Below are 109,984 nucleotides of genomic sequence, written 5' to 3'. Positions count from 1 at the left end.
GAGGCCCGGTTCGAGGAGTTCGTGGCGGCCGAGGTCGCCGACACCGGAAAGCCGGTCACTCAGGCCCGCGAACTGGACGTGGCCCGCGCGGTGGCGAACTTCCGCACGTTCGCCGATGTGATCGCGGCCGCAGGCCAGGAATCGTTCGTCACCGATCTGCCCGGTGGGGCACAGGCGCTGAACTACGCGGTGCGCAAGCCGCTCGGCGTGGTCGCGGTGATCGTGCCGTGGAACCTGCCGCTGCTGTTGCTGACCTGGAAAGTCGCACCCGCGCTCGGCTGCGGCAACGCGGTCGTGGTCAAGCCGAGCGACCAGACCCCGTCCACCGCGACCCTGTTGGCCGAGGTGCTGGCCGAAGTCGGATTGCCCGCGGGCGCCTACAACGTGGTGCACGGGTTCGGGGGCGACTCGGCGGGGCAGTACCTGACCGAGCATCCCGGTATCGACGGGGTGACGTTCACCGGCTCGTCGGCCACGGGAACCCAGGTGATGCGCACGGTCGCGCCACGGGTCCGGCCGGTCTCGTTCGAACTCGGCGGGAAGAACGCCGCCATCGTGTTCGACGACGCGGATCTCGACGAGACGCTCGCCGGGCTGACCCGGTCCGTGTTCGCGAACACCGGGCAGGTGTGCCTGTGCACCGAGCGGGTGTACGTGCAGCGTTCGGTATTCGAAGAGGTGGCGGGCGGTTTGGTGGAGCGGGCGCGCGGGCTGCGGCTCGGCGACCCGTCGGCCGAGCGGACGACCACCGGCCCGCTGATCTCTCCGGAGCACCGGCGCAAAGTGCTGGACTACCTCGCGCTCGCCACGGAGGCCGGCGCCGAAACCCTGGCCGGCGGCGGGATCCCCGAGATCGGCCCGGAATTCGACGGCGGCTCGTGGCTGGAGCCGACTCTGTGGACCGGCTTGACCAACAAGGACCGGCCGGTGCGGGAGGAGATTTTCGGTCCGGTGGCCGCGCTGATCCCGTTCGACACCGAGGACGAGGCGGTCGCGTTGGCCAACGACACCGAGTACGGGCTGGCTTCCTCGGTGTGGACACAAGACCTGCGTCGGGGACACCGCGTCGCACAGGCCATGCACGTCGGCATGTCCTGGGTGAACACCTGGTTCCTGCGCGACCTGCGCTCGCCGTTCGGCGGGATGGGGCTTTCCGGGATCGGCCGGGAGGGCGGCGCCTCTTCGCTGCACTTCTACACCGAGCCGACGAATGTGTGCGTGCGGCTGTGACCGCGCCGATCGAGGAGGAGGCTCAGTGACGGCAGAACGTCGTACTCGACCTGGAGGGGAGCAGCACATGATGGCCATCGCGGAGATCTCGGCGCTCGCCGAGCGGCTGGACACCGCGCAGATCACGTGCGCGGACACCCCGAGCCTCGCCGACGATCACGAGTTGGACATCGCCGACGCGTACGCCGTCCAGGCCGCGTTGGTGGCCCGCCGGGAGAGTCGTGGCGAGCGGGTGCTCGGGGTCAAACTGGGCCTGACCAGCAAGGCGAAGATGGCACAGATGGGCGTGTCCGAAGTGATCGCCGGCAGGCTCACCGACGCGATGCGGGTCGCCGACGGCGGCGAGGTCTCGTTGGCGGGCTTCATTCATCCCAAGGTGGAGCCGGAGGTCGCGTACCGGCTGGCTCGCGACGTCGATCTCACCGACCCCGCGTTCGACGTGGAGTCCGCGGTGGACGCGATGGCCCCGGCGATCGAGATCATCGACTCCCGGTACCGGGATTTCCGGTTCACCCACACCGATGTGGTCGCGGACAACACCTCGGCCGCCGGGTTCGTGCTCGGCCCTTGGCGCGCGTTCGGCGAGGTGGCGAACCGGGCGGTGCGGCTCAGTTCCGGGGATCGCCAGGTGATCGGCTCGACGGCGGCGATCCTCGGCGATCCGGTGCGCGCGCTGCATGCGCTGGTCGAGCTGTGCCGGAAGCGGGACATCCCGTTGCGAGCCGGGCAGGTGGTGCTGGCCGGGGCGGCGACCGAAGCGGTGCCGTTCGCGCCCGGCGTCGCCGAGGCGGATATCGCCGGACTCGGCCGGGTTTCGGTGCGGGGGCTGGCATGAGCGGGCTGGTGATTCCCGGACGGGCGAAACCGAGGGGCCGGTTCCCGCATGTGAAGGTCGCGGGAGAGCTGATCTACGTGTCCGGCACCAGCTCTCGACGCCCGGACAACACGTTCGCCGGCGTCGAGGTGGACGAACTCGGCACCACGAACCTGGACATCCGGGCGCAGACCCGCGCGGTGATCGACAACCTCCGCGGCATCCTGCACGAGGTCTGCGCCGACCTCTCCGACATCACGCAGATCACCACCTTCCTGGTTTCGATGAACGATTTCGGCGGCTACAACGAGATCTACGGCGAATACTTCGACGAAACAGGCCCTGCCCGCACCACGGTCGCGGTCCATCAGCTGCCGCATCCGCATCTGCTGATCGAAATCCAGGCAATCGCTCATATACCGAAAGATACGGAGGTTCCGCGATGACCGGCATTCCCGAGGTCGTCAATTTCCAGGCCTGGATCGCCGAGCACGAGCATCTGCTCAAGCCGCCGGTGAACAACCGGACCATGGCGCTCGGCAGCGATTTCATCGTGCAGGTCGTGGGTGGGCCGAACCAGCGCACCGATTTCCACGTCGACCCCTATGAGGAATGGTTCTACCAGCTCAAGGGCACCATGCACGTGAACATCATGACCGACGAGGGCCAGAAGACCATCCGTATCTCCGAAGGCGACACGTGGCTGCTGCCGGGCGACATCCCGCACTCGCCACAGCGCCCGGAGGCCGACTCGATCGGCCTGGTCATCGAACGCGTCCGCGAGGAGGGCACGCTGGAGAAGTTCCAGTGGTACTGCCCCGAATGTGCTTCGTTGGTGCACGAGGTGGAACTCCAGGTGCGCGACATCGTCGAGGATCTGCCGCCGGTGTTCACCGCCTTCTACGGCGACGAGCAGGCTCGCACCTGCGGCGGCTGCGGCGCACTCCACCCCGGAAAGGGCTGAGATGACCGGCCTGATCGACATCCACACGCATTACGTGCCGAACGGCTGGCCGGATCTGCGCGCGGACGCCGGGCCGGACGCGCCGTGGCTGCGCGCGGAAACCGAGTCCGAGGCGATGATCATGATGGGGGACAAGGAGTTCCGCCGGATCGGCGCGGACTGCTGGAACGCGGAGACCCGGCTGCTGGACATGGACGCCGATGGCGTGCGCACCCAGGTGGTCTCGCCGACGCCCGCCTTCTTCAACTACGGCCGGACCGGCGAGCAGGCGGGCCGGATCGCCCGGATCTTCAACGACCTGGCGCTGGAGATCGTCGCACCGGCACCCGACCGGCTGATCCCGTTCTGCCAGGTCCCGTTGCAGGACACCGACGCGGCATGCCGTGAACTGGAACGCTGCCTGGCCGCGGGGCATCGCGGGGTGGAGATCGGCAACCACGTCGGGGACCAGGATCTGGACAGCGCCGGGGTGGAAACCTTCCTGCAGCATTGCGCGTCGCTCGGGGTCCCGGTGTTCGTGCACCCGTGGGACATGGCCGATTCACCCCGGCTGGACCGGTGGATGGCGCGGTGGCTGACCGCGATGCCCGCGGAGACGCATCTGTCGATCCTGGCCCTGGTGCTCGGCGGGGTCTTCGACCGGATCGACGCGAGCCTGAAGATCTGCTTCGCGCACGGCGGCGGGTCGTTCGCGTTCTGGCTCGGCCGGATGGAGAACGCCTGGCATCGGCGGAACGACGTGATCGGCACCTCGGAGTTCCCGCCGTCGCACTACCTCGATCGGTTCCACGTCGACTCGGTGGTCTTCGACGAGCGGGCGCTGCGGCTGCTCGTGGACACACTCGGCGCCGAGCGGGTGATGGTCGGCAGTGACTACCCGTACCCGCTCGGCGAACGCCCGGTCGGCGAGGTGGTGCGCAAGAGCGGCTTCCTGAGCGAGACCGAGCGGCAGCTGATCACCAGCGGGAACGCCGAACGCTTTCTCTTCACGTCGTGATCGGACAATCCTGATGCGACATGCCGGTGGCGACGTCGGTCAGGCTGCGGATCAGCGCGTCCACCGACGGGCTGAGCGTGCGCTGGGCGGGCAGGGTGAGTCCGACGCTGTGCCCGATGGGCTCCAGTGCCAGCGCGACCCTGGTTATCCTCGGATCGTCCTTGGTGATCAGGCTGGGCAGGGCGGCGATCACATCGGTTTCCAGCAGCAGCTGCCGCACAGTGAGGAACGACGTGGTCTCCACGCGGTTCGCCGGTAGCGGGAAGCCGTTACGGGTGAACAACCCCTCCAGCTCACGGCGCAGCGCGGTCTCCGCTCCGGGCAGGATCCACGGGTATTCCGCGAGGTCGGCCAGTTCGACGCCGGTCGCGCCCGCCAGCGGATGCGTGGTGCGGACCACCAGATCCACCGACTCGTCGTACAGTTTGCGTCGTTCGATCCGCTCATCCGACGGCGCGGTCAACCTGCCGATGATCAGGTCGACCCGGCCCGCCTCCAGCTCCACCAGCAGCGCTTCGGGAGAACCCTCCCGTACCACGATGGTCAGGTACGGCCGTTCGGTCTTGATCGCCGCGATCGCGCGCGGCAGCAACATGTTCGACCCCGCGAGATGGGTGCCGACCACCACCGTGCCGCGCTCCGCGTCGGCCAGCTCGGCGACATGCCGCCCCGCCTGTTCGAGCTGCGCGAGCACCGCACGGGCATGCCCGGTGAACGCCTCGCCGAACACCGTCGGGGTGATGCCGCGCGGGCCGCGTTCGAACAGCCGCACGTCGAGGATCTCTTCGAGCTCATGCAGACTCCTGGTCGCCACCGGCTGCGTCACATGCAACTCGGCCGCGGCCCCGACCACGGTGCCCTGTCTGGCCAGCGCGTCGAGCAGGACGAGATGACGGAACTTCAGTCGGCCGTCCAACAGACGAGGCAAGAACACCAGCCGATCCTACCCGCGAGGTGCGTATGACCATGACTGTCCGAACCGGACCGATTCGCTATGCCACAGCGGCACGGTTCGCGCCGCCGGTCGCCGTTTCGGAACAGACGCCGTCCAGTGGGGAGATCAGCCCGCAACCGCCGTCCCGGCTGGATCACGTGATGGGGCCGCCGCGCGAGCGCATCCCGCAGGGCGAGGACTGTCTCAACCTGACGATCAGCACCCCTGGTCTGGACGACGGGCACCGGCCGGTACTGGTGTGGCTCCACGGCGGCGGCTTCTCCAGCGGTGGCGGGTTGCTGGAGTGGTACGACGGCGGCGCGCTGACGGCCGAAGGTGACCTGGTGGTGGTCGGCGTCAACTACCGGCTCGGCGCATTCGGCTACCTGTACCTGGACGGGGTCAGCCCCGGCAACCTCGGGCCGGCCGACCAGCTCGAGGCGCTGCGCTGGGTGAGGGCCAACATCGCGGCCTACGGTGGGGACCCGGACAACGTGACGGTCGCCGGGCAGTCGGCAGGCGGCATCTCCATCCGGCTCCTGATGGAGATGCCCGAGGCGCGCGGACTGTTCCGGCGGGCGATCCTGCAGAGCGCGCCGCTCGGCCTCGCTGCCCGCCAGCCCGCTCATGCGGCGCAAGTCGGCCGGGTGTTCGCCGACGCGCTCGGCAGCGACCCGCGCACCGCCGGGATCACGGAAATCCTCGCCGCGCACAAGGAGACCGCGCTGACCAACCTGCGGCTCACCGGTAACCCGATGGAACCGGCGTTCGTTCCGGTGGACACGTTGGACAAGGGGTCCTTCGCGGACAACGTGAGCGACCTCGACGTGCTGTACGGCTGGAACGCCGACGACATGACCGCGTTCCCCGGCGCCCAGGGCACCGACGAGATCTACGCCGAACCGCTGGCCGCTCTCGGCGACCGGCTTCGCGACGCCGGAGCCGTCGTCCGGTCGTATCGCCTGGACTGGCGGCCCGAGGGGTCCGAGTTCGGCGCCACCCACTGTCTGGAACTGCCGCTGCTGCTCGGTACCCAGCGGGCCTGGCAGGACAGCCCGATGCTCGGGAAGGTCCCGTGGCCGGAGGTCGACGCCTTCGGTGCCGCCCTCCGCGCCGTCTGGGCGACCTTCGCTCGCACCGGCACTCTTGACCCCACTCCGGTCGCGGGTCATCCCATCAGGTTCGGCCACGATGAATGGATCGGTTCCCAGGCCGATCATCAGTCCAGGTAGAGCGCTGCCAAGCGGGGCAGGCGACGCTTCAGCTCGGCCTGATCGTCGAAGTCGAAATCCCAGGCGGAGTCCAGTTCTGGGTACCGGATGGTGTATGCGTCAGCGGGAGGTTGCTCTCCGGTTGCCCTGAGGTGCGCGTTCCGGGCAATGCTCAAAGCGTCTTCACACTCCATCTCGTTCCCGTCAGCCGCCGCCACACGGATGGCCGGCAGATCGGCGAGTGCGTCACGGTCGGCCACGACGCGCTCGAACACGTCGCGACCTTGAACGATCAGCCACCCGCGGAAGTAGTCGAAGCCGTCGTCGGAGCAGCCGCCGTTGATCATGTAGGCGGCGGCCCAGCGAGCAAGACACTGGCGCGGTCGGCGACCGCCTCGCCGTCCGCGGAGTCGGAAACCTGGCCGCGGGCGCCTTCGATCAGCGTCCAGAACTGATGAGTGTCCATGACGGTCAGCATGTCAGTCGGGTCTGTTGGTTGTCGCTCTGGTCAGTGGGGGAAGACCCGCCCTGGTCGTAGTGGCACGGTGCCGCGGTGTGCCTTGATCACCTGCGCCACGTCGATCATCGTTTCGGTGTTCCGGATCCGGTCGAGGTAGCCGACGGAGGCGGCCAGTGCGGGCAGGTCAATGGTGAAGTACAGGCTCATCAGGGGGTTCACGAACAGGTCGCTGTCCGCCGTGCGGTAAGTGAACGCCACGTTGCCGAACTCGCCTCGCAGCGAGGCCGCGACCTGGCCGTTCACGATGCTCGGCCGCAGTGGGGTGGCTGCTTGCGCGTGCGCGACTGCGTCGAGGTAGGCCTGTGTTTCCGGCGCGGCTGATGGAATCGACAGCGCACCCAGGTAACCGCCCGCCCGATCGAGCGCGGCGAGGTTTTCCAGGACCTGAGTGTGGGAGACGCCGTGGTAGGCGTCGATCCCGAAACCCAGGCACACCACGAGCTTGTCGACCTCTTCGATCGCGGAGACGGCGGCGAGGCTGGTCATGTCTTCTTCGGGTGTCCCGATCCCGGACTCGTCTCCGCGCATGAGGATGTCCGTGCCGCCGTCCACCAGGACGACCGCGTCGACGGCCAGATGCTGGACAAGCGTGCGGTACGCCGCTGTCAGTTGCCGGACGCCGGTGCGAGGGAACGCGTGCACGGTCGAGGGTAGTTGCCGGGCATGCAACCAGCGGGCGAGCGTGCGTTCCGGGAAGTAGTCGTCGTTGCCCTGGCTGTCGGCTCTGACCGCCGCGACGTCCGGTGCCAGCCAGTCGTCGAGATCGAGGCGCGCGAGGTCGCTGAACGACAGGTTCGCCAGATGCACCCGTTTACCCATCGCGCGCAACGCGAAAGCCAGCGGCAGACCGGCGTAAATGTCGAATCCTCCACCCGCTCCGGCAAGAAGGACACTCGACGCGGGCTTCAACCGGGCGAACAGCGGCGGCTCCGCCAAAGAGAACACGCCTCAATCCTAGAGACCTGTCATCTGCGGCTTCGCCCTGCCGGTTTCACGACTCGATTGCGATGACCATGTCCCGGAGGTAGCGGGCGTCGTCGTCTCGGTGCTGGGCTTGGTACAGGTCTGCGGCTTGTTCCCAGCAGTCGCGGGTTTGGCGCTGGTCGCCGAGAGCAAGGTGTGCCTCGCCGATATGGGTCAAGGTGTTGGCTTCTTCGCAGGCATTTCCGAGGGTGCGCAGCAGTGTGGGGGATTGGCGGTAGTAGTCGAGGGCCTCGGTGTGCCGCCCGGCGATGTAGCCGAGGCTGGTGAGCACCTTCAGGAAACCGGCCGTACTCCGCTGTGTTCGAGGGGGCCGGAAACAGGTACTCAGTGTCGCTGATGTGGAGATGGAGACCGACCTCGGCACGCGCGGGCGGCGGAGACCCCTTCGCCGAAGACCCTCGCCGGGTTGCATAAACTATGAATATAAAAGTGCTATGCTTCAAACATGAGTTGTCAAGCCGCCGCTCCTGGCGCGTCCGCCGCCATCGGGGCGGCCCTCTACGGCCTGGCCACCAGGGCCACGAGACGCCTGCCCCGTGACATGAGCCTGACGTCCGCCGCCACCCTGGCCACCTTGGACCGGACAGGCCCGCGGCGCATCACCGATCTGGCCGTGGTCGAGGGCGTCACCCAGCCCGCGATGACCGCCCTGGTCCGGGTGATGGAGGAGGCCGGACTGGTCGAGCGGCAGGGCGACGCGTCCGACAAGCGGGTCACGCTGGTGTGCCTGACCGAGGCCGGCTCCTCTTATGTCCGGACGCGGCGCCAGGCGGGTGTCCACGCGTTCGAGCGGTTGATCGGCGAGCTCACCGGCGACGAGGTCGAGGCGCTGGTGGCGGCCCTTCCGGCGCTGAAACATCTGGCAGAGCTAGAAAGTCAGGAGCGCGAAGGGCCGAAGCAGTGACCGGGCAGCCGGTCGCGGCGAAGGCGTTCCCGGTGGCGCGTTCCGAGGCGCGGCTGTGGTGCCCGCCCTGATGTTCATCGCTCTGGTCGTGGCGGCGGTCGCCAGCCTCGGGGCGCCGCTCATCACCAGTGTGGCGACCTCGTTCGCTGTCTCGCTCGGCGGCGCGCAGTGGACACTGACCGTCGCGCTGCTCAGCGGCGCCGTCGCCACGCCGGTCCTGGGGCGGCTTGGAGCAGGACCGCACCGGCGGGCCGCGATTCTCACCACGCTGGCAGTAGTCGTCGCCGGCAGTGCGCTCACCGTGCTGCCATTGCCGTTTGCATGGCTGCTGGCCGGCAGGGCGGCCCAGGGCGTCGGGCTCGGGCTGACGGCGCTGATGATGGGCGTGGCTCGGGACCACCTTCCCGAGGAGCGCAGCGCGGCCGTGATCGCCCTGATCTCGGTGGTCTCGATCATCGGGGCCGGTGTCGGCTATCCGCTGGCCGCTCTGCTCGCCGAGCTCGGCGGGGTGCGGGCCGCCTACGGCCTCGGCCTGGTCGTCACCGCCGCCGCCCTCCTGACCGCGTGGTGCTCCATTCCCGAAGCCCCCGAAGGCCGCTCCACCCGCGTGGACGTGGCGGGCGCGGTCGTCCTGGCCGCCGCGCTGCTCCTGGTGCTGTTCCTCGCCGGCGAACGGACTCTGTGGAGCCGGCACCTCGCCGTGGCGGCAGGCCTCGCCGTCGTCGCGATCGTGCTGCTTTGCGTCTGGGTCGTCATCGAGCTGCGCAGCACGACGCCCCTGGTCGATGTGCGGGCGGTGCGGCACCCGGCGGTCGCCGGGGCGAACCTCGCCATGTTCGTCGGCGGGATCGGCATGTACCTCTTGCTTACGCTCATCACCCGGTACGCGCAGACGCCGCACGGCGCCGGCTACGGCTTCGGGCTGACGACTTTCGTCGCCGGGCTGGTCCTCATCCCGTTTTCAGTGCTGGGGTTCGTGGCCGGGAAGCTCACGCCGGGGGTCCGGACGCGGATCGCCGACCCCCTGCTCCTGGCCGGCAGCGCCGTCGTGGTGGGCGGCGGGTTCGTCCTGTTCGCCACCGCCCGGTCCGACCTGGCCGAGCTGTTCGCGGCCATGGGCGTGCTGGGCTTCGGCGTCGGCGGCTTCGCGGCCGCGATGCCCGGTGTCATCCTGGCCGTCACCCCCAAGAGCGAGACGTCGAGCGCCATGAGCTTCAACTACGTCGTCCGCAGCGTCGGGTACTCCCTGGGCAGCGCCATCGGCGGCCTGATCCTCGCCGCGGGCACCGGCCCCGGCCGCCTCTTCCCCGACGACGGCGCCTACACCACCGCGGCGCTGGCCGGCATCGGCGCCATGGCGATCACGACGCTGACAAGCCTCGCCCTCGTCCGCCGACGCTCGGTCAAGACCAACCTGTAACTCATCCCAACACTGGAGGTTCCATGCCCAAGGGCTACTGGGTCAGCGTCTACCCCATCATCACAGACCCTGAGAGTCTTGATGTCTACAACGGACTGGCCGGTCTCGCCGTCAAGGCCGCAGGCGGGCGGACGTTCGCCCGCGGCGGCAGCCGGGTCGTCGCACACGAAGCCGGAATCGCCGAGCGTGTCGTCCTGATCGAGTTCGACAGCTTCGAACAAGCCGTCGCCGCATACGAGAGTGCGGCGTACCAGAAGGCACTGGCCGCACTTCCCGACGGCTTCGAGCGCGACTTCCGCATCGTCGAAGGCCTCGACTGACCGAGGTCCAGAACGAATCAGCAAGGGAGCGAAGGAATCACTCGCCATCCACAGTGGACGGACGGAGGATGCGGGTGACGGCGGCGACGACGGATTCCCGGTGCGCGGCGATCCTCGCCGGGTCGTCGGGGTCCGAACCGTCCGCCTTGAGCAGGCCGACAGGGGTCAGGTGCCAGGCCTGGGAGATCGCGTAGATGAACGTCAGCAGATCGACGGCGTTGAGAGGTGCGCTGTCGCCGTCGGACACGACGGTGGTCTTCGCGAGGTAGGTCTCCAGGGGTTCGGAGGCGGCCTGGGGGCGCTCGAGTTGTGCCCACAGGTTGATCCGCAGCGCCGTGGGCTCGCGCCGGTGGTAGTCGAACAGTTCGCCCGCCCAGCCGGGCAGGTCCTCCGGGCGCGGCGGGACCTTTGCCGCCATTGACTGGACCGCGCTGGTGAGCGCCGCGTCGAAGAGCCCGTCCTTGTTGCCGAAGTAGGCGTAGATCATCCGGACGTTGGTCCCGGCCTCACGGGCGATCCGCTCGATCCGCCCGCCCGCGTGCCCGTGCTCGGCGAACTCGGCGACCGCGACCTGCAGGATTCTGGCTTTCGTCGCCTGGGCGTCGCGTGCGGGCATCGGTTCTCCTGCTCGTCTGGGATGTTTGACAGTCCGTCCGGGGTGTCCCTACTCTACAAGTAAATAAATACTTACTTACTTGGAGGGTGCATGGACCCCGGAATCGAACGGGCCCTGGCGATCACGCCGACGTCGTCGGCAAGGGAGCGCACGATCGACATCACGACCATCGGCGCGCGGACGGGCCTGCCCCGGCGCATCGAGGTGTGGTTCTACCGGGTCGACGGCCGGATCTACCTGACCACGCATCCGGCGAGGAGGAGCTGGTACGCGAACATCCTCGCGAATCGCTCGTTCACCTTTCATCTCAAGCACGGTGTGCGGGCCGACCTGGCCGCCGTCGGCACGTCGATCTCCGAACCCGGCGAACGCGAGGCCGTCTTCCGTGCCGTCATCGCCGACCTGAACCAGCCGGCCAATCCCGCCGGTATCGGGCAACCGGTCCAGCCCCTGGCCGAATGGCTGGCGGGCAGCCCGCTCGTCCGCGTCGACTTCGAGGACGTCAAGAAAGGAGTGAACCGATGATCGCCCTGGTCACCGGAGCGAACAGGGGACTCGGCCGCGACACCGCGCTCGCGCTCGCCCGCCGAGGGGCGAAGGTCGTGGTGACCCACCGCGGCGACGCGGAAGGCGCGGCGGAAGTCGAACGCGCGGTCAAGGAATCGGGTGGTGACGCCTTCTCCTCGCGCCTCGACATCAGCGACGTCGGTTCGTTCCAGGCCTTCGCGGCTGGTTTGACGAGAGAACTCCAGGACCGCTGGGGGACCGGGACCTTCGACGTCCTGGTCAACAACGCCGGCATCGGCGTGTTCGGAGCGCTGGAGCACGTGACGGTGGAGGACTTCGACGCGCTGGTGGGCACGAACTTCCGCGGCACGTTCTTCCTCATCCAAGCGCTGGCGCCGCACTTGGCCGACAGCGGCCGGATCGTCAACGTCACGACGTCGCTCACTCGCCACGTCAGCCCCGGTACGTCGGTCTACGCGGCCTCGAAAGCGGCCGTCGAAGCGATGTCCCGCAGCCTCGCCTCCGAACTCGGCGCGCGCGGCATCCGGATCAACTCGATCGCGCCCGGTCCCACCGCCACCGATTTCAACGGCGGCGCCATGAGGGACGACCCGGACCTGCGGGGCACCCTCGCCGCGCAGACCGCTCTGGGCCGGGTCGGGCGACCGGAGGAGATCGGTGACGCGATCGCCGCTGTCGTCTCCGACGACCTCCGCTGGCTGACCGCCGAACGCATCGAGGTGTCCGGCGGCGCGCTCCTCTGAATCCGCAGCGCTGGGATCGTGGCCGGGACGGAGACGCTTTTGGTCTTCGCCGTCTGATCAGGTCCGGCGGCCGGGTGTCAGTGCCGCGGCGAGCGTCTCCCGGACGGATCGCGCCGGGCGGCCGGTGAGCGAGGGAACCGTGTCGGTGACAGTGGCCTGGGCTCCTGAGGCGACGATCGTGTCGAGTGCGGCGAGCACCGCTGCGAAGTCGGCGGGGACGCCGTTCGCGGTGAACCGGGCGGCCAGCTCCTGTTCGCTCAATCGGACGTGCCGGGCCGGGTCGCCCGTGTGCTCTGTCCAGATCCGGCAGACGTCGTCGTAGCTCAACGCCTCGGGGCCCGTGATGACCAGCTCCGGATCTGGTGCGGCAGGGGCTTGGAGAGCGACGGCCGCGACTGCGGCGATGTCTTCGACGTCGACGAACGGGAGCCTGCCGTCGCCGGTGGCTGTCACGATCTCGCCTGACCACAGGCTGCGCACGCCAGGTGCGCGGCTGATGAAGTTCTGGGTGAACCAGGAAGGCCGCAGCACCACCGCTTCGGGGACGATCCGGGCGACCAGGTCGTGCAGCTCGCCAGGGCCCTCCTGTCCTCGCTCCACCGCGGACGAACTGAGCAGGACGGTCCGCCGCAGTCCACGGTGGACGGCGCGGTCGAGCACCGGTTCGACGACCGCCGCCGGTCGTGCCTCGCCTATCGGGGGGATGAGGTAGAGCGCCTCGACCCCGTCGAACGCGGCGTCGTGGGTCGTGGCGTCGTACCAGTCGAAGCGGGCGGGGGAAGAGCGGCTCACGCGCCGGACGGCGACGCCTGCCTGCTCGACCAGGTCGGCGACACGGGACCCGGTCATGCCGCTCGCGCCCGTGATCAGCGTGATCATGCGGCGGCGTCCGGGAGGCCGGGGGTGCCGATCAGGTCGGCTGCGGCAGCGGGACTCCAGTAGTCGCGGTAGGCGGTGATGCCTTCGTCCCCGACAGTGATCACGCAGATGTAGCGCAGTGTGTAGGGCCTGCCGGTGGCGGTCACGGTCCCGGCCATCGCGAACTCCAGCACGACCGTGTCCGGGTCCGCGGTGTCGTGCCGGGTCTGCTCGACGATCTCGCCCGGCAGCAGCAGATCGTTGTAGCCGGACAGATGTGTGGTGACCGAGTCTCGGCCCGTGACGTGTTCGATCGTCCCAGGCGCGGCGAAGGGGAAGCTCATCGTGCCGTCGGACGCCCACAGCGCGGCGAATCCCGCCATGTCGTGCGCGAGGACGCGGTCTAGGGCGGCGTCGATGGTCTTGTTGGCGCGGGCTCGGCGTTGCGTGTCGTCCACGGTTCTCCGTTGCGTCGATGCGGTTCCGTTCCGACGTCAGCCTACCGGACGATGAGACGGTACCGTCCCGTCGTCGCTATGCTCGTCGCGTGAACACGTCCCGTCGTCCCGTGGCCGGGGCCGCCGTACTCCGGCCTGAACTGACCGAGGCAGTGCTCGACGCCACCCTTGACCAGCTGGCCCAAGGCGGCGTCGGGCGGTTGTCGATGCAGCAGGTCGCGCAGCACGCCGGAGTCGGCAAAAGCGCGCTCTACCGCCGGTGGCCGGGCAAGCTCGACATGGTCATGGAGGCGATCAGCCGCCTCACCGTGCCCGACGGCGAACCCGAAGACACCGGCGACCTCGAGGACGACATCCACTGCATGCTCGTCCGCCTTCACCGACAACCGGCAGACCCGCGCTCGGCGATGATCATCCCGGACCTGCTGGCGGAGACCCGGCGCTCACCCGAACTCGCCGAGGCGTTCACCACCAGGGTCGCCGCACCCCGGCGGGCCTGGGCCCGGATCGCGTTCGACCGGGCCGTCGGGCGAGGCGAGATCCGCGACGAACCGGCGGAGATCGAACTGGCGCTGGACGCATTGGGCAGCGTCCCGTTCTGGTGGACCACGGTGCACGGCGGGACCGTCACGGAGGGCGAGGGCCTGCGGAGGCTGTCCGCGTTCGTTGTGCGCGCACTGCGCTGACGCAGGTAGCTGTCCACGCCGACTGACGGTTCCGGACAGAACTGGCATCCACCGAGAGGGCGTTTGAAGCTCCCACGTGAGCCCAAACGCCCCCTCGACAGATCCTCCTGGCGTCGGGCCCGCTAGGGAGTCTGAGGCTGGTCGCGCCACCAACGCTGGCCGGCTTCAGGAAGGGTTGAGATCGGGTCGTAGTACGGGTAGCGACGCTGCAAGGCTTCGGGGTCTTCGTGTTCGATCCCGTTGCGGTAGTTCTTGGTCCAGTAGGAGATGCCGAGCTCGCGGTCGTACTCGGCGAGCTGGTGGACCCACCGCTTGCCCACGTACGGGACATCGCAAACGATCCGCGGGGTGGCGTAGCCGGGCAGGTAGCCCATGATCGCGTGCTGCAGTTCCTGTGCCTCGTGCACGGAAACCCGCCAGTGCTCGGCGTTGGGGATCATGTCGCACTAAGCGAAACTTGGCATAGGGTGTCGCCTGGATACACCCTTCACCTGCCGTGTTAGCTGTCGCGAACGTCCACAATGGATCTCTGGGCCGTTTCTGGGCCGCCAAAAAAAGTTACAGGACGATAACTTTTGGTTCGCCTGCGACCAGCTCGTCAGCGAGCAAAGGTCGCAGTGCCTCTATATCGTGGCACTCGTCGTCGGGGTGCGCTATCGCTAGATTGAGTGGGCGGTGCTGGGCGAGAGGTCCGAGGTTGTTAGTGGTCCGGCGTGGTTCGATGCGTTTCGAAGCTCGTATGCCGGAGATCCTTCGCCCGTTGACTGACGCTCATCGCGCTCTCTTCAGTCAGATTGGGGGAGTGATGAAACGGCACAGTGTCACACCCAGTCACGGCCTCTGTGTCGCCCTGTCCGGGTATCGCAGGGACTTCATTTGCAGGCCTTTGTCTGGTGTGCGCCGAACTTGGCCTGGGCGTTGGTGAATTGCCCGCCGTACCTCGATGACAGCTGCTGGATCAGGCCGGTGCACGAGAATGAGGTGTAGTCCAGGTAGGACTGTGCCGATTTGGCTGCCTGCGCGTTCCAGTCGACCTTCAGGCTGTCCACTGCCTGGGTGGCGATGTTCTTCGGGTAGCTATCGCCGTACTTCGAGGACAGTTGATCGATCAAGCCGTTTCGCGAGAAAGCGCTGTAGTCGAGATACGACTCCGCGGACCCGCGGGCCTGCTCGACCTGGGGCGGGTACTGCGGAGCCCTGCTGGCTGGACTGGATTCGACCTGGGGCAGTGACGGCGGAGCTTCGCTGGTCGAGCTGGACTGGAGCAGTTGCCCGTTGATGCATGACTGTCCGGTCTGCAGCGGAGGGCAGGACGCTTGCGGCGTGTAGCTGGGCGTCGAAACAGGGACGGGAGTCGTGACGCCGACAACGGGATCGCCGGCGTCACGACCGGAACAGGCGGTGAGAGTGACCACCGCCGCGGCGAAGAGAACGACGCCCTTGATCATGAGGATCCTCCTTGGCACGAGGTGATTCATAGTCGTATGTGCTGCTCTGCGTGTTACTCCGGTCATATCTGCCCTCGAGACGCGGGCCGTGTCATGCCCACCGTGTAAGTCAGGGATGGACCAAGATCGGGTCGCTGCCGGCGAGGACCTGGGCGGGGTCAGGGTCATGACCCAGTCTCATTACGTCGCGGTATTGCTCGGTCAGGAGACGGCGACGGTCGTGCCGGAGTGGACGATGAAAAGCTGTTCGTGGATCGAGGCGGCGAGGACGAGAGGCCGATCAGGTTCGATGCCGCGCATGTGGCGGGCCGCGGCAGGAAGGGTGAGGGCTTCACGGCATCGATGACGTGCTGCCTGATCCGCCTGGCGAACCGGGCCATCCGCGACCTGACCTGGACAACGCCGGAAACCCCGGCCGACACCCCCATCGCAGGTATCGACTTACTACATGGGACTCGGCTGTGGCCGACCGCCGCTGTCCCGGGAGCGATGGCGACATGGTCTGGTGATCCGGTCCCGCGCGACGGTCACCGCCGCGCCGTGACAACTTTCGGGAAACTGGCGATGGTCTGCTGCTGGCCGCGGCAGTCTTCCCCTCGCTGCGGGCCAGCGTCATCGAGACCGGGCGGCCCTGTCGCGGAGACCGTTCGCCGGCGCGAGATGTGGTCGGGCGACGCCGGCACTGACACCACGCCCAGATACCTAAACCAGGTCATCCCGGCCGCGCACAGAACGGGAGCAACACGCCGGCGGGTTGATCAGGTCGACCACGGCCTGTTCGCGGGAGTCCATCCTCCCGGCCTCGGTAATCCGAGTGGACAGCTGCACACATCGTCGAAACATCGTTCGAACGCCATAACCCAGATGCTCGCGGATGCGCGCCGGCATCGGAAGACACTCGACCAGGTATGCGTGCGTGTCAGGTGGTAGACCGACCGGGTCCAACTGCCCCTGCACTGCGTGTTGTTTTCGTCGCGGCCGCAGATGACCATTCGCGTCACGTGCTCAGCGTCGGCAAACGCCCCGACCGCTGGAGCGGGACGTTCGCCGTCCTGGCTGTCGGTATCCAGCTGCAGAACCTCACTGCGGCGTCGTGAACCGTGTCCTCGGCTGTCGTTCGGCCGGTCATACTGAACGCCGCGCGGTTCGACGCGGGCAAACACGCCGAAGCTGACTCTCCGATCTGGCCGGTCACCACCGACTCTCACAGGCAGTGACCACTGCAACTGGTCCGCGAAGTCAAATCCCGGTGTAGCTAGGGGCCTGGTTCAACCGATACTGTTGAGACTACGAAGGGAACCGAAGAGTGGCGAGCGGCGATTAAATAGAGAGATTAATGCGGCAGCGCATAGCCGATGAGGAAGCAGAGACCAAGTTTCGATTGCAACAGCGGGAAAAACAATTGCAGGAAGAGTGCTCCGATCTTCTTTCCTTTGTTGGTCTCATGATCTGCAACAAAGTTCTGCCAGATCCTGTCTTCAGTCATAAACACGTTGAAAGTCCTGGACATAGCACCTCCGCGGAGGCCGCGGAGGTGCTGCTCCCCGCAGCGGAACGTGCTGTGACAGCCTTGCGTAAGGTCCAAGACGGCTTCTATCTCGCTCGGCAGTTCGGCCGAGACGAGATCGATGTTGTGAACAGTGGTGCGGCGACGGGGAAGTTGAACCTGGAGGATGCGCCCAGCGAATACCTTGAGATGCTGCGGAACGCTACCCACGGGTTCGGCTCGAACAATTCGCGACGCGTCGGCCTGACGAACACGCTGCTTGCGCACCACGATGGTGATGTGCCCCATGACATCGGATTCCTGGGATACCTGTACCTCTTGGACTTGATGAGCCAGCCGGAGGTGCTCAGGGGTGCTCTCTACCGCGGAGGACGTCTTTGACATCACTGAACGTTCGTGGATCAGTGGAATCCGCGCCGATGTCGCCGTCGACGCTCCTCCTCAGCACGAACTCGCCGCTCGGAGTTGGTGATGAGCCGCTTTCGCAACTGCTCTCATAACCTGCATCCCCGTCTCGGCGATCGGGGCGAGGAAACGCAGAGACACGCGCGGTTCGCAGCTTGGCGTTCACGTTCTTCCTGCGCCTCCTGGGATTCCGTGCCGATTGCATGAATGTTCGCCGCCTCAACCCGGCTGTCAGGAAAGCTCCGGCTCGGTGTCCCGCTTGAGTTTCGCGAAACGTGTGGCCGCGAACAGTGCCGCCACCGCGATCATGCCGAACGTGGTCATGAGGCGGTTCACGTCGATGGCAGGTTCCCAGCGCAGCTTGCCGTCCTTGATGACGTACGCCCCGACAGGCTTGGCCGACAGGCCGAACCCGGCACCTTCGCCTGAGCGGCCCTTCTCGTCGCGGCTGTCGCCGCCACCGCCACCGGTGCCGACCGTGGCGGCCACGATCACCGTGACCCCGTCGGCGTGGTACGGCTCGCCGTAGACCATCTTGGTTTCGAGGCCGTCTTTGGCTTTCGTCAGCAGTTCGTCGACGTTCATGAGGTGCTCCCAGGGGTTGTCGGTGCGTTCGCGTGTGGGGTGTCAGCTTTCGCGCTGCTGTACCGGTATCGGCAGGCCGATCCCGTAGTGGCCCAGTGGCCGCAGGACTTCCGCGATCGGGCGTCGTGGGGTGGCAGGGAGCGGGGGAGTGCCTTCGGGTAGGTGGCCGATTCGCACGACGAGCTGCGGTTCGGCTCCCTCGGCGACGACGCAATCGCGGACCAGGCCGCGGGTGCAGGTCAGCTCAAGTGGTTCCGTGACCAGGCAGGACGCGAGGTTCAGCCGGGTCGCCGTCAGCACTACGGCGCTGGCGGCTTCGCCTGCTCGTAGCCTGTTGAGTGGAGTGTCATCTGCGGTCGAAAGTACGGTCAGCGCGGCGCCATCCTGGGCGTCGGTGTCGGTGAGCAGGGCGTCGGAGAAGTCTCGTACCAGCGGTGCCGCGGTGGTCAGGACCGCGTTTCGTGCGGGTACGCCGTCTGCGGCGTACCGCCGTCCGCTCCAGGACGCGAGCTCGATTCCATAGTCCGGGTCTGCCCGGTGCAGGCCCCGAGCTTCCACCGCGGCGGCCGTCAACGCCGCACGCCGTGGAGCGTCGTCCACGAATCGCAGCATCGCGGCGTGGTCTGTCGCGCTTCGTACGAGGCGGTTCTCCTCCCAGGCTGTCAACGGCCTGGTGGCATACAGGCGGCGATCCGACCGGCGTCGGGGTATCGCCGTGGCCAGCGCGATGTCCTCTTCGTGCGGTTCCTCAGGGGTGAGTTCCATCCGGGCCAGCACGTCAGGAGCGGGCATCCGGTCGATATGGGTGGCCCAGCCGAGCGCGGCGGCCGCGATCGTGAAGTGATGGAGTACGCACCCGCAGCTGATGAGCAGATCGCGGCCCTCGGGATCGGCCCGCCGCAGCCTGCGGCCCGTGTCCGCGCGCAGTTCGATCGTGCGGCCGCTGAACCGCCAGTCCCAGGGCTGGCTGTTGTGCACCGAAGGGGCGCGTACAGCCAGTGCGACGGCCGCCCTCACCGTGTACGCGTCGGGCAGGTTCTGGTCCATCGCTTTTCCTCCTCGGATCGGACCGTTCTCATGCTCACCGACTACGGATCGCGATCACAGAGGCGAACGAGACGGAGCCGAGGGTCCTTCGACCCTTCCGTCGTGGGAACCGTCCATAGTGGCTGATGGAGAGAGAGTCGGATGTCTCTCGTCGCCTATGACCAAAGTCCTCTCCGCCGTCGACGTACGGCCGAATCCCGATGCCTCCTGGATTCGTACCGTCGAGGGTATGGCCGGCAAGGACAAGGCGCGGATCCCGCGCGTGACGTACGAACGGGAACTGCTGCGGTTGCAGGCCGAGCTGGTCAAGCTTCAGGAGTGGGTGCGGCACGAGGGCGCCCGGCTGGTGGTGGTGTTCGAGGGAAGGGACGCGGCGGGGAAGGGGAGCACGATCAAGCGGGTCACCGAACATCTGAACCCGCGCGTCGTGCGGATCGCGGCTCTGCCGAAGCCTACCGATCGTGAACGGACGCAGTGGTATTTCCAGCGCTACATCGAATACCTGCCCGCGGCCGGTGAGATCGTGCTGTTCGACCGCAGCTGGTACAACCGTGCCGGCGTCGAGCGGGTGATGGGGTTCTGCACTCCCGAAGAACACAGGCGCTTCCTTCAGCAGTGCCCCATCTTCGAGCGGCTGCTGGTCGACGACGGCATCCTCCTGCGGAAGTACTGGTTCTCGGTCAGCCGGGACGAGCAGGAGCGGCGGTTCCGAAACCGGATCGACGATCCGATGCGTCGTTGGAAACTGTCCGCGATGGACCTGCGATCCGTGACGCAATGGGAGGACTACTCGCGGGCGAAGGACGACATGTTCGTGCATACCGATACCGCTGGCTCTCCTTGGCACGTGGTCGAAAGCGAGGAGAAGCGGCGCGGGCGGCTCAACATGATCGCGCACCTTCTCTCGAGCGTGCCCTACCACGACGTCGTCCATGAGGCGGTTTCGCTCCCCGCACGTCCGGAATCGAACGGCTATTGCCGCCCCGACCGGCTGCTGCAGAACTACGTCCCGGACCACGCGGCGACCTTGAAGGAGCCAAAATCATGAGCGCGACCGTCGTGACCGCACCCGGCACCGTGTACTTCGATACGGTGTCTCTGCGGCAGCGGCCCACAGCGGCCCGGCGACCTGCCAGGCGAGTACTTCCTCACCTGGCTCGTGCGGTGGCCGGGAGAGTCGACGCTCGCGTGTCCGGGATCGCTGCGCTACCGGCCGGTCCGGACCGTGACCGCGCCGTTCACGGTGTGCGGAAAGCGGCCAAGCGGCTGCGGTACGCGTTGGAGGCAGGTGCCGAAGCGCTGCCGGTCGAGGCCAAGCCCGCACTGCGTGCCTTCCAGGACCTCCTCGGGGAATTCCAAGACGCTGTCGTCGCCCGCGAGCTCTTGAGCGCCTTGGAGGTCGCTGACGGTACCTTGACGGCGGTCCAGGCGCAGGAGACGGCCAACGCCGATCGATGCGTGGCCGCCCTGCCGAAGGCCTGGCGTGAACTCCGCGATGCCCTTCGTCCGTTATGGACCTGGTGCGCCGGGCGCTGCGAGGGACGAAAGTCCCTCGCCCAAGGGCACTTTGACGCCATCCGGCGGACGCGGCGCACTCGTACGGTCGGGCGGGAACCGGTCCGAAGTGGCCGGTGACGTTCAGACTCCACGGAGGGTGATTTCCCTGCTGACCGGAATCGAACTCGATCACGACCTGAGGTGCGGGCTGGCGGGCTACCTGGCCGCGGTGAGCGCCGCGGTGGGAGTGGGACAAGAGTCCTGTGCCATGGACCTCGATCACCCCGCGTCCGCCTACATCGCCCTGGACCAGCGGTTGCCCCGCCATCCGGAGCGGGACATGGCCCTGCTGTGGGACGAGCGCCACGGCTGGGCCTTCTCCATGGAGACGCATTCCGGAGAGGACCTGCTGGTGCTCGCCTACTTCGGAGGTGAACTCGTGCCCTCGCCGGACGCCGTCGGCCGGTTCGTGACCGCGATTCAAGCTGCCGGCGGTGCGTCCACAGCTCCCGTTCCACCGGCGCCGCGAGCCGATCGCGACCACGTGAAGGCTCGGCTGCTGCAGTACCGGCGTGATACCTGGGCCGCGACGGCATCGCGCGGTCACTTCGTCATCTCGCGGGTGTGTTCGTGACCCATCGAACGGACAGGTCAGGATGGCAGCGCCCCGAGTTGGAACCTGCGGACGCGTTCTCACGCCCGCTGAAACGGCGGGACGGGCCGAAGGTCCCTGGGACCACGCGGCGTAGCGTCGCCGGCGCGAGTTCGCGATGCTGTTCCGGAGGAGGTCGATCGTGAAGAATCTGCCACCGGAGATGCATGCCTGGCGGGTCACCCGGCCAGGGCCGATGGCCTCCGGGCCCCTCGAGTGGTCGCTGGTGGCGGTCCCGCGGCCTTCCGCCGGCGAAGTGCTCGTCAGGGTGCTGGTGTGCGGGGTGTGTCGCACCGATCTGCACGTCGCCGAGGGTGATCTGCCCGTCCACCGGCCGGCGGTCACGCCGGGGCACGAGATCGTCGGCGAGGGCGTCACGGGATTCGCCGACGGCGACCGGGTCGGGGTCGCTTGGCTCCGCGAGACATGCGGAACGTGTCGGTATTGCCTACGTGGCGGGGAGAACCTGTGCCCGGAGTCGCGGTACACCGGTTGGGACGCAGACGGCGGGTACGCCGAGTTCGCTGTCGTGCCGGCCGCTTACGCCCTGCCGTTGCCCAGCGGATACACCGATGACGAACTGGCACCGCTGCTGTGCGCCGGATTGATCGGCTATCACGCGCTGGCGCGGGCGGACCTGCCCGAACGCGGACGCCTCGGAATCTACGGCTTCGGCGGCAGCGCGCATCTGACCACGCAGGTAGCGATCGCCCGTGGTGCCACGGTGCACGTGATGACTCGCAGTGCGGAAGCCCGGAAGCTGGCGTTGGAGCTCGGCGTGGCCTCGGCCGGGGACGCCGCCGATCCGCCGCCGGAGCCTTTGGATTCGGCGATCCTGTTCGCCCCGGTAGGGGAGCTGGTGCCTCCCGCGCTCGAGGCGCTTGATCGCGGGGGTACCTTGGCAATCGCGGGGATCCACTTGTCGGACATCCCGTCCTTGAACTATCAGCGACACCTGTTCCAGGAGCGTCAGGTCCGCAGCGTCACCGCGAACACCCGCGCTGACGCCCGGGAGTTCCTGGACTTCGCAGGGGCTCATCGGCTGGCGGTGAGCACGGTGCCCTATCCCTTGTCCAGGGCTGATCAGGCGCTCTCGGATCTGGCGGCGGACCGGGTGAACGGTGCCGCCGTGCTGAGAGCGACACCGGATCCCTGCTGACCCGGTGCCTCCGACACCTCACGACGCGTTCCGCAGCGGCGGGCGGCCCACCCGAGTGGGCTCACCGTGCCGTCAGGGTTCGCCCGATCAGTTCCACCAGTTCGACCGTGCGGGTCGCGTAACCCCATTCGTTGTCGTACCAGCCGAACACCTTCGCCAGGTGTGAGTCGGCCTTCGTCAGCGGGGCGTCCAAGACGCACGACGCGGGATCGCCGATGATGTCCCGGGACACGAGAGGAGCCTCGGAGTAGCGCAGGATGCCCTTGAGTGCGCCGTCGGAGGCCTCGGCGAACGCGTGGTTGACCTGCTCCACGGTGACCGGTCGGGCGAGTTCGACGGTCAGGTCGGTCAGCGAACCGTCTTCGACCGGGACGCGGACCGCGACGCCGTCGAGCTTGCCTGCCAGTTCCGGTAGCACCAGGCCGATGGCCTTCGCCGCGCCGGTACTGGTGGGTACCACGTTGACCGCCGCCGAGCGGGCGCGTCGCGGATCCTTGTGCGGGCGGTCGAGGAGTGCTTGATCGCCGGTGTAGCTGTGGATCGTGGTGAGCAGCCCGCGGCGGATGCCGAACGTCGAGTGCAGGACTTTCACCATCGGCGCGACGCAGTTCGTCGTGCACGACGCGTTGGAGATGATGTGGTGCTTCGCCGGGTCGTAGTCGTCTTCGTTGACCCCGAGCACGATCGTCACGTCGACGTCCTTGCCCGGTGCGGAGATCACGACCTTCCGGGCGCCCGCGGCCAGGTGCGCGCCGGCGGCTTCACGGGTGCGGAAGCGGCCGGTCGATTCGACGACGACGTCCACGCCGTGTTCTTCCCACGGCAGTCGCGCGGGTTCGGTCTCGGCATGCACCTCGATCAGATGGTCGCCGACTCGCAAGGCGCCGTCTTCGGTGACCTCGACCGGGATGCGCAGCCTGCCGTAGGTGGAGTCGTGGGCGAGCAGATGCGCCAGCATCTGCGGGGACGTGATGTCGTTGATCGCCACCACCTCGATCGGACTGTCCGGCGCTTCCAGCACGCAGCGGAGGATGTCGCGTCCGATCCTGCCGAAGCCGTTGATCCCGACCCGTACCTTTATCAGCTTCTCCTGTCGCCGGCTGCTCGTCTCGATGATGTGCGGCGCGCGAACGCGCCCACAGGGACCTTGGTCCTCGCAGCCGGGGCGGAAGGGCGCCTCATGCGGTGAAGGCGTGCTCAGCTTGATCACCTCGCCCGCGCGCGAGGGAAAGGAGCGCCATCGCCCGCGCGATCGACTCTTGTGGGGAGCCGGTGGTGCTCAGTGCGCGGGCCTCGGGCCACGGCTCGGCGTCGGCGGCCATCAGGTGCGCGATTTCGGGGGTGGCGTCGGAAAGGGTGTCGGTCCGAGTCGCGATTCTTTCCGTCGCCAAGTTTTCCGGTACTTCGCAGCGGATGGCCAGTACCGGGCAGCTGGTGGGCTCGGCGGCCGCGGTGGCGAGCAGCCGGTGCCGGACGGTGGACCACGACGCGTCCACCACGACGGTTTCGCCGAGCGCCAGCAGCGCACCCGCACGGTGCGCGAGTTCCGCGTAGGTCGAGTCGGTGCGGGTTCTGTCGTAAAGGCCCCGCCGGTAGTTCTCGGCGGGGCGCCGGGCAGGGGCCAGCCCGGAGAGTTCTTTGCGGAGCCGGTCCGACTGCAGGAGCGTCGCGCCGAGCGAGTCGGCCAGCCCGCCGGCGACCGTGGACTTGCCGGTACCGGGCGCGCCGCCGACGAGGATCAGCCTGACCTGGCCGAGCCGCAGGTGCCGCAATGCGATGCCGGCGTAGTCGCGGGCCAGTTCGGCGGACTCGGTGTCGCCCTGAGCCGAGCGCAGGCAGGCGACCTTGACCCGGACGAAGGCACGGTAGGCGAGGTAGTGGTGCAGCAGTGCCGGGGGCGCGGGGTCGCCGGTGAACTCGCGGTAGTCGGCGACGAGGTGCGCGGCCAGTTCCGGGACGCCGAGCCGTTCGAGGTCCATGGCGAGGAAGGCGATGTCGTCGAGTACGTCGACGTGGCGGAGATGGTCGTCGAACTCGAGGCAGTCGAGCACGCGAGGGGCGTCGTCGAGGCAGAAGATGTCGTCGGCGAGCAGGTCGCCGTGGCCGTCGACGACGCGCCCTTCGGTGATCCGGCGGTCGAACAGCGTTTCGCGTCCGGCGAGGAATTCTTCGGCCAGCGCCTCGATTTCGATCGCGGTGCCCGCGTCGAGCACGGTGTCGTGGAACGGCCGGACCTGCTCGAAGCTGTCCCGCCAGCGCCCGCGCACCGCGTCGCGGGTCTCGTCGGCGTCGATCGCGGGCCCGCGTTCGGCTCGGGAGTGGAAGGACGCGAGCTGCCTGGCCAGTTGCCGGATCGTCGCGCGCAGGGGTGCACCGGTGTCGACCAGAGTGGACAGTCTGCGGTCCTCGGGCATTCGGCGCATGACGACGAGGTGGTCGCAGATGTCACCGTCCGGCCCGGTGACGTCGGCGACGCCCAGGTAGACGTCCGGCGCGAGCCGCCGGTTCAGCACCACCTCGCGGTGGCATACCTGCTCGCGGGTCTTGCGTTCGGAAAAGTCGAGGAAGCCGAGATCGACCGGTTTCTTGAGCTTGTAAGCGAGTTCTCCGACCAGGAAGACCACGCCGATGTGGGTTTCGTGCATACCAGCCCAGCCGGGTGACGGATCGTTCATGGATCGAGCATCGGCCCGTCGCTGTCGTGGGCGAAGTGCGTTAGGTCCCTGTCATGGCGACGGAGGACCTTCGCTTCAGCGGCGAGGACGGCGCAAGGTCCTGGTGCGCTCCATGAGGTGCGCCGTTCCCGTCGCGGAGAAACATTGTCAGGCGGGCGTCGGAACGGGTCCGCCGTTGGCCGGCGTCTCCTGGGCCGGCACCGTGACAAGCGTGTCCGGGATGGGGTGTGGCGCGGTCGCCGCCGCGGCTTCGCGGGCCAGGAACGAACCCAGCTCGCCGATGGTGCTCATCAACGGCGCGGGGAACACGACCGTGGTGTTCTTGTCGACCCCGATCTCGACCAGGCTCTGCAGATTCCGCAACTGCAGCGCCAGAGGGTGCTCCATCATCGTGTCCGACGCCTCGCCCAGCGCGGCGGCGGCCTGGGCCTCACCTTCGGCGTTGATGATCTTGGCTCGCTTCTCCCGCTCGGCCTCGGCCTGCTTGGCCATCGCCCGCTTCATCGACTCCGGCAGCTGGATGTCCTTCAGCTCCACCAAAGTGACCTCCACACCCCAGTCGAGCGTGGTCACGTCCAAGATCTGGCGGATGTCGCGGTTGATGGCATCGGTCTCGGACAGGGTCTCGTCCAGCGTGTGCTGCCCGACCACCTTGCGCAGCGTCGTCTGCGCGATCTGGTCGATCGCCGCGTAGACGTTTTCGATCGCGACCACCGACTTCACCGCGTCCACGACCCGGAAGTAGGCGACCGCGGACACGTCGACACTGACATTGTCGCGGGTGATGATCCCCTGCGACTGGATCGGCATCGTCACGATCCGCAGCGACACCCGCCGCAGCACGTCGATCACCGGGACGATCAGCCGCAGTCCGGGTTCACGCACCCCGACCACCCGGCCCAACCTGAACAGGACACCCTTCTCGTACTGCTTCACGATCCTGATCGACAAACTCGCCACCAGCAACACGGCGGCGGCACCGGCGGCGATGATCCAGCCACTCATGAGATTCTCCGTTCGACGGTGAGAGGATTGACCGCCGAACCGTTCGGCGGCCGAGACCTAGCGCTTGACGCGGATGACCTGGACGCCCGAACCGCCGCTCACACAGGTGAACGTCGGTGAGCAGAGATACGCGGAGATCATCGCGGTGGCATTGCCCACCCGGAACGGGGCGGGGCTGGTGGTGTCGACCCAGATCAGGTAGCTGTTGGGGTGCGGAGTGCCATCGCAGACCACGGGCTTTTCCGGCCGGCCGGAGCCGAACGCGATGCGGCCGGACACCGCCTGCCGGAGGCTCGCGCCTCCCTGGTTCGTGGCGACCTCCATCGAGGGGCAGGTGAGGGCGACCGGGACGCGCACGAGGGTCGGATCGAGCAGGTTCGCGGCCTTGCCCACGGTGATGGTGACCGTCGACTCGTCGGCGTGGGCGAGCGTCGATGTCATGCCGAGCAACACGCAGGGGATCGCCAAGGCCACTGCCGAACGGGTCCTCCAGGTGGTCATCTCAACCTCCACAGGTCGTGGTTCACGGTCCTAGTGCCAGAGCGCCGCGTGCTGCCCGGCGGAGAAGTCGGCTCGGCCGACCGTGATCCCGGCATTGTTGATCGCGTGGGCTCTCGCTTCGGCGTTCGGAGTCGGCTTGGGGTACTCGTGCGCGATACCTGACCGGTCCCACCAGACGGGCGCCGCCCCGGTCCCGTCGGGCGCGACCACGGACCCGATGACGACTCCGGCGTCGTTGACGGCGGCGGGCTGACCGACGCCATCCACCCGTGGCGGCGCCAGCACGGTGACCCGGCCGGAGCGATCCCAGCGGAATTCCGCCCCGAAGCTGATGCCGGATCTGCTCATCCCGAACGTGTAGCTGATCGCCTCGATTACCTCGGGCGGCCGCGTGCCTTCGCGCCGGTATCGCCAGCGCGCCATGTGAAAGCCGTCGAGCCGAGCGATCTCACCGATGACGAGACCGTCATCGGTGACCCCCGTGGTCCAGCTGGTCGCCTGATGCGGGGCGGACGGTAGCTCGACCACCGCATCGTCGCGATCCCAGAGGAGCGCACGCGGCCCGCTCGGATACTCGGCGAGGCCGGCGATCAGGCCCTGGTTGTTGATACCGGTGGCGACCGCGTCGATGGCGCCTGACGGAAGCCCGAGATCGACGACCTGGCCGCCGGAAGTCCAGCGCACGGGATGGCGGTGCCCGCCGGACGCGCTGTCGGCATGGCCGACGACCGTGTCGAAGTCGTTCATCGCGACGGGACGCGCTCCCTTTCCCGCGGCGAGCGGGGCCAGCCGGGTCAATGTCCCTGCCGCGGACCACCGCAGCGCGCAGTCGAACAGGGGATCGGTGGAGCAGTTCTCCGCGAAGCCGAACACCGTGCCCCGCTGGTTCACCCCGAGCGCGAACGTGTCATGCCCGTCGACCGAACCCAAGTCCGTGATCCGTCGAGCCCTGTTCCAGCGGACGGCGTGAGAGGTCGTGCTCCCCGCAGTCGTGGAGTCGCCGACCACGACGCCGTTGTCGTTCAAGGCTGTGGCCGCACTTCTGCCTCCCGGCAAAGCGCCCAGATCGACGACCGCCGGCGCCCTGGTGTTGCCCGGGTCGTGTGCTTCCGCGGGCCCGGCGGCCAAGCCCGACAGCAGCAAAGCCGCCGCCGTCACCCGCCACAGTCGAGGACCTGTGAGACCGAACATGACACGCTCCCTCCCGGTCTGTGCCGGACTCTCAGCCTCATCCGGTGACTGACGCGCACCCAGTGGCCGACGTTTTCGATTTCCGGGCCGAATTTCCCTATTCACGGCGCGATGGAGAGTCGAGAGTGTCCGGCTCCCCAGGTGGAGGTCATCGCCGGGGAACCAGGGACTGTGGTCCTGGCGCGGGACCGTCGGCCCGGGCCGACGGGACTTCGGGCCCTCCCGTGCGTTCCCGTGCTGCTAGAAGCTGGGAAGCGACCAGACGGGAGAGCGAAGATGAAGATCCTCGTAGCGGCCGCGAGTCGCCACGGCGCGACGCGGGACATCGCCGACGAGATCGGCCGGTGCCTGGGCTCCGAGCTGGGTGGCCGAGCCGTCGTGGAGGTGCAGTCCGCCGAGGATGTCGTCTCGGTCGAAGACTACGACGTGGTGCTGCTGGGCAGTGCCGTGTACATGGGGCATTGGCTCGACGGGGCGAAGACGCTGATCGAACAGCATGAAGTCCTGCGTCACAAGGACGTGTGGCTGTTCTCGAGTGGCCCGGTGGGGGAGCCGCCGAAGCCCGCGGACGAGCCCCTGGACGTCGCCGGGTTGATGACGCTGTCCCGGGCGCACGGGCACCGTGTCTTCCAGGGCCGGATCGATCGGAGCCGGCTGCGGTTCGCCGAGCGGGCGATGGTGGCGGCGCTGCGTGTCAAGGACGGCGACTACCGGGATTGGACGGCGATCCGGAACTGGGCGACCGAGATCGCCGCACAGCTGAAAGCGACGGAAGGGAGCGGTCATGTCGGGCGTGGCTGAGGGCGCGGTGGTCGTCGGGGTCGACGGTTCGGGGTCCGCTCGCCACGCCGCCGTCTGGGCGGCCGGCGAGGCAGTGCGTCGCGGTCTACTCCTGAGACTGGTGCACATCTACGGGATCCCGCAGGTGCGGGTGCCTGCCGTGCTGCCGTCCTCCGAGACGGTCCGGGTCGCTTTCGAGACCCGAGGCAGAAAGTGGCTCACGGAAGCACAGGACGCCGTGTCGGAGCGCTACCCGGATCTTGTCGTCGAGACGGCGGCACGTGAGTGGAGCCCGGTGGCGGCGCTGATCGAGGAGTCGGTGTCGGCGAACATGGTCGTGCTCGGATCACGGGGGCTCGGCGGCTTCACCGGTCTGCTCATCGGTTCGACCGCGGTGGCGCTGGCGCAGCACGGTCACTGCCCGATCGTGGTCGCCAGGGGCAGGCGGCCGGACGACGCGCCACCTGAGACCGGCCCGGTCGTCGTCGGAACGGACGGCTCGGCGGCCGGCGACGTCGCCCTGGCGTTCGCGTTCGACGAGGCGATGCTTCAGAGCGCGGCGCTGACCGTGGTCCGGGCGTGGAACGAGATCTTCGACCACGAGTCGATGCGGTCCCATCCTCTGGCGATCCGGCCCGACGAGGTCGAGGCCGCCGAGCGTGCGGCCGTCGAGGAACAGCTCGCGCCGTGGCGGGAGAAGTTCCCCGAAGTGCCGACGACGGTCGAGATCGTCCGTGACCGGCCGGTGCGCGCGCTGCTCCGCTTCGGCGAGCGGGCGCGGTTGCTGGTCGTCGGCTGCCGTGGGCGTGGCGGTTTCGAGGGCATGTTGCTCGGCTCGACCAGTCAGGCGCTGGTGGCGCATTCGAGTTGCCCGGTGGCGGTCGTCCGCCCCGCGGTCGCGAGCTGAGACAGGGAGCGTAATGCGAGCAAGGGACTTGATGTCGGCCCCCGTCGTCACGGTGACACCGGAGACGACGGCCAAACACGCGGCCGAGTTGCTGGCGGAAAAGGGGTTCACCGCGTTGCCGGTGGTCGACGACGATGGCAGGCTGGTCGGCATCGTGACCGAGGCCGATCTGATCCGGGATCGGTTTCCCCCGGACATCCGTTCCCGGCGGGACCACGAGCAGCACCCCCGTCCGGGCGCGATCGTCGCCCAGGTGATGACGTCGCCGGCGACGGGGATGAGCGCCGGTTCGGATCTCGCCGAGGTCGGCAGGGCGTTGCTGGACGGCCGAATCCGCGCGATGCCCGTGGTGGACGGCTCGACGGTGGTCGGAATCCTCACCCGAGGCGACTTCGTCCGGGCGTTCGCGCGGTCCGATACCGCCATCGAAGCCGACGTCCGCCACCACCTCGAGATCTACGGAGGCCCGGGACGCTGGACCGTCGAGGTCGATGACGGCGCGGTCCGGATCGCCGACCGATACGACAGCGGCACCGACCGGCACGTGGCGAAGCTGCTGGCCGAAGCCGTACCGGGCGTCGTCGAAGCGAAAGTGATCTACCAGGAGGACGAACGATGAGCACGACAGGACTGAAGATCGTCGTCGGGGTGGACGGGACCGAACCTGGACGGGAAGCCGCCCGGTGGGCCGCGAGGGTCGCGGAGCAGCGCGGACTCGGATTGCTGATCGTGCATGCGCTGCGAGTCGAGCAGCTCTCCTATGGAGGCGGCCTGGCGGGTCCGGCACCGTGGTTCGACGTGCTGGCCGGCGAGGGTGAGCGGATCATCGAAGAGGTCGTTCAGCAGGTCCGTGCCGTCGCACCGGAGGTGGCCGTGGATACGGTCATGCCCGCCGACTCGCCCGTGCCGTTCCTCATCGATGCCTCGAAGAAGGCGGTGATGGTCGTCGTCGGCGGCACGGGGCGTGGATTCTTCAGCGAAATGACGATCGGATCGACCGCGTCGGCGGTGATCGCGCACGCGCACTGCCCGGTGGTCGTGATCCGGGGCAGGAAAGGAACGGCCGACTATCCCAAGGAGGGGCCAGTGGTCGTCGGTGTCGACGGGAGCCCGCTGAGCGAGCGTGCGCTCGAGATCGCCTTCGAAGAGGCGTCGTGGCGCAATACCGGGCTGGTGGCCGTGCACGCGTGGCGCGACGTCACCTACGACGACGCCTTCGGCATGGCCAGGCTCGTCGTGCAATGGGAGACCATCGAGGACGAGGAGAAGCGCCTGCTGGCGCAACGCCTGGCAGGCTGGGGCGAGAAGTACCCCGACGTCGACGTCCAGCGAGTGCTCGTCCGTGACAAGCCTCGGCACACCCTGCTCGAATGGAGCGCGAAGGCGCAACTGGTCCTGGTCGGCAGCCGTGGTCACGGTGGCTTCACCGGGCAGTTGCTCGGCTCGACCAGCCAGGCGCTCGCGCATCACGCCGAATGCCCGGTGATGGTGGTTCGCACGGAGAAGAAGACGTGACCGCACTGGGTGCTCCCACGGGGGCCGCGGTGCTGACGGCGGTGGAGCAGTCCCAGGTGGACGCTCAATGGCGGGCGGCGAACTATCTCGCCGCCTGCCAGATCTACCTGATGGACAATCCGCTGCTGACCGAGCCGTTGAAGCCGGAGCACATCAAGCCGCGGTTACTCGGCCACTGGGGGACGTCGCCGGGCCTCAACTTCGTCTACGCGCATCTCAACCGGACGATCGTCCGCCGGGATCTGCGAGCGTTGTTCGTCACCGGGCCGGGACACGGAGGCCCCGCACTGTACGCGCACACCTGGTTGGAGGGCAGCTATTCGGAGGCGTGGCCGGAGGTGTCGTACGACGAGGCAGGGCTGCGTAAGCTCTGCCGGCAGTTCTCGTTTCCCGGTGGCGTGCCCAGTCATGTCGCACCGCAGGTGCCGGGATCGATCCACGAAGGCGGCGAACTCGGCTATTCGCTCGCTCACGCGTATGGCGCGGCGTTCGACAACCCGCACCTGCTGGTCGCCTGTGTGGTCGGTGACGGTGAGGCGGAGACGGGCCCGTTGGCCGCGTCCTGGCATTCGGGGAAGTTCCTCGATCCTGTTCGTGACGGTGCGGTCCTGCCGATCCTGCACCTCAACGGCTACAAGATCGCGAACCCCACAGTGCTGTCCCGGATCTCACAGACGGAGCTCGACGAACTCTTGCGGGGATACGGCTACGCGCCGAAGTATGTGGAAGGGGATGATCCCGCCGTCCTGCATCAGGTCATGGCCGCGGCTCTCGATGTGGCGCTCGACGAGATCGACGGGATCCAAGTGCGTGCGCGGTCCCTCGGCCATATGCGGGACCGGCCCCGATGGCCGATGATCGTCCTCCGGACGCCGAAAGGGTGGACCGGACCGTCCTTTGTGGATGGAAAGCCGGTCGAAGGGACGTGGCGGTCGCACCAGGTACCCATTCCCGATGCCAGGAAGAACCCGGAACATCTGCTGCAGCTGGAAGAATGGCTCCGGTCGTATCGACCCGAGACGCTGTTCGACTCCGACGGCAGGCCGTCGGACGAGGTCACCGCGCTGATACCGCGGGGAGGGCGGCGAATGGGCTCGAGCCCGCACGCCAACGGCGGCCTGACTCTGCGCCCGCTGAACCTGCCCCGGGTCTCCGCCCACGCCGTCGCCGCCGTGCGTCCCGGTTCCGCGGTCGCGGAGCCGACCCGCGTTCTGGGTCGCTACCTGCGAGACGTGTTCTCCTTGAACCGCAAGGCGGTGAACTTCCGGCTCTTCGGGCCGGACGAGACCGCGTCGAACCGGCTCGACGCGGTGTTCGAAGTGACCGCGAAGACGTGGACCGAAGAGATCGAGCCGACGGACGAGAACCTCGCTCCGGGCGGCCGGGTCATGGAGGTGCTCTCCGAGCACCTGTGCCAGGGCTGGCTGGAGGGCTACCTGCTTTCGGGCAGACACGGGCTGTTTTCCTGCTACGAAGCGTTCGTGCACATCATCGATTCGATGCTGAACCAGCACGTCAAGTGGCTGAAGGTGCATCAGGGGATACCGTGGCGGCGTCCGGTGGCTTCACTGAACTATCTGCTGACCTCCCACGTCTGGCGTCAGGACCACAACGGGTTCTCGCACCAGGACCCCGGCTTTGTGGATCATGTGGCGAACAAGAGCGCGGAAGTCGTCCGTGTGTACTTCCCTCCGGACGCGAACACACTCCTCCACGTCGCGGAGCACTGCCTGAAGAGCAGGGACTACGTCAACGTGATCGTGGCGGGCAAGAACGACAGTCCTGTATGGCTCGACGATGAGGAAGCAGCCGTGCACTGTGCCCGCGGCGTCGGCATCTGGGACTGGGCGAGTACGCATACCGAGCGTGAACCCGACGTCGTGCTGGCCTGCGCCGGTGACGCTCCGACTCTCGAAGTCCTCGCCGCGGCCAAACTGCTGCGGGAACTGCTTCCCGAGGTCGCGGTGCGGGTGGTCAACGTGGTCGACCTGATGCGGCTCCAGCCGGCTGCGGAACATCCGCACGGGATGGGAGACCGCGAATTCGACGCCCTGTTCACCGCCGATCGGCCGGTGATCTTCGCCTATCACGGCTACCCCTGGCTGATTCACCGCCTCGCCTACCGGCGCACGAATCACGATAACTTCCACGTGCGCGGATACATCGAGCACGGCACCACCACCACTCCGTTCGACATGTTGGTACGCAACAGCATGGACCGCTTCCAGTTCGTGATCGACGTCATCGACCGTGTTCCCGGGCTCCTGGCCAGAGCCGGCATCGCCCGGCAGCGGATGGCCGACGCGCAGGAGCGACACCGCCGGTGGATCGTCGAAGAAGGCGAGGATCTTCCAGAGATCCGCGAATGGGCCTGGGAGTCGTGAAGCTCTCGGAAGGGTCTTTCGACCCACTCGATCGGGATGTCCGGCCGCTTCGGTACCGGCACGACACAGGTTTGCTGAAGGTGTGACGTTTTCCCGGCGAGGAAAGGAACCAAGGCAATGACGTCTCTCATTCCCGGCCCCCGGCTGACCCTGCCGAGCATCGCGGCCTGGCTGGAGAACCCGTGGCCGTTCTCGGAACACAACCCGGTTCGGGTCGAGGAGTCGGCGGAGGACGGCAAGTATCTGATCCGGGCCGAGCTTCCGGGATTCGACCCGGAAAAGAACATCTCGGTGACCGCGCACGAAGGCCTGCTGACGATCAGCGCGGAGCGCGAGGCGAAGACTGTCGAGCACGGCCGCAGCGAGTTCTATTACGGCAAATTCAGCCGTTCGGTTTCGCTGCCGCCCGGTGCGGACGCCACGAAGATCACCGCGGCCTACAAGGACGGCATCCTGGAAATCTCCATGCCGCTGTCCGACAAACCGCACGAGAAGCAGGTGAAGATCAAGGTCGGCAAGAGCTGACCCTTCCCGGCCGGGCGGACGTGCCACCCCCAGGGCATGTCCGCCCGGCATTCCCGCGCTCGAAGGAGTCGGTATGCGTGTCTTGACCTTGAATCCGGGCTCTTCGAGCTTGAAGGCCGCTTTGGTCGTCGACGGCACCCCTGTCGGATGGTGGGCGTCGAGCCCGACCGACGCGGATGAAGGTTCCGCCGCCGCTCAAGCCCTCGCGCAATGGCCCACCGTGGATGCCGTCGCGATCAGGTTCGTCCACGGTGGTTCCCGGTCCGGCCCGATGCGGGTCGACACCAGGGCACTGGACGCGCTCGAACGACTCTCGTCACTCGCGCCCCTGCACCAGCCGCAAGCGATCGCCCTGGCTCGTGCGGTCTTTCGGCTACGGCCCGGCCTGCCGGTGATCGCCGCTTTCGACACGGCATTTCACGCGGATCTTCCACGGAAGTCCTCGCAGTACGCGCTCCCGAGGGAATGGACCAGGCAGGGCAGACTTCGCCGCTACGGTTTTCACGGCTTGTCCTGCCGTCACGCGGCCCGCCGGACCGCGGAACTCCTTGGTGTCCAAACCCCGCAGCTTCTCTGCTGCCACCTGGGTGCCGGCGTTTCGGTGACCGCGATCCGGGGTGGGCGAAGCGTCGACACCAGTATGGGGTTCACACCGCTGGAGGGGCCCGCCATGGCGACCAGGTCCGGTTCGGTCGATCCGGGTCTGCTGCTGCACGTCATGCGGACGGTCCCGATGTCGGCCGACGACATGGAGCACACTCTGTATCACCACTCCGGACTCGCGGGCATGACCGGGACGAACGGGGATCTCCGTGCCGTTCTCACCTTGGAGGCCGCCGGAGATCCCGATGCCGTGATCGCGATGGAGGTCTACCTGCACCGGATCCGCCGTGAGATCGGCGCGATGGCGATGAGTCTTGATCGGTTGGACGCGGTCGTGTTCACCGGCGGTGTGGCCGAGTATCAGCCCGAGTTGCTCGGTCGGCTGGTGGAGAACCTCAGTGTCCTGGGCATCGAGGTCGATCCCGCTCGATGCCTCGGCGACGGTGACCGGGTGATCAGCCCCGAAGACACGCCGGTCACGGTGTTCGCCCTCGGCACGGGTGAGGATGTCGAGCTGGCGCTTGAAGCGGAGACCGCTCTCGACGAGGTGCAGGTATAGCGGGGAAACCCGATGGCCACGGACGGAGGAAGCGTCGTCCGTGGCCATCGGGTTTCCGGTCAGGAAGCGCTCGGACTGAACCGGTGCACGGCTTCGGGCGTGACGAGCGCGACCGGGCAAGTGGCGTGCTTGACGCATGCCGTGGCGACACTGCCGAACACGAGGCGCTCCCACTGCTTCCGGGAGGGTGATCCCAGCACCAGAAGGTCGGCGCCATGCGCCGCGGCGAGGAGTTCCGAGGTCGGATTTCCCTGTCGCACGGAGGTTTCCACGGTCACCTCCGCGTCGAGCTTCGCCCGGATCCGCTCGGCGGCGTCCTTGACCGAATATCCGTTCCGGACGGGCACACGGCCGTGCGGCTGGAGGGCGAACGACGTTCCGGGGAGAAGTTCTTCTCGTGGCAGTACGAGCAGGACCTCGACGCGATCACCACGGGCGGCGGCTTCGGTGACGGCCCAGCTGATCGCTTCCTCGCTACCGGGTGACCCGTCGGCGCCCACGACGATGCGGCGCGCGTTCTCCGGGCTTGCGTTCATGGTTCGTTCCTTTGCGACGGGAGGTCGATCTTTGCGCGGAGGAGGTCCTGCCAGGTGACGACACCGATCACCTGGCCGAGTTCGAGCACCGGGACCGACCTGAGCCGGTGTTCGAGCATCCTGTCCGCGAGATCGGTGAGTTCGGTGTCCGGATGAGCGCCCACGCCGGGCGCCCGCATGATGTCCCGGACGGTGACCGGGGCACCCAGGTGAACGCCGGCGTCGGGTCCACCGTCCAGCCGCGGATCGGGAAGACAGCCCGCGCGGATGATGTCTTCCTCGGAGAGCAGCCCGATGAGCCTGCCGAGGTCGTCGACGACCGGTAGCGAGGTGAATCCCTTGCCGGTCGACACGGCGATCGCCTCACCGATCGTGGCCGAGGGCGTCACCGCGACGACCGGGGTGGTCATGACATCACGTACTCGCATGGACTCAGTGTCAGCCGCGCGGTTGTGCCGGCGACAGCGCTGGAGGTCCCGCCAAGCCGGGACGGTCGACCCTGCCCGAGGCGAGCGAACCCGCGCGACCCTGACGACACCAACCGCTGGGGACATTCGTCGGAGGTCGAGGTCATGGATGCGTCGTCACGTTGGGCGCGAGCCTGGCACACCGTTCACATCGGACACAATCCGCTGGCGCGCGGGGAAGATCGCGCCGAAGCGATCACCCTCCTGCTCGCCGTTCTCATCGTGCTCGCCGCCTTGCCGTTCGCCGCGGCAGCAGGCTCGGCGGTCTTCGTGGCGAAGTCGGAGCGGGCCGCCGCCGAACAGGGTGAGCGGTATCGCGGCGAGGCGACACTCCTGGAGGACGGCGCGCCGCTCGCCATGGGGGGACGTGCGGGCTTGACGAAGGACACACAGCCCACCGAAGCCACCTGGTCCACTCATGGGGGAGAGGTCCGAGTCGGCGAGGTGCCGGCGTCCCGTGGTGCTCGAGCGGGCGCGAAGGTACCTGTCTGGCTCGACGGTGTAGGGCATCCGGTCGCCTCGCCCTTGACCGTGCCCGACGCGCGCTTGATGGGGATCGGTGCGGCCATCGCACTCTGGCTGGCCGCGATCGTGGTCTCTTCGCTGCTCTACGGGCTGGTCCGGCTGTGGCTCGATCGAGCTCGGCTTTCCCGCTGGCAGGAGGAATGGCGGGCGACGGCCCCGAAATGGACGTCGTGGTAGCGGTGCCGAAGGTCCCGGCTCGCCGGGGCCCACGGCACTCCCGGTCCGTGCGCGCGCGGAGCAGGCTGAAAGGCACCGAACAGAGGAGCGGGATCATGGTCGTCACGCAGTCGCCGGTCGTCACGACCGCGCTGGAAGCGGCCGTCCGGGCGCCGTCGCCGCACAACGCGCAGCCGTGGATCTTCGAGCTGGCGCCGGACGTGATCGATCTGATCCTCGACGAGGACCGGATACTGGGCGTCTGCGATCCCGACGGGCGAGAGGCCCGGCTGGCCTGTGGTGCCGCCTTGTTCAACCTGGAAGTCGCGATCGCCGTGGCCGGGCGGGTCGCGGACGTCGAACTGGCACCTGAGCGTGACCGGCCCTCTTTGCTCGCGAGGGTGGAACTGGGGCCCCGGCATCGGCCGAGTCCGGCTGAGCGGAGGCTCGCGACCGCTGTGCCGCGGCGCTTCAGCAACCGGCGCCCGTTCACCGATCAGGCGGTGCCGCCCGCGGCGCGGGCAGCGGTCGTCCAAGCGGCGCACGAGGAAGGCGCCGGTCTCGTGCTTCTCGACGAACACGGCCTGCTGGAGCCGGTGGCGGCGCTCATCCGACGGGCCGACCACACACAGACCCAGGACAAGGCCTTCCGAGCGGAGCTTCGCGCCTGGGCCAAGGGCCACGGCGGAGACGACGGCGTACCGGACTCCGCGGGCGGGCCCCGGTCCGCGGGCGGCCTGCTCCCCGTCCGGCATTTCGCCGGCAGCGAGGAGATCCGGGTCTTCGAACAGGATCCGCTGGTCGCGGTGCTGACGACCCCGAGCGACGGCTCTCTGTCGCAGGTCCGTGCGGGCCGGGCGATGCAGCGGGTATTGCTCACGGCCTGCGACGCCGGACTGAGCGCGTCGTTCTATTCGCAGCCGATGGAAATCCCTTCCACCCAGGCGGAACTCCGAGCTCTGCTCGGCGGCGCCGTTCATCCGCAGACCGTCTTCCGGCTGGGATACGGCTATCCCGGCGTCCCGACACCACGCCGGCCGATCGACGCGGTCGTCCGGGAACGGCGGGGAGCACGATGAGCGGCTCCCTGCGGACCGCGGTCCCGGCTCATGTCTGGTCGGCCGAGGAGAAGCGAATCCTCGTCGGGGCGGCTCGGCTCGCGGCACGGCGATGGCTCGGCGACGAATGGATCCTTTCCCTTCGCGGGGACACGGTGGATCTCTTCGAGAAGCCGCGCGATACTCACTGGCTTCGCGACCGTGGCGGTCGCGCCCGGTTGATCGCCTGCGGAGCCGCGCTCGCCCATCTCGAGCTCACGGTCCGAGTCCTGGGCTGGTCGCCCCTCGTGGACCTGTCCGCTGACCTCCTCGCACTCGACCGGGTCGCGCGCATCAAGGCGTCGGTCCGGACACGTCCGGAGGCCGGTGATTTCGCCCGGTTCGGCGCGATGTCCGGGCGAGTGTCGAAGCCCCTTCCCCCGTCCTTGGCGGAGTGGAGCCGGAGGGTCGCGAAGGAATGCACCTCAGGGGGAGTGCACGTCGGCTCACTGACTCCGCGCGGCGTGCGAGCACTTCCCAAGGTCGGCGGGCAGATCGGCCGTAGGGCGGCGCCCGAGATCGAAGACCGGGCCGAAACCTGGTCGGCCTTCGTGGTCGGCGGCGAAACGGAAGCGCGCCCCCACCTCGTCCGTGCCGGTGCGGTGACTCAACGTTTACGGCTCGCCGCCGCAGAGCACGGATTGCGCAGTTGCACGCTCACTGAGCCCTTCGACGCACCGGAGGTCCGAGGCGCACTCGTCGGCCTCGGCGCGGCCGCGGGGCTTCCTCAACTGGTCGTCATAGTCCGGAAACACCAGGGAACACCGGCAGAGAAGGGACACACGTCATGACAGACGACACCACGGAGAACCGGATCGTCGTCGGAATGGACGGTTCGGCGAGTTCCGCCGCGGCCGTTCGCTGGGCGGCCGAGCAGGCGACTCGGCAAGGTGCCGTGCTGCAGGTGGTCAACGCGTGGTTCCACGACGCCATGCTGGACGACGTATCGGCGAACCGCTCCGTCGGGCAGGCGAAAGCAGTCCATCTGAAGGCTCTCGAAGCAGCGACGTCGAAACTGCTCGAAGGTCACGAAGCACTTCAGGTCCGCTACGAGGTGCCCGTCGGAGACCCGGGCGACGTCCTGGTCGAGCAGTCGAAGGGCGCCTCTTTACTCGTTCTCGGCAGCCACGGGACAGGGAAGCTACGAGAACTGCTCGTGGGGTCCGTGTGCAACGCGTGCCTGCACAACGCGACCTGTCCCATCGTCGTGATCCCGCCGCCCGCCCGGACACCGGGCAGCAGGCTGGGCCGCCTTCTGAACTCCGTTTCCTACGAGCCGGGCCCGATTCTCTGAGGGTGCCCTGATCCGGGAGCGATGTCATGCGAGAGCAGCCAGGAATCGTCACCATGCTGTGGCGGCGGCTCCACCTCGGGCGTAATCCGCTCGCCCGCTGGTCCGACCGGTGTGAAGCCGCGCTCGCGGTCGGAGCCGTCCTGGCCGCCTTACTGGCGATCCCGTTCGCCGCCGCGGCCGGGTCCGACACCTACGCCCGCAAGATGCTCAAGGCGGCCGAGCAGACCGTGGACCGGCGTGAGACGACAGCGATGTTGCTGGCCGACGCGCCACCCGTGCGGATCCGCCTCGACGGAGTACCGATCGAAGAGACGGCCTACGTGCACGCCCGCTGGACCGTGCCGGGCGGGCCGATCCGGGAGGGCGTGGTCGCCGTCGAGTCCGGTGCCATGACGGGAAACGAGGTCCGGATCTGGCTCGACGCGGCGGGAAAGGTGGTCGATCCGCCCGTGACCCCCACGGACGCGACGAGCACCGGCATCGGCGTCGGCGTCGGGACCTGGCTCGCGTTCGTGACTCTCCTGGCCGGACTGTACCTGGGCTGCCGCGTGCTGCTCGGCCGCTCACGTGAGACCGCCTTGACCCGAGAGTGGGAACGGGTCGCCAAGGACTGGACCGCCGCCTGAGAAAGGAGCACCGATGCGAGTTCTGCTGACCGAGGCCGTATTCGGAGACGCCGACGACGTCGGGAAAGCCTTGCGGGAACTGGGCTGCCGCGTATCCACCTGTCACAGCCGGGCCGGGCTCTGCCGAGCGTTGGCCCCGGGCGGGAGATGTCCGTTCGACGAAGCCGACGCACCGGATCTCGCGGTCGACGTCCGCTCGGTCGAGCCCGAACTGACGACGCGGGAGTTCGGAGTGATCTGCGCGCTCCGGGCGCGGGTGCCGGTCATCCTGACCCCGGCGCCGGGGACCTGCGGCCCGATGATCCCGCCGGGCTTGGAGAGTCGTGTCGTCACCGCTGACGGTGAGGAGCTCATCGAGGCGTGCCGAGGCTTCTTGCGCAGTCGCACCCCGGCCGTTTGAACCAGAACCGTGAACGAGGAGTTTCGATGCGTGCTTCAGAGATCATGACGAGTCCGGCGGTGGCGACGACACCCGACACACCTGTCCGTGAGGCGGTCGCCTTGCTGATCGAGAGGGGGTTCGCCGGGCTTCCGGTCGTCGACACCGAGGGCAAGGTGGTAGGGACCTTCACCGAGTTCGACGCGCTGCGGCGAGCCTGGTCCGGTGGCAACGGGATCATGGTCGGCGAGCTGATGACCACCCCGGTGGAGGTCGTCTCGCCGAAGACCGACGTCGCGGAGATCGGCCGCCGGATGCTCGGCGACCGGCTCCGCTGCCTGCCGGTCGTCGAGGAAGGGGTGCTGGTCGGGGTCGTCAGCAGGCGGGACCTGCTCCGCCCGCTGGTGCGGCCGGACGACACCGTCGCCGCCCACGTCCACAATCTGCTCAGCGACTACGCCGGTCACCGTCCGAGGTGGTCGGTCTCGGTGGACGGAGGCTACGTACAGATCTCCGGCGAGTACCGGGACGAGGCGGAGCGGCGCGTGCTGGACGCGTTGGCCCGGACCGTTCCGGGAGTCGTCGCGGTGGTGTTGACCGGCCGGAAGCCGGCCAAGACATGACGGCGGAGATCACGGCGTTGCTGGCGGACGGGGACATGGTCACCGTCCGCCTGTTGCGTGAGGACGACTTCGACGTCGTGGTGGACCTGCATCGGCGACTCGACGAGCGTGATCGCTATCTGCGGTTCTTCACGGCCCATCCGGCCGGGTTGGAGCATCTGACGCGTTTGGTGCTCGAAGGTCCCGGCCTGGGGGCCTTTCGCGGTGACGACCTGCTCGGTGTCGCCCACTATCGTGTTCAGAGTGAGGGGGACACGGCGGAGGTGGCACTCACCGTCGACGGGAGCGCCCAGGCGCACGGCGTCGGAACCCTGTTGCTGGAGCACCTCGTCTCCCTGGCCCTCGGGAAGGGGATCCGCCGGTTCCTCGCCCTGGTGCTCGCGGAGAACAGCCGCATGGTCCGCGTGTTCTCCGATCTGGGCCTGCCCTGCGTCATCAGCCATACGGGTCCGGAACGTGATGTGGAGATCCAACTCGGTGAACCGGAGACGTATCTCGAACGGATCGAGGAACGGGAGCGGATCGCGGACGTCGCGAGCCTGCGCGCGGTCCTGGAACCCGCGTCCGTCGCCGTGGTGGGAGCGGGACGCCGCGAGGGCTCGGTGGGGCGCGCGGTCCTGCGCAACCTGGTCGATTCCGGCTACTCGGGCGAACTGCACGTGGTGAATCCGAGCGCCACGGAGATCCTCGGAGTCCCCGCTGTTCCGCAGATCTCCTCGCTGCCGGGGCCGGTGGACCTCGTGGTCATCTGTGTCCCCGCGGAAGCGGTACCCGGCGTGGTCGAAGAGTGCGGCCGTCACGGCGTCCGGGCGATCGTCCTCGTCACCGCGGGGCTGACCGGTACGCCGCTCGGCGAGCGAGTGCGTGAAAGCGTGCGCGGACACGGCATACGACTGGTCGGACCGAACTGCTTCGGCGTGGCCAACACGGCGTCTTCCGTGCGATTCGATACCACGTTCGCGCACGGAGTCGCGCCGCCGGGCAGGATCGGTGTCGTCACCCAGTCCGGCGGATTCGGCATCGCTCTGCTGGATTCGTTGTCCGCGTTGGGACTCGGTGTGTCCACTCTGGTCTCCACCGGGGACAAGTACGACGTCAGCGGGAACGACCTCCTGCGCTGGTGGCGCCGGGACGAGAACACCGACATCGCCGTGTTGTACCTCGAATCCTTCGGCAACCCGAAGAAGTTCAGCAGACTGGCCCGCGCACTCGCGCGGGAGAAGCCGGTGGTGGCCATTCGCGGTGCCGGCACGGCGGCCGCTCAGCGAGCCGCGGCCGCGCACACATCGGCGCGAGCGACCCCGGCCGCCACGAAGGGAGCATTGTTCGGGCAGGCAGGTGCCCTCGTCGTGGATTCCGTGACCGAGGTGGTCGGGCTCCTCGCCGCCTTGTCGTGGCAGCCCCTCCCGGCGGGCGATCGGGTGGTCGTGGTGAGCAACGCGGGCGGCGCCGCGGTGCTCGGCGCCGAAGCCTGTACCCGTCACGGTCTGCGAGCCCCGGAGTTGAGCGCGGACACCGTCGCCGGACTGCGCCGCCTGCTGCCCGGACACGCGACCGTGGGAAATCCACTCGACACCAGTGCCGCCGTCACCGCGGAGACGTTCGCCGCTTGCGTGTCGGCCGTGCTCGCGGACGACGCCGTCGACGCGGTGATCGCGGCCGGCGTGCCGACCGGCGTCGGAGATCCACTCGCCGCGCTCAAACCGCCGGAACAGGGAAAACCTGTTCTGGCGGTACGGCTCGGTCAGCTGGAATCCGTGACCGCGCACGCGGGCGTCCCTTGCTATGGCGATGTCGAAGAGGCAGCCGTGATCATGGCGAAACTGGCCGTCCGTTCCCTGTGGCTGAAGAAGGCCGAGGGCGTGATCCCCGACTTGGACGACACCGACCTGGTGACAGCCGCCCGACTCGTCGACGAGTACCTCGCGGCACATCCCGACGGTGGCTGGTTGTCCCGAAAGGACAGCGAGGAGTTCGTCGGCTGCTTCGGAATCCGGAGCACGGGACGCAGGTTCGGTGACACGGAACTGATCGTGCGCGCGCAGATCGACGAGACCTTCGGTCCGGTGATCGTGCTCGGTCTCGGCGGCCTGGACGAGGCACTGCTCGACGACCGCGCCACCGCCCTCTGCCCGCTCACGACCGCCGGCGTCGACGGCCTGATGGACGGCCTGCGGTCGGCTCACCTGCTCTTCGGTGACGGTGACGGCTCTGTCGACAAGGCGGCGGTGCGGAACCTTCTGCTGCGGGTGAGCCGGATGGTGGAGTCGTCGCCCGAGGTCGTGGACGTCGACCTCGATCCGGTGCTGGCCTCCCCCGAAGGCGCTGCGGTGGGTGCGGCCCGTGTGCTCGTCCGGCGCCGGCCGCATAGCGATCCGTATCTTCGGGCGCTGCGCTGAACGGTCCGTCAAGGCCTCCTTGAGGGACCCAGAGTCCCTCAAGGAGGCCTTCACGGACTTGCCGGCCGTGGTTCAGCGGAGCCAGTGGTTGCGGTCGACGAACCGCATGCGGGACCAGAGATTACCGAGCCCCCAGGTCACCCCGGCAGCCGTCGCGGCCAGCGCGATGAGGACGAGGGCGTAGACGAGGTGGTAGTCGATCACAGGGTTGGTCGACATCGTCGGTTCGCCCGCGGCGGTGGTCCGGGAGGGCGGCCACTCGGCCACCCACATCAGCAACATCATCACGGTTCCGGTGACGGCGGAAAGCCGCAGGGCGATCCCCAAGGTCACGGCGAGACCGATGCCGAGCAGACCGGCCATGAACAGCCAGTCCGCCCACCAGGTGCCGCCCCAGGAACGCATCGTCTCGGCGAACGGGCCGACGTCGACCCGGCTCAGGAAGCCTTTCGTCGGCGAACCGCCGTTGATCCACGCGTTGCCGGAAGACGTCGCGTAGCCGAAGCCGAAGGTCTTGTCGGCGAAAGCCCACAGGAACAACAACCCGGTCGCGATGCGGAGCACCGCGAGACTCTTGGCGCCCGTGCTCTGTCCTGTGTGGATGTTCAGGTCACCGGCGGGAACTGTGTGGCGGTGGCCGCTTTCGGTGGTGGCCATGGAATTCTCCTCGAATTCTGCCTTGATGGTCGAATCCAGTCTGTTACGGAGTGGTGCGCGGCTCTGGGGCCGAAAGGCCCGGGTATGCGAGGCCATCGTCATGCGCCGCGGCGAGGCTCGCCCGGCAGGCGCGGATCAGCTGTCGATGTGCGGCGGGGACGACACACACTGGTGCAGCCGGCGACGCTGCCGGCTGTCAGATGCCGAGGGCGGCGGAGCGGATCGTTTCGTCGTCCCAGACGAAGTCGAGCCGGTTCCGCACCTCGACCACGCCGGCGACGTCCGCGACGAGCGCACCGGCCCGTTCGACGGCGCCACGGTTGTCGAGCCTGCCGAGCAGGGTGACGACGCCGTCCTCGACGGTCACGGACGCCTGACCCGGCGCAGTCCAGAGGATGCCGGTGAGGACGTCGCGTTCGATGTCGTGGCGGATCTCCTCGTCCGGACGCTGGAAGCTCGACAGCAGATCCCGGCGTGAGACGACCCCGGTCAGTTTCCCGTCCTCGACGACGAACAGCCGCCGGACGCCCTTGCGCGCAAGCAAAGCCGCCGCCACGTCGACGGAATCCCGGCCGCCGACGGTCAGAACCGGCGCGGTCATCAGGTCTTTCGCGAGAAGTCCGTTCGCTTTCCGTACCTCGTCCTTGGCGTGGCGGCCGGAGACGAAGGAGGCTCGGGGACGCCGGAACCGTGCGAGAAGGTCGGCCTCGGACACGACACCGACCGGGACACCGGCCTCGTCGACGATGGGGATCGCGCTGATCCGGTGCAGCGCCATCAGTCCGGCGAGCCGTTTGTAGGTCGTGTCCGGCGTGACCGCGATCGGGCTGTCTGTCATGACTTGGGAAACGGTCGTGCGCATTGCTCTTCCTTCACTTTCCGGGCGCCGCGGTGCGGGCGATCAAGACCGGGCAGGCGGCGTGGTGCAGCAAGGCCTGTCCGGTCGAACCGAGAAGGAGACCGCGAAACCCGCCCCGTCCCCGGCTTCCGACGATGATCAGCTGAGCTTTCACGCTCCAGCGGAGCAGTTCCTGGCGCGGATCGTCGCGAACGGCGACCTGCTGGACCTTGACGTCCGGATGGCTGTCGCGGAATGGCGCGAGCTGTCCGGCGACCCTGTTCCGCGCGGACTCGGCGACGAGTTCCCACTCGTAGTTGCCGAGAGAGTCTCCGAAGGACCGCGAGCCGCCGACGTGGCCCCATGCGTGGACGGCGATCAGCTCGGCGTCGCGGGCGCTTGCCTCGGCGAAGGCGGCCGTGAGAGCGAGGTCGCTGGTGGAACCGCCGTCGACGCCGACCACGACCGGCCGGTTCCGTGCGCCGGGCAGATCCCAGGTGCGGCCGCGGACCGAGACGACCGGGCACGACGCATGGGCCGCCAGCGAAGTCGTGACCGAGCCGCCGAACAACGAGGTGAGGCGGTTGTGCTCGGTCGAGCCGAGAACGATCATCCTGGCGTCACGGGAGACGTCGAGCAGTGCGAGGGCGGGGGCGTCGTCGGAGATCCTGGTTTCGACCGCGGACACGGCGACGTGTTCGGCCACCTCGGTCATCTCCCGTGCGATGGATTCGCCGCGGACGCGTACCTTGTGCAGGAGTTCCTCGGTCGGTGGCACGGTCGGGCCCGCGTAGAAGTCGGGGATCGCCAGTGCGTGCAGGAGAACGAGAGGCGCGTCGTGTCGCTCGGCCGCCTGCGCGCTCCAGACGGTGGCCGCCTTGGACCCGGCGGATCCGTCGACGCCGACCACGATCGGTCCGGCCGACGGGAGGGGGCGGCTCATGATCGGATCCTTTCGCTCATCACGGCTCATGCCGCAAAGCTAAGAGCACGCGGCCGGACTCGACCGGTGCCGTTGGTCCCGGATTCACGGGACCCCAGGCGCGCCACTGGGCACTAGCGTGCGGGTGCGCGCGGCTGTGGACTCGATCGATGAGGATCCTCATCGCCGGTGGAGGGCTCAGCGGGCTCAGCCTGGCGGCACACCTCGCCGCCCGGACGGAACCGCTCGGGCCGATCACCGTCGTCGACGACGGCAGCCGGCCGATCGCACAGGCCGGCTGGGCTTCCTGGTCGGACCGACCAGGCCTGCTCGACACGGCCGTGTCCCGCACGTTCGATCGGTTCCGGGTTCACGCGGGCGGCCGCGAGCGGATCGTCGACCTCGGCGCCTACCGCTACCGGTTCGTCCGAGGTGACGACTTCGCCGCGGCGGTCACCCGAATGACGTCAAGGCATGGCGGGTTCATATTCCACAGTGGACACATCAGCGGGATCAGGCAGGCGGGCGAAGGTGCGGAAGTCCTTGTGGACGGCGAGGCGATGTACGCGGATTGGGTGTTCGACAGTGTGCTCGGACCCGGACCGCAGAGGATCGACGCTTGGCTGATCTTCCGCGGCTGGCACGTGCGCACCGCCGCCCCGGCGTTCGACCCGGCGATCCCGACGTTCTTCGACTTCCGCACCTCGCAACGCCGGGCGGCGAGCTTCCTCTACGTTCTTCCGCGAGGTCCTCAGGAGGCCTTGGTGGAGCACACCTCCTTCGCGGCGGCTCGCTCGCACGGCGTGGCTTATGTGAAGGAGCAGCGGCACGCGCTCGGCGAATACATCTCCGAAGTGCTCGGGCTCCGGGAATGCACTGTCGGAAAAGAAGAATCCGGGGCGCTGCCCTTGTCCGCCCACCCGGTCGATCGCCGGCGTGGTTCGGTCCTCGCCATCGGCACGAAGGCGGGAATGGTCAAGGCTTCGACCGGATACGCCTTCGAACGGATCCAAACCGACAGTGCGGCGATCGTGAACTCCCTCGTGACCAAGGCACATCCTTTCGATCTGCCGAAGCCACGACCTCGATATCACCTGTTCGACGCCGCGCTGCTCGACGCGATCACCAGGGATCCGGCCCAGCTGGAGCGAGTTTTCACGGCGTTGTTCGATCGCACATCGGCCGAACCGGTGCTGCGGTTTCTCGACGAGGCGAGTTCGGTCGCTCAGGAGGGAAGGCTCTTTTCCGGGCTGCCGCCTTCGTTGTATCGCGCTGTGGCCAGGAGGCACCGATGACCCCGTCCAACAGCTATCGGCGCGCAGGGCTGAGGGGCGATCTGCTGGCCGGGGTCACCGTCGCGGCCTACCTGGTCCCTCAGGTGATGGCCTACGCCGAGGTGGCGGGACTGCCGCCCGAGGCCGGGTTGTGGGCCACGATCGGACCGCTCGCGGTTTACGCGTTCCTGGGCTCGTCGAAGTTCCTCTCGGTGGGACCCGAGTCGACCACCGCACTGATGACCGCGGTCGCCCTGGGACCGCTCGCGGCCGGGGATCCACTGCGTTATGGCGCCCTGGCGGCGGCGCTCGCGTTGCTCGTCGGTGGACTGTGCCTGCTCGGCGGCCTGGCCAAGCTCGGGGTCTTGGCGGACCTGCTGTCGAAACCCGTGTTGACCGGGTACATGGCCGGGATCGCGGTCCTGATGACGGTGAGCCAGCTGGGCAAGATGACCGGAGTTCCCGTCACAGGTGACGGCGTCGTCGCGGAACTGGTCTCATTTTTCGGCAACGTCGTCCAGGTGCACTGGCCAACCCTGCTGCTGGGCGCATCGGTGCCGGCGTCCCTGCTGGTACTTCAGCGCTGGGCGCCCCGGTTCCCCGGGCCGTTGGCCGCGATCTTGCTCGCCGCAGGCGTGGTCAGCGCGTTCTCCCTGACCGGCGCGGGAGTCGAAGTGGTCGGCGCGATCGATGCCGGCTTGCCCGTACCTGGTGTTCCCGCGCTCTCCGCCACGGACCTGCCCGACCTGTTGTTGCCCGCGGTGGGCATCGCGATCGTGGGGTTCTCCGACAACGTCCTGACCGCGCGGGCCTTCGCGGGCAAGCACGGGGACCGGGTCGACGCCGACCGGGAGCTTCGCGCACTCGCCGCGTCGAACGTCACCTCCGGTCTGCTGCACGGTTTCCCGGTCAGTTCGAGCGGGAGCAGGACCGCGCTGGCGATGGCGATGGGTGCCCGGACACAGCTGTACTCGATCACCGCGTTGGGGACGGTGCTCGCCACGGTCTTCTTCGCCGGCCCTGTACTGGCCGTGTTCCCCAAGGCCGCACTGGGAGGAATCGTCGTGTTCGCCGCGCTCAAACTGATCGAGGTCGGCGAGTTCAAGCGGATCGCCCGCTTCCGGCGCAGCGAATTCGTGCTGGCGGCGTCGACCTGCGTGGCCGTCCTGGCACTCGATGTCCTCTATGGAGTTCTCGCCGCCGTCGGACTGTCCATCCTGGATCTTCTGCGCAGGCTGGCGAGACCGCACGGTGCCGTCCTCGGCTTCGTTCCCGGCGTGCCGGGCATGCACGACGTCGACGACTATCCGGAGTCGACCACCGAACCGGGGCTGGTCATCTACCGCTACGACGCGCCTCTGTGCTTCGCCAACGCGGACGACTTCCGGCGGCGCGCGCTCCAGTCCCTCGACGGGAACGAGCCGGTCGAGTGGTTCGTCCTGAACGCCGAAGCCAACGTCGAACTCGACATCACCGCCGCGGACGCGCTCCGCGGCCTGGTCACGGAGCTGCGAGGACGGGGGATCACCTTCGCGATGGCCAGGGTCAAGCAGGAACTGCGCGACGATCTCGCTGCCGCGGGTCTGCTCGACCTCATCGAGGAAAAAGGTCTCTATCCGACCTTGCCGAGTGTGGTCGAGGCATACCGGGCGAGGGGGTCGACCGATGCGTGACAGAACCGAACGAGAGTGGTCCAGCGGCGAGGTGGAGGTCCTGGCCAGGGCCGTTGTCCGTGCGCCGTCGGTGCACAACAGCCAGCCTTGGTCACTGGCGCTGCCGGAATCGCGGGCCGAGCTGAGTGAACGTACCGATCTCGCCCTGCCCCATCAGGATCCTGGCGGAGCCGACAGGCTCATCTCTTGCGGTGCCGCGCTCGCCAACCTCGTCCTGGCCGTTCGTGTCCTGGGGTGGCAGGCGGACGTCGCGGTGCCGGACGGCTATCCACCGCTCGTCGCCGTGGTGGCCGCGATCGGCCGTGAACCACCCTCGGACCACGAGTTGCACGCCTATACCGCGATCTCGCGGAGGCGAAGCCATCGCAGGACCTTTTCGCCGGTGCCGGTGGCGCCCACGACGTTGTCGAGGATCGTCGATCCGGTGCCGGAGGGCGTCCTTTGTCACGCCGTCGGGGCCGAGGAGAAGGAAACCCTTGCCGAGCTTCTCGAAACAGCGGCCAGGGCGATCAAGGGCGACGCCGGGCTTCAGGCGGAGCTCGCCGCCTGGACCTCGGCCTGGCGTACCGATGGCGTCGGTGATGGCCTGGTGATGCCGGGGTACGACAAGGCAAGCCTGCCCTGGGCCGGTCTGGTGCGGGAGACGAGTGTGATCCCCGATGTCCGCACGCTCGCGTCCACGCTGGAAAAGGAGACGCTCCTGATCTTCTGCGCGGAGGACAGCCGGGCCGGGCGAGTGTCGGCCGGCGTGGCGATGCAACGGACCTGGCTCTCCGCGGTGGACGAGGGGCTGGCGGCGTCGGTGGTGTCTCAACCGCTGCACGTGCCGGCCGTACGGACCCGGCTGGCAGCCGCCCTGTCCCTGCCGGTGCCGCCTCAGATGATCATGCGACTGGGCTACCCGGACGGTTCGGTTCGGCGAACCGCGCGGCGCCCGGTCGGTGACCTGCTACGCCGTTCGGATCGCGGTCTCTTGTCCTGACGCGCGGGCCTTGGCAGAACCGATCAATGGTGAAACGCTGAAGGCGTCGGTGACGACGAACACCTGTCGTCACCGATCATGGAGAGGAGCCACTCGATGCCGTCCGAGCGTCAAGCGGCCGAAGAAACGCCCCTGAGCCCGGCGGTTCTGAACGGCCTGCGGCTCGACGAACTGCTGCACGAGGTCCAGGAGCGGCTGTCGGAGATCGTCAAGACCCGTGACCGGCTTCAGGGGCTGCTCGACGCGGTCTTGGCCGTGGCGACCGGCCTCGAACTCGACTCGACGCTGCAGCGGATCGTCCAGGCGGCCGTCGAACTGGTCGACGCGCGCTACGGAGCCCTCGGAGTTCTCGGTGACGAAGAAGGGCTTTCCCAGTTCGTCTACGAGGGCATCGACCCGGAGACGCGCGGCAACATGGGACATCTGCCGGAAGGCCGAGGTCTTCTGGGGCTGCTGATCGAAGAACCTCATCCCGTCCGGCTGCCGGACCTGTCGGCGCATCCGGCGTCCGTGGGCTTTCCGGCGAACCACCCGCCCATGCACAGTTTTCTCGGCGTCCCGGTCCGCGTCCGCGACGAGGTCTTCGGCAACCTGTACATGACCGAGAAGCGGGGAGCGGCCGAGTTCACCGCCGATGACGAGGTCGTTCTCCAGGCGTTGGCCGCTGCGGCGGGTGTCGCGATCGACAATGCCCGCTTGTTCGAGCGGTCCCGTACTCGGGAGCGGTGGCTGGAAGCGGTCGCGGAGGTCAACGGGGAGCTGCTCGGCGGCGCCTCGGTCACGGACACGCTGAATCTGATCGTGACCCGTGTCTGTGAACTCTCGGCCGCCCATGGCGTGATGATCCTGCTGGCGGACGGCGACGGGAACCTCCTCACGGTGAGCGTCGCCGCGGGTGAGGCCGCGAGCAGGCTGGTCGGGGTGTCCATGACGAGCGGGCACCCGGTGTTCGACGAGGTGGTCGCCTCCGGGCAACCGAGCCTCATCGCGGACCTGTCAGGCGTGAACCAGCCGGAAGGCGAACCGGCGTTCGACGGATTCGGCTCGACGGTCGTGGTCCCGTTGAACAGCGCGGCCGGTGTGGGCGGGGTTCTCGTCGCCGGGCGGGAGAAGGGAGCGCCGCTCTACCGGCAGGACCAGATCCCGATGCTGTCCTCGTTCGCCGACCAGGCCGCGGTCGCGCTCGAGTTCGCCGAGAAGCAGCGCACTCAGCGGTTGCTGGACGTGCTGGCCGATCGAGACCGGATCGCGCAGGACCTGCACGATCACGTGATCCAGCGGATGTTCGCCACCGGGATGAGCCTGCAGAGCATCGTGCCGCGAGTGCCCGACGAACTCGCCCGTAACCGGGTGACCCAGGCGGTGGAACAGCTGGACCGGACGGTCCGGGAGATCAGGACGTCGATCTTCGACCTGCACACGTCCGGTTCGGACGCGTCGAAGAGCCTGCGCCGCCGGCTGCTCGACACGATCACCGAGCTCACCACCGACGGTACGGTGACGCCGTCGGTCCGCATCGCCGGCGCCGTCGACACCCTTGTGCCCGTGGACCTGCACGAACACGCGGAAGCTGTGGTGCGGGAGGCGCTCAGCAACGCCATCCGGCATTCCGGCGCCGACGAGATCACCATCGCGGTCGAGGCGGACCGAGACCTGGTGATCGAGGTGACCGACAACGGGATCGGGATCCCGGAGAAGGGGCGGCGCAGTGGTCTGGAGAATCTCGCACAGCGTGCACAGCGCGCCGGTGGCACTGCGGAGTTCACCCGGCGCAACGGCGGCGGGACCCGGCTGGTCTGGCAGGCCCCGTTACCGTGATTCCTTGTCCTTGTCGCCGAACATCGGCGGGACGGCGTCGCGTTTGAGCTCGGTCGCCAGGACCGCCGCCTGGGTCCGGCGCTGGATGCCGAGTTTGGCGAGGATCCGGGAGACGTAGTTCTTCACGGTCTTCTCGGCGAGGAACATCCGCTCGCCGATCTCGCGGTTGGTGAGGCCTTCGCCGATCAGCTCGAAGACGGTGCGTTCCTGCTCCGACAGGGCCGCCGTCGGGTCGTTCTGGTTGCGCTCACGCCGGATCCGGTTCATCAAGGCGGCCGTGGTACGGCTGTCGAGCAGCGACCCGCCACCGGCGATGGTGCGGATCGCCGACACCAGGTCGTTCCCGAGGACTTGCTTGAGCACGAAGCCGGAAGCGCCCGCCATGATCGCGGTGAACAGCGCTTCGTCATCGGCATAGGACGTCAGCATCAGGCAGCGCAGGTCGGTCTGCGTGGACAGCAGTTCGCGACAGAGCTCGATACCGGTGCCGTCGGGCAAGCGCACGTCCAGCACGGCGATGTCCGGAGCGCTTTGCGGGATACGCGCCAGAGCCTCGGATACCGAAGCGGCCTCACCCGCGATCTCGATGTCGGGCTCGTTTCCCAGCAGATCCGCCAGGCCCCGCCGGACGATCTCGTGGTCGTCGACGAGGAACACCTTCGTCGTCATTCGGGGTCCTTCCACCGCAGGGTCCTGGCCGCGAAATCGACCGTACTCGGGTGATCGACGGAAAACATCCGCCTGTACGGCCCCATGAGCCGGGACCTTCGGCCCTATTCGGACGCCGGCCGGGTATTTGGTCCCGGCGATCGGTGCCGTCCGTACCTGCGCGGGCACCGTGACCCGGCGGCACCGTGGAACCAGCGAATCGACCAAGGGGAACGAGGAACCATGGCTGAGCGGTGGACCAAGGCCGAAGCCGAGGTGCTGGCGAGAACGCTGCTGCGAGCACCGTCGGTGCACAACATCCAGCCGTGGCGACTGGGCTTCGACGGCGGCCGGCTGCTGTTGCGTGAGCGGCGGGACTTGGCCCTGCCGGAGCACGATCCGGCAGGCCGGGACAGGCTCATGTCGTGTGGTGCCGCCCTCGCCAACCTCGAACTCGCCGTCCGGGTACTCGGCTACGACAGCCGGACCGAGGCGTTTCCCGACGACGGCGGCCCGGATGTCGTCGCCGTCATCGAGGCCGGAGAACGTTCAGCGCCTTCGGACGTCGACCTGCACCGCTACTCGGCCATCGCGCGGCGCGCCAGCTACCGGCGTCGTTTCTCGGGACGGACGGTGTCTCGCCCCGAGATCGGCGATCTCCTGTCCTCGGCCGCCGAGAACGGCGTCTCCGCGCGGCCGGTGCAGGACGAACTGGAGTTGACGCAGCTGGCGGACCTGCTGGAGTTCGCCGCCGAGGCGTACCAGCACGACCAGGCCTATCAGCGCGAGCTGGCACTCTGGACGATTCGTGACGAGAGGTCCCACCGCCACGGCGTCGGCCTGGCCGCGAGCCTGGCACCGCCGGGGACCCTGCCGTGGGCAGGATTGGTCAGGGCCTCCACCGCGATCCCCGATCGCCGCGTCCTGCAACGGCGCTTGACCGAGGAAACCTTGCTCGTGTTCCTCACCCTCGACGACACCCGGCACGACCACTTGCAGGCAGGACGAGCTCTCCAGTACACCTGGCTCGACGCCGTCGACGCGGGCCTGGCCGGATCGGTCCTCACCCAGCCGCTTCATCTGCCCGAGGTGCGCTCCGCCCTGTGCGAAGACCTGGAGCTCGCCGGTTTCCCCCAGGCCATCATGCGGTTCGGCTATCCCGAAGGTCCGATGCTGCTCGGCCCGCGCCGCGCACTCGCCGAAGTCCTCGGTGCCGAACCCCTGACGAGAGTGGAGTAGTCGTGACGGTGGCTCTGACCTTCCACGGCGGTGCCGGGACGGTGACCGGAAGCAAATACCTGGTCGAAACGGCGGATTCCCGGGTCCTGGTCGACTGCGGCCTGTTCCAGGGACTCACCGCGTTGCGACGCCGCAATTGGGCACCGCTCGCACCCGCGCTCGCCGAACTCGACGCGGTGGTGATCACCCACGCGCATCTGGACCACTGCGGATATCTCCCGGTGCTGGTGCGAGCGGGCTGGCACGGTCCGGTGTACGCGACCCCCGGTACCGCGGAGCTCGTGCCGATCGTCCTCGAGGACAGCGCGCACCTGATGACCGAGGACGCTGCGCACGCCAACAAGTACGGCTGGTCGAAACACCATCCGGCCCTGCCGTTGTACGACGCCGCCGACGCGAAGAAGGCGATCGGCCTGCTGCGGAAACTCGACTTCGAGACCGAAACCGAGATCGCTGCCGGGGTGACCCTCGACTTCGGCCGGGCCGGGCACATTCTCGGCTCGTCGTGGGCTCATCTGCGGTCGAACGCCAGGGATGTCGTCTTCAGCGGCGACCTCGGCCGCCCCGGGCACAGCCTGCTGCGGCCGCCCTCGCCGAGGCCTCCGTGCGACGCGCTGGTCATGGAGTCCACCTACGGCGCCCGTCTCCATCATGACGAAGGCGCGATGGACCGCTTCGGCGAGGTGATCCGCCGGACGGCCCGGCGCGGCGGCAGCGTGCTGATCCCGGCGTTCGCGGTCGACCGCACCGAGGTCGTCCTGGCCGCACTGGCCAAGTTGAGGAGTTCGCACGCGATTCCCGACCTGCCGGTCTACGTCGACAGCCCGATGGCTCTGGCCGCGTTGAAGGTCTATCGCGACGCGCTCCGCTCGAAGTGGCCGGAGATCCGGCCCGAGGCGGCCGGACACGACCCTCTCACGCCGCGTTCGCTCACCGAACTACGGACGGTGGAGGAATCGATGCGGGTCAACGCCCCGCGGATGCCGTCGATCATCATCTCCGCGTCCGGCATGGCGACCGGAGGCCGGGTCCTGCACCATCTCGAACACATGCTGCCCGACCACCGGCATACCGTCCTCATCGTCGGCTACGCCGCGGCCGGCACCCGCGCCAGGCAACTCGCGTCCGGAGCACGGCAGATCAAGATCCACGGCCGCTATGTCACCGTCCGTGCCGACGTCGTCCAGCTGGACGCCTTCAGCGCCCACGCCGACGCGGACGAACTGGTCGCGTGGGCCACGGCCGGTCCCCAGCCGGGAAGCACGTATCTCGTCCATGGCGAGCCCGACGCCGCCGAGGTGGTCGCCGAGCGGCTTCGCAACGAATACGACTGGCAGGCCGTCGTTCCCCACGAGCACGAACGGGTGCTCATCTGATCGTCTGGAAGGCTGTCACGGCGTTTCGATGGGGTGACCGGCCGGGTCCATCGGTCGCCTTCCCCAGGTGAAGTAGGCGATGGGGCCTACGAAGTTGATCGCGATGATGAGCGCCCACCGCCGTTTGGAACCGCGGATCTCGTCGGCGGGACGCACCGCGAGGTCGGACCACGCGGCCGCGGCCAGGGTGATCTGCATCCCGGCGAGGAATCCGAGTACGCCCGCACGGGGCTTCCGCTGGGTGCCGGATCGCTTGTTCATGGCTTGCTCCTTCAGCTTGGACGTCGTTCGAGCGTCGCCCACGGCTTCACGTCGAGCGAGGGCCGTAGGTCCCTCCGAAGCGGCCTGTTCGGCCTCAGTGGAGGCCGGGATCCCGGTTCTACGCTCTTCCGATGGACGGCGATACCGGTGTTGTTCGGGTCGAACTCCGGGACGGACGCGCGGTGAGTGTCGGTCGGCTGAGGCCGGACGACGCCGCGGCACTGGGTAAAGCGATCACCGAAGCGGACAGGGAAACGCTGTACCGCAGGTTCTGCGGCGCGCCGCCGAGGGTGACGCCTCGCCTGCTGGCGTACCTGACCGAACTCGACTTCGAGCGCCGCTACGCACTCGTCGCCCGCGACGGCACCGGAGAAGGGGTGGCGATCGCGAGGTACGAGGCGACACGGGAGGAAGGTGTCGCCGAGATCGCGGTGGTGGTCCTGCCCGGATGGCGCCGCGTCGGGCTGGCGTCGGCCCTCGTCCGCATGCTCGGCGAAGCCGCGCTGAGACACGGGTTCGACCGGTTCACGGCGACCTATCTCGCGGACAACCGGCCGGTCGCGGAACTGCTCGAAGAGGCGGGCGCGCGTCAGGTGATCGCTTCGGGAATCGCGAACGCCTCGGTGGGTCTCACCCTTGAAGCTCCCCGCGAACAGGGGGAGGGCTGAAGGTCCCGCCCGCCGGTTACCAACGACGCTGCCCGCGTACCGCGGTTCTTCCTAACGTTCGAGGCGACATCGGATACCTGACGGGGTGAGCTGACATGCCGGGACATTCGGGAAACGTGGTGGTCGTCGGAGTCGACGGATCGACGTCGGCCACGATGGCGGTGCGCTGGGCGGCGAAACAGGCCCAGCGCCGTCACGCGGAACTCAGGCTGGTCCACGCGATCGACGACGAGTCCCTCGGTTACCCAAGGGCGTTACCGACCAGGGAGAACCTGGCGGAGATGATCAGGATGAGAGGTCATCGCCTCCTTCGGCAGGCGCGTGACGCCGCCAAGGAGGTCGCGACGTCGGTCCAGATCTCTCTCGTCCTCCGGCATGAGAAGTCCTTGCAGGCGTTGGAAGCGATGTCCGAGGACGCGAGCCTTCTCGTTCTGGGGACCGAGGGGATCCGTCCGCTCGGCAGGCTCCTGGTCGGGTCCGTGTCCATCGCGCTCGCGGCCAGGGCCGCCTGCCCGGTCGCGCTGGTCCGCCCCCACGTCGCGGAGGAAGTGCCACCCGAGCTGGGACCTGTCGTGGTCGGCGTGGACGGTTCACCGGCGAGCGAGACGGCCCTGGCGCTGGCGTTCGAGGAGGCTTCCTGGCGTAACGCGACGTTGGTCGCCCTCCATTGCTGGGACGACGCTTTCCTGTCCGCGATCTTCGAAGAGACGCAGTGGACGCTCAACCGTGCCGACGTCGAGGAGCAGGAGCGCGAGGTGCTTTCGGAACGGCTCGCGGGCTGGCGCGAGAAGTACCCGGACGTCGGTGTCGAGCGGGTCGTCGTCCGGGGCCGCCCGGCGGACGAACTGCTGAAGTACGGCGATCGTGCGCAGGTGCTCGTGGTCGGCAGCCGGGGACGCGGTGGGGTGGCCGGGATGCTCCTGGGGTCGACCAGCCAGGCGGTCATGTCGTACGCGCTGTGCCCGGTGGTCGTGGCTCGCCCGGCGGAAGAGGGGAAGCGGTGACCGGCGCGGCCGTGGCGAGAAGTGCGGAGGGACTCACCTCGGAGGAGGCGGCGGCGGCGTTGCTGCGCGACGGGCGGAACATCCTGCCTCCGCCGAAACGGCGGCGTCCGCTGGCCGCGCTCGCCGCGCAGATGATCCATTTCTTCGCGATCATGCTGTGGGCCGCTGCGGGACTGGCGTTGCTGGCCGGCATGCCGGCTCTCGCCATCGCGATCGCCGTGGTCGTCGTGTTCAACGGTGCCTTCTCCTTCGCTCAGGAATACCGTGCGGATCGGGCGGCCGAGCGGTTGCGTGACCTGCTTCCGGTGCGGGCGACCGTGCGCAGGGACGGGCACGCCGTCGTGGTGGACGCCGCCGAGCTGGTCGTGGGGGACGTGGTCCTGGTCGAAGCCGGCGACCGGGTGTGCGCGGACGCCGAGCTCGCCGAATGCGGCCGGCTGTCGGTGGACGAGTCGATGCTCACCGGGGAGAGCCGCCCCGTCCGTCCCGAGCCCGGTGGCCGGGTGTACGCGGGAACCTATGTGACCGAAGGCCATGGTGTGGCGACGGTGACCGCGACCGGTGGCCGGTCCCGGTTGGCCGGGATCTCCGCCGTCACCGCGAGCGCGGTCCGGCCGACGAGCCCGCTGGCGGTGCAGTTGCATCGTGTCGTCCGGCTGGTGGCGTTGATCGCGGTGGCGGTCGGTTGCGTGTTCTTCGCCGTGGCCCTGGGACTAGGACGCGCGGGGACGGAGAGTTTCCTCTTCGCGATCGGCGTGACGGTCGCTCTGGTCCCGGAGGGGCTGTTGCCGACCGTGACGCTTTCGCTGGCGCGCGCCGCACAGAGAATGGCCAAGCGCAAGGCACTCGTGCGACGGCTCGAGGCGGTGGAGACGCTGGGGGCCACGACGTTCATCTGCACCGACAAGACCGGGACGCTCACCCGCAATGAGATGTCGGTCGTGCGGGTATGGACTCCGCCGGGAATCGTGGAGGTCCGTGGTGAGGGCTATGACCCGGCGGGGGAGCTGATCGGTGATCCGGAGGCGGTGTGCGCGACGGCGGCCCTCGCGGACTCGGCGGCCCGCTGTTCACCGGACGCTCACGCGCTCGAACACTCGGGACGGTGGCAGCCGGTCGGTGATCCGATGGAGGTGGCGTTGCACGTGCTCGCCTCCCGTGCGGGTGTGGCACGCGCACCTTCGCCGGCTGAGAGGAACCCGTTCGACCCCCGCCGACGCCGCTCGTCTGTCGTGGACGCGGACGGCCTGCATGTGTCGGGCGCGCCGGACACGGTGCTCCCCCTGTGCGTGGAGGTGCCATCGGACGCGCATGAGGCGATCGATTCGCTGAGCCGGTCCGGCCTTCGCGTGCTCGCCATCGCACGGCGCGCCTCGTCGTCCACAGTGGACGGCGAACGGGACCTTGATCTGCTCGGCCTCGTGGGCCTGCAGGATCCGCCGCGCGCGGACGTCGGCGGAGCGATCGCCTCCTGCCGTCGTGCCGGGATCCGGCTGGCGATGGTCACGGGCGACCATCCCGGGACCGCGCGGGCCATCGCCGCCGAAGTGGGACTGCTCGGACCGGAAGAACTGGTCATGGAGGGGAAAGACCTGCCGGCCGACGACGAGGAACTCGGCAGGGTGCTCGACGTCGACGGGGTCGTCGTCGCCCGCGTCGCACCGGAAGAGAAACTGCGGATCGCGAAGGCATTGCAGGCCAGGGGACATGTCGTCGCGATGACCGGTGACGGCGTCAACGACGGTCCCGCGCTCCGCACCGCGGACATCGGCGTCGCGATGGGCGCGTCCGGCAGCGACGTCGCGCGCGAGGCGGCGGACCTCGTTCTCCTGGACGATCATTTCGGCACCATCGTGTCGGCCGTCGAACTCGGACGTGCCACTTTCGTCAACATCCGGCGGTTTCTGACCTATCACTTGACCGACAACGTCGCCGAGCTCACGCCGTTCGTCGTCTGGGCGCTCGCCGGCGGCCAGATCCCGCTGGCGATCACCGTGCTGCAGGTCCTCGCGCTCGACATCGGCACCGATCTGCTGCCCGCGGTCGCCCTCGGCGCGGAGCCCCCGAACCGGCGCACCATGGAAGGCCCGGCCCGTGGTGGTTCACTGATCGATGGTCGGCTGGCGCGCCGCGCGTTCGGGGTTCTCGGTCCGGCCGAGGCGCTGGCGTCGATGTCGGCGTTCCTCGTCGTGCTGCTGGCCGGAGGCTGGTGGTTCGGAGAGACCGCGGAGGTGGGGTTGCTCGCTGCGGCTTCGGGTACGGCGTTCTCCGCGATCGTGCTCGGGCAGCTGGCCAACGCGTTCGCCTGTCGCAGCGAGTCGCGCTGGGTCGGCCGGATCGGGCTGGGGGGCAACCCACTCCTTTCGTTCGCGATCCTCTTCGAACTCGCGATGCTCGCCGTGTTCCTGCTGATGCCGCCGTTGCCGGGGCTCCTGGGCGGCACCATGCCCGGACCGCTCGGCTGGGTGCTGGCCGTCGCGACCGTGCCGGTCGTCCTGCTCGCCGACACCCTGCACAAAGTGGCCCGAGCCCGTCGGCGGTGAGCCGAAGGGCATCAGGCCTGGGATTCACGGGCGAGGCGCAGAAGCGACTCGAGGTCGTGTTCGATCGCCTTCGCGAAGAAGCCGGCTTCCGGCGAACTGGCGAAGTCCAGCGTCACCCCGAAGGTCACCTTGTCCCGATAGGACAGTACGGCCACCCCGGACCTGAGCCGCATCGCGATAGGCACGTACGGATACAGCTCCAGTACCTCGCGGCCCAGCAGGCGCAGTGGTTCCACCGGTCCGGGAACGTTGGTGGTGACGGTGACGACGTTGTGCTGGGGCAGGTTCGCGGCCAGGCGGATCGCCCAGGCGATCGGCGCGAAAGGCGTGTGTGCGCCGGCGCCGGTCAGGGCGGCACCTGCCTCCGCCTCCTTGCCGGCCTTCAGCTGGGCGAGGCGTCGATGCACCGCGAGCAGTCTGCCCGTGGGATCGGGGATGTCGACGGGGAGCAGTGGCAGCATGAGCGAGACGCGGTTGTCCAGAGTCTGCGCGTCGCCGCGAACGGAGACCGGAACCAGGGTGCGTACAGAGTCCGGCAGTGGCTTTTCTCCCCGGCGCAGCAACACATCGCGGAACGCGCTGGTGATTGAGGCGAGCACCACGTCGTTCATGGTCACGTCGAACGCGGCACGGATCTCGCCGATATCGGCCAGGGAGGTGCGAGCCACCTCGTAACGCCGTCCGGGCCCGATCGGGCCCGACAAGGAAGACCGTGCGGTGGGAATGAGGGCCGAGGCGAGCGCGGTCAGTCCCTTGGCCGTGTCGGCGATCAGGCGGGCCGCGCGGTTCGGCGACATCACCAGTCCGCCGACGCCGCGGATCAGGTCCACGGGAAGCGAGACGATCTCGCGCGCCGCGTTCAGCAACAAGGCGGCCGTGCCGGGGTCTCGCTCCGGTTCCGTGGCGGTCTTCGCCGGGTCCTCAGCGGAGAACATCAGTTTGAGCAACGCGTTCCCCGCGACACCGTCGACGAGACAGTGGTGCACTTTGGACAGCACGGCCCAACGACCGCCGGAGAGTCCTTCGATGACCCAGAACTCCCACAGCGGATGGTCGCGGTCGAGGCGTTCGGACATCAGGAGCGCGACGAGTTCGCAGAGCGCGTTCTCGTCGCCGGGTACAGGTATCAGGACACGGTGAAAGTGCCTTGAAGCGTCGAATCGGTCGTCGTCGACCCAGACCGGTGGACCGAGGTCCAGGGGAACCCGGTGGATCTTTTGCCGGTAGCGGGGGACCAGCGGCAGCTTCGAGGTGATCACTTCGGCGAAGTCCCCCGGCGGCGGCGCGGGCCCTTCGAGTATCGCGACCGAGGCTATCGAGAGCGTGGTGTCGGAATCGCCGTCTTCGAGTTCGAGGAACGCGGCATCCAGCGGACCGAGTCTGTCCATCGTGGCCTCCCGGGACGGGCAGGCGGATCAGGTCTTGAGCACGGCGCGGCGCGCCTCGAACTCGTCTTGGTCGATCTCCCCGCGAGCGAACCTTTCGTTGAGGATCCGGATGGCCTGGTCGTGGTTCTCCGAGGGCCGTGTGGAGCGGCGCAGGAGGATCATCGACACAGTGATGAGCCCGCCGACGAGCACGAGCACGGTGATGAGCAGCAGCATGCCGATCCAGCCGCCGTCCGCGTAGTGCGAGTACTGCATGTCCGCTCCTCTGGTGTTCAGTGGCTTCGGTAGCGCACGGGATCGGTGACGGGTTTCCCGAGTTTCCCGAGGACTTCCTCCGGGTTCCGGCGAGGCGTCGCGGGCAAGGGATCCGCGTTGACCGGTGCCCAGCCCGTCCGGAGCACCATCTGCGGGAACGTCCCGCCGGTGACGAGATCACGGACCTTGTCGCGGGTACCGGCGAGCTCCAGTGGTTCGGTGAGCGGAGAGGTCGCGAGGCCCAGACTCGTCGCGGCGAGCAGAACCGCGCTCGTGGCCTCGCCGGCACGGAGCCGGGACATCGCGTCGTCCGAGGCGGTGCTCAGCACCAGCAGCACGGTTTCGTCGTTCTCACCGGTCGCGCCTTCCGCCTGGGCGAGCTGGGGCTCGGCGAACGCGCGTCCGGGCAGGGCACCGGGGGTGTCGTCCTGTGCGGGCGTGTTCGCCGAGGGGACACCGTCCGGAGAGAAGTGACGTCCGCTCCAGGCAGCGAGTTCGGTGCGGTAGACCGGGTCATCGGAGTGCAGCGCGGCGGCTTCCTTGATGGCGCCGGCCAGGTGGTAGCGCGCGGAGTCGAGGGCCGAGCGCAGAATGGCGCCTTCGTCGGCGGCGCGCCGGGCCAGGGCCTCGATGTACCCCTGGGGGACACCCCAGGAACTGTGCCTGCGCCTGTCGGTTCGACGGCGGGGGATGGCCGCGGCCAGCTCGATGTCGTCCAGCGTCGGCTGATGTCGGTGAAGTTCGATGGCGGCGAGGTGGTCCGGCTCGGCGGGATCGGGCAGGCGGTGCACCTCGGCACGCCAGCCCAAGGCGGCGAAGCCGACCCGGAGGTGGTGCAGCGCCGCGCCGCAGCTGAGCATCAGGTCCCGGCCGTCCGGATCGGCGCCGCCGAGTTGCCGGGTGCGATCGGCGTAGAGGTGGATCGTCCGGTCCCCGGTTCGCCATTGCCAGGGCTGGGAATTGTGCACCGAAGGCGCGCGGACGGCGAGCGCCACCGCGGATTCGACGGTGAAATCGTCGGGAAGGCCCTGGTCCATCGGAAACCTGCCTCTGAGAAGGGGAAACGGGTCGAGGTTCATGGTTCCCGGCCGGGCGGGGCGCGGTCAGGGTCGGAGGGCCCGGCTCGGCGGGCCGTTCGTTCCTGTTCCCGCCGGCGCGGGGAGCGGAGAGTCGACAGGTCCGCTCCCCGCAAGGAGGCGTCGTCATGAGTTCGTCCGTCCGCGTCGAGACAACACTCGATCCAGGCCTGTCCCGGTGGCTCTGGCTGGTGAAATGGCTGCTGGCGATTCCGCATTACCTCGTGCTCGCGGTGCTGTGGCTCGCGTTCGTCCCGCTGACGATGGTGGCGTTCTTCGCCATCCTGTTCACCGGGCGGTATCCGCGGTCGATCTTCGAATTCAACGTCGGGGTCTTCCGGTGGGCGTGGCGAGTGCACTACTACGCCTACGCCGCGCTGGGCACAGACCGGTATCCACCGTTCACGCTGGCCGACGACCCGTCCTATCCGGCCAGGCTCGAAATCGACTATCCGGAGCGCTTGTCACGCGGATCCGTGCTCGTGAAATGGTGGTTGCTGGCGATTCCGCACTACCTCGTCCTCGGCGTCTTCGCGGGCGGCGGTCTGTGGCTGGGCTGGGGACCCTCCGACGACCGGTACAGCTGGGGAGCCGGTGGTTTGATCGGGATCCTGGTGCTCATCGCCGCGATCATCCTGCTGTTCACCGGGAAGTACCCGAAGCCCTTGTACGACTTCGTGATCGGGATGGATCGCTGGGTCATCCGGGTCGGCGCCTACGCCGCGCTGATGACCGACGAGTACCCGCCGTTCCGGCTGGACATGGGCGGAACCGAACCGGGACGGACCTCGATCTCGCCGGAGACACCGGCTCCGAGCCGGTCCGGTGCGCACTGGTCGCCGGGCAGGATCGTCTCGGTCGTCGCCGGCGTCCTGCTGGGCGCTCTTTCCATGGGCCTGCTCACCGGCGGCGTCACCCTGCTCTGGCTGGACAAGGGCGAACGGTCCGACGACGGTTACCTGTCCGCCTCGTCGACCTACAGCACGGGTACTCACGCCCTGACGAGCGAGCGGGTGCACTTCGCCGGCACTCCCGACGACGTGTTGCTCGCCGAACGTGCGCTGGGCGACCTTCGTATCCGGGTCACCGACCTGGGCTCGGAGAACCCGATCTTCGTCGGTATCGCTCCGTCGTCCGAGGTCGCCCGCTACCTGGAGGGGACCGAGTACGTGACGATCACGGACCTGGCCTCCGGCGCGGTCGCCGTCCATCAGGGCTCGGGCGTCCCGTTGCTCCCGGAGAACGCGGGCGTCTGGACGGTCTCGTCGGCCGGGGCGGGAACCCGCACGGTCGAGTGGCCGGATCAGGCGGGTGACTGGACGGTCGTGGTGATGAACGCCGATGGGTCGCCGGGGGTGAACGTCCGGGCGGAAGCCGGTGCGACCGCTCCGGTGCTCGGCCGGCTCGCGTGGGTCTTCCTGACCGCGGGAATCGTGGCGCTCGCCGCCGCGGTCGTGCTGGTCGCGCTCTCCGTCTCACGCGCTTCCCGGGAGCTTTCCGCAACACGGCAAGGAGAATCCTGATGCGCGCGGTGGTGGTCTTCGAGTCGATGTTCGGGAACACGGAAACCCTGGCGACGGCGATCGGAAAGGGACTGGCGGCGCACACCGGCGTCGACGTCCTCAACGTGGACGAGGCGCCCCGTGACTGGGACGGCATCGACCTGCTGGTCGTCGGCGGACCCACCCACGCCTTGGTCATGACCAGACCGGCGACCCGGAAGTCCGCGCTCGAACAGACCGGACACGGCGTGCGATCGGCCACCGGCCTGCGCGAGTGGCTCGGGTCGTGCGGCAGTGCTCAGACGCGGATACCGGTGGCGGTCTTCGACACGAGGATGGCCAAACCACGCTGGCTCACCGGTTCCGCCGCCCGCGGCGCGGAAAAGGTCCTGCGGCGACATGGCGGCGTTCCGCTCGTACCGTCCGAGAGCTTCTTCGTGGACGTGAGCAAAGGGACCACTGCCCTCCGTGAGGGAGAGCGAGAGCGGGCGGAAGCCTGGGGAGCCGGGCTCGGCCGCCTGCTCACCGCGAAAGCGGGCGGGTGAGCGTCACAGGTGGCTCAGCACGGTGGAGAACATTCCCCGTGGCAAGGGAAAAGACCGGTCGGAAGGGAGTGACATGCATGCTCGTCAAGGTGACTGGCTGGTCATCAAGGGACCGATCGTCGGCAAGACGGATCAGCGGGGACTCATCATCGAGGTCCGCTCGCCGGACGGCTCGCCTCCGTACGTGGTGCGCTGGATACAGGACGACCATGTCTCCACGGTCTTTCCCGGACCGGACGCGGTGATCGTCACCGAAGCCGACCAGAACGCAGCCGACGAGGCTCAACGTGCCCGGCTCCTCGCCGTACAGGAGGCCATCGCCACTCGGCACAAGCCGTGAGCTCCTTGCGCCGTCCGCTCGCGCCACACGACCGGCTGTGGCTGAAACTGGATGATCCGGCGAATCTGATGACCATCACCTCCGTGCTGTGGACGGCGGACGAGGTGACTCCAAAAGGCCTCGCGCGGGTGGTCGCGGACCGGCTGCTCGGCAGATACCCGGTGTTCACCCAGCGACCGGTCTGTGAAGGAGGTGACTGGTTCTGGGAGACCGATGTGGACTTCAGCCTCGACAGGCATCTGACGGTGGGAAGGGTGCCTGCGCCGGGCGCAAGGGAAGAGCTGCAGGAGTTGGTCGCCGCTCGCCGGGCACTTCCCTTCGATCCCGATCATCCCTTGTGGACGATGGAGCTGCTGCAGGGATACGGGACCGGCAGCGCCGTGCTGATGCGGTCGCACCATGCCATGGCGGACGGGATCCGGTTGATCCAGGTACTTTTCGGCCTTCTCGATCCGATCGAGGACGAGGACTCCCGGCCGGTCCAGGTCGGCGGGACGAGGCCACAGGCGCCCGGAGGTTCACGAGCGATGTCCAGGGCCGCCGCGAATGTCGTGGAAATGTTCGGCGGGCTGGGTGACCGGCTGGATCGGGTGGCCGGGCGAGCGGGGCCGCTGGCCCGTGCGGCGGTGGCGTGGCCGGTTCTCGGCCTGACCGGTGTCGCCGGCCTGGCCGGGGCGGTGGGCGAACTGGCGACCTCCACGCTTCCTCGCGGACCGGCGGGGCTACTGAAGTTCCTGGTTTCTCGAGGATTCACCCTGCGGAACACCGCGGGTGGTGTGGTGAAGCTCGCGAGCCCCGCGCGGGCCGATGCGCTGTGGGCCGGGGAGCCCGCCGAGGAGAAAACGGCCGCCTGGGGTGACGCCATCCCGCTCGACCTGATCACGGCGGTGGCGCGCGCGACCGGGACCAGCGTCAACGACGTTTGCGTGGCCTTGGTGATGGCCGCCTTCGAACGGTACGCGCGGGATCGTGACGGTGTCGTGGCGCCGATCGACCTGAACTGGCTTCTCCCGGTGAGCCGGTCGGGGTTCGACGCCGGCCTGCCACCCAGGCTCGGCAATGACTTCGCTCTCGTCCTCGCCGGATTCCCTCTGGCGGAGAAAGGTTTTCGGGAGCGTCTCGACGGCGTGCACCGAAGGGTGCAGCGAATTCGCGAGTCCTACGAGCCGATGCTGACCTTCGGGATCCAGTGGCTCTCGGGTCGTATGCCGGAGAGCCTGTCGGAGCCGCTGACCCGCTTCTTCGCCGGCAAGGCGACGGGGGTGCTGACCAACGTGCCCGGACCGCGTCGCCCGATGGCGCTGGCCGGTGTCCGGGTCGACGGCATTGTCGGGTGGGCGCCGTGCAGCGGGCCTCAGGCGGTCACCGTCTGTGTGTTCAGCTACGCGGGTTCCGTCCACTTCGGATTCGGGACGGACCGGAAACTTCTTCCGGATCCGCATCGCCTGGTCGGCGCGCTCGCCGCGGCGACCGCGGACGCCGCGGTGCTCACGAAGGCGTGAGGGCCGTTGCGCGCGCTGCGATGGCGGCGAGGAGACCACGGGTGGTGAGCCAGGCGGCAGGCCGGATCGAACGCCAGTAGAGGGACGCGGTGCGCCGGGCGGCCGGGTCGGCCACGGTGATCCTCGTTTCGATCGTCACGCGGCAGCCGATTTCGGCCAAGGGATCCACGAGGAAGGCCATCGCGATCGTGCCACCGCGAGCGTGGGCGAAGTCGCGGAAGGTCTCCGGAGTGACTTCGTACCACTCGGGTACGGGGCTCCAGAATCGTCCTGCGGCGCCGAGGACGATCTCCCGTCCAGGTCGCTCGCCGAGCAGGATGCCCTTGCCGCCGAGGAGGATCTCCCCGAGATCGGTGACGTGTCCGTGCGACCGGACGTAGCCGGGAAGATCGCGCGCGCGGAAGAGCAGGCGGATAACCGGGGACTCCAGGTCGGCGTCGCGGAGTTCACCGATCGCGCGATAGGCGGCGGTGGCCGCCGCGCTGAGGAGTAGCTCCTCGGCCAGGATGAAGTCCGCACGCGGTGCGAAGCGGTCGATCAGTCGCGCGTTCACCACGTCCGTGCCTTCGCCGTTCACGACGTCCCGGTCTCGGCGTGTTCGGCGTCCCGCGCGATCGCGCGCAGGGTGGCGCCGTGGATGTTCTTGATCAGCGGTGACGCCACCATCCAGTACCGCCGGAAACGAGACAGGCTCACGGAATCGGTGAGGGTGACCCTGATGTCGTAGGTGAGCAGGCTGTGGCGGTCACCGTAGGAGCGGACGGACAGGGACAGCACGATCTTCCCGTAGCCCGGCTCGCCGAAGCCGGCGAACTCGCCCGCTTCGACCCGGAGCCACTCGCTGAAGTCGGGATCCGGGGTGTAACGGTCAGCCGGCGATCCGGCGGTTTCGGCACGGTTCGTGGTCATCGGCTCCTCCTGGTCCGGGGCGACCAACGATTCGCCGGTCGTGGTGTCCGGGTTAGAGCAGAACGTCCCTCTCCGGACGTGCCAAGGACCTGCCGGACGGGGACGCCGGGCACTGCCCCGCGATACCGCGCCGGGCGCAACCTGGGATGAGCCGAGAGGAAGGGCGGGCGGTCACCGTGTCCGGACGTTGGGGTGGGACCAAGCCGGTGGTCGTCGGCGTCGACGGCTCGGAGTCGGCGACGGAGGCGGTGCGCTGGGCGGCCGGAGAGGCGGTGCGGCGAGAAACCTCACTGAGGCTTGTCCACGCCTATTTTTCGACCGGGGACGACTACCCGAATCTCGAAGTCACCGCCGCGGAAGTGCGTGAGGCCCTACGCGAGACCGCCGTGAAGCGGCTTCGGCTGGCGAAGCTGGCGGCATGGGCGGTCGCTCCGAGTCTGGAGATCGAGACCGAGGTGCGGGAAGGTGATCCTCGGCCGGTGCTGATCGACGAATCGAAACACGCACTCGTGCTCGCCGTCGGTACTCGTGGTCTGGACGGCGTCGGCCGGTTGGTGCTGGGTTCGTCCGCCCTCGCCGTGGCGGTCCACGGGCGGTGCCCGCTGGTGGTCGTCCGCGGCGCGCGTTCGCGGTCCGGGCCGGTCGTGGTGGGTGTCGACAGTTGGCAGGCCTCGGCGTTCGCCGTGCGCTTCGCCTTCGAGGAGGCGGCGCGACTGGGGACGTCGGTGACCGTGCTCCGGACCTGGAGTGACCTGAACCTCGCCGACTCCGTGACCGTGCAGGACGCCGAGCGGCAGGCGCTGGAGACGAAGGTGGCGACGGTCGCGGACTGGTTCCCCGGCGTCCCCTTCGACTGTCTCGTGGTCCGGGGAAGACCGGCCAAGGTGCTCAAAGAGTACGGCGAACGGGCCGTCCTGATAGTCGTCGGCACCCGGGGCCGGAACGCGTTCACGGGACTGCTTTTCGGATCAGTGAGCCAGGACCTGACCGGCCGCGCACCCTGCCCGGTCGCCGTCGTCCGGTCCGATGTCGTGCTTCTCGGCGCCGCCGGGACAGCGGAATCGCTTTTGCTGGAAGGAGATGGGGCATGAACGACGTCGAAAGCGCCCGCGCCGCACGAGAGGCGCGTCAGGCGATAGCCGCGGGCTCGGGATCTTCACGGTCTTCGGCCGAGCTCGCCGAAGCCGCGATGAGGCGGTACTTCGCCGCCGAGTCCTACCGCGAGCACAAGCAGGAGGAGCCCGCCGAGGAAGACGAGGAAGTGCCGTCGTGACCGGAACCACGGTCGGCGACGTCATGACCCTAGGCGTCCACTCGGTCCGCAAGTCCACGCCGATCGCCGACATCACGAGGATCCTGGCCGGCCGGGGCATCAGCGCCGTTCCGGTCGTCGATCACGATCGTGATGTCGTGGGTGTCGTGTCCGAGGCGGACTTGTTGCTGAAGCAGGCCGAAGGTGCATCTGTCGTGCGGGCGGCCGAGGACGTGATGACGGCTCCCGCGGTGACGGTCGAAGCGGACAAGCCTCTGCAGGAGGCCGCGAGGCTGATGGTGGGGCACCGGGTGAAGCGACTGCCCGTGGTGGATCGCTACGGGAAACTCAGCGGAATCGTCAGCCGGGCCGACCTGGTCCGGGCTCTCGTCCGCACCGACGCGGACATCCGTGGAGAAGTCGATCAAGACCTCTTGGTGTTGATCCGGCGACCGTCTCGAGGCCAGGTCCGCGCTCAGGTCACCGACGGCATCGTCACCTTGACGGGAACGGTCGAACGCCGGAGCCAGTCCGTCCTCCTCGACGCGTTGATCCGCCGGGTGGCCGGAGTCGTGGACGTCATCGACCGGGTGGAGTACACGTGGGACGACGAGGCGAACAGGCCGGCCGGGTGATCCGGGGGCGCCCGTCCAAGGAGGCCCTGCTCCTCGGCGGGGTGACGGCGTTGCTCGCCGCGGGCGGGCTCGCCAGGCTCTCGGGACCGGCGCCGGCCGCGGTGTTGTGGGCCGCCGCCACGGTCCTGATGGTCGTCCCCGCCACGGTCTGGGTGCTCGCCGACCTGCGGGCGGGTCGCTGGGGCGCCGATCAGCTCGCGATACTCGCGCTCGTCGGTGCCGTCGCGGTCGGGGAGTACCTCGCCGGGGCGATCATCGCCACGATGATCGCGACCGGCCGTGTGCTGGAAGCCGCGGCCGAGCGCCGGGCGGGCCGGGATCTGTCCGCTTTGCTGGCCAGGGCACCGACGTCGGCCCATCTCCGCCGCGGCGACACCGACGACGCGCCGGTGGACACGGTTCCGGTCGGCGACGTGCGCTCGGGCGACCGCGTGGTCGTCCTGTCCGGTGAGGTGGTGCCGGTGGACGGGATGGTGCAGGGGGAGGGGACATTCGACGAGTCGGCCTTGACGGGCGAGGCGGAACCGGTCCTGAGGACGGGCGAGGCCGTGCGCAGCGGCGTGGTGAACGCCGGCCCGGCCGTCGACCTGGTGGTCACCGCTTCCGCTGAAGCCAGCACCTACGCCGGTATCGTCCGGCTCGCGGAGCAGGCGGCCTCAGGCACCGCGCCGATCGCCAGGCTCGCGGACCGGGTCGCCGTCTGGTTCCTGCCCGCCGCACTGGCCATCGCCGGCCTGGCGTGGGCGTTCAGCGGAGACCCTGGCCGTGCGGTCGCGGTACTCGTCACCGCGACGCCCTGCCCGCTCCTGCTCGCCGTACCCGTCGCGATCACCGGCGGCATGTCACGGACGTCGCGTTCGGGGGTCGTGGTCAAAGACGGGGCCGCACTCGAACTTCTCGGTCGCGTAAGGATCTTGGCGATGGACAAGACCGGCACGGTGACCGCCGGACGTCCCGAGGTGATCGCCGTGATGTGCGCCCCAGGCGATACACCGGAGCGTGTACTCGCGCTGGCCGCCGGCGTCGAGGCCTACTCGCCGCATGTGCTCGCGGGCGCGGTGGTGAGGGCCGCCCGCGCTGCCGGTGTCAAGCCCGCGGCGGCCCGCGCGGCGACGGAGACTCCCGGCCAAGGAGTCGAAGGTGAAGTGGACGGGAAGTCCGTCCGGATCGGAAGGCTGCCGGAGGGCGACTTGCCCGCCTGGGCGCGTAGTGCGGTGCGAAGGGGGCGGCTCGACCTCGCGACCGTGTTCTGGGCGCGGGAGAACGGCCATCCCGTCGCCGCCTTCCTCGTACGCGACAAGCTACGGCCGGACGCGGTCCGCACGATCCGGCGGCTGCGCGCGGCAGGCATCGCGAACATCGTGCTCCTCACCGGTGACCGCGTCGACAACGCGGCGGAGGTGGCCGCTCTGCTCGGACTCGACGGAGTACGTGCGGGATGCGATCCCGCGGACAAGATCGCCTTCGTCCGCGCCGAAAACGAACGCGCGGTGACCGCCATGGTCGGCGACGGGGTCAACGACGCCCCCGCCCTCGCGGCGGCGAGTGTCGGGATCGCCCTGGGGTCGCGCGGCTCGACCGCCGCGGCGCAGGCCGCCGACGCGGTGATCGTCGACGATCGCATCGACCGGCTCGCCGACGCCGTGGACATCGCCCGCCGGACGAAACGCCTCGCGGCCCAGAGCGCGGGAATCGGTACCGGCCTGTCGGTGCTGGCCATGCTCGCGGCGGCCGGTGGCTGGCTCGTACCCGTCCTCGGCGCCCTCGTCCAGGAGGGGATCGACATCGCCGTGATCGGAAACGCACTGCGGTCCCTGGCCGCTCCGTTGTCGTCGAGGCGCCGTCGCGCGCCGGACAGCTTGTTGCGGAGGTTCGAGGGCGAGCACGAAGCGCTGCTTCCGGCCCGTTCCGCTGTCCGCCGGGCTGCAGACGCCCTGGCGGAGGGCGGCGGCCCAGGAGTCGAAGACGCTGTCCGGCACGCGTACCGGTTGCTCGAAGACCGGCTGCTGCCTCACGAACTGGCCGAGGAAGAGCAGCTCTACCCGGCGCTGGCCGAGGTTCTGGGCGGCCCCGAAGGAACCATGACGATGAGCCTGGAACACGCCGAGATCGAGCGGCTCGTGCGCCGATTGCGGCGGCACCTGGACGAGGCGCCGGACGGGATCCAAGCCGACCAGATCGACGATCTGCGGGCGACGCTCTATGGCCTGGACGCGATCCTGACCCTGCATTTCGCGCAGGAGGAAGAAGCCTATTTCACCTTGAGGTGACCGAGCGGCGGCACCTCGCGCGCGAGTTCCGGGTCGTGAGTGGCGATTCGGGTTAGAACCCGAATCGCCACTCACGACCCGCAGTCCCTTCCCCTGGGACGCACCGGGACGTTAACCCGGGACAAGGCCGGACTCGTCGGTGTCGGATATCGAAGGCGTCACCAGCGAATCGGCCCATCTCAGGCGCTGACGTGACCCGGCGGGGGACGAAGTCCCGTCGGACCGGGACCTTGGACGGCAGAGGGCGAGGAGTACTTCCGGCGAGCATGGCTCAGGGAAACAACCGTCCGGAGGGAACCCATGAGCTACGTGCGCGACTTGTCGGCTGTCGACCTCGCCGACGCGGAATCTGCCGGCGGCAAGGGAGCCAACCTCGGTGAACTGATCGCGGCCGGGTTCGAGGTCCCGCCAGGGTTCGTCATCCTGCGCGAGGCGTATCTGGCGTCCCTGGAGGAAGCCGGAGTCCGCCACGAGGTGGCCGAGCTGCATGCCGAGGCCATCACGGCGGCGGACGATCCGGAGCGGCTCGCCGCGCTGTGCGATCTGCTGCGCGGGCTGATCCACCGGGCCGGGATGACCGGGAAGATCCTCGCGGAAGTGATCTCCGCGTATCACGGGCTCGGTCAGGACCTGCCGATCGCGGTGCGATCCTCGGCGACAGGAGAGGACGGCGCGGAGGCCTCTTTCGCCGGGATGAACGCGAGTTTCACCAACGTCTGGGGCGACGACGCCGTCCGCGAGCGGATCGTGGACTGCTGGGCGTCGTTGTTCTCGCCCCGAGTGATCGGCTACCGGGCGAGCCGCGGCTTCACCGGTGAACCCGCGATCGCGGTGGTGGCGCAACGGATGATCCCCGCCGACCGCGCCGGCGTCATCTTCACCGCGGACCCACGCTCGGGTGATCGGGACCGGGTCGTGATCGAGGCGGTGTACGGGCAGGGCGAGGCGATCGTGTCGGGCTCCGTCGAACCCGACACGTACCTGGTGTCGAAGGAGGGCCTGCGGCTGCTCTCGGCACGGGTCGGCAGCAAGAGCCACAAGATCATCGCGGAGGTGGGCGGGGGAGACGTCAAGGTCGCTTTGACCCCGCAGGCCGCGGGGCGCCGTGTGCTCGACGACACGATGGTCCTTGAGCTGGCACGGCTGGCCACCCGAGTAGAGGATCACTACGGCTGTCCGCAGGACATCGAGTTCGCTTTGGTGGGCAAGGAGATCTGGATAGTCCAGTCCCGGCCCGTCACGACTCTTCCGCTCGACCGGGAGCGGCCGCCGGATGTGCTGGTGACCGGTCTGGCGGCCTCGCCGGGCCTCGGTGGCGGAACGGTGCGGGTGCTGCACGACCCGGCAGAAGGCGGGCAACTGCGTGACGGCGAGGTACTCGTCGCGCCGATGACCAACCCCGACTGGGTCCCCGCCATCCGCCGGGCGTCCGCGTTGGTGACCGACGGCGGCGGGATGACCTGTCACGCCGCCGTCGTGGCGCGTGAACTGCGGGTCCCGTGCGTCGTCGGCACCGGTGACGCGACCCGGGTTCTCGCGGGGCGCGGTCAGGTCACCGTCGACGGCACGGCCGGCGAGGTGCGGGCCGGTCTCGTTCAGGCGCCTGCTCGTGCCGAGCCCGTGGTGACGACCGCGGCGCCGGAGGCGATCGGCACCAGGTTGTACGTCAACCTCGCCATGCCGGACCACGCCGAGGAGGTGGCCGCGCAGCAGGTGGACGGCGTCGGCCTGCTCCGGGCGGAGTTCTTGCTGACCGAGGCGCTCGGCGGGCGGCATCCCCGCGACCTCATCGCGAAGGGCGAGGAAGAATCCTTTGTGGACGCGATGACCGAGTCGTTGCTGAAGATCACCAAGCCGTTCGGCTCCCGCCCGGTCGTGTACCGGGCGACCGATCTGCGGAGCAACGAGTTCCGCGGGCTGGCGGGCGGCGAGGCCTACGAGCCGGTGGAGAGCAATCCGATGATCGGCTATCGAGGCTGCTTCCGCTATGTACGGGAACAGGACCTGTTCGACCTCGAACTGCGGACCCTGGCCCTGGTCCGGGAGCAGACACCGAACCTGCACCTGATGATCCCGTTCGTCCGCACCAAATGGGAACTGGAGGCCTGCCTCGAACTCGTCGACGCGAGCCCGCTCGGCAGGCAGCGCGGACTGCACCGCTGGATCATGGCCGAAGTCCCCTCGGTGGTGCACTGGCTCCCCGAGTACGCGGGCCTCGGCATCGACGGCGTCTCCATCGGCAGCAACGACCTGACCCAGCTGGTCCTGGGCGTCGACCGCGATTCCGCCGTCTGCGCGGAACTGTTCGACGAAGCAGACCCGGCCGTACTCGCCACCATCGACGAGATCGTCACCACGGCACGAAACCTCGGCCTCACCTCGTCGCTGTGCGGTCAGGCGCCGTCGTCCAAGCCGGGGTTCGCCGAACACCTCGTGCGGTTCGGGATCACGTCGATCTCGGTGAACCCGGACGTGATCGACACCGCGCGGTCCGCGATCGCGGCGGCCGAGCGCCGAGTGCTCCTGGACGGTGCGCGATGAACGCGATCGAGATCCGCGGCCTGCGCAAGACGTTCGGCCGCGTCAAGGCACTGGACGGGCTGGATCTGACGGTGACCACCGGCGAGGTGCACGGTTTCCTCGGCCCGAACGGGGGCGGGCAAGACGACGACCCTGCGGTTGCTGCTGGGCCTGCTGCGGGCGGACGGTGGCGAGATCCGGTTGCTGGGCGGCGATCCCTGGCGTGACGCCGTGTCGTTGCACCGCAGGCTGGCCTACGTGCCCGGCGAGGTGTCGTTGTGGCCGACGCTCACCGGCGGCGAGGTGATCGATCTGCTCGGCAGGCTTCGCGGCGGAATCGACATGCGACGGCGTGAGCGCTACCTCGAACTCTTCGACCTCGACCCGACCCGCAAGGGCCGCGCTTACTCCAAGGGCAACCGGCAGAAGGTCGCGGTCGTCGCGGCACTGGCGTCGGACGCCGAACTGCTCCTGCTGGACGAACCGACCGCGGGTCTCGATCCCCTGATGGAGGACGTCTTCCGCGACTGCATCCGGGAGGAACGTGCCCGCGGCCGGACGGTACTGCTGTCCAGCCACATCCTCTCCGAGGCGGAGGCGTTGTCCGACCGCGTCAGCATCATCAAGGGCGGACGGACGGTGGACACCGGAAGCCTCGACGAGCTCAGGCATCTGACCCGGACCTCGCTCACCGCGCGGCTCACCGCTCCTTCGGCCGGCCTGTCGTCGCTGACGGGTGTCCACGACTTCAGCCAGGACCGGGACACGGTCCGGATGACGGTCGACAACGCCGGTCTCGACGCCGTGCTCTGCGCGCTCGGCCGCTGTGGTGTCCGGAGCCTGACGAGCCAGGCCCCGACGCTGGAGGAGCTTTTCCTGCGCCACTACCGGAAGACGCCGGAACCGGTGGAGGTTCAGTGATGGGCACTCTGAGCGGAACAGGGGAGCTCATCCGTCTCGCCTTCCACCGCGACCGCGTCCGTATTCCACTGTGGACGCTCGCCTGTGTCGTGACGACGGCGGGGGCGGCGGCCGCCACCGCCGACCTGTACCCATCGGAACGGGAACGGACCGTGTTCGCCGAAGGGGTCAACGCGGTTCCCGCGCTGGTCGCCTTCTACGGCCGCATTTACGATCCATCCTCGCTCGGAGCGGCCGCGGTGCTGAAGCTGACCGGTTTCGGTGCCGCGCTGGTAGCGCTGCTGATGATCTTCACCGTGGTTCGGCACACCCGCGCGGAGGAGGAATCCGGCAGGCTGGAATTGATCGGCGCCGGAGCGCTCGGCAGGCACGCCGCACTCGCGGCCGGCCTGGTCGTCGCCGCGACGACGAGCCTGGCGATCGGGGTCCTCACCGCCGTGGGTCTCATCGTCGCGGGATTGCCGGTGGCCGGGTCTCTCGCGCTGGGCCTGGGCTGGACGATGGCGGGCTGGGTGTTCGGGGCGATCGCCGCGGTCACCGCGCAGCTCAGCCGGACCGCACGGCTGGCGACCGGCGGCGCCGCCTCGGTTCTCGGTGTCACCTATCTCGTGCGGGCGGTGGGGGATTCGGGGCCGGAATGGCTGTCGTGGTTCTCTCCGATCGGCTGGGTGCAGCAAATCCGCCCGTTCGCCGGCGAACGCTGGTGGGTGGCGCTGATCTCGGTGGCGGTCACCCTGCAACTCGCGCTGGTCGCCGTCCGGCTCGGCGACCGGCGGGACATGGGCGCCGGGGTGCTGGCCGAACGGCCCGGCCCCGCCCGAGCGGGCCGGAGTCTGCGCGGGACCGGCGGCCTGCTGTGGCGACTGAATCGCTCGACACTGCTCGCGTGGACCTCGGTCTACCTGGTGCTGGGACTGGTGCTCGGAAACCTCGCGAACGGCATCGGCCGTTTCCTGGACAACCCGAAGGCCGAGCGACTGATCACCGCGCTGGGCGGGCAGCAGGCACTGACGGACGCCTTCTTCGCCGCCGAGCTGGGCATCTCGGGCGTCATCGCCGCCGTGTACGCGATGTCGGTCGTGGTGCGCCTGCACAACGAGGAGCAGGCTCTACACGTCGAGCAGCTACTCGCGACCCCGGTGACGCGTACCCGCCTTCTCGCCGGTTACGTCCTGCTGGCTGTGGCCGGGAGCGCGATTCCCCTGGCCGCGGCGGGGCTGGGTGCAGGGCTCTCGTCCGGCCTGCAGACCGGACGGCCAGGCGCCGACATCGGCCGCTTGACGGCGGCGGCCCTGGTCCAGTTGCCGGCGGTCTGGGTGCTCGCGGGGCTGGCCTGTGCCTTGTTCGGCTTGCTGCCGCGGCGGCTCGGAGCGGTGTGGGCGGTACTGGCCGCGATCGTCGTCGTCGGCGAGTTCGGCGTGGTCTTCGGCGTTCCCCAAGCGATCCTGAATCTTTCGCCGTTCACTCACCTGCCGAGCCTTCCCGGCTCGACGGCCGGGATCACCGCGCTTCCCTGGCTCGTTCTGCTCGCCGCCGGGCTGACCGCGCTGGGGATGGCGGGATTCCGCCGCAGGGACATCGGAACTTCCTGATTTCGGAAAGGAGTCTCAATGAACAATCGTCGTCGAGTCCGGACGGTTGGTGGATGACGAAGGCCGCGTCCTGGGAGTCGTCTCCCCAAAGGACCTGCTCACGCGGGAATCCGAGCACTCGTTCCTGAAGTTCCGGCCGAAGTTGCGGCGCAAGGTCCAGGGAACCAGCGCGGGCGAGCTGATAAGTCGGCCCGCGGTGACCGTCGAGCAGGACGCCGGAGTCACCGAGGCGGCGAGATTGATGGAAGACCACCGAGTGCACCGGCTTCCGGTCGTCGACGACGAGGCGAGACTGGTCGGCATCGTCGGCAGGTCCGATCTGCTGCGCGGCTTCCTGCGAACCGACACCGAGTTGAACGAAGAGGTGCGTACCGGCGTGCTCCTGCGGTCGATGTCTCTCGATCCGAACACCGTCTCGGTGGTAATGCACAACGGTGTCGTGACCGTCGGCGGCGAGGTGGAACGAACGAGCATGATCCCGGTGATCGTCGCGCTCATCCGCAGACTGGACGGCGTGGTGGACGTCCCCGAGCGGCTGACCGCGGGACTGGATGACGGGCATCTCCCCATCGAGGAGCCGGTCGGCACAGGCGTGCTCGACTCCCTGAAACGACGCGCCTGAGACGACGAATCCGCCTCTCTGCCCACAGTGGACAGAGAGGCGGATTCGTCTTGTTCAGTTGCGGAAGAGAGCGACCTTGAGTGCGTCGCTGTCCTGGGGACGAGCGAAGACGTCATAGGCCTCCTCCATCTCCTGGAGGCCGAACCGATGTGTGATGAACCGGCTCGTGTCGAGCCGTCCCGCCGCGAGCATGCGCAGGAGCATCGGCGTGCTCGACGTGTCCACCAGGCCGGTGGTGATAGTGATGTCGCGGATCCAGAGATCCTCGAGGTGCAGCGTCGCCGGCGCGCCGTGGACTCCGACGTTGGCGACATGGCCTCCCGGCCGGACGAGCCTGGTGCACAGTTCGAAGGTCTCCGGTATCCCGACAGCCTCGATGGCGACGTCCGCGCCCAGGCCGCCGGTGAGTTCCGCGATGACCGTCGCGGGATCCTCTCCGGGCTGCAGGACGACGTCCGCACCGAACGTCTTCGCCGCGGCGAGACGGCTGGGTTCCTTGTCGATGACCACGACCGAACTCGGGCCGAACAACTGGGCGGCGGTGATCGCGGCGAGCCCGATCGGCCCGGCGCCGACGATGGCCACGCAGTCACCGGGCCCGACCCGCCCGTTGCGGGCGCCGACTTCGTACGACGTCGGCATGATGTCGGCGAGCATCAGAGCCGCCTCATCGGCGATCCCCTTCGGCAGGACGTAGGTCGAGGTGTCGGCGAACGGCACGCGGACGAACTCCGCCTGGACGCCGTCGATCCGGTGACCGAGGATCCAGCCGCCACCGCCGAGGCACTGGCCGTAGACCCCTTTCCGGCAGTACTCGCATCTCCCGCAGGCGGTGATGCACGAAATGAGCACGCGGTCGCCCGGCTTGACCGCCGTCACGGCCTGGCCGACCTCGGTGACCGTCCCGACGGCTTCGTGCCCGAGGATCCGGCCGTTGTTCACGGCCGGGACGTCGCCCTTGAGGATGTGCAGGTCGGTGCCGCAGATGGTGACCGCGTCCACGCGGACGATCGCGTCGGTCGGAGCGGCGAGTGCCGGTTCCGGCCGGTCCACCCAGGCTTTCCGTCCCGGGCCGTCGTAAACCAGCGCCTTCATGTCTTCCTCCTCCACAACGGGAATTGCGCCTGTGAGCGTCTCCCCGATCCGGACGGCCGCCACAGTGCCGAAGGCCCCGGCGCTCCGAGACTTCGGACCGCATCCGGCGCCGCCGGTGCGGACCTAGCGTTGGTGAGAGTTTCCGAACGCCGAGGTCGTCCGGCTGACGGAAGCGGAGGTGGAGACCGGACGCGAACCTGAGGCGTGGCGGAATCCCCGTATCACGTTTGCCTGCAAGGTAAATGGTGTGTCGCGAGACGGAGGGGGAGCCCGTGTCTTGGAGATCTCATGACGAAGGCAGTTGGCGGCGGAGCAACCTGGTCACCCATCACCGGGATCACGCACCACAGGTGAAGGTTCTGGTCGATGAGCTGTACGCGACTCTGTCCGAGAACGGACGCAGCGGATACGAGGACATGATCGAGGCGGAGTACGCCGGTCCGCATGAGCGGGTCGAACACCATCGGTGTGGTGACGGCGTGCTCAGCTTGATTGCCGAGCCCGCCCCCGGCCCTGAGGGGATGCGGCTGACGCATCTGGTCTACGGCGGATGCACCGCGCATCAAGTTCGGCAGGATCTGGTGAGCCGCGGCCTGGGGTCGCTGGGCCTGACCTGGGTTTACCCACCGGAAGCCGACTTGTCCGAAGGCTGAGCGCGCCAGTACTCCAGCGTGGAATTCACTGTATGGGAGGGAAGTCATGCCTTCGTCTGCACACCTGATCCGTTCCGGAATGGCACTGATGGCGGTGGCTGGGCTCTGGCTCGGTTCCTCGGCGGTAACCACGTCGGCGGTCACGGCGCGGCCGCTGAGGCTGGTCGAACTCGAGGGCCTGGGCAGCGGGGGTGAGAGCTGGCCCTACGACATCAATGATCACGACGTTGTGGTCGGCAGCGCGACTCCTGCTGCGGGGGCGGCGCACGCCGCCAGATGGGACAGATCGGCTCGAATCACCGACCTGGGAGCGATCGACGGACGCGACACCCGCGCCGTCGCGGTCAACGATCGGGGAACGAGTGTCGGCTACTACGACGGCTCTGGGGCTCCGCGCGCTGTGCGGTGGTCTGCGTCGGGAACGGTGAGCAGGCTGGCTTCTTTGAACGGTGCGCCGCCTGTCTCGTCGAGCAGCGTTCCGACCGCGCTCGCGGAAGACGACACGGTCGTCGGGTACGCGACCGCGGCCGATACGACCACACACGCCGTGCGGTGGGATGACCACGGCCAGATCCATGATCTAGGCGTTCTGCCTGGTGGCTGGGAGAGCGTGCCCTACGGAATCAACGACTCCGGGACCGTTGCCGGTTTCTCCATCGCCGCCGACGGCCGTCCGCACGCTGTGCGCTGGGATCGCGCGAACCGTATCGTCGAGCTCGCCGGCCTGGCCGGGCAGACCGCCAGCTGGGCACTCGCGATCGGGGACGACGGAGTCGTCATCGGACGCGCGATTGTAGGAATTCTGATGACGGCGGTGCGATGGGACCGGTCCGGGGCGATCACCGAGTTGCGGCCGATGACCGGTCATGACAGCGGTATGGCCACCGCACACAACGCCGCCGGCACCACCGTCGGCGCGTCGGTCGGTGTGCCCTACACCCGCGCGGTGAGCTGGGATCGGCGTGGCGGGCTCACCGTGCTCGACACACTGCCCGGCGGCAGCGATGACCTGACCACCGATATCAACGGCGCGGGTGTGGTCAGCGGCCAAGCGACTCAGGCCGACCGGCAGAACGCGGTCAGCTGGGACCGGCGCGGTGCGATCACGAGACTGCCGGTACTGGCCGGCGGTGCCGGGTCCACGACACTGGGTATCAACGAGGCGGGCGTGATCATCGGCAGCTGGTATCGAGCGGACCAGCGGCCGCTGGCCGTTCTGTGGCGGTGACCGGATGATCAACAACACCGGGTAACGCGAGAACCACCGTCGCGAGATCTACCGCCTTCACCTCTCGCCGGCCTGACACCCGAGGTAAACCAGGTCGCCCGGACTCTGTTCGGCAAGACACCAAACGCGGAATGAAGACCGGCACCAGGAGTTCCCCGCCCGAATTCCACCAAGCGTCAAGATCTGCGTCGAGACTCGACGCAGACCAGTTCAAGCCCGGCGTGCCAGGAAGCGGGCTGATCTCGGCATCGTGCTCGTCTCCCCAGGCATCATCGCCCACCTGCGCGGCTACTTTCCGCTTCAGCCGCTTGGCAGACACTGATCGAGGCGGTACTCGAACCCGACCCGAAACCTGCTTGACCCGAGTCGGCGTGTCCTGCCCCATGCGGTCATCTTCGGAATGGAGCGGAAATGGGCATACCGCGATCAGTGGAACGATGGACGGAGAAAGCGCCGGCGGCGGAGGCAACCGCCGGTAAGCGTCCATCAGGCCTCGCCACGCCGATGGGCCATGATCTCGACACCAGCGAGGATCCAGCCGGTGCCGCTCATTGTGAAGGCGTTCTGGGTGCGATCGATTGTCGTTTTCCGCCGTAAGCATCTCGTCAAGGGGCTGGGCCCAGGAGGGCGGGACCTTCGTCTCTTCTCCCTCGATCCCCTGCAGGACAAAGTGAAATGGACCGGATACGTAGCCGACTCACATAAAAGTGTCAAACGAAACGAGGTCTGATCAATGCAGAAACCTTCCGTCATGACCGCTTGTGCCGTTGCTGCCGCCACACTCGCCGGCGGATTGCTGATCGCCGTGCCGGTCGAAGCCGCCCAGCCTCCGACACCTACCACCCCGACCACCACTGGGCCGACCAAGACGACCACCAAGCCCACCGGCCCCACCTCGCCCACCACGACGACCAAGCCGTCGTCGACATCGCCGACGGCGCCGCCGACGACGTCCAAGACCACGACCAAACCGAAGGTCCCCTCCGGCGGAGTCGAGACCGGCGGTGGCGGCACCGCGGTCGGATAGGAAGCAAGATGGGAAAGCCCGGCTGGGCCCGCAATCATCAAGGACTTCTGCTCCTGACGAGTGTCCTGCTCGCTGTCCTGGCCGGGCTGACCTTCGTCCTGGCGGGCGGACGAGAACAGGCCGCACCTGGTGGCACGACCACATCGGCTCCTCCGCAAACGGCGAGCGCTTCTCCCACTGCCACAGCCGTGCCACGCTCAGATCCGGTCCTCATCGAACTCCCCAAGATCAGGGCGAAGTCCACGTTGGTGCCTCTCGGACTCAACAAGGACAACACCCTGCAGGTGCCCCCGGTGAGCCGGCCGATGCAGGCCGGGTGGTTCTCGGAGGGTGTGTCGCCCGGCGAGATCGGACCGGCCGTGATCGCCGGTCACGTCGACGGGAACAAACAACCGGGGATCTTCTGCCGGCTCAAAGAGATGCAAGCAGGCGACCACGTCGTCATCTCACGGGCGGACGGGCTGGTACTCACCTTCGTCGTCACTCGGGTCATGCAGGTCGACAAGGACGAGTTTCCCACTGACGCCGTATACGGCGATACGAGCGATCCGCAGCTCCGGCTCATCACCTGCGGTGGCAGCTTCGATCGCACGGTGCGCAGCTATCGCGACAACATCATCGTCTTCGCAGCTCTCCAGCAAGGGCAGTAGGTGCTCCGTCCCGGTCCATCGGAGCTGCCTGCTCGCGCGGCCTCAATCGCACCGACGTTTGCCGGCGGTGGCCAAGGAAGGCGCAGCTCGTCGTCGACCACCGCCGAGTATCTGCCGCCGGTCTCGGACCCCGACACCTGGACACTCCGATCGGGCCTTGGAGCGATTGTCTCGCGGCCGAAGAACAGCCAGGCGGAGAAACCGTGGAACGCCTCGGCCTCGTTGGTGATCGCGGGGATCTGATCCCGCAGTTGCGCGTCCGCAAAACGCAGCAGCGTGATCGTCCTGATGACACGCCCCAGCTCCCGAAACGCCCGGTACAGGCGGGTTTTTGTGGGAGTTGCCGCCAAGCCGGCGCAGCTGCGTCTCCCCACCCGCCGTCACGCACCGGGGGCTCGTGCCACACGTTCAGCGCGAGGTCAGGGTCTTCGGCGTGTTCTAAACGGCAGGTTGGCTCGTCCGCCACACCGTCGGACAGCACCCAGACCCCGTCGGGGCCGGGCGAGCCGACCAGGTGCGGGACCCAGCCGCCCTGCTCGCAGACATCGAATCCTGAAGCGTGTGCGGACGCAGGCCCGGCGTCCACGATTTCTCGTTAGAGGTGCGTCGAAGATGCACGACGCGGGGTCGCCGATGCTGTCGCGGGACACGATGGGTGCCACGGAGTAGCGCAGGATGCCCGTCCTTCGCTCCGACACCGGGGATCGATCACCTCGACTCCACGCAAGCGATCGTCCGGCGAGAGGTCGAGCAGGTGCAGCGCGCGTGGCGCGGCCTGGACCCGGAGGGCCTGCGGCCCACCTTCGCCGCCAAGGTCGCCCCGGTGCTGGTCTCCGCGATCAGCACCGGGCAGATCAACGCCGTCGCACTCGCCACCCCCTACGTCGCCGACGTCCTGGCCGACGAACCTGCTCTCTCGAAACCGCCCGCCGTCATCCCGCCCGCGTTCGCCGGGGCGACGACGACCGGACTTCCGCTGGTATCGCTGGAGGACCTGCTGTTCGTCCGACTGCTCGCCGACATCGGCGCGGGCATGTCCACCACCGACGCCCTGTTGATCGGGCTGCGGCGAGCACTGACCTATATGGCCACGGAGATCACGGACGCCGGGCGCACCGCGACCCACGTTCAGCTAATCGCCGACACCCGCATGGCCGGGTACGAACACGTCGTCCGGCTCCCTGCGTGCGACCGCTGCATCGTCCTGGCGGGACGCCTTTACCGGTGCTCCCAAGGTTCCCCGCGGCATCCGCGGTGCGACTGCACGATGACTCCAGTGACCCGCGAACAGTGGCGCGAATCCAATCTCGACAACCATCCGCGTGCGCTGTTCGACTCGATGACCGAGTACGACCAGAACTCGAGGTTCGGTGCCGGAAAGGCCGCCGCCATCAGAGCCGGAGCTGATCTGTCCCAGGTCGTCAACGCTCGCCGGGCCGCGATGCCCGTAGCCGGGCGCTGGACTACCACCCAGGGCACCAGATTCTGAGCAGGGCGGGTCCGCTCGACGCGGTAGCCGCCAAGCGCGGTGCCCCACTGACCAGCGGCATGCTCCACATCGCACCGCCCGATCACGACCTGCTCATCGACGGTGAGGCCGTGATGCTCAGCCGGGGTCCGATCGAGAGCGGCCATCGCCCGGCGGTCAACGCCACTTTCCGTTCCGCCGCCGTGGCCGCGGGTCATCGGGGTGGTTCTCTCCGGTTTACTCGACGACGGCGCGGCAGGGTTGCGTTCGATCGTCGACCGCGGCGGCCTCGCAGTGGTCCAGGACCGTTCACCAGCACATTTGACCTCCACTTAGGTTGAGCTGATGAGCTGCTCGCTGTCGACCTCAAGAAAAAGAAAGCGAACAGCTATGGCGAACAGCACGACCACAACTCTCTCTCCGCGTCCTGCTCCGGAGGATCGACCGTCTCCGATGACACTTCCGGTGGTCCTCGTCGGCGTCGTCCTGGTCGCGATGTCCATCTCGGGGACCGCGGTGGCACTGCCGAGCATCGGCCGTGATCTCGACACCTCCGGCTCCCCGTTGAACTGGGTCGTCGCCGGGTACAACCTGGCCTTCGCCGCCATGACACTCATCACGGGATCGACCGCCGACCGGATCGGCCGACGACGGGTGTTCGTCGTCTCGGCCCTGGTCTTCGCGGCCGGGTTCCTCGGGACGGCGCTGAGCCCGGTGATCCTCGTCACCGACATCGCCCGTGTCGTCTCCGGTGTCGGCGGCGCCGGGATCATGGCGGCCGGTGGTGCCCTCCTCGCCTCCAGCTACAACGGCGCGGCCCGTAACCGCGCCTTCGCCTTGATGGGCACCATGGCCGGGGTCGGTATCGCCGTCGGCCCCACCCTGTCGGGATTGCTGATCAGTGCCACCGGTTGGAGGGAAAGCTTCGCGGTCTTCACGGTCATCGGCTTGCTGGTCGCCTTGGGCGGGACCCGCGCCCGCGAGTCCCGCGCGACCGACGCCGACCGGGCGGACTGGGCGGGCAGTGTCTTGTTCGTCGCCGCGCTGGCACTGCTGATGTTCGCGCTTCTGGAGGCACCGTCACTCGGCTGGTCCCACCCGGTCATCCTGGGCACCGGGATCGCCGGTTTGGTTGTGCTGGTCGTCTTCGGTGTCGTTCAGCGGCGCAGCGCGGCTCCGGTACTGGCGCCCGAACTGGTCGCCAATCGTGGTTTCCTGGGGTGGAGCCTGGCGACCTTGACCACCTCCGTCGGGTTCCTCGGCGTCCTGGTCTTCCTGCCCACCTACTTGCAGGCGGCGGCGGGGCTCTCTCCCGCCGCCTCGGGGGTGACGATGCTGTTGCTGACCGCCCCGGTGCTGATCATGCCCATGGTCGCGGTGGCGCTGGTGAACAAGGGTGTTCCGGCCCGGCTGCTGATCGTGATCGCCCTGGTGCTGGTCGTGGCCGGGAACCTGTGGCTGGTGACGTTGAACGCCGATGACGCGGTCGTGGCCGTCGCGGCACCGTTGGTGATGATCGGGGTCGGCATGGGTGCGTCCTTCGGCATCACCGACGGCCAGGCCATGGCCCTCGTCCCCGCCGACGCCGTCGGTATGGCGGCCGGCTTCCTCAACACCCTGCGAGGAGCGGCCGAGGCTCTCGTGATCGCCGCGTACAGTGCCTCCATCGTCGGTCTCCTCACGGCGCGGCTAGACGATCCGGCCCGCGCCGCCAAGGTCGGCGCCGGACGCCTCACCGAGGGAACCGAGGCCTCGGAACTGGACGCCTTCACCTGGTCATGGCAGCTGACCCAGCTCGGCGTCGGTCTGCTCTGCCTCGCCTTGGCGATCATCGTGGTCGTCCTGATTCACAGCCGCGCGGCGACGACCCGCCGCGCCATCTGACGAACGAGGAGCGGGGATCGTGCGCACCAGTCCCGAGGACCATCTCACGATCGGTGAGGTCATCCACCGGACCGGTGTGCCCGCCTCCGCCCTGCACTTCTACGAACGCAAGGGCCTGATCTTCAGCGAACGCACCGGCAGCAATCAGCGGATCTTCTCCCGGCACATGCTCCGGCGGATCTCCTTGATCCTGGTGGCGAAGCGCCTCCACATTCCGCTGTCGGACGTCGCCGCAGTTTTCACTGGCCTCCCCGTCGATCGCGCCCCCACCCATCGTGACTGGCAACGGGTCTCCCGGCGCTGGAAGAAACAACTGGAGGAACGCCGCCGCGCCATCGAGTCGCTCGAACACGAACTCACCGGTTGTATCGGCTGCGGCTGCCTGTCGATGAAGGCATGCCTGCTCCTCAACCCCGACGACGCCCTCCAGGGGCGTGGCCCCGGACCGGTGCGGCTCCAGCAGCCCAGCGTCCCCATTGCCGGCGACGTCGCGGCCCATTCGCACGATGAGCCAAGACCTGACGCGTGAAGCCAGCGACAGCACGGACGACAGCCCCTCATTGACAGGGTGAGAGTGAGACCCTGATGACGGATATCTCTCACATTCGGTCACCGGATCACGCAACGGGAATCCAGCTTCCGTGCGATCCCAGTGGGACGCGTGCGGGCAGATGAACCCTGGCGAGGGGTTCGCCCGCGAAGTCTTGGGCGGCCAGGATCACCAGGTCCGCCGCGCCCCGATCGGGGTTGTGGACGTACACCAGGTTGTAGCCGTCATCTTCAGCGTCCGTCCCACGCGCCGGGACGAACACGGTCTCGCCCGCGCTCGCGTCACGGCTGAACTCGTGTGTTTCGTGGTACCGGTCAGGAGGTCGTGTTTGAGGAGAGCGCTGCTGAAGCCCTCGTCAGCGCGGTCCGGCTCGGTGGTGCTCGGTGCGGCGTAGAGCTCGGCCGCCGCCGAGTAGTCGAAGCGGTAGGATTTGCCGCTGAAACGGCTGTTCAGGCGCGGGAAGTCCTGCGGGCGGTCGTGCAACAGCGTTCGCGCGACCCGGTCGAGCGTGAGATCGGCGGTCCAGCACCGAGCAGCGCGACCTGTGGACCGCCGTCCTCGAAAGCATGACCCAGGCCATCCGGTTCCCGGACATCCGCGAACGGCTGGCGGATGCCCAGGATGAAGCCCGGAAGGTCTTCGGCGAACGCCTGTCGCGCACCGACGCCGACGCGGCCGGCGCCGTTCAGTTCGCCCTCATCGCCAGCGTGATGATGCAGCATTTCGTCGCTCCCGAGCGAGCTCCCAGTGCCGAAACGGTCATTCGCGGGTTGAAGGCCCTCGCCGGCGATCCCACCTCGCCGAAGTGACCCGCTCCTACGCCGGGTGCCGATCCGGCCCGGATCATCGCTCGTGTCCAGCCCCGATCGCTACGTCGTTGCCCTTCGGGCGCAGGCCCAGCGCACGCGCACAGTGGGAACAAACTTCAGCCGCTCGCCTATGAACCACCCTGCCGGCAATAGAGTGTGACCGCGAACGACGTGCCGGACGGCACCTCCACGCCCAGCCTCGCGACCACCAGCCCGGATGTCCACGCGACACGGTCACGACGTCAACGTTTCTTGATGAGGCACTAGGCGGCCTCGTGACCGAGACAGACCCCACCCGCGAACGGTTACGCGGGGTATTCGATGTGCCGCACACGTCGAAGTACACACGAAGCCGTGCACCATTGGACCACGAAATCGCAAGCGAAGAAGAGGTACCCTGAACTTCTGTGCAAATCAGAATGTCTCGGTAAATAGCGGCATAAATAGAACGCGTATGGTTCTCGAGGGATTCATTCGATTTATAAAATAGTTGTCTGGCGTCTAGCCGTGGGACCGTCCACTGTGGATCTCTCCGCCTGCGCTTGGGCCTTTCGTGATCGGCCGCACGCGATGCCCACCTGCTCTGGGTGGTCGAAACTGGAGACTCGGCAGCGGCGACGTCCGCGTCAGGTGGATGTCCCTCGATGGCCTTCCCGGCACCTGCCCGACGGGGTCCCTGCGACCGGTTGGGCGTTGACGTCAGCGCATGCTGGCGATGTCTGTGCTGGTCAGAGTTCTCGGTTCAGTGTGAGATGTGTCTTAAATCGATCCACTCGGCCATCGTGCAGGCCGGGCTTTCCTGTCTAGGTCCGTCAGTATCTCAACGCTCGAGACGCTGTCCGATGGGTCTGCTGCCAACCGTTGTCGGTGGCCCCAAACAGCGTTTGGGGCCACCGGTTTCATCTAGGTACATATAGAAGTTAACGGGGCTGGTTGGCCCACCATTTCTGGCCGGCTTCGGGCAGGGTGGCGATCGGGTCGTAGTACGGGTAGCGGCGCTGCAAGGCTTCGGGGTCCTCGTGTTCGATCCCGGTGCGGTAGTTCTTGGTCCAGTAGGAAATGCCCAGCTCACGGTCATATTCGGCGAGTTGGTGGACCCAACGCTTGCCCACGTACGGGACATCGCAGACGATCCGCGGCGTGGCGTAACCCGGCAAATATCCCATGATCGCGTGCTGCAATTCTTGGGCTTCCCAGACGGCCACGCGCCAGTGTTCGGCATTGGGGATGCTGTCGCACTCAGCGAAGTTGGGCATTGGGCCTAGCCTGGATGCGTCCTTCATCTGCTGTGTTCGCGGTCGCGAACGTCCACATTGGATCTCTGGGCCGTTTCTGGACCGTCCGAGAAAGTTACAGGACGATAACTTTCGGCTCGCGTGTGGTCAGCTCGTCAGCGAGCAAAGATCGCGGGACCTATTTATCGTGGCACCCGTCGCCAGGGTGCGCTATCGCTAGATTGGGTGAGCGGTGCCGGGCGAGAGGTTCGAGGTTGTTGGTGGTCCGGCGTGGTTCGATGCGTTTCGAAGCTCGTATGCCGGAGATCCTTCGCCCGTTGACTGACGCTCATCGCGCTCTCTTCAGTCAGATTGGGGGAGTGATGAAACGGCACAGTGTCACACCCAGTCACGACCTCTGTCGCCCCTGTCGGAGCATTGCGAGGGGAAAGCAAGGCTTAGGAAGGGGTGTCACCGCGTGCGATGCGGCCGAGGCTGGAGCATGTGGGGCATGTCGGGTCGCGGCGGGCTTTTTGGTAGGCGCGCTGTCCGCTGCGCGGGAAGTGCAGGAAGGAGTGTTCGTCGTCATCGGTGTGAAAGTTGGTGACGGCGAGCATGAAGTGGTTCACCGCTTCGCCTGCGGCGAGACTGTTGAGGGCGATCACGCTGGGTGCTGGGATCTCGTCGACGTAGCGGGCTCGCTCTTGGATCTTGCCTGGGAGCATGTCCAGCGCCAGCGCGGTCGGGTTAATGAGGCCGTCGCACCACATGCAGCTGCCTGCTGGGATGAGTTGCCGGACGGCTACGTGGATCCGGCCGACCTTCCCGGCGGTGTCGACCGGGATTTTCACGCCTGCTTGGGTGGCCGGAACGAGGTATTGGTGGACGGTCTGATTGATCCAGTGCCGAGCAGCGTCGGTGTCGGCGGCGAGGAAGATCCAGTCGGTGGCCGCGACTGCTCGCAGTGCCTCAGGGTGTTGAACCTGCTCGGGGATGACCGTGAGATCGATCGCGGGGTTGGCGCGTTGTGCGTTGCGGGCGGCGAGCTCGATTTTGTTGCTTCCGATGTCGCCCTGGTCGGCTGCGACGAGCCGTGGAAGGTTCGTCTCGTCGACGGTGTCATGATCGACTAGGACGAGATGGCCAACGCCGAGCCGCGCGAGCAGCTCGACGACAAGGCTGCCGACTCCGCCGAGGCCGACCACGGCGACCCGCATCTTCCGGAAAGCTTGTTGTCCGCGGTCCCCGAACAGGCGGGCTTGGCGATCATGGCATGGGTCGCTCAAGGTGGCGGATGCTGGCGAGGGAGTGAGTCGGATCAGGTTTCCGCCGGGGATGACGACCTCGGTTAACGGGGCGCGTGTTCCGTCTGGAAGCCAGAGGTCTCCGGCCGCTGCGCGGGAAGTAAGGACCAGTCCGCCGACGGTCTGGCGGGTTATCTTCCGGAGTGCGGGGTAGCCGCGTTCGTGGCTGGCGAGGTCGACCGGGGAGAAGCTGACGGTCGTCGTGCCGAAGTGATTGTGGACCGCGAGGTAGTTGAGCTTCTCGTCGCGGGCCCGCAGGGCTGCGTCGCGAACGAACTCCGGCTTGAGGGCTCGGTAGCCGGTGGTGCCTTCGATGTAGTCGACGCCGTCTGTGGCGAGGATGAGTTCCCGGGCGAGCAGTCTGGGGCCGCGGGGGCCGTCGGTGCGGCCGGCGAGGATGACGGCGCCGTGCTCGTCGTCATCTGGTCGGAACAGGTGTCGCTGCAGGTCGCTCCAGAGTTGGGGTGAAAGGGTGAGGTTCCAGCCTGGGGCGGGCGGATTCACTGTGTGGTGAACCACTTGATCACCTTCTCGGCTTTGAGTGCCGCGTTGTCCACTGCCGGGTTCCAGCCGTTGGAGCGGCGCGATAGCTGCAGGGCCTGTCTTCCGTTCCAGTCGAGCGTTTGGACGGCGGGTCCATGGGGCTGCCCATCGATCCGGGCGACACAGCCGATGTAGTGCGGGTAGACGTCGGCTCGGGGGTAGGCGGCGCTGATGTGGAAGCCGAGCCACGTCGTCCTGGGTGTGTAGCGGTTTCCGGGGTCGACGTGGTCAACGATGACTGTGGCACCGCCGGCGCCGTCCGGGATGACCTCGACCTGGCTCTCGGCGAAGTGGTCCCGGACGGCGGCGACCGCGGTATCCACCGCGTTGGTCGGCTCGGTCACGAGTTGTCGTCCGCGGCGACGGCGATGAACTCCTGCCCTTTGTGAACGGAGATGACCTCGTCGTCCCCGACGACGTCATAGTGCTTGCCCTTCTTCACAGACAACTGGAAGTCAGTCTGAAGGTCGGCGCCCTGTTCGACAGCCGCGGCCTTGATCTCCGCTCCAGTCATCCGGTGGGCAGGAAGTTCGACGGGGTCGTTGTTGACCGTGACCGCGATCCGGGCGGGAGGCCGTCCGTGTCGGTCGGCAGCGGGCTCGGGCTCAGTGGTTGTGGACATGTTGGGTTGCTCCTTGGGTCGGGGTTACGCACCTTCGGGGGCAAGGTGTGCCTATCTTTAGGCGGTGTTCGACATGTCGAGCACCTACGAATGGACGATAGCATAAGTGCTCGATTTGTCGAACAATGAGCGATAGACGACCGGACCATGCGGAAGAAGAACAGGAGCTCTAGTGGCCAACGCGAGCATCGACGTGATCGCCCTTCACGGGGCTCTGGATGCTGCCAGGGAGGCCAGGGAGTTGTCGTGGCGCCAGTTGGCGAAGCTTCTCGACGTCAGCCCGTCGACGATGTCGCGGTTGGCGAACGGGAAGAACCCCGATGTGGAGGCGTTCGCCACGATGGTGCGGTGGCTCGACGTGCCGGCGGAGAAATTCATGATCGACGACGAGGAACTGCAGCGTCGGGCTGCCGAGCCGCCGGACCTTGTGGCCGAATTGGCGCCGTTGCTGCGGGCGCGCCCGGACCTTGAGCCGGAGGACGTCGAGCATCTGGAGGAGCTGATCGGATCGGCGGTGCGGCGTTTCGGTGCCGACCGGGCCAGAAGGGTGAACTGAAGAGTGGGGGCGCGGTGGACTCAGGCCGCGATGAGAGCGGTAGCGGTGGAAGAGCGAGCTGGGATCGGACTTGGACCTCTTCAGGCGCTGGATCCATATCGGCTCGCCGAGGAGCACGGCATACCTGTCTACCCACTGGACGAGCTCGGGGACGGACCGAAGGCGTATGCCGCGATTCACCACTTCACGTCGGCCCGTTCGAAGGTATGGTCGGCCGCGCTCGTGCCGGTCGGTAGCAGCCGCCTCATTATCGAAAACACCGCCCATAGCGCGACGAGACGTCGAGCGAGTCTGGCCCACGAACTGGGGCATCATCTACTCGAGCACGAGTTCGCAGGGATGCTGCTGACCGACGACGGCTGCCGTCGCTTCGACCCGGCCAGAGAGAACGAAGCCAAGTTCATCTCGGGACAAGTCCTAATCCCCGATGCCGCGGCGAAACGTGCCGCGTTCGACGGGAAGGAGAATCACCAGGTCGCGGCCGCGTACGGCGTGAGCGAACAATTCGCCCAGATGCGGATGTCCGGTGCGCGAGTGCTGGCCCAGCGCGCACTCGCCAAGCAAGCCCGCAGTCGATAGTCGAAACCTGAGGTCCGTAACGCCAACCGCGCAGGCTCGGCCTAAGCCGCGTGCCACGTCGGCGACGATTCGCCGCCAGAGCCATCTTCTTGAGGGGCGCTAATTCGCCACCGATCTTATCCAGTCCACCGCCAAAACGGCGGGGGAGTAGCTCTCCATGCTGGACGCCAATGAGGTCTTCGGCGTCTCGGTCGCCGCGGCCGATGACAGTGCTGTACCGGTCGGGATCCTCGAGCAGGCCGAGGTTCGTGCCCGGATGGCTGATGCGCGCGACTTTGTCGTAGTCAACGCCTGTTTTGGTCGAGCGCCGGGGCGTGTGCCAGATGTCGAGGTCGGCGGTTCAGCCCTGCCATCTTGATGCGGCGGCCCTGGTTCCCTGCCATCCTGCGTCTGGCCGGTGTGGGCGGGAACATGGTGTCGATCGCGAGCCGTGCTCGGTCGTAGCTGGTCAGGGTCAGGTGCACGTAGATTTTGAGGGTGAAGGCTTCGGAGGAGTGGCCGAGGTAGGCGGCGATTTCCTTGATCGTGACGCCTTGGGCGAGCAGATGTGAGGCGTAGAAGTGGCGCAGAGCCTGCATGCCGTCCTGCTGTCGCTGGTAGGAGATGTCGGCTTGGTCGAAGGCGGGTCGCCATACGCGTTGTCCCCAGGTGGATCCTCGCCACGGCCGACGTCTTGTGTCGGTGACGAGCAGGTTGACAGTCTGGGTGCGGATCCTGTCCTGCTCGGCCCAGGGGAGAGTGACGGCGCAGGGCGGGTAGGCCGCCGTGTAGTCATCTATCATCCGAAGGATAGCTTTGGTCATGGGGATCGTTCTGGACTTATGTCCCTTCGGTAATTTGAAGGCCAGAATTCCGTTGCGGTACACGATTTGACGATCGCAGTTGTATGTGAGTTTCGTGCGGTCGATGTTCTCGGGGGAGAAGGCGAACACTTCACCTGGGCGGAGGCCGAGGCCTGCGCCGAGTGGTACGGCTATCTTGTATCGATCGGGAAGTGCCTGCTTAATCGTGCGTATTTTGGTCGCCGGCCACGGTGTCACTCGATGAAAGACGCGTCGTGGCGGGCAGAGGAGGCGGCTTCGGAAGGGGTTAGTTCCGATCAATCTTGCTTCGACTGCCACGTCGAGTGTCGCGGACGCGGTCATCCAGGCGTCAGCCTGGTAGTTGACGGAGATGTGGGAGTGCTCGGCCAGCCAGAGCTTCCACTGCCGCACCACTGCTACGTCGATGTTCCTGATCCTCTTCTTGCCGAGGAAGGGCAGTATTTGATTGTCGAAGATGTTGGCGAGGTTGACTTTGCTGGACTCGTCCTGTGACCTGCCCTGCCGGTAGGTGACGGACAAGTCTGCGAAGCTGACGTCGCCCGCCCTGGGACTGATGTAGATGCCGGCGTAGAGGTCGTTCTCCATCTTCGTCTTGAACTTGCGAGCCAGAGCAAGTTGCCCATCAGGGAACGACTTTGAACGCTCATCGCCGTCAGGATCGGTGAAGCGGACACGGTAGCGCAGGCCAGTGCCGAAGCGAGTGGTTTTCGTGCGTGCTGGAACTCCGGCGCCGTCTCGAATGCGTTCGCCGGTCGAAGGGCTTCGTTTATCCTTCCACCATCGATCCTGTATGTATGCCACAGTGACCGCCTTCTCCGGTCTGCTTCAGCAGGCGACCGATCCCGAGCCAGATCGAGTAATTCACCTACGGCGCAATTCAGCGTAGGTCGAACTGTTCGCATCCATATTCGCTCGATATGATGGATAGTTTCACGCGTGTGGGTTGTATTCAGTGCGTTCTGGTTAAGCGACCTCGGCCCCTACCTGCACAAAGGTGATCCGTATCGAGCGTGGCGGAACATCGGCTGACATGGCAGTAGGTCACATCGTCGCGCTGGCCCGGCATGATGAGCAGCCCGCGCCCGCGATCGAGCGACGGCGCATCGTGGAAGGCTTGCGTGATGAGCGACGACAACGGGGAGAGAGCGCGCGGCGAGTGGCCTGCAGTGGCTGCGCCGCCGGGCCTGCGGGCCAGGTTCGAGGACGACCCCCACAAGCCAGGTGTGACGACCCCGATCTATGCCTTCAGCAATGAGGGGCATCCGCTGGTGCTCGGCCCCGGCGGCACACGGCTGGTGCGGCCGGAGATGGCAGGGGTCAAGCTGCCCTACGCCGGAATCGACGTGCAGTTCGGCCCGCCGTTGGCCGGGCCGTTCACATCGGCGCCGGCGGGCTTGGTGGCGGTGTTCGATGGTGGGCGCGAGCGGCCGGTGCTGTTCTACGATGTGCACGGCCGCGCGGTGTTGATGGATCCAGACGACGTTACGTGCGATCTGGTGCTGGCCGAGACCATCCCCGACCTCAAGCGGGTCGATTTCCGACCGGCGCCCGCCTAGCCTGCTGCGGCTCCTGCGCCGTGGCTGCGGCAGAACGCGCGCGAGATCTCGGCGGACAACGAATTGCCGCCGCGTCTGGCATCCTGCCGATTTCGGCGCCGCGGAGAGCGAGCCGTGGCTGCGGCCGCGCCGACGTGACCAGGAGGTTCGCTCGGACGGATCTTGCCCAGATGCCTGGGCCTGAGCAGGGTTGACAACGGCCAATGCCGCCGCACACCCCGAGTCGGGAGGTCGATATCAGCATGTTCAAGTTCGACACCGCATCCGTAGGCGCCGGTGACCCGCTGATGCCGACGGTCCAGCGGTTCCCGGTCAACGCGGGCGCCCGGCCGCTCAGCGATGAAAATCCCAGCACCTTCCGGCCGTTCATTCTGCGCGGTGTGCGTGCACGCCGGATCACGGTGCGGCCGGAGGCCAAGCATCGCACCACAGCTCACGACACGCTGCATCCCCGCCAGTGCAATGAAGACGGCAAGATGATCGACGACTCCTACACCACCCCGGATGACTGAGCATCGCGATCCGCTGGTCCTGGTCGTCGGTATCCCAGAGGACTGGTCGGCCGCTGCGGTCGGCCGGGAACTCGACGCCCGCGGCGTTCGCCGCCACGTGGTCAACGTCGGCGACTTCCCGCTCAGCCTGTCCCTCGGCGCCGAGTTGACCCCGGACGCCGAGCGCTGGCGCGGCTCCCTGCTCACTGCCGAGCATGACGTCCCGCTGCACGAGGTCACTGCGGTCTACTACGGTAAGCCGACCGAACCGGTGATGCCGGCCGGGATGTCCGGTCCCGAGCTGCGGTTCTCCCGGGCGCAGGCTCGGGTCGGGCTCGGTGGCGTGCTGGCGAGCCTGCCAGTGCGCTGGGTCTCGCACCCTTCGGCGCTGGCCGACGCCGCGTACAAGCCGCGGCAGCTGGCCACGCTGGCTCAGGCCGGCCTGACCGTGCCGCCGACGCTGATCACCAACGACGCTGACGCCGTCCGCGAGTTCGCGGAGAGGTTCGGGGAGCTGATAGTCAAGCCGCTGGCCGAGCCGGTGGTCTACGAGTCCGGCGGCGAAGCCCTGGTCTACACCCGCCGTCTTGGCCGTGACGAACTCGGCTCACTAGACGGCATCGAGGTGACGGCGCACCTCGTTCAGCAGTGGCAGCCGAAGTGGTTCGAGGCCCGCGTGACCGCGGTCGGTGACCGGCTCTTCCCGGTGGCGATCCACGCCGGCAGCGAGAAGGCGCTGATAGATTGGCGCTCGGACTACGACGCCTTGACGTACGAGGTGATCGACGTCCCTGACCACGTCCGGGCGGGGATCGTCCGGTACTTGGACGCGGCGGGGCTGGCGTTCAGCGCGTTCGACTTCGTCGTCGGACCAGACAGGACGTGGACCTGTCTCGAAGCGAACGCGGTTGCTGCCTGGGGCTGGTTGGCCGAAGAATGCGACTTGCCGATCGCCGCGGCGATCGCCGACGCCTTGATCGAGGAGTAGACCTTGGACGCCCTGGACACCGCCACCTGGGAAACCCGGGCGGCCGCCCTCGCTGCCGAGCTGACTGCCGACGGTGTCCTGGCCGACCCAGCGTGGCGCGCCGCGATCGCCGCGACGCCCCGGCACCTGTTCGTCCCGCACATCCTTAACGGTCCCGCCTCGCTGAGCACTGGTGATCCAGGCTGGCTGGACGCGGTCTACGCCAACGAATCCCTGGCTACCCAGACACGACCTGCCAGTGACGACACGACCGGGCGGGAGATCGCCAGCTCGTCCTCGAGCAAGCCGGCGGTCATGGCGGTGATGCTGGAGCGGCTCGCCGCCGAACCTGGACACCAGGTGCTGGAGATCGGCACTGGCACCGGCTACAACGCCGCCCTGTTGTCGCATCGCCTCGGCGCGGACAACGTCTTCTCCCTCGACCTCGACCCCAAGCTGGTCGACACCGCCCAAGAACACCTCACTGCAGCCGGCTACCACCCGCACCTGGCCGCCGGCGACGGGTTCGCGGGCTGGCCGGGCGAGATGACGTTCGACCGGATCATCGCGACCTGCGCGGTCACCGCGATCCCGCCAGCCTGGATCAACCAGCTTGCCGACGGCGGCCGGATCATCGCCACCCTCGACGCTGGTGCCGCTGGGCCGCTGCTCGTGCTCGACAAGACCGCCGAGGACGAAGTCAGCGGCCGCATCGACCCGTTCCCCGTGCTGTTCATGCCGATGCGTACCGACGTCACCAGCCCGTTCGCCCCCGGCCAGAGCCCGTCGGCGGCCGCGGCCGGGATGCCGCACTATGGCACCACCGCTGTGGACCCCGCCGCGCTCATGGAATGGCCCGATCTGGCGTTGTTCCTCTGGCTGCACGCGCCTGGCCTTCGGCTCGGCGGCAGCGTCGAACACGGCGTCGTCGTCGCCGAGCGCGGTCCCGCCCGCGCCGAAGTCGACCTGGCGCCCCTGGTTGAAGGGACGTGGGCGGTACGGCAGTCCGGGCCCTACCGGCTGTGGGACACCGTGGAGCACGCCGTCGCCATGTTCGACGCCCTCGACAAACCGGACGCCACCCGGCTCGGTGTCACCGCGCTGAACGTCCCCGGCAAACAGTTCATCTGGCTCGACGACCCCGATAGCGACCACAGCTGGCCGTTGGCCTGACGGTCGGAGTTGTCAGGCCAAGACCTGGTCTAGCAGGCGCTCTTGCGCGCCGGGGCCGACCCGCATCACGATGTGGAACGTCGTAGCCATGATCGCCGTCTTGACCGCGGGCGCTGTGATCGGGCTGCGGGTGGCCAGCCACCGGTCCCAATCTCGTCAAGGCCCGGCTCACCCTGCGGTAGTGCTCCGCGCGGAGACGGGGTTGCTCCTCTACGTGCCCAGGCGCTCGACTGGATCGCCAGTGAGCTGGACTCTCCCTGTGCATGCAGTGCTGAAGGGCGATGCGCCCACCAACGCGTAACAGCATCGGGTTGACGTGCGACTCGCACCCTTATGAAGGCGTACATTCTCGCAGGTGTCGCGGTACTGCTGGCTGGCTGCTCGGATGGGAGCGCTGCAGACCCCGTCTCGCCTGTATCAAGCGCTGCGCCGATGATGGTGACACTCAACGTCGGCGGGTTCGGCGGCGAACACGTGTCGTACGCCGACCCCTCAGTACCTGGCGGAGTCGGATCGGAGACCCTGCCGAACTCGCGCACACCGTTCTCTAGGAAGATCGTCGTGCCGAAGGGCTCTACTGTAGCTATCACCTGGTCTGGAACCGCGGATGCTGTGCTTATCCGGTGCACTGTCACCGATGAGACCGACCGCTTGGTCCTGGTTGAAGGCAAAGAGAACTGCAGTTACGTCGCGAACTAGGAACTGTCCCAGCCCGTTCGTGTACTCGCAGAAAGCAAACTGCCACAACGCGAGTTGGGAACGCTCAGGCTGTTACGAGTGCGCACTTATCGACCCAAAAGGTGAGGTCGATAAGTGCGCAGATCGACGCTCCCGTATGTAGTTCAGTGCAGGTACTTCACCACTAGTTCTCCATTCACGGGGCGTCGTGACCGCGCCGACGAGACGGCTTGCGCGAGAAGAGAACGTGCGGTCCAATGGAGAGGGTCGAGATCTCCAAGACATAGGTCAAGGAGAGTTGATGCGTCGGGGTCGTCGAGGACGGTGTTGAGTCGTCGGCCGTCAAAGGATGCAGGAACGGCGGCTGGCCATAAGCTGCCGTCGGGCATCTTGAAGAGGGCTAGTTTGTCGCACTCGTCGAGTACCGATTCTAGAAGCGCAGCGCCTGGCTTATCGTGAAGGTCGGAAAGCGGCTTGCGTAGCAGTTTGCCAATTTTCGTTGTTGGCCCTTTCGGTGGGGTATATTGCCAAATCTGGGCGATGCGTTTCACGGCGCTTGGACTGGGTTGCCCTGGGACCATCGTGATTCCGGATGATTCAAGCATCAGCATGCTGGCGACGCCAGCGGTGGTGGGACTGCCGGCGAATGCCGCGCGCAATTCGTTTCGGATGAGCGCATGAAGTGCCTTGTGTTTCGCGGCATACGACAGGCCGGCAGCTACGGCGGCGAATTCTTTTGGCATCGGGCCGTGGAGGCATCGGAGTGCAATAGTGACCAGCGCTTTCAACGCAGTCGGCTTGCTTTCGGCCATGCCATCGTCGAGCAGGTGAGCGGCGAGTTCGGAGCCAACAGGGTAGAGCCACCCCGGCCAATCATTACTGCTGTGGTCGAAGCCGTTGACGATGTCCAACACGAGAGTGCGCCGGTGATCACTCTCGGTAAAGAGCTTGCCTGCTGCGAAGAGCCATGTGTTGCGCCAATGCGGGCTTGGTGCCGTGGCAGTAAGGTTCTTAAAGATGGTGTCGTCGTCGCCGTTGACGAGAGCGCGGGCAGCCATGAGTTCCTGAAGGCTGCGGACCTCGAAAGATACGGTCTCGTCCTGGTCCGCGGCCAGGAGTACCAGGCGCGTGGTTGCGATGTCGATGATCCGATCGGCGAGATCATCTGCCTCATCGATGTCGTCATGCCCGACCTCAATCATCCGATCGTGAGCCAGCTGCCTCAAGCTGGTCAGAGGAAGGCGCGCCTGGGGTTCGTCGGTGTTTTCGCTGTGGGTGTGCAACAGCAGTCCTACGCGCTCGTGCAACTCGGTAATATCGTCGCGATGTCCGCGGAGGAAGCTGCGGTGAGCTGTGGGTTTTTCCTGCTCACGTTTGTAAACAGTGTCATAGTACGACCAGAACAACTCGTACCGTGTCGCCGGCAGATCTCCCAAGTTCTCCAAGATGAAAGTCAGGATCAAGACCTGAAGCGGTGTCTTGATGAGTCGTTCGGTTGCGGGTGCGGACGCCGCTCGATCGAAGCGCTCGAGTACCTGCTCCTGCATTGACACGTCGTCATGAAGGCGCTGGGTGGTCACGTGCCTTCCGTAGGCCACAGCTTCGCTGATTGTGAAGTAGTCCAGGTCGATTTGTGCGAACTCGGCGGGCATGATCCGCTCGGTGTACCCGGTTGGTCGTGTGGTGACGACGATGAACAGGTCCGCGTCGAGGTTGTCGGCATGGTCGACGAGTTCGGCGATCTCGTCGACCACTCGTTGCCTTAGCGACGGAGCGGTAACTTCATCAAACCCGTCAAGGAACAGGACGCTTGGCCACGCTTGCAGCCATTTCTCAAGAGTGGCAGGCAGAATTTCGATTGACGCCCGGTTCGTCACCTGCTGACTCAGCCACCGGATCATCGACGGACCTCCGTCCGGCCCCATGTCCTTGGCCATCGCCGGAAGTGACACGTTCAGCGGCCACCGTCGACTGCTGGGGGCGGACAAGTGGAGCCGTTCAAGGGATGTGGCCGTCTCATTCATGATCACGTCAGCTGCAGGAGTCACGGTGTCGCCCTCAAGGAACCGCGCACGGTAGACCTGGGTGAGGTATCTCGCGATGGTGCTTTTACCGTTGCCTGCGGCACCGGTAATGACGAGATGCCGGGGCTGATCCGCGGGCCATACTGACCGGCGAAGTATTGCGTTCCCAAGTTCGAGACTTATGTCGAGCGCTCGCTTCGACGAGCCGTCACCCGTCTGCACTGGGAGATCGACGACCACACGGTCAACCGACTGCCGTGCCTGCAAGCCGCCGGCCTCGCCGAATCGAATCCATCTATCGTTACGCAGCGTGCTTACGGCGTGATCGCGCAAGACGGGCGTCAGCGTTTCGGGGTCTACGATCCCGGGCAGCGTCCGCAGTCGAGTAAGCAGGTCTCCGACAGTGAGGAGGGCGGGAAAAGCCGCACGTACGCCCTGATTGCCTGATATCAGTGCGTTCAGCGTGTCACGGTGCCATACCTTGATCTTGCGTAGGCCGCGTGAGTGAGGAGTGTCAGACTTGCCCAGCGCGTGATTGCGTTTGATTTCGCGTCCGGCGTAGTCGCGGATCTGGTCGACGCCGCCGCCCTGCGAGGCAGATAGTCGTACATTCGAGATAAATAGTACGTAATTCGGGAACCGTTCACGCTTCGATGTTGTGTCCATCCAGGTATTGAGTTCGCGATGGATCTGCCCCTGGAGCCACAGCAGGTTGTCGGCGGGCGATCTGGGATTTTCACACTGTTTGGCCTGGATAACGGTGTAGCCGTCCCATGCCGTCTCGCCGGCGTCCCACTCGATGCGCCCATCGATGGTTGCTTCTCGGCCACCGTCCTTGCCAGAGCCATACACTTCGACACCTGGGCCGAACGTCGCGGCAGCCAGGGCCACAGCAAGTTGCTCGAAGGCGCGCGGGCCGAGTTCCTCCAGGTGGTAGTCGTTCGCCACAAGGATCCTCTCCGCCTGTCTGCGCAGCCCAGGAACATCGGCTAGCCGTCTGAAGTAGCCTCGACACCGCACGATAGCCGCGCCTGCCGGGCTCGCGCGCGTGAAACGCCCAAGCCAGTCGGGCTGCGCGTAAGGGCGTTGAGCCACTGGTCCATGAGGTGAGGGTTCGGGCTCGAAAGTTTCGTAGAGCTGCGCCGGGACGCGGCTGCGACCTCGTGTCAGGAGTTCGAGGCCCCTGAGCCAGGTGCCGCCCGCAGTGAACGAGCTGCGGGAGCCAAACATGACGAGGGACGCGCACGAAAGGCCCCAGTTCATCGTGCGCGCCGCGTCGCCCGGCTTAAGAGCGGCTCCAGTCCCACTGGTGTGGCTGCGCTCGCCAGTGTGGATCCACCACGGGCGGCTGCCGTAGCGCTACTGTGCACATGGAACGAGCTGCCGCGCGTGGGCGACCGGGCGATCGCGTCGAGGGCGAGCGGACGGTGGACATCTGCCCAGGCGGTCCGCTCGGTGGAGGTGGCATCGACGGTGACGTGGTGCTTGCGTCAGCTGTTGACGGCGGTTCCCTCCGGTTCGGGCCATCCGCAGGCTCAGCTCCACCTTGTTCGACAGGACTTGAGCTCGATGTCCTCTGCCGTCTCGTCGGAGGGCTTGCGGTCGTATCCGGCTGGAAGGCTGAGATTGCCCGGGCGGTGTGCCCCTACCGTGGCGTTCAGAGCTGCCGCGCCAGCAGCAGGAGAAGTCCGCGGCTTGTCGTCGCGTTGCGCCGAGTCCACGTCAAGCAAGGGCAGGTCGGCGATCCAGTCCCGTCGATCCGGTCAAGTGCATGGGGTTCAGTGTCCCGTCCAACCGCGACCATGACGCCAGGCTCGCTCTGAGTGCTGATTTCGTACAAATAATCATTGAGATCAACGGTTTCGGAGAGCGCCTGGGTGGAGTCCGACCCGGAGTCGCGAGCGCCAGTGACGCAACGATCTCTATCTTGCCGTGGTGTGTCGCCCGGAACGGGGGCGGATAGCCCTTGTCGCGCCAGCTGTCGATCGGCACGATTTGACCGGGAAACCAGTGGTCGAGCGACGAAGCCGGATTCTCGGAAAGTTGGTGCAGTTCGGCGCAGGCCGCACCTATAAGGCTTCGTCCGGGTTCGCCGAGGGGCACGATGTCCTTCCCGACCGAAGCACGTGGCCCTCCGTGAAGGAACTGTCGATGAAGCCTGATGAGACCAGCGGCGCCAGACCCGCGCGGCGCGGGGCGCAAGTACCGGTTCCGGGTGAGGTCCTGGCCGCGTCAGGTGATGCGAAACGTCGCCGTCTTGAGCTGCACGACCTGTTCTCGAAGGTGCTGTCCGACGGGGAGGCCCCGCACGGCGACCTGGTGTCAGGTCAAGGGGAGGCATTATCGCTAGTGCAGCACGACCACGAGCTGCTTGTTGCCTTGCGTGAGGAAGAGTTCAGCGGATTCGTCTGGTCTGAGCTGTCGCATCGCCTCGCCGGCTACGGGCTCGGCGTGATCGGTGCCTGGATCGTCTCGGGTGAGATCTATCGGCGTGCCACCGAGAAGGGCAGACCGGTCAAGCCGCCGTCGCCTCCGTTGACGCGGGATGAAAGGGTCGCGATCGCCTCCGACGCGGTCACCATGGGTATCGAGCTGTTCCTCAAGAAAGGCCTCGTCGGGAAGGACTGGGATCCGCTGCGAGGCGCACGGTTGTCGACGTACTTCATCGGCGCCTGTGTGCTGTGTTTCGCCAATCAGTGCCGACGCCAGCTGGCTCAGCGGGCGTTGAGCGACCAGGACGTGTTCATCCCGGACTTCGCCTGGGATGCCGCGACGCCCTCCGCTGAACGGGTCGCGCTGGCCAGGCTCGGCCTCGGCACCATCCTCGCTCCCAAACCCAAGGCGAAGAGCAAGACCACCGCGCAGTACCCGTCCGATGTGGTGAACCTGGTCGTGTCGTATTCGGTGCTGGGCTACGCCTCGAGCGAGATCTCCGACCTGATCAGCAGCGAGACCACCCGCTACAGCGCGAGCGCGGTCCGCAAGATGCTCAGTAGCTACCGCAAGCAGGCCAAGGAACAGATCGAGGGAGGCCGAGCATGAGTTCCGCCGCTGTCATGTCGTCGAAGACCGCCGAGCGTCTGGTCAACCGGTCCTCGGTCGGTACCCGGGGCGCCCGCAAGCTTGCAGGTCGCGCGAACCCGGACGTCGTTGCCGCGGTGCTCGATCGTGTCGGTGATCCCGCAGTCGCGGCGGCTCCTGCAGTCTCGCGAACCGGAGTGCCCCAGGGTTCTCCGAAATATACGACTCCGGAGCACCTGCCTCGACCGGGCGGACGGCTGACGAAGGAGGACCTTGATCCCCTCGTCAAGGACGCGGGCGACGGGAATCCCGCCGCGATCCAGTCGCTGCTGCGGATGATCGGCCCGGTCGTGGTCCGGTACTGCCGCGCCAGAATGGGCGGCCGCGATCTGTCCTACCTGTCGGCGGACGACGTCGCGCAGGAAGTCTGCATGGCGGTGCTGAAAGCACTGCCCGGCTACCAGGATCGCGGTGGTTCGTTCCTTTATCTCGTGCACGCGATCGCCGCCAACAAGGTCTCCGATGCCTACCGCGCGGTCTCCGGTGACCGGTCGGAGCCGGTACCGGAACTCCCGGAGCGGCCCATCGGCGACAACGAACCCGAAACCCACGCCCTGCACCTCGACCTCGGTGCCCGGCTCAACCGCCTGCTCTCCACTCTTCCGCGTGTGCAGCAGGAGATCCTCGCCCTCCGCATCGCCGTCGGCCTGTCCGCCGCCGAAACCGCCGAGGCGCTCGGGATCTCCGCCGGCAACGTGCGCGTGACGCAGCACCGCGCACTGGCCCGCCTGCGGACGATGGTCAAGCAGGACGAGTTCTAGCCCGCGCGGTCGGCCTTATTTCCGTCGCCGGACCGGTCTTCGATCCCGCACGACGACCCCTCCTGCCCGTCAGGTTCCTGCATAGGTATGGAGCGACGCGGGTGAGCCGCAAGATGATCGAGACAAACCTGTGACGGTTACCGTCGGCGAGACGAGTCCCGTGGAAGGGGAGTGCCCGTGATGATCGCCGAGGGCCCCGACGTCGGCCGTTGGGGGAGAGCCGGGATTACACCTGGGGCCTCTGTGCGCAAGCATGCCGACCGTCCGGGCCTAACCGTGCCAACGAAGATCGGAAAGGACATGACTATGCCTCACGAACGCTGGGTGTATTCGCCGCCTGCACCGTGCACCTGTGACGCACTGCCGCAGAGCTTTCGCCTCGCGGCCGCGACGGTTCTCACCGTCACGGTGATGGCGCTCGGCGCGGCGCTGCTAATCACCGGGCAATCTACAGGGGAGATCCTGCATCTGTTTTCCGGTCTCGCCGTGATCGTGGCCGGGACCACCTGGGCCGCGACGACTGGCCGCCGCCTGCCATCACCCTCCTGGACGGTACCAGCGTGGTGAGCGACGCTGTCGCACGGCGCGTCGGAGAGTACATCCGTCGCGCCGCGCAGTTCGGACGTGGGATGAAGGCCTTCTCGCTCGTTCTGATGGAGCTCTGAGCTGCTACTGGAAGCCGGGTCCCTGGACATCGGATCTACGATGCTGGCTCTGCGTGGAACGAGGGCGCACCCAGGGCGGCCCCAGATTCTTCCAGCTAGGGAGATGTGATGGCCATCTTAGGTCTTTCATTGACGGCTGAATGCTGATTCGCATGACATAAGAGGCCCCTAGGTTTAAGGATTCGGGCACTCGTCGATCGTGGCGAACTGCCGTTGTTGGCGGAACTGTGTAGTCAGTTGCCAGGTGACACGGGGATCGAGGGCCATTTGCTGCCGTGCTGCAGCCAGGGCGACGATGCTGCCATCCTTCACCGCAGTGTGTACGGATTGGGCTTGGAGTTCGTTGGTGAAGAATTCGACGACGGTAGCGCAGAAGTAGAGGTAGCTTGCTGCTTCCCATTCGAGTCGGGTCAGAGCAGTCACTGCGCCGTCGCTGGCGCGCGGAAGGATCGTCTCACACTTTTTTAAGAGCCACCACGCGTCCGAGCAGGTGGGGCCAGCGAGATTGGTGAGAAACGTGCCGGGGTCCTGCTCGTCGTCAAGTTGGGCTGCAGTGCTGGTGAACGCGGGGAGTCTGGCAGCGAGGTCGGCGGCCACTAGCGATGACGCGACGGTTTCGAGATCGTCATCTTTCTCGGTGTCGATGTGGTGGTCGTACATTGTGGTCGCGATCCGGCGCAGCTCGCGAGGGAGTCCACCTGATAGGCAGTAGCACAAGTGGACAAATGGTTCCGGGATGCCGATTGCGCGTTTCGCGAGCCATACCCTGGCCTCATCGAGCGTGAATGGCTCGATGCGGACGACGGTAGTGAAGGCGCTGTCGAACGCGTCGCGAACCGGGATACCTCGACGATGAAACGACGTCAGGGCGTCTTCTGATACTGACACCAGGAAGAGGCAGTGGGGTACCCCGAAGACCCCCTTGATCTCGTCAATAAATTCTCGGGCTTGGGCGGGGTCGGCGAGTTTGTCCAGCTCATCGATCGCAACGATGATGCCGCTGATGTCGCGAGGAGCCAGTACGGCGACTACTCGGTCGAGCAAACGACGGTAGTCATCGACGATTTCTGGGTGCGTCAGCGGGCGCTCTGCGTGTGCGACAGTTCTTGTTAGGCCGATATCAAACACCCCGCCGCCATTGATTTTGCCGGACCACCCAGTTGTGCGGGTTTGCAAGAACCGTACTTGGCGAAGATCGTGTAGAGCTAGTGTGCACAGGGCTTGATGATCGAGGCTGTAGTAGCGGCGGATGCGTCGCCGCCACGACCCGAAGAATATCTGGTATAAGCCTTCGGTCAGGTATTTGGCGATCAGGCCAGTTGGCCGAATGATCGAATATCCTAATAGGAGCATTCCGCTGATCTGCAGCAAGAAGCCCCATCGCCAAGGATTCAGGTACGTCAATGGTTCGGTCAGTAGCCCAGAAATCATCGCCGTTACTCGTGCCTGGGCTGCATCCGTAGTGAGACCAACGTTGTCGAGGGTGACCATTGCTGCCGCTGCCACAAACGCCGTTACGCTGATGCCAAGGATGCGGATGCCTTCGAGTGCCCGTGCCCTTGCTGCTTTTCGGCGTCGCAGACGTCTCCATAGTCGCTCGTCTTCTGACTCCGCATGGACTTCGGCTGTGGGTCCTGCGGTGCGCAGGACTGCGCGGCAGGTGATGGCGTAGAGGTGGAGGATAAATTCGCGAGCATCGTATCGGGCGGGGGCGCTAGCTGTAATAGTGAGAAACGGTGGCTCGTCTGCGGGAGTGAAGGCGTTGTCGAGCGCATGCTCAATCAAGGTCGTCTTTCCTGCTCCGCGAGGCCCGGCGATCCCGATGGCGCCCGGGTCCGGACGTGACAGTTCACGCCGGAAGGCATCGATCGAGCTCGTGTGAACCAGAGGGCTATCCCGTGAATGAGTCAGTAAGCCTGAACCGTCACGCAAGGTCAGATAGGGTTCGCGTGTTGGCTCTTTCGCTCCGTTGATCCACTCCCGCACGAATGGTTTGACGAGGTCGTCCCGGACGGCTCGCCGCCAGTCGTTATGCTCTCCGCGTCGCTGGAACCAGGCGCGCAGAACGCCGAGCTCCCAGGTTAGGCGGATCCAGACACTTGCGGGCAATCCGTGTCTGATGAGGACGTTTACCGCCCCCAGTGACGCTCCGATAAGCAGTAGCGGTATCGAGGCAGTGATCGTTCCTCTGGATAGCGAGAATGTGCTGATGATCCATGCAGAAACTGAGGGGATCGCCAGTCCAATTATCCATGCAACGAGATTACGGCGGTCCGGCCGCCATCCATGCTCCCACGGGATCGGCCGCTGTTCTTCCAATGAGGTAAGCGCTCTATCCGCATGGAGGACAGGCTTGTACACTAGAAGCGATCTTTCCATGAGGGTTGAATTAGATGAAACCTCGTCAACAAGTTGACTCTCATCGAGTCGCTCACTGGTTATCTCATCGGCGAACTCCGGTTGCTGAATCACCTTATTCATAATATCCTTGATCTCCCATTTTAGGTTAAGGCGAACATAGCGGAGCTCGTCGTCTTCATTCACCACGTCACCCTCCCCGGCTGATCGGTGCCAGCCTGCCTCTCCTGCCACGTTGCCATACTGCGCGAGGGAAAGGATGGTCCGAATGGGCGATCGACCCGTAGTCGGGTGCCAACGATGTGGCCCGCGCGACTATCACGGAGATGGCTTGATAGGGTCGAACGACCCAAGGGCTAGGTAGCATAGGGTTATCTTTCCGTCTAGCTTGTTGTTATTACAACATAATCTTGCCGTTCAGTGCCGCGGAGAGTCCGGATGCCAACAGATTCAGAATCTTTCGCCGGCGAGCCAGCTCTCTCCTGGTCGACGCTCTTTCCGGCGTCAGCGAGTTCGAACGCGTCGACCTTGAGAGTCGATTCCTTGATCTAGGGGTTCAGTATGCGAAAAGGGCCTTTGCCTGCACGACGCCCGAGTGGGTGTTTAGACGTCTGGCCACTCGCAGGTAATTGTGCTCTGTTGGCCTTCTGAGTTTCGTGATTGCGGCTTTGGTCGTCATGTTCGAGCAAGCCGCCTGACGCGAATCACGGCGGGCGGATCTGTACCCAGTGCTGCCGAATCGGGCGATCAACCGGGTTTCGGCGCGATGGCAATCCTGCTCGTCCGGAAACCTGGGCATGCTGGTGCGCCGGCTCGTCGGACAGGTCCGGCGGGTGGCGCAGGGCGACATCGATCAGCGGGTCGACACGGACGGCCGGTCGGAGGTCGGCACCATCGGCGGCGCCGTGGAGCGATGCGGCTCCGTGCCCGGAGCGAGGTCACCGCGGCAGCACGAGCCGCCGATCGCCTTGCCCGCTTCGAAGAAACCGACCGGATCGCCACCGAGCTCGGCACCAAAGTGACCAAGGTGCTGTTCGGAGCCAGTCTGGCGGTCCAATCGGTCGCGAGTCACCAGCCGTCCTTGCGTACGGTGACGGACGAGGTGACAGTGGAAATCGATGACGCGCTCGACGAGGTCAGAGCGGCCCTGTACGGTCGGCAGCCCCTGGCAGGGGAGGACTCCCTGTGCGCCCGGTTGGCGACGCTCGCCGACGAACTGGAGTCGGCGTTGGGAGTGAGGCTCGAGCTGAGGCTGGACGGGGAACTCTCCCGCGACCTTCCCGCCGGGGTGGCTGACGAAGCGATGACCGTAGTGCGTGAGGCGGTGGCCGCCTTCGCCGCCGTTGAACCGGCCGTGCCGCTCGAGATCGGCATAGACACCGGGGAGGCCGAAGTCCGGTTGCGGATTGCCGGGTCGCTGCCCAACGCTGCGTCACGAGTATTCGAGAGCGAGTGTTACCGCTGTGTCTCTAGGGCGTGTCCTGTAAGTCATTGGAGCCAGAGCATGATCGCGGCGATGGTGAGTTCGGCCTGGTAGTAGGCGGCGCGTTTGGCGTAGCGGGTGGCCAGGTCGCGGAACTGTTTGAGCCGGTTGAAGCACCGTTCGACCACGTTGCGCTGCTTATAGACCTCGGCGTCGAACGCTGGTGGTCGCCCGCCGCTGCGGCCTTTGGCTGCGCGGCGGGCGACCTGGTCGTCCCGTTCCGGACTGACGAACCTGATCCGCCGGTCTCGCATCGCCCGGCGGGTTGACGGATGCGAATACGCCTTGTCCGCGATCACCGTCTCCGGTCGGCAGCGTGGCCGGCCGGGACCGATCCGGGCGACGGTGATGCCGTCCAGCAGCGGAACCAGCTCCGGGTTGTCTCCGGCTTGGCCGGGGGTGAGCAGGAACCGCATCGGCAGGCCTCGTCCGTCGACGGCGAGATGGATCTTGGTGCTCAGCCCGCCACGGGACCGCCCGAGTCCTTCCCCATCGAGGGCGAGGGCTTCGATTCCGTCGCTGCGTCCCCCTTTTTCCGGGCGCCGGCGGAATGCTGATGCGCCCGAACCACGCTCGAGTCGACGGAAACGATCCACTCGAGGTCGCCGACGGCGTCGTCCTTGACGATCACCCGGTCGAGAATCCGGTCCCAGGTGCCGTCCTTGGTCCACAACCGCAGCCGTTCATGCGCCGTCTTCCAAGGCCCGTAACGATCAGGCAGGTCACGCCAGGGCGCTCCAGTGCGCAACTTCCACAGGATCGCGTTGATGACCTGGCGATGATCCCGCCACCGCCGCCCACCACCTTGCTGAGGCGGCAGCAACGGCTCGATCACCGCCCATGCCTTATCCGTCAACTCACCACGACCAACCACGACCGCAATCCAACCGAACCCCAGCTAGATCACTTACAGGACACGCCCTAGTCGATGTCACATCGCAGGTATGGGCGGTGTAGCCCTGGGTGAAGATCACGTAGACCACGGCGAGGACTCCGGAGAGCCGCTCCGGCAGGAGATGGTCGGCGGGGACGTCGAGGCTGATCCCGGCGTCGCGGATCTTGCGTTTCGCCCGCACGAGTCGTTGTGCCAACGTCGCTTCCCTGACCAGGAACGTGCGCGCGATCTGCCCCGCGGTCATTCCTGCCACGGCCTGCAAGGTCAGCGCGACCCGCGCTTCCTCCGCTAGCGCGGGATGGCAGCAGGTGAAAAGGAGACTGAGCCGCTCGTCCCCGACGCCGAGCAGGCTTTCCTCTCCGATGTCCATTTGCGTCACCTCCGGCGGAAACCCCAGCTCGGCGAGCTTTTCCTGACCGCGGCGCGCTCGGCGCAGCCGGTCGATCGCGCTGTTGCGTGCCGCGGTCAGCAACCAGGCCACCGGATCGTCCGGAGCCGCATCACCCCATTTGCGCAGGGCGAGCGCGCACGCGTCCTGCAGGGCGTCCTCGGCGAGTTCGAAGTCGCCGAGCACCCGGACCAGCGCGGCGAGCATCCGGGATCGATGCTCGCGATACGTCTCCGACAAGACCGGCGCCGACGTCATACGCCGGTCGCCGCCCGGTGGTCGAGAGCGGGCACCCCGGCGATCGGGCGCACCTCGATCATGCCGTCTTCGGCCATCGGGCACAGCGCCGCCAGCTCCAGTGCCACATCGAGACCGGGACAGTCGAGCACGGAGATGCTCGTGGGTTTCGGGGAACGGGCCGTACGTGTCCTCCACTCACCTGTATCGATCCGTCGAAGAGGATGATGAACAGCTCGACGGTAACTCGACAGGACGCGACCGGCCGGCCTCGCAGACTTTCGTGACGCGGGCTCGCGCTGACTAGTGCCGACGGCGTACGAGGCCGGGCTCTGTCAGCTGGTATGGGTTAGGCACCCTCATCGGGAGGCGTTGGCGGCTTTTCAGGCGTTTCGATGACGCCGACGTTCTGTGTTGCTGTTCCGAGGCCGGTTACGAGGTGTAGCTGAGGGGTGCCGTGTTTTGGCCAGCCGTCGTAGGTCTGGAAGTAGCCTTTGATGACGTTTGCGACGCCTGGTTGCCACTCGTTGGCGGTAGTTGCGAACATGAGGATGTCTGCTTGTAGCCAGGCCGCGACCTGGCATTTCTTGTGGACTTCGGCGCCTTGCGCCGTTCTCTTCGTTCCGCTGAGGCTTGCTGAGCTTTTGCATTCGGCGACGATGAGTGTGTCGTCTCGTAGGCGACCAGATCGGTTTCCACCTTGGGGCTAGTGCCGTCGAGCAGCTCGATTTCCATGACGTCTTGATATTGGACCGGACGTCGGGAGGGGGTGTTTGCCAGGTGTCTGGCGAGCAGCGCCGGCACGTCTCCGTGGTCGGCGAGCAGTTGCTGTGCGACGGGGTGGAGGCCGTAGAACCAGGTCGGTTCGTCGGTCGAGTGGTGCCAGGTGGTGTGATCGAGGTCGTTGGTGTCGTTACAGCGTTCACAGTTCCACCGCTGGCCGAGCGCGTCGATCGTCTGCAGTTGCCTGGTTTGGCAGGTTTGGCAGCGCAGGACCAGACCGCGGCGGAGAACCCCACCGCGGAGGGCCGCGTCGACTCGTGCCCGCACGTCTTTGGTGTCGTCGCACTCGGCGCGGCTGCAAATGCCAGGGAAGCTCAGGACACCTCCGTCTCGGAGGGCGACGCCGTCCCCGTCTGGGAAGGCTTTGTCGATGTCGTTTCCGAGATGTCCCATCTTTTTGAGTGCGGGGAGGAGTGGGCCGCCGAACATCTCTGCGAACTGTGCGCGTCCGCCGAGCATGCGGGCCAGCTGTGCGGTGCGTTGGCCGGCGTCGCTGGTACGGACCGTCATGCCATGTTCCCCTGCCTTGGCGTCGATGAAGGCACGCAGGCTCAGGTGGCGTAGGGCGGGTCTGGCCAGCCGGTTGATGCTTTGGATGCCGGCGACGACGAAGTCGAACCGGTCGGCGCGATACGAGGTGCCGGTACGGCTGTTGCGGCGAGGGTGGGCTGGGGACTCGTTCCTGACGCGAAAAGGTGCTGGCTGTGTACCCCTCGACCCCGGACATGATGTTCCTGTGGCCAGGCGATGTCGATTTGCCAGGCGAGGCCGGGATGGGTAGCCAGGGTCTGGTCGTCGATGGCTGGTGCTGGTAGCGCCGCGACCATTTCGCGTGCGCCCGCCTCGTCGAGGGTTGTCGGTATGGACAGGATGTCGTCGAACTGTTCATGGATTGCGAAGTGCCCGGTACCTGTGCGTGTCACTCGATGTCGAGTGGTGCTTTGGTCCATGGGGCGTCGTTGGTGAGGAGCC

General features: G+C 67.4%; 110 protein-coding genes and 8 pseudogenes (2 of these 118 cut by a window edge). 73 read left to right on the top strand and 45 right to left on the bottom strand.

The annotated features are described in order from the left end of the window. The 5 genes from AMYAL_RS0132500 to AMYAL_RS0132480 all read left to right on the top strand — a co-directional run. Positions 1-1,230 carry the 3' portion of a 2-hydroxymuconic semialdehyde dehydrogenase gene (locus AMYAL_RS0132500; protein WP_026467630.1) on the top strand. The gene continues 240 nt to the left of window position 1, outside the view, so 1,230 of the gene's 1,470 nt are visible here — the last part of the coding sequence; its start codon lies off the left edge, out of view; its stop codon occupies positions 1,228-1,230. A 67-nt stretch (positions 1,231-1,297) separates the two neighbouring features. Continuing rightward, on the top strand, positions 1,298-2,065 hold the full coding sequence (locus tag AMYAL_RS0132495; RefSeq protein ID WP_020635469.1) for a 2-keto-4-pentenoate hydratase: 768 nt from the start codon (positions 1,298-1,300) through the stop codon (positions 2,063-2,065). Further along, positions 2,062-2,490, top strand: a complete 429-nt coding sequence (locus AMYAL_RS0132490) for a RidA family protein (protein ID WP_026467629.1) — start codon at positions 2,062-2,064, stop codon at positions 2,488-2,490. The genes AMYAL_RS0132495 and AMYAL_RS0132490 overlap by 4 nt, the downstream gene beginning before the upstream one ends. Further along, a complete protein-coding gene (locus AMYAL_RS0132485; RefSeq protein ID WP_020635467.1) occupies positions 2,487-3,008 on the top strand; it encodes a 3-hydroxyanthranilate 3,4-dioxygenase in 522 nt (173 codons plus the stop codon). The genes AMYAL_RS0132490 and AMYAL_RS0132485 overlap by 4 nt, the downstream gene beginning before the upstream one ends. A 1-nt stretch (position 3,009) precedes the next feature. Next, complete coding sequence (locus AMYAL_RS0132480; protein WP_020635466.1) at positions 3,010-4,005, top strand: amidohydrolase family protein; 996 nt, start codon at positions 3,010-3,012, stop codon at positions 4,003-4,005. Here the strand turns inward: AMYAL_RS0132480 and AMYAL_RS0132475 are convergent. Further along, on the bottom strand, positions 3,995-4,939 hold the full coding sequence (locus AMYAL_RS0132475) for a LysR substrate-binding domain-containing protein (protein ID WP_020635465.1): 945 nt from the start codon (positions 4,937-4,939) through the stop codon (positions 3,995-3,997). The two genes, AMYAL_RS0132480 and AMYAL_RS0132475, sit on opposite strands and share 11 nt — an antisense overlap. 32 nt (positions 4,940-4,971) lie before the next feature. Between AMYAL_RS0132475 and AMYAL_RS0132470 the strand changes: the two genes are divergently transcribed. Then, a complete protein-coding gene (locus AMYAL_RS0132470; RefSeq protein WP_245193192.1) occupies positions 4,972-6,171 on the top strand; it encodes a carboxylesterase family protein in 1,200 nt (399 codons plus the stop codon). On the opposite strand, the gene AMYAL_RS46605 is transcribed toward AMYAL_RS0132470, so the two are convergent. The 4 genes from AMYAL_RS46605 to AMYAL_RS0132455 are packed head-to-tail and all read right to left on the bottom strand — an operon-like array spanning position 6,159 to position 7,925. After that, positions 6,159-6,497 (bottom strand): DUF4240 domain-containing protein, encoded by a 339-nt coding sequence (locus AMYAL_RS46605; RefSeq protein ID WP_020635463.1) that lies wholly within the window; start codon positions 6,495-6,497, stop codon positions 6,159-6,161. The two genes, AMYAL_RS0132470 and AMYAL_RS46605, sit on opposite strands and share 13 nt — an antisense overlap. Then, the gene (locus AMYAL_RS50500; protein WP_245193190.1) at positions 6,494-6,616 is read right to left on the bottom strand and encodes a DUF4240 domain-containing protein; all 123 of its coding nucleotides are present in this window, start codon (positions 6,614-6,616) and stop codon (positions 6,494-6,496) included. The genes AMYAL_RS46605 and AMYAL_RS50500 overlap by 4 nt, the downstream gene beginning before the upstream one ends. Before the next feature lie 42 nt (positions 6,617-6,658). Further along, positions 6,659-7,615 (bottom strand): DUF1152 domain-containing protein, encoded by a 957-nt coding sequence (locus AMYAL_RS0132460; RefSeq protein WP_020635461.1) that lies wholly within the window; start codon positions 7,613-7,615, stop codon positions 6,659-6,661. A 46-nt stretch (positions 7,616-7,661) separates the two neighbouring features. After that, the gene (locus AMYAL_RS0132455) at positions 7,662-7,925 is read right to left on the bottom strand and encodes a hypothetical protein (protein ID WP_020635460.1); all 264 of its coding nucleotides are present in this window, start codon (positions 7,923-7,925) and stop codon (positions 7,662-7,664) included. 174 nt (positions 7,926-8,099) lie between these two features. Here AMYAL_RS0132455 and AMYAL_RS0132450 point away from each other — a divergent pair, with 174 nt between their 5' ends. From AMYAL_RS0132450 to AMYAL_RS0132440, 3 genes are all read left to right on the top strand, one after another. Further along, positions 8,100-8,558, top strand: coding sequence for a MarR family winged helix-turn-helix transcriptional regulator (locus tag AMYAL_RS0132450; protein ID WP_245193182.1), 459 nt, complete (start codon positions 8,100-8,102; stop codon positions 8,556-8,558). 70 nt (positions 8,559-8,628) lie between these two features. Next, on the top strand, positions 8,629-9,978 hold the full coding sequence (locus AMYAL_RS46600; protein WP_051137721.1) for an MFS transporter: 1,350 nt from the start codon (positions 8,629-8,631) through the stop codon (positions 9,976-9,978). A 23-nt stretch (positions 9,979-10,001) separates the two neighbouring features. Continuing rightward, on the top strand, positions 10,002-10,298 hold the full coding sequence (locus AMYAL_RS0132440; protein WP_020635457.1) for a DUF1330 domain-containing protein: 297 nt from the start codon (positions 10,002-10,004) through the stop codon (positions 10,296-10,298). A gap of 37 nt (positions 10,299-10,335) precedes the next feature. On the opposite strand, the gene AMYAL_RS0132435 is transcribed toward AMYAL_RS0132440, so the two are convergent. Then, complete coding sequence (locus AMYAL_RS0132435; RefSeq protein WP_020635456.1) at positions 10,336-10,914, bottom strand: TetR/AcrR family transcriptional regulator; 579 nt, start codon at positions 10,912-10,914, stop codon at positions 10,336-10,338. 90 nt (positions 10,915-11,004) lie between these two features. On the opposite strand from AMYAL_RS0132435, the gene AMYAL_RS0132430 reads away from it, so the two are divergent. Both AMYAL_RS0132430 and AMYAL_RS0132425 read left to right on the top strand, forming a co-directional pair. Further along, positions 11,005-11,439, top strand: a complete 435-nt coding sequence (locus AMYAL_RS0132430; protein WP_020635455.1) for a nitroreductase/quinone reductase family protein — start codon at positions 11,005-11,007, stop codon at positions 11,437-11,439. Then, complete coding sequence (locus tag AMYAL_RS0132425) at positions 11,436-12,185, top strand: SDR family NAD(P)-dependent oxidoreductase (RefSeq protein WP_020635454.1); 750 nt, start codon at positions 11,436-11,438, stop codon at positions 12,183-12,185. Before AMYAL_RS0132430 ends, AMYAL_RS0132425 begins: the two co-directional genes overlap by 4 nt. A gap of 57 nt (positions 12,186-12,242) precedes the next feature. Here the strand turns inward: AMYAL_RS0132425 and AMYAL_RS0132420 are convergent, their stop codons facing one another. Both AMYAL_RS0132420 and AMYAL_RS0132415 read right to left on the bottom strand, forming a co-directional pair. Then, a complete protein-coding gene (locus AMYAL_RS0132420) occupies positions 12,243-13,064 on the bottom strand; it encodes a Rossmann-fold NAD(P)-binding domain-containing protein (RefSeq protein WP_020635453.1) in 822 nt (273 codons plus the stop codon). Next, on the bottom strand, positions 13,061-13,501 hold the full coding sequence (locus tag AMYAL_RS0132415) for a nuclear transport factor 2 family protein (protein WP_020635452.1): 441 nt from the start codon (positions 13,499-13,501) through the stop codon (positions 13,061-13,063). The genes AMYAL_RS0132420 and AMYAL_RS0132415 overlap by 4 nt, the downstream gene beginning before the upstream one ends. 89 nt (positions 13,502-13,590) lie before the next feature. Between AMYAL_RS0132415 and AMYAL_RS0132410 the strand changes: the two genes are divergently transcribed. Continuing rightward, positions 13,591-14,187: a TetR/AcrR family transcriptional regulator gene (locus AMYAL_RS0132410; protein WP_026467628.1), complete on the top strand. Its 597-nt coding sequence runs from the start codon at positions 13,591-13,593 to the stop codon at positions 14,185-14,187. A 122-nt stretch (positions 14,188-14,309) separates the two neighbouring features. Here the strand turns inward: AMYAL_RS0132410 and AMYAL_RS0132405 are convergent. From AMYAL_RS0132405 to AMYAL_RS0132370, 5 genes and pseudogenes are all read right to left on the bottom strand, one after another. Further along, positions 14,310-14,633 (bottom strand): annotated as a pseudogene (locus AMYAL_RS0132405) (lysine 2,3-aminomutase); the annotation flags it as partial. A 426-nt stretch (positions 14,634-15,059) separates the two neighbouring features. After that, positions 15,060-15,635: an Ltp family lipoprotein gene (locus tag AMYAL_RS0132400; protein WP_020635449.1), complete on the bottom strand. Its 576-nt coding sequence runs from the start codon at positions 15,633-15,635 to the stop codon at positions 15,060-15,062. Positions 15,636-16,968: 1,333 nt separating this feature from the next. After that, entirely contained in the window at positions 16,969-17,430 is a 462-nt protein-coding gene (locus tag AMYAL_RS49495) for a hypothetical protein (RefSeq protein WP_143267851.1), read from the bottom strand. A 348-nt stretch (positions 17,431-17,778) separates the two neighbouring features. Next, complete coding sequence (locus tag AMYAL_RS0132375) at positions 17,779-18,132, bottom strand: spore germination protein GerW family protein (RefSeq protein ID WP_020635444.1); 354 nt, start codon at positions 18,130-18,132, stop codon at positions 17,779-17,781. A 42-nt stretch (positions 18,133-18,174) separates the two neighbouring features. After that, positions 18,175-19,179 (bottom strand): Acg family FMN-binding oxidoreductase, encoded by a 1,005-nt coding sequence (locus AMYAL_RS0132370; RefSeq protein WP_020635443.1) that lies wholly within the window; start codon positions 19,177-19,179, stop codon positions 18,175-18,177. A 229-nt stretch (positions 19,180-19,408) separates the two neighbouring features. Here AMYAL_RS0132370 and ppk2 point away from each other — a divergent pair, with 229 nt between their 5' ends. From ppk2 to AMYAL_RS0132350, 4 genes are all read left to right on the top strand, one after another. Beyond that, positions 19,409-20,227, top strand: coding sequence for a polyphosphate kinase 2 (gene ppk2 / locus AMYAL_RS0132365; RefSeq protein ID WP_026467626.1), 819 nt, complete (start codon positions 19,409-19,411; stop codon positions 20,225-20,227). Continuing rightward, the gene (locus tag AMYAL_RS46595) at positions 20,224-20,814 is read left to right on the top strand and encodes a CHAD domain-containing protein (RefSeq protein WP_039794496.1); all 591 of its coding nucleotides are present in this window, start codon (positions 20,224-20,226) and stop codon (positions 20,812-20,814) included. Before ppk2 ends, AMYAL_RS46595 begins: the two co-directional genes overlap by 4 nt. Positions 20,815-20,833: 19 nt before the next feature. Next, entirely contained in the window at positions 20,834-21,310 is a 477-nt protein-coding gene (locus AMYAL_RS47905; protein WP_020635440.1) for a DUF6292 family protein, read from the top strand. Positions 21,311-21,491: 181 nt separating this feature from the next. Beyond that, positions 21,492-22,487, top strand: coding sequence for a zinc-binding alcohol dehydrogenase family protein (locus AMYAL_RS0132350; RefSeq protein WP_026467625.1), 996 nt, complete (start codon positions 21,492-21,494; stop codon positions 22,485-22,487). A gap of 61 nt (positions 22,488-22,548) precedes the next feature. Here the strand turns inward: AMYAL_RS0132350 and gap are convergent, their stop codons facing one another. The 5 genes from gap to AMYAL_RS0132325 form a co-directional block, all read right to left on the bottom strand. Continuing rightward, complete coding sequence (gene gap / locus AMYAL_RS0132345) at positions 22,549-23,568, bottom strand: type I glyceraldehyde-3-phosphate dehydrogenase (RefSeq protein ID WP_026467624.1); 1,020 nt, start codon at positions 23,566-23,568, stop codon at positions 22,549-22,551. A gap of 97 nt (positions 23,569-23,665) precedes the next feature. Next, on the bottom strand, positions 23,666-25,162 hold the full coding sequence (locus AMYAL_RS46585) for a bifunctional aminoglycoside phosphotransferase/ATP-binding protein (RefSeq protein WP_143267853.1): 1,497 nt from the start codon (positions 25,160-25,162) through the stop codon (positions 23,666-23,668). Between the two features lie 147 nt (positions 25,163-25,309). Next, positions 25,310-26,167, bottom strand: a complete 858-nt coding sequence (locus tag AMYAL_RS0132335) for a slipin family protein (protein WP_020635436.1) — start codon at positions 26,165-26,167, stop codon at positions 25,310-25,312. A gap of 57 nt (positions 26,168-26,224) precedes the next feature. Then, the gene (locus AMYAL_RS0132330; protein WP_039794494.1) at positions 26,225-26,668 is read right to left on the bottom strand and encodes a hypothetical protein; all 444 of its coding nucleotides are present in this window, start codon (positions 26,666-26,668) and stop codon (positions 26,225-26,227) included. Between the two features lie 30 nt (positions 26,669-26,698). After that, positions 26,699-27,859 carry a hypothetical protein gene (locus tag AMYAL_RS0132325; RefSeq protein WP_020635434.1) on the bottom strand — a complete coding sequence of 387 codons (1,161 nt, stop codon included), beginning with the start codon at positions 27,857-27,859 and terminating at the stop codon, positions 26,699-26,701. 276 nt (positions 27,860-28,135) lie between these two features. Here AMYAL_RS0132325 and AMYAL_RS0132320 point away from each other — a divergent pair, with 276 nt between their 5' ends. The 7 genes from AMYAL_RS0132320 (at position 28,136) to AMYAL_RS0132290 (ending at position 35,132) form a co-directional block, all read left to right on the top strand. After that, on the top strand, positions 28,136-28,660 hold the full coding sequence (locus AMYAL_RS0132320) for a flavodoxin domain-containing protein (protein ID WP_020635433.1): 525 nt from the start codon (positions 28,136-28,138) through the stop codon (positions 28,658-28,660). After that, on the top strand, positions 28,644-29,546 hold the full coding sequence (locus tag AMYAL_RS0132315; RefSeq protein WP_020635432.1) for a universal stress protein: 903 nt from the start codon (positions 28,644-28,646) through the stop codon (positions 29,544-29,546). Before AMYAL_RS0132320 ends, AMYAL_RS0132315 begins: the two co-directional genes overlap by 17 nt. A 13-nt stretch (positions 29,547-29,559) precedes the next feature. Further along, complete coding sequence (locus AMYAL_RS0132310) at positions 29,560-30,165, top strand: CBS domain-containing protein (RefSeq protein WP_026467623.1); 606 nt, start codon at positions 29,560-29,562, stop codon at positions 30,163-30,165. Then, positions 30,162-31,061 carry a universal stress protein gene (locus tag AMYAL_RS0132305; RefSeq protein WP_020635430.1) on the top strand — a complete coding sequence of 300 codons (900 nt, stop codon included), beginning with the start codon at positions 30,162-30,164 and terminating at the stop codon, positions 31,059-31,061. Before AMYAL_RS0132310 ends, AMYAL_RS0132305 begins: the two co-directional genes overlap by 4 nt. Next, a complete protein-coding gene (locus tag AMYAL_RS0132300) occupies positions 31,058-33,445 on the top strand; it encodes a phosphoketolase family protein (RefSeq protein ID WP_020635429.1) in 2,388 nt (795 codons plus the stop codon). Before AMYAL_RS0132305 ends, AMYAL_RS0132300 begins: the two co-directional genes overlap by 4 nt. A gap of 117 nt (positions 33,446-33,562) precedes the next feature. Then, positions 33,563-33,970 (top strand): Hsp20/alpha crystallin family protein, encoded by a 408-nt coding sequence (locus tag AMYAL_RS0132295; RefSeq protein WP_020635428.1) that lies wholly within the window; start codon positions 33,563-33,565, stop codon positions 33,968-33,970. A gap of 73 nt (positions 33,971-34,043) precedes the next feature. Then, positions 34,044-35,132, top strand: a complete 1,089-nt coding sequence (locus AMYAL_RS0132290) for an acetate/propionate family kinase (protein WP_020635427.1) — start codon at positions 34,044-34,046, stop codon at positions 35,130-35,132. 59 nt (positions 35,133-35,191) lie between these two features. Here the strand turns inward: AMYAL_RS0132290 and AMYAL_RS0132285 are convergent, their stop codons facing one another. Together AMYAL_RS0132285 and AMYAL_RS0132280 are read right to left on the bottom strand one after the other, a co-directional pair. Beyond that, positions 35,192-35,668: a universal stress protein gene (locus AMYAL_RS0132285; protein ID WP_020635426.1), complete on the bottom strand. Its 477-nt coding sequence runs from the start codon at positions 35,666-35,668 to the stop codon at positions 35,192-35,194. Beyond that, a complete protein-coding gene (locus AMYAL_RS0132280) occupies positions 35,665-36,096 on the bottom strand; it encodes a CBS domain-containing protein (RefSeq protein ID WP_039794493.1) in 432 nt (143 codons plus the stop codon). Before AMYAL_RS0132280 ends, AMYAL_RS0132285 begins: the two co-directional genes overlap by 4 nt. A gap of 144 nt (positions 36,097-36,240) precedes the next feature. On the opposite strand from AMYAL_RS0132280, the gene AMYAL_RS0132275 reads away from it, so the two are divergent. The 8 genes from AMYAL_RS0132275 to AMYAL_RS0132240 all read left to right on the top strand — a co-directional run bounded on the left by AMYAL_RS0132275 (position 36,241) and on the right by AMYAL_RS0132240 (position 43,234). After that, a complete protein-coding gene (locus AMYAL_RS0132275; RefSeq protein ID WP_020635424.1) occupies positions 36,241-36,837 on the top strand; it encodes an Rv1733c family protein in 597 nt (198 codons plus the stop codon). A 95-nt stretch (positions 36,838-36,932) separates the two neighbouring features. Then, entirely contained in the window at positions 36,933-37,895 is a 963-nt protein-coding gene (locus AMYAL_RS0132270) for an Acg family FMN-binding oxidoreductase (protein ID WP_026467622.1), read from the top strand. Continuing rightward, positions 37,892-38,704, top strand: a complete 813-nt coding sequence (locus AMYAL_RS0132265; protein WP_020635422.1) for a hypothetical protein — start codon at positions 37,892-37,894, stop codon at positions 38,702-38,704. The genes AMYAL_RS0132270 and AMYAL_RS0132265 overlap by 4 nt, the downstream gene beginning before the upstream one ends. Continuing rightward, positions 38,701-39,207: a universal stress protein gene (locus AMYAL_RS0132260; protein ID WP_020635421.1), complete on the top strand. Its 507-nt coding sequence runs from the start codon at positions 38,701-38,703 to the stop codon at positions 39,205-39,207. Before AMYAL_RS0132265 ends, AMYAL_RS0132260 begins: the two co-directional genes overlap by 4 nt. A gap of 26 nt (positions 39,208-39,233) precedes the next feature. Then, positions 39,234-39,833, top strand: coding sequence for an Rv1733c family protein (locus AMYAL_RS0132255; RefSeq protein ID WP_026467621.1), 600 nt, complete (start codon positions 39,234-39,236; stop codon positions 39,831-39,833). A gap of 13 nt (positions 39,834-39,846) precedes the next feature. After that, on the top strand, positions 39,847-40,233 hold the full coding sequence (locus tag AMYAL_RS0132250) for a hypothetical protein (RefSeq protein ID WP_020635419.1): 387 nt from the start codon (positions 39,847-39,849) through the stop codon (positions 40,231-40,233). 26 nt (positions 40,234-40,259) lie between these two features. Further along, positions 40,260-40,835 (top strand): CBS domain-containing protein, encoded by a 576-nt coding sequence (locus tag AMYAL_RS0132245; protein ID WP_020635418.1) that lies wholly within the window; start codon positions 40,260-40,262, stop codon positions 40,833-40,835. Beyond that, complete coding sequence (locus AMYAL_RS0132240; protein ID WP_020635417.1) at positions 40,832-43,234, top strand: bifunctional acetate--CoA ligase family protein/GNAT family N-acetyltransferase; 2,403 nt, start codon at positions 40,832-40,834, stop codon at positions 43,232-43,234. Before AMYAL_RS0132245 ends, AMYAL_RS0132240 begins: the two co-directional genes overlap by 4 nt. Positions 43,235-43,306: 72 nt before the next feature. Here the strand turns inward: AMYAL_RS0132240 and AMYAL_RS0132235 are convergent, their stop codons facing one another. From AMYAL_RS0132235 to AMYAL_RS0132225, 3 genes are all read right to left on the bottom strand, one after another. Next, entirely contained in the window at positions 43,307-43,891 is a 585-nt protein-coding gene (locus AMYAL_RS0132235) for a DoxX family membrane protein (protein ID WP_020635416.1), read from the bottom strand. Between the two features lie 196 nt (positions 43,892-44,087). Then, entirely contained in the window at positions 44,088-44,729 is a 642-nt protein-coding gene (locus AMYAL_RS0132230; RefSeq protein WP_245193180.1) for a CBS domain-containing protein, read from the bottom strand. A 34-nt stretch (positions 44,730-44,763) separates the two neighbouring features. Further along, a complete protein-coding gene (locus AMYAL_RS0132225; protein WP_039794490.1) occupies positions 44,764-45,672 on the bottom strand; it encodes a universal stress protein in 909 nt (302 codons plus the stop codon). Positions 45,673-45,821: 149 nt separating this feature from the next. Here AMYAL_RS0132225 and AMYAL_RS0132220 point away from each other — a divergent pair, with 149 nt between their 5' ends. The 4 genes from AMYAL_RS0132220 to AMYAL_RS0132205 all read left to right on the top strand — a co-directional run bounded on the left by AMYAL_RS0132220 (position 45,822) and on the right by AMYAL_RS0132205 (position 51,398). Then, positions 45,822-46,946, top strand: coding sequence for a lycopene cyclase family protein (locus AMYAL_RS0132220; protein WP_020635413.1), 1,125 nt, complete (start codon positions 45,822-45,824; stop codon positions 46,944-46,946). Continuing rightward, entirely contained in the window at positions 46,943-48,598 is a 1,656-nt protein-coding gene (locus AMYAL_RS0132215; protein WP_020635412.1) for a SulP family inorganic anion transporter, read from the top strand. Before AMYAL_RS0132220 ends, AMYAL_RS0132215 begins: the two co-directional genes overlap by 4 nt. Then, the gene (locus AMYAL_RS0132210) at positions 48,591-49,580 is read left to right on the top strand and encodes an Acg family FMN-binding oxidoreductase (protein WP_020635411.1); all 990 of its coding nucleotides are present in this window, start codon (positions 48,591-48,593) and stop codon (positions 49,578-49,580) included. Before AMYAL_RS0132215 ends, AMYAL_RS0132210 begins: the two co-directional genes overlap by 8 nt. 96 nt (positions 49,581-49,676) lie before the next feature. Then, complete coding sequence (locus AMYAL_RS0132205) at positions 49,677-51,398, top strand: GAF domain-containing sensor histidine kinase (RefSeq protein ID WP_020635410.1); 1,722 nt, start codon at positions 49,677-49,679, stop codon at positions 51,396-51,398. On the opposite strand, the gene AMYAL_RS0132200 is transcribed toward AMYAL_RS0132205, so the two are convergent. Further along, positions 51,390-52,067, bottom strand: coding sequence for a response regulator transcription factor (locus AMYAL_RS0132200; RefSeq protein WP_020635409.1), 678 nt, complete (start codon positions 52,065-52,067; stop codon positions 51,390-51,392). The two genes, AMYAL_RS0132205 and AMYAL_RS0132200, sit on opposite strands and share 9 nt — an antisense overlap. Before the next feature lie 222 nt (positions 52,068-52,289). Here AMYAL_RS0132200 and AMYAL_RS0132195 point away from each other — a divergent pair, with 222 nt between their 5' ends. Then, the gene (locus tag AMYAL_RS0132195) at positions 52,290-53,285 is read left to right on the top strand and encodes an Acg family FMN-binding oxidoreductase (RefSeq protein WP_020635408.1); all 996 of its coding nucleotides are present in this window, start codon (positions 52,290-52,292) and stop codon (positions 53,283-53,285) included. Positions 53,286-53,287: 2 nt separating this feature from the next. Continuing rightward, positions 53,288-54,661, top strand: coding sequence for an MBL fold metallo-hydrolase RNA specificity domain-containing protein (locus AMYAL_RS0132190; protein ID WP_051137578.1), 1,374 nt, complete (start codon positions 53,288-53,290; stop codon positions 54,659-54,661). Between the two features lie 15 nt (positions 54,662-54,676). Here AMYAL_RS0132190 and AMYAL_RS0132185 read toward each other — a convergent pair whose 3' ends face one another. Beyond that, the gene (locus AMYAL_RS0132185) at positions 54,677-54,922 is read right to left on the bottom strand and encodes a PLD nuclease N-terminal domain-containing protein (RefSeq protein ID WP_039794486.1); all 246 of its coding nucleotides are present in this window, start codon (positions 54,920-54,922) and stop codon (positions 54,677-54,679) included. 131 nt (positions 54,923-55,053) lie between these two features. On the opposite strand from AMYAL_RS0132185, the gene AMYAL_RS46580 reads away from it, so the two are divergent. The 3 genes from AMYAL_RS46580 (at position 55,054) to AMYAL_RS0132170 (ending at position 59,137) form a co-directional block, all read left to right on the top strand. Continuing rightward, positions 55,054-55,590, top strand: coding sequence for a GNAT family N-acetyltransferase (locus AMYAL_RS46580; RefSeq protein WP_020635405.1), 537 nt, complete (start codon positions 55,054-55,056; stop codon positions 55,588-55,590). 95 nt (positions 55,591-55,685) lie between these two features. After that, positions 55,686-56,594 (top strand): universal stress protein, encoded by a 909-nt coding sequence (locus AMYAL_RS0132175; RefSeq protein WP_039794484.1) that lies wholly within the window; start codon positions 55,686-55,688, stop codon positions 56,592-56,594. Further along, positions 56,591-59,137: a cation-translocating P-type ATPase gene (locus AMYAL_RS0132170; protein WP_020635403.1), complete on the top strand. Its 2,547-nt coding sequence runs from the start codon at positions 56,591-56,593 to the stop codon at positions 59,135-59,137. Before AMYAL_RS0132175 ends, AMYAL_RS0132170 begins: the two co-directional genes overlap by 4 nt. A gap of 11 nt (positions 59,138-59,148) precedes the next feature. On the opposite strand, the gene AMYAL_RS0132165 is transcribed toward AMYAL_RS0132170, so the two are convergent. The 3 genes from AMYAL_RS0132165 to AMYAL_RS0132155 are packed head-to-tail and all read right to left on the bottom strand — an operon-like array spanning position 59,149 to position 61,817. Beyond that, positions 59,149-60,525 carry a wax ester/triacylglycerol synthase family O-acyltransferase gene (locus tag AMYAL_RS0132165; RefSeq protein WP_020635402.1) on the bottom strand — a complete coding sequence of 459 codons (1,377 nt, stop codon included), beginning with the start codon at positions 60,523-60,525 and terminating at the stop codon, positions 59,149-59,151. Between the two features lie 27 nt (positions 60,526-60,552). Beyond that, positions 60,553-60,780, bottom strand: a complete 228-nt coding sequence (locus AMYAL_RS0132160; protein ID WP_020635401.1) for an SHOCT domain-containing protein — start codon at positions 60,778-60,780, stop codon at positions 60,553-60,555. Between the two features lie 17 nt (positions 60,781-60,797). Continuing rightward, entirely contained in the window at positions 60,798-61,817 is a 1,020-nt protein-coding gene (locus AMYAL_RS0132155) for an Acg family FMN-binding oxidoreductase (protein ID WP_020635400.1), read from the bottom strand. A 167-nt stretch (positions 61,818-61,984) separates the two neighbouring features. On the opposite strand from AMYAL_RS0132155, the gene AMYAL_RS0132150 reads away from it, so the two are divergent. The 4 genes from AMYAL_RS0132150 (at position 61,985) to AMYAL_RS0132135 (ending at position 65,745) form a co-directional block, all read left to right on the top strand. Further along, positions 61,985-63,379, top strand: coding sequence for a DUF4389 domain-containing protein (locus tag AMYAL_RS0132150; protein ID WP_020635399.1), 1,395 nt, complete (start codon positions 61,985-61,987; stop codon positions 63,377-63,379). Further along, the gene (locus tag AMYAL_RS0132145) at positions 63,379-63,903 is read left to right on the top strand and encodes a flavodoxin family protein (protein WP_020635398.1); all 525 of its coding nucleotides are present in this window, start codon (positions 63,379-63,381) and stop codon (positions 63,901-63,903) included. The genes AMYAL_RS0132150 and AMYAL_RS0132145 overlap by 1 nt, the downstream gene beginning before the upstream one ends. A 73-nt stretch (positions 63,904-63,976) precedes the next feature. Next, the gene (locus AMYAL_RS0132140) at positions 63,977-64,243 is read left to right on the top strand and encodes a DUF1918 domain-containing protein (protein WP_020635397.1); all 267 of its coding nucleotides are present in this window, start codon (positions 63,977-63,979) and stop codon (positions 64,241-64,243) included. Next, positions 64,240-65,745, top strand: a complete 1,506-nt coding sequence (locus AMYAL_RS0132135; protein ID WP_020635396.1) for a WS/DGAT domain-containing protein — start codon at positions 64,240-64,242, stop codon at positions 65,743-65,745. The genes AMYAL_RS0132140 and AMYAL_RS0132135 overlap by 4 nt, the downstream gene beginning before the upstream one ends. Here AMYAL_RS0132135 and AMYAL_RS47900 read toward each other — a convergent pair. After that, a complete protein-coding gene (locus tag AMYAL_RS47900; RefSeq protein ID WP_143267855.1) occupies positions 65,732-66,301 on the bottom strand; it encodes a hypothetical protein in 570 nt (189 codons plus the stop codon). The two genes, AMYAL_RS0132135 and AMYAL_RS47900, sit on opposite strands and share 14 nt — an antisense overlap. Before the next feature lie 17 nt (positions 66,302-66,318). Continuing rightward, positions 66,319-66,654 carry a hypothetical protein gene (locus AMYAL_RS46570; RefSeq protein WP_020635394.1) on the bottom strand — a complete coding sequence of 112 codons (336 nt, stop codon included), beginning with the start codon at positions 66,652-66,654 and terminating at the stop codon, positions 66,319-66,321. Positions 66,655-66,800: 146 nt separating this feature from the next. Here AMYAL_RS46570 and AMYAL_RS0132120 point away from each other — a divergent pair, with 146 nt between their 5' ends. The 8 genes and pseudogenes from AMYAL_RS0132120 (at position 66,801) to AMYAL_RS46560 (ending at position 76,466) form a co-directional block, all read left to right on the top strand. Beyond that, entirely contained in the window at positions 66,801-67,745 is a 945-nt protein-coding gene (locus AMYAL_RS0132120; RefSeq protein ID WP_051137577.1) for a universal stress protein, read from the top strand. Continuing rightward, positions 67,742-67,927 carry a hypothetical protein gene (locus AMYAL_RS0132115; protein WP_020635392.1) on the top strand — a complete coding sequence of 62 codons (186 nt, stop codon included), beginning with the start codon at positions 67,742-67,744 and terminating at the stop codon, positions 67,925-67,927. Before AMYAL_RS0132120 ends, AMYAL_RS0132115 begins: the two co-directional genes overlap by 4 nt. Continuing rightward, positions 67,924-68,541: a CBS domain-containing protein gene (locus tag AMYAL_RS0132110; RefSeq protein ID WP_020635391.1), complete on the top strand. Its 618-nt coding sequence runs from the start codon at positions 67,924-67,926 to the stop codon at positions 68,539-68,541. The genes AMYAL_RS0132115 and AMYAL_RS0132110 overlap by 4 nt, the downstream gene beginning before the upstream one ends. Then, positions 68,508-70,811 (top strand): heavy metal translocating P-type ATPase, encoded by a 2,304-nt coding sequence (locus tag AMYAL_RS0132105; RefSeq protein ID WP_020635390.1) that lies wholly within the window; start codon positions 68,508-68,510, stop codon positions 70,809-70,811. Before AMYAL_RS0132110 ends, AMYAL_RS0132105 begins: the two co-directional genes overlap by 34 nt. 300 nt (positions 70,812-71,111) lie before the next feature. After that, positions 71,112-73,352, top strand: a complete 2,241-nt coding sequence (gene ppsA / locus AMYAL_RS0132100) for a phosphoenolpyruvate synthase (protein WP_020635389.1) — start codon at positions 71,112-71,114, stop codon at positions 73,350-73,352. Further along, positions 73,349-74,252, top strand: a pseudogene (locus AMYAL_RS46565) (ABC transporter ATP-binding protein). Before ppsA ends, AMYAL_RS46565 begins: the two are co-directional and overlap by 4 nt. Beyond that, complete coding sequence (locus tag AMYAL_RS0132090) at positions 74,252-75,844, top strand: ABC transporter permease (protein ID WP_020635387.1); 1,593 nt, start codon at positions 74,252-74,254, stop codon at positions 75,842-75,844. The pseudogene AMYAL_RS46565 and the gene AMYAL_RS0132090 overlap by 1 nt, the downstream one beginning before the upstream one ends. Before the next feature lie 49 nt (positions 75,845-75,893). Further along, entirely contained in the window at positions 75,894-76,466 is a 573-nt protein-coding gene (locus AMYAL_RS46560) for a CBS domain-containing protein (protein WP_020635386.1), read from the top strand. Positions 76,467-76,520: 54 nt separating this feature from the next. Here AMYAL_RS46560 and AMYAL_RS0132080 read toward each other — a convergent pair whose 3' ends face one another. Beyond that, on the bottom strand, positions 76,521-77,561 hold the full coding sequence (locus tag AMYAL_RS0132080) for a zinc-dependent alcohol dehydrogenase family protein (RefSeq protein WP_020635385.1): 1,041 nt from the start codon (positions 77,559-77,561) through the stop codon (positions 76,521-76,523). 350 nt (positions 77,562-77,911) lie between these two features. On the opposite strand from AMYAL_RS0132080, the gene AMYAL_RS0132075 reads away from it, so the two are divergent. The 4 genes from AMYAL_RS0132075 (at position 77,912) to AMYAL_RS0132060 (ending at position 81,119) form a co-directional block, all read left to right on the top strand. Then, entirely contained in the window at positions 77,912-78,214 is a 303-nt protein-coding gene (locus tag AMYAL_RS0132075; RefSeq protein WP_020635384.1) for a hypothetical protein, read from the top strand. Positions 78,215-78,260: 46 nt separating this feature from the next. Then, positions 78,261-79,442: a hypothetical protein gene (locus AMYAL_RS0132070; protein ID WP_143267857.1), complete on the top strand. Its 1,182-nt coding sequence runs from the start codon at positions 78,261-78,263 to the stop codon at positions 79,440-79,442. 733 nt (positions 79,443-80,175) lie between these two features. Continuing rightward, positions 80,176-80,469 carry a hypothetical protein gene (locus tag AMYAL_RS0132065; RefSeq protein WP_020635382.1) on the top strand — a complete coding sequence of 98 codons (294 nt, stop codon included), beginning with the start codon at positions 80,176-80,178 and terminating at the stop codon, positions 80,467-80,469. Positions 80,470-80,477: 8 nt separating this feature from the next. Continuing rightward, complete coding sequence (locus AMYAL_RS0132060) at positions 80,478-81,119, top strand: class F sortase (RefSeq protein ID WP_051137576.1); 642 nt, start codon at positions 80,478-80,480, stop codon at positions 81,117-81,119. Here AMYAL_RS0132060 and AMYAL_RS50495 read toward each other — a convergent pair. Both AMYAL_RS50495 and AMYAL_RS51125 read right to left on the bottom strand, forming a co-directional pair. After that, complete coding sequence (locus AMYAL_RS50495; RefSeq protein WP_245193177.1) at positions 81,071-81,493, bottom strand: transposase; 423 nt, start codon at positions 81,491-81,493, stop codon at positions 81,071-81,073. The genes AMYAL_RS0132060 and AMYAL_RS50495 overlap by 49 nt on opposite strands. A 192-nt stretch (positions 81,494-81,685) precedes the next feature. Next, positions 81,686-81,799 (bottom strand): annotated as a pseudogene (locus AMYAL_RS51125) (type I glyceraldehyde-3-phosphate dehydrogenase); the annotation flags it as partial. Between AMYAL_RS51125 and AMYAL_RS46555 the strand changes: the two are divergent. The 4 genes and pseudogenes from AMYAL_RS46555 to soxR all read left to right on the top strand — a co-directional run bounded on the left by AMYAL_RS46555 (position 81,775) and on the right by soxR (position 85,000). Next, entirely contained in the window at positions 81,775-82,608 is an 834-nt protein-coding gene (locus AMYAL_RS46555; RefSeq protein ID WP_157358225.1) for a hypothetical protein, read from the top strand. The pseudogene AMYAL_RS51125 and the gene AMYAL_RS46555 sit on opposite strands and share 25 nt — an antisense overlap. Continuing rightward, a pseudogene (locus AMYAL_RS50985) lies at positions 82,578-82,923 on the top strand (chemotaxis protein CheB). The gene AMYAL_RS46555 and the pseudogene AMYAL_RS50985 overlap by 31 nt, the downstream one beginning before the upstream one ends. Positions 82,924-83,040: 117 nt before the next feature. Continuing rightward, positions 83,041-84,471 (top strand): MFS transporter, encoded by a 1,431-nt coding sequence (locus AMYAL_RS0132050; protein ID WP_020635379.1) that lies wholly within the window; start codon positions 83,041-83,043, stop codon positions 84,469-84,471. Between the two features lie 19 nt (positions 84,472-84,490). Further along, positions 84,491-85,000 carry a redox-sensitive transcriptional activator SoxR gene (gene soxR / locus AMYAL_RS0132045; RefSeq protein WP_020635378.1) on the top strand — a complete coding sequence of 170 codons (510 nt, stop codon included), beginning with the start codon at positions 84,491-84,493 and terminating at the stop codon, positions 84,998-85,000. 88 nt (positions 85,001-85,088) lie between these two features. Here soxR and AMYAL_RS48665 read toward each other — a convergent pair. Further along, a pseudogene (locus AMYAL_RS48665) lies at positions 85,089-85,504 on the bottom strand (carotenoid oxygenase family protein). A gap of 83 nt (positions 85,505-85,587) precedes the next feature. On the opposite strand from AMYAL_RS48665, the gene AMYAL_RS0132035 reads away from it, so the two are divergent. Beyond that, positions 85,588-85,830, top strand: a complete 243-nt coding sequence (locus AMYAL_RS0132035) for a hypothetical protein (RefSeq protein ID WP_020635376.1) — start codon at positions 85,588-85,590, stop codon at positions 85,828-85,830. 920 nt (positions 85,831-86,750) lie between these two features. On the opposite strand, the pseudogene AMYAL_RS0132030 reads toward AMYAL_RS0132035, so the two are convergent. From AMYAL_RS0132030 to AMYAL_RS0132015, 4 genes and pseudogenes are all read right to left on the bottom strand, one after another. Next, positions 86,751-87,077, bottom strand: a pseudogene (locus AMYAL_RS0132030) (hypothetical protein); the annotation flags it as partial. A 425-nt stretch (positions 87,078-87,502) separates the two neighbouring features. Then, entirely contained in the window at positions 87,503-88,867 is a 1,365-nt protein-coding gene (locus tag AMYAL_RS46550) for a ThiF family adenylyltransferase (protein WP_039794477.1), read from the bottom strand. Next, positions 88,849-89,235: a hypothetical protein gene (locus AMYAL_RS0132020; protein WP_020635373.1), complete on the bottom strand. Its 387-nt coding sequence runs from the start codon at positions 89,233-89,235 to the stop codon at positions 88,849-88,851. Before AMYAL_RS0132020 ends, AMYAL_RS46550 begins: the two co-directional genes overlap by 19 nt. Continuing rightward, positions 89,232-89,513 (bottom strand): multiubiquitin domain-containing protein, encoded by a 282-nt coding sequence (locus tag AMYAL_RS0132015; RefSeq protein WP_020635372.1) that lies wholly within the window; start codon positions 89,511-89,513, stop codon positions 89,232-89,234. Before AMYAL_RS0132015 ends, AMYAL_RS0132020 begins: the two co-directional genes overlap by 4 nt. Positions 89,514-89,685: 172 nt before the next feature. On the opposite strand from AMYAL_RS0132015, the gene AMYAL_RS0132010 reads away from it, so the two are divergent. Beyond that, the gene (locus AMYAL_RS0132010; protein ID WP_020635371.1) at positions 89,686-90,069 is read left to right on the top strand and encodes a helix-turn-helix domain-containing protein; all 384 of its coding nucleotides are present in this window, start codon (positions 89,686-89,688) and stop codon (positions 90,067-90,069) included. Between the two features lie 45 nt (positions 90,070-90,114). Beyond that, positions 90,115-90,648: an ImmA/IrrE family metallo-endopeptidase gene (locus AMYAL_RS0132005; RefSeq protein ID WP_209447259.1), complete on the top strand. Its 534-nt coding sequence runs from the start codon at positions 90,115-90,117 to the stop codon at positions 90,646-90,648. 284 nt (positions 90,649-90,932) lie between these two features. Here the strand turns inward: AMYAL_RS0132005 and AMYAL_RS46545 are convergent, their stop codons facing one another. After that, positions 90,933-92,273, bottom strand: coding sequence for a tyrosine-type recombinase/integrase (locus tag AMYAL_RS46545; protein ID WP_143267859.1), 1,341 nt, complete (start codon positions 92,271-92,273; stop codon positions 90,933-90,935). A 320-nt stretch (positions 92,274-92,593) separates the two neighbouring features. On the opposite strand from AMYAL_RS46545, the gene AMYAL_RS0131995 reads away from it, so the two are divergent. The 4 genes from AMYAL_RS0131995 (at position 92,594) to AMYAL_RS0131980 (ending at position 95,659) form a co-directional block, all read left to right on the top strand. Further along, positions 92,594-93,028: a hypothetical protein gene (locus AMYAL_RS0131995; protein WP_143267860.1), complete on the top strand. Its 435-nt coding sequence runs from the start codon at positions 92,594-92,596 to the stop codon at positions 93,026-93,028. A gap of 242 nt (positions 93,029-93,270) precedes the next feature. Continuing rightward, entirely contained in the window at positions 93,271-93,540 is a 270-nt protein-coding gene (locus AMYAL_RS0131990; protein WP_020635367.1) for a hypothetical protein, read from the top strand. Further along, positions 93,533-94,507, top strand: a complete 975-nt coding sequence (locus tag AMYAL_RS0131985; protein WP_020635366.1) for an MvdC/MvdD family ATP grasp protein — start codon at positions 93,533-93,535, stop codon at positions 94,505-94,507. The genes AMYAL_RS0131990 and AMYAL_RS0131985 overlap by 8 nt, the downstream gene beginning before the upstream one ends. A 3-nt stretch (positions 94,508-94,510) precedes the next feature. Then, a complete protein-coding gene (locus AMYAL_RS0131980; RefSeq protein WP_020635365.1) occupies positions 94,511-95,659 on the top strand; it encodes a methyltransferase domain-containing protein in 1,149 nt (382 codons plus the stop codon). Positions 95,660-96,501: 842 nt separating this feature from the next. Here the strand turns inward: AMYAL_RS0131980 and AMYAL_RS49490 are convergent. Next, entirely contained in the window at positions 96,502-99,309 is a 2,808-nt protein-coding gene (locus AMYAL_RS49490; RefSeq protein ID WP_093976614.1) for an NACHT domain-containing protein, read from the bottom strand. A 1,203-nt stretch (positions 99,310-100,512) separates the two neighbouring features. Here AMYAL_RS49490 and AMYAL_RS0131965 point away from each other — a divergent pair. The 3 genes from AMYAL_RS0131965 (at position 100,513) to AMYAL_RS49485 (ending at position 102,770) form a co-directional block, all read left to right on the top strand. After that, on the top strand, positions 100,513-101,403 hold the full coding sequence (locus tag AMYAL_RS0131965; RefSeq protein WP_063712311.1) for a hypothetical protein: 891 nt from the start codon (positions 100,513-100,515) through the stop codon (positions 101,401-101,403). Further along, positions 101,400-102,203 (top strand): RNA polymerase sigma factor ShbA, encoded by an 804-nt coding sequence (gene shbA, locus AMYAL_RS0131960; protein WP_020635361.1) that lies wholly within the window; start codon positions 101,400-101,402, stop codon positions 102,201-102,203. The genes AMYAL_RS0131965 and shbA overlap by 4 nt, the downstream gene beginning before the upstream one ends. A gap of 306 nt (positions 102,204-102,509) precedes the next feature. Beyond that, complete coding sequence (locus AMYAL_RS49485; RefSeq protein WP_143267861.1) at positions 102,510-102,770, top strand: hypothetical protein; 261 nt, start codon at positions 102,510-102,512, stop codon at positions 102,768-102,770. A gap of 272 nt (positions 102,771-103,042) precedes the next feature. Here the strand turns inward: AMYAL_RS49485 and AMYAL_RS49480 are convergent, their stop codons facing one another. Beyond that, positions 103,043-105,415: a hypothetical protein gene (locus tag AMYAL_RS49480; RefSeq protein ID WP_143267862.1), complete on the bottom strand. Its 2,373-nt coding sequence runs from the start codon at positions 105,413-105,415 to the stop codon at positions 103,043-103,045. A 608-nt stretch (positions 105,416-106,023) separates the two neighbouring features. On the opposite strand from AMYAL_RS49480, the gene AMYAL_RS51120 reads away from it, so the two are divergent. Together AMYAL_RS51120 and AMYAL_RS0131940 are read left to right on the top strand one after the other, a co-directional pair. Then, positions 106,024-106,248: a HAMP domain-containing protein gene (locus AMYAL_RS51120; RefSeq protein ID WP_020635358.1), complete on the top strand. Its 225-nt coding sequence runs from the start codon at positions 106,024-106,026 to the stop codon at positions 106,246-106,248. Beyond that, complete coding sequence (locus tag AMYAL_RS0131940) at positions 106,140-106,763, top strand: sensor histidine kinase (protein ID WP_167336134.1); 624 nt, start codon at positions 106,140-106,142, stop codon at positions 106,761-106,763. Before AMYAL_RS51120 ends, AMYAL_RS0131940 begins: the two co-directional genes overlap by 109 nt. Here AMYAL_RS0131940 and AMYAL_RS48660 read toward each other — a convergent pair. The 3 genes and pseudogenes from AMYAL_RS48660 to AMYAL_RS49475 form a co-directional block, all read right to left on the bottom strand. Then, positions 106,715-107,544: pseudogene (locus tag AMYAL_RS48660) on the bottom strand (IS5 family transposase). The gene AMYAL_RS0131940 and the pseudogene AMYAL_RS48660 overlap by 49 nt on opposite strands. Positions 107,545-107,656: 112 nt before the next feature. After that, positions 107,657-108,250, bottom strand: a pseudogene (locus AMYAL_RS46535) (RNA polymerase sigma factor); the annotation flags it as partial. Further along, positions 108,247-108,381, bottom strand: coding sequence for a YciI family protein (locus AMYAL_RS49475; RefSeq protein WP_020635353.1), 135 nt, complete (start codon positions 108,379-108,381; stop codon positions 108,247-108,249). The gene AMYAL_RS49475 and the pseudogene AMYAL_RS46535, both read right to left, overlap by 4 nt. A 628-nt stretch (positions 108,382-109,009) precedes the next feature. Here AMYAL_RS49475 and AMYAL_RS0131915 point away from each other — a divergent pair. After that, positions 109,010-109,576: a hypothetical protein gene (locus AMYAL_RS0131915; RefSeq protein WP_143267643.1), complete on the top strand. Its 567-nt coding sequence runs from the start codon at positions 109,010-109,012 to the stop codon at positions 109,574-109,576. A 355-nt stretch (positions 109,577-109,931) separates the two neighbouring features. On the opposite strand, the gene AMYAL_RS0131905 is transcribed toward AMYAL_RS0131915, so the two are convergent. Further along, positions 109,932-109,984, bottom strand: the final stretch of a protein-coding gene (locus AMYAL_RS0131905; protein WP_020635350.1) for a hypothetical protein. It continues 1,024 nt past the right edge of the window; 53 of the gene's 1,077 nt are visible here — the last part of the coding sequence; its start codon lies off the right edge, out of view; it ends in the stop codon at positions 109,932-109,934.

Source organism: Amycolatopsis alba DSM 44262 (genome assembly GCF_000384215.1).
Classification (GTDB): Bacteria; Actinomycetota; Actinomycetes; order Mycobacteriales; family Pseudonocardiaceae; genus Amycolatopsis; species Amycolatopsis alba.
Note: the sequence above shows the minus strand (reverse complement) of the source record. Positions and strands in the feature narration are given on the sequence as shown.

Excerpts from the sequence above, each read along its gene's own strand:
- AMYAL_RS0132495 (WP_020635469.1), top strand. The coding sequence starts at position 1,298 with ATGATGGCCATCGCGGAGATCTCGGCGCTCGCCGAGCGGCTGGACACC.
- AMYAL_RS0132490 (WP_026467629.1), top strand. The coding sequence starts at position 2,062 with ATGAGCGGGCTGGTGATTCCCGGACGGGCGAAACCGAGGGGCCGGTTC.
- AMYAL_RS0132485 (WP_020635467.1), top strand. The coding sequence starts at position 2,487 with ATGACCGGCATTCCCGAGGTCGTCAATTTCCAGGCCTGGATCGCCGAG.
- AMYAL_RS0132480 (WP_020635466.1), top strand. The coding sequence starts at position 3,010 with ATGACCGGCCTGATCGACATCCACACGCATTACGTGCCGAACGGCTGG.
- AMYAL_RS0132470 (WP_245193192.1), top strand. The coding sequence starts at position 4,972 with ATGACTGTCCGAACCGGACCGATTCGCTATGCCACAGCGGCACGGTTC.
- AMYAL_RS46605 (WP_020635463.1), bottom strand. The coding sequence starts at position 6,497 with ATGATCAACGGCGGCTGCTCCGACGACGGCTTCGACTACTTCCGCGGG.
- AMYAL_RS50500 (WP_245193190.1), bottom strand. The coding sequence starts at position 6,616 with ATGGACACTCATCAGTTCTGGACGCTGATCGAAGGCGCCCGCGGCCAG.
- AMYAL_RS0132450 (WP_245193182.1), top strand. The coding sequence starts at position 8,100 with ATGAGTTGTCAAGCCGCCGCTCCTGGCGCGTCCGCCGCCATCGGGGCG.
- AMYAL_RS46600 (WP_051137721.1), top strand. The coding sequence starts at position 8,629 with ATGTTCATCGCTCTGGTCGTGGCGGCGGTCGCCAGCCTCGGGGCGCCG.
- AMYAL_RS0132440 (WP_020635457.1), top strand. The coding sequence starts at position 10,002 with ATGCCCAAGGGCTACTGGGTCAGCGTCTACCCCATCATCACAGACCCT.
- AMYAL_RS0132435 (WP_020635456.1), bottom strand. The coding sequence starts at position 10,914 with ATGCCCGCACGCGACGCCCAGGCGACGAAAGCCAGAATCCTGCAGGTC.
- AMYAL_RS0132430 (WP_020635455.1), top strand. The coding sequence starts at position 11,005 with ATGGACCCCGGAATCGAACGGGCCCTGGCGATCACGCCGACGTCGTCG.
- AMYAL_RS0132425 (WP_020635454.1), top strand. The coding sequence starts at position 11,436 with ATGATCGCCCTGGTCACCGGAGCGAACAGGGGACTCGGCCGCGACACC.
- AMYAL_RS0132420 (WP_020635453.1), bottom strand. The coding sequence starts at position 13,064 with ATGATCACGCTGATCACGGGCGCGAGCGGCATGACCGGGTCCCGTGTC.
- AMYAL_RS0132400 (WP_020635449.1), bottom strand. The coding sequence starts at position 15,635 with ATGATCAAGGGCGTCGTTCTCTTCGCCGCGGCGGTGGTCACTCTCACC.
- AMYAL_RS49495 (WP_143267851.1), bottom strand. The coding sequence starts at position 17,430 with ATGGGGCACATCACCATCGTGGTGCGCAAGCAGCGTGTTCGTCAGGCC.
- AMYAL_RS0132375 (WP_020635444.1), bottom strand. The coding sequence starts at position 18,132 with ATGAACGTCGACGAACTGCTGACGAAAGCCAAAGACGGCCTCGAAACC.
- AMYAL_RS0132370 (WP_020635443.1), bottom strand. The coding sequence starts at position 19,179 with ATGGACCAGAACCTGCCCGACGCGTACACGGTGAGGGCGGCCGTCGCA.
- ppk2 (WP_026467626.1), top strand. The coding sequence starts at position 19,409 with ATGGCCGGCAAGGACAAGGCGCGGATCCCGCGCGTGACGTACGAACGG.
- AMYAL_RS46595 (WP_039794496.1), top strand. The coding sequence starts at position 20,224 with ATGAGCGCGACCGTCGTGACCGCACCCGGCACCGTGTACTTCGATACG.
- AMYAL_RS0132350 (WP_026467625.1), top strand. The coding sequence starts at position 21,492 with ATGCATGCCTGGCGGGTCACCCGGCCAGGGCCGATGGCCTCCGGGCCC.
- AMYAL_RS46585 (WP_143267853.1), bottom strand. The coding sequence starts at position 25,162 with ATGAACGATCCGTCACCCGGCTGGGCTGGTATGCACGAAACCCACATC.
- AMYAL_RS0132335 (WP_020635436.1), bottom strand. The coding sequence starts at position 26,167 with ATGAGTGGCTGGATCATCGCCGCCGGTGCCGCCGCCGTGTTGCTGGTG.
- AMYAL_RS0132330 (WP_039794494.1), bottom strand. The coding sequence starts at position 26,668 with ATGACCACCTGGAGGACCCGTTCGGCAGTGGCCTTGGCGATCCCCTGC.
- AMYAL_RS0132325 (WP_020635434.1), bottom strand. The coding sequence starts at position 27,859 with ATGTTCGGTCTCACAGGTCCTCGACTGTGGCGGGTGACGGCGGCGGCT.
- AMYAL_RS0132320 (WP_020635433.1), top strand. The coding sequence starts at position 28,136 with ATGAAGATCCTCGTAGCGGCCGCGAGTCGCCACGGCGCGACGCGGGAC.
- AMYAL_RS0132315 (WP_020635432.1), top strand. The coding sequence starts at position 28,644 with ATGTCGGGCGTGGCTGAGGGCGCGGTGGTCGTCGGGGTCGACGGTTCG.
- AMYAL_RS0132310 (WP_026467623.1), top strand. The coding sequence starts at position 29,560 with ATGCGAGCAAGGGACTTGATGTCGGCCCCCGTCGTCACGGTGACACCG.
- AMYAL_RS0132305 (WP_020635430.1), top strand. The coding sequence starts at position 30,162 with ATGAGCACGACAGGACTGAAGATCGTCGTCGGGGTGGACGGGACCGAA.
- AMYAL_RS0132295 (WP_020635428.1), top strand. The coding sequence starts at position 33,563 with ATGACGTCTCTCATTCCCGGCCCCCGGCTGACCCTGCCGAGCATCGCG.
- AMYAL_RS0132290 (WP_020635427.1), top strand. The coding sequence starts at position 34,044 with ATGCGTGTCTTGACCTTGAATCCGGGCTCTTCGAGCTTGAAGGCCGCT.
- AMYAL_RS0132285 (WP_020635426.1), bottom strand. The coding sequence starts at position 35,668 with ATGAACGCAAGCCCGGAGAACGCGCGCCGCATCGTCGTGGGCGCCGAC.
- AMYAL_RS0132280 (WP_039794493.1), bottom strand. The coding sequence starts at position 36,096 with ATGCGAGTACGTGATGTCATGACCACCCCGGTCGTCGCGGTGACGCCC.
- AMYAL_RS0132275 (WP_020635424.1), top strand. The coding sequence starts at position 36,241 with ATGGATGCGTCGTCACGTTGGGCGCGAGCCTGGCACACCGTTCACATC.
- AMYAL_RS0132270 (WP_026467622.1), top strand. The coding sequence starts at position 36,933 with ATGGTCGTCACGCAGTCGCCGGTCGTCACGACCGCGCTGGAAGCGGCC.
- AMYAL_RS0132265 (WP_020635422.1), top strand. The coding sequence starts at position 37,892 with ATGAGCGGCTCCCTGCGGACCGCGGTCCCGGCTCATGTCTGGTCGGCC.
- AMYAL_RS0132260 (WP_020635421.1), top strand. The coding sequence starts at position 38,701 with ATGACAGACGACACCACGGAGAACCGGATCGTCGTCGGAATGGACGGT.
- AMYAL_RS0132255 (WP_026467621.1), top strand. The coding sequence starts at position 39,234 with ATGCGAGAGCAGCCAGGAATCGTCACCATGCTGTGGCGGCGGCTCCAC.
- AMYAL_RS0132250 (WP_020635419.1), top strand. The coding sequence starts at position 39,847 with ATGCGAGTTCTGCTGACCGAGGCCGTATTCGGAGACGCCGACGACGTC.
- AMYAL_RS0132245 (WP_020635418.1), top strand. The coding sequence starts at position 40,260 with ATGCGTGCTTCAGAGATCATGACGAGTCCGGCGGTGGCGACGACACCC.
- AMYAL_RS0132240 (WP_020635417.1), top strand. The coding sequence starts at position 40,832 with ATGACGGCGGAGATCACGGCGTTGCTGGCGGACGGGGACATGGTCACC.
- AMYAL_RS0132235 (WP_020635416.1), bottom strand. The coding sequence starts at position 43,891 with ATGGCCACCACCGAAAGCGGCCACCGCCACACAGTTCCCGCCGGTGAC.
- AMYAL_RS0132230 (WP_245193180.1), bottom strand. The coding sequence starts at position 44,729 with ATGACAGACAGCCCGATCGCGGTCACGCCGGACACGACCTACAAACGG.
- AMYAL_RS0132225 (WP_039794490.1), bottom strand. The coding sequence starts at position 45,672 with ATGAGCCGCCCCCTCCCGTCGGCCGGACCGATCGTGGTCGGCGTCGAC.
- AMYAL_RS0132220 (WP_020635413.1), top strand. The coding sequence starts at position 45,822 with ATGAGGATCCTCATCGCCGGTGGAGGGCTCAGCGGGCTCAGCCTGGCG.
- AMYAL_RS0132215 (WP_020635412.1), top strand. The coding sequence starts at position 46,943 with ATGACCCCGTCCAACAGCTATCGGCGCGCAGGGCTGAGGGGCGATCTG.
- AMYAL_RS0132210 (WP_020635411.1), top strand. The coding sequence starts at position 48,591 with ATGCGTGACAGAACCGAACGAGAGTGGTCCAGCGGCGAGGTGGAGGTC.
- AMYAL_RS0132205 (WP_020635410.1), top strand. The coding sequence starts at position 49,677 with ATGCCGTCCGAGCGTCAAGCGGCCGAAGAAACGCCCCTGAGCCCGGCG.
- AMYAL_RS0132200 (WP_020635409.1), bottom strand. The coding sequence starts at position 52,067 with ATGACGACGAAGGTGTTCCTCGTCGACGACCACGAGATCGTCCGGCGG.
- AMYAL_RS0132195 (WP_020635408.1), top strand. The coding sequence starts at position 52,290 with ATGGCTGAGCGGTGGACCAAGGCCGAAGCCGAGGTGCTGGCGAGAACG.
- AMYAL_RS0132185 (WP_039794486.1), bottom strand. The coding sequence starts at position 54,922 with ATGAACAAGCGATCCGGCACCCAGCGGAAGCCCCGTGCGGGCGTACTC.
- AMYAL_RS46580 (WP_020635405.1), top strand. The coding sequence starts at position 55,054 with ATGGACGGCGATACCGGTGTTGTTCGGGTCGAACTCCGGGACGGACGC.
- AMYAL_RS0132175 (WP_039794484.1), top strand. The coding sequence starts at position 55,686 with ATGCCGGGACATTCGGGAAACGTGGTGGTCGTCGGAGTCGACGGATCG.
- AMYAL_RS0132165 (WP_020635402.1), bottom strand. The coding sequence starts at position 60,525 with ATGGACAGACTCGGTCCGCTGGATGCCGCGTTCCTCGAACTCGAAGAC.
- AMYAL_RS0132160 (WP_020635401.1), bottom strand. The coding sequence starts at position 60,780 with ATGCAGTACTCGCACTACGCGGACGGCGGCTGGATCGGCATGCTGCTG.
- AMYAL_RS0132155 (WP_020635400.1), bottom strand. The coding sequence starts at position 61,817 with ATGGACCAGGGCCTTCCCGACGATTTCACCGTCGAATCCGCGGTGGCG.
- AMYAL_RS0132150 (WP_020635399.1), top strand. The coding sequence starts at position 61,985 with ATGAGTTCGTCCGTCCGCGTCGAGACAACACTCGATCCAGGCCTGTCC.
- AMYAL_RS0132145 (WP_020635398.1), top strand. The coding sequence starts at position 63,379 with ATGCGCGCGGTGGTGGTCTTCGAGTCGATGTTCGGGAACACGGAAACC.
- AMYAL_RS0132140 (WP_020635397.1), top strand. The coding sequence starts at position 63,977 with ATGCATGCTCGTCAAGGTGACTGGCTGGTCATCAAGGGACCGATCGTC.
- AMYAL_RS46570 (WP_020635394.1), bottom strand. The coding sequence starts at position 66,654 with ATGACCACGAACCGTGCCGAAACCGCCGGATCGCCGGCTGACCGTTAC.
- AMYAL_RS0132120 (WP_051137577.1), top strand. The coding sequence starts at position 66,801 with ATGAGCCGAGAGGAAGGGCGGGCGGTCACCGTGTCCGGACGTTGGGGT.
- AMYAL_RS0132115 (WP_020635392.1), top strand. The coding sequence starts at position 67,742 with ATGAACGACGTCGAAAGCGCCCGCGCCGCACGAGAGGCGCGTCAGGCG.
- ppsA (WP_020635389.1), top strand. The coding sequence starts at position 71,112 with ATGAGCTACGTGCGCGACTTGTCGGCTGTCGACCTCGCCGACGCGGAA.
- AMYAL_RS0132090 (WP_020635387.1), top strand. The coding sequence starts at position 74,252 with ATGGGCACTCTGAGCGGAACAGGGGAGCTCATCCGTCTCGCCTTCCAC.
- AMYAL_RS0132080 (WP_020635385.1), bottom strand. The coding sequence starts at position 77,561 with ATGAAGGCGCTGGTTTACGACGGCCCGGGACGGAAAGCCTGGGTGGAC.
- AMYAL_RS0132070 (WP_143267857.1), top strand. The coding sequence starts at position 78,261 with ATGCCTTCGTCTGCACACCTGATCCGTTCCGGAATGGCACTGATGGCG.
- AMYAL_RS0132065 (WP_020635382.1), top strand. The coding sequence starts at position 80,176 with ATGCAGAAACCTTCCGTCATGACCGCTTGTGCCGTTGCTGCCGCCACA.
- AMYAL_RS0132060 (WP_051137576.1), top strand. The coding sequence starts at position 80,478 with ATGGGAAAGCCCGGCTGGGCCCGCAATCATCAAGGACTTCTGCTCCTG.
- AMYAL_RS0132050 (WP_020635379.1), top strand. The coding sequence starts at position 83,041 with ATGACACTTCCGGTGGTCCTCGTCGGCGTCGTCCTGGTCGCGATGTCC.
- AMYAL_RS0132035 (WP_020635376.1), top strand. The coding sequence starts at position 85,588 with ATGACCCAGGCCATCCGGTTCCCGGACATCCGCGAACGGCTGGCGGAT.
- AMYAL_RS0132015 (WP_020635372.1), bottom strand. The coding sequence starts at position 89,513 with ATGTCCACAACCACTGAGCCCGAGCCCGCTGCCGACCGACACGGACGG.
- AMYAL_RS0131995 (WP_143267860.1), top strand. The coding sequence starts at position 92,594 with ATGAGCGACGACAACGGGGAGAGAGCGCGCGGCGAGTGGCCTGCAGTG.
- AMYAL_RS0131990 (WP_020635367.1), top strand. The coding sequence starts at position 93,271 with ATGTTCAAGTTCGACACCGCATCCGTAGGCGCCGGTGACCCGCTGATG.
- AMYAL_RS0131985 (WP_020635366.1), top strand. The coding sequence starts at position 93,533 with ATGACTGAGCATCGCGATCCGCTGGTCCTGGTCGTCGGTATCCCAGAG.
- AMYAL_RS0131965 (WP_063712311.1), top strand. The coding sequence starts at position 100,513 with ATGAAGCCTGATGAGACCAGCGGCGCCAGACCCGCGCGGCGCGGGGCG.
- shbA (WP_020635361.1), top strand. The coding sequence starts at position 101,400 with ATGAGTTCCGCCGCTGTCATGTCGTCGAAGACCGCCGAGCGTCTGGTC.
- AMYAL_RS49485 (WP_143267861.1), top strand. The coding sequence starts at position 102,510 with ATGCCTCACGAACGCTGGGTGTATTCGCCGCCTGCACCGTGCACCTGT.
- AMYAL_RS51120 (WP_020635358.1), top strand. The coding sequence starts at position 106,024 with ATGCTGGTGCGCCGGCTCGTCGGACAGGTCCGGCGGGTGGCGCAGGGC.
- AMYAL_RS0131940 (WP_167336134.1), top strand. The coding sequence starts at position 106,140 with ATGCGGCTCCGTGCCCGGAGCGAGGTCACCGCGGCAGCACGAGCCGCC.